104 protein-coding genes and 8 tRNA genes (2 of these 112 only partly in view) are annotated in these 112,526 nt (G+C 61.0%); 67 read left to right on the top strand and 45 right to left on the bottom strand.

Translation table 11 applies throughout. From position 1 onward, the window contains the following. Positions 1-875 carry the 3' portion of a T6SS phospholipase effector Tle1-like catalytic domain-containing protein gene (locus PSCI_RS18835; protein WP_045489985.1) on the top strand. 607 nt of this gene lie to the left of the window's left edge, so the window shows 875 of its 1,482 coding nt (coding positions 608-1,482); its start codon lies beyond the left edge, outside the window; the stop codon is at positions 873-875. A gap of 159 nt (positions 876-1,034) precedes the next feature. Here PSCI_RS18835 and PSCI_RS18840 read toward each other — a convergent pair whose 3' ends face one another. Then, positions 1,035-1,274 carry a DUF2789 domain-containing protein gene (locus tag PSCI_RS18840; RefSeq protein ID WP_045489988.1) on the bottom strand — a complete coding sequence of 80 codons (240 nt, stop codon included), beginning with the start codon at positions 1,272-1,274 and terminating at the stop codon, positions 1,035-1,037. Positions 1,275-1,577: 303 nt separating this feature from the next. Between PSCI_RS18840 and PSCI_RS18845 the strand changes: the two genes are divergently transcribed. Continuing rightward, on the top strand, positions 1,578-2,045 hold the full coding sequence (locus PSCI_RS18845) for a hypothetical protein (RefSeq protein WP_045489990.1): 468 nt from the start codon (positions 1,578-1,580) through the stop codon (positions 2,043-2,045). Between the two features lie 165 nt (positions 2,046-2,210). Here the strand turns inward: PSCI_RS18845 and PSCI_RS18850 are convergent, their stop codons facing one another. The 9 genes from PSCI_RS18850 to PSCI_RS18890 all read right to left on the bottom strand — a co-directional run bounded on the left by PSCI_RS18850 (position 2,211) and on the right by PSCI_RS18890 (position 11,300). Beyond that, entirely contained in the window at positions 2,211-2,576 is a 366-nt protein-coding gene (locus tag PSCI_RS18850) for a Na+/H+ antiporter subunit G (RefSeq protein WP_045489991.1), read from the bottom strand. Next, complete coding sequence (locus tag PSCI_RS18855; RefSeq protein WP_045489993.1) at positions 2,573-2,851, bottom strand: K+/H+ antiporter subunit F; 279 nt, start codon at positions 2,849-2,851, stop codon at positions 2,573-2,575. The genes PSCI_RS18850 and PSCI_RS18855 overlap by 4 nt, the downstream gene beginning before the upstream one ends. After that, positions 2,848-3,336 (bottom strand): Na+/H+ antiporter subunit E, encoded by a 489-nt coding sequence (locus PSCI_RS18860; protein ID WP_045489995.1) that lies wholly within the window; start codon positions 3,334-3,336, stop codon positions 2,848-2,850. Before PSCI_RS18860 ends, PSCI_RS18855 begins: the two co-directional genes overlap by 4 nt. Beyond that, on the bottom strand, positions 3,333-5,012 hold the full coding sequence (locus PSCI_RS18865; protein ID WP_045489997.1) for a monovalent cation/H+ antiporter subunit D: 1,680 nt from the start codon (positions 5,010-5,012) through the stop codon (positions 3,333-3,335). Before PSCI_RS18865 ends, PSCI_RS18860 begins: the two co-directional genes overlap by 4 nt. Next, on the bottom strand, positions 5,009-5,353 hold the full coding sequence (locus PSCI_RS18870) for a Na+/H+ antiporter subunit C (RefSeq protein ID WP_045489999.1): 345 nt from the start codon (positions 5,351-5,353) through the stop codon (positions 5,009-5,011). Before PSCI_RS18870 ends, PSCI_RS18865 begins: the two co-directional genes overlap by 4 nt. Beyond that, positions 5,353-8,298, bottom strand: a complete 2,946-nt coding sequence (locus PSCI_RS18875) for a monovalent cation/H+ antiporter subunit A (RefSeq protein ID WP_045490000.1) — start codon at positions 8,296-8,298, stop codon at positions 5,353-5,355. Before PSCI_RS18875 ends, PSCI_RS18870 begins: the two co-directional genes overlap by 1 nt. 240 nt (positions 8,299-8,538) lie before the next feature. After that, complete coding sequence (locus tag PSCI_RS28255) at positions 8,539-9,441, bottom strand: hypothetical protein (RefSeq protein WP_144403279.1); 903 nt, start codon at positions 9,439-9,441, stop codon at positions 8,539-8,541. A gap of 91 nt (positions 9,442-9,532) precedes the next feature. Further along, positions 9,533-9,991 (bottom strand): hypothetical protein, encoded by a 459-nt coding sequence (locus tag PSCI_RS29160; protein WP_144403280.1) that lies wholly within the window; start codon positions 9,989-9,991, stop codon positions 9,533-9,535. 391 nt (positions 9,992-10,382) lie between these two features. Continuing rightward, positions 10,383-11,300 (bottom strand): DMT family transporter, encoded by a 918-nt coding sequence (locus PSCI_RS18890; protein WP_045490002.1) that lies wholly within the window; start codon positions 11,298-11,300, stop codon positions 10,383-10,385. Positions 11,301-11,401: 101 nt separating this feature from the next. On the opposite strand from PSCI_RS18890, the gene PSCI_RS18895 reads away from it, so the two are divergent. Then, positions 11,402-11,971, top strand: a complete 570-nt coding sequence (locus PSCI_RS18895) for a helix-turn-helix domain-containing protein (RefSeq protein ID WP_045490003.1) — start codon at positions 11,402-11,404, stop codon at positions 11,969-11,971. A gap of 27 nt (positions 11,972-11,998) precedes the next feature. Next, on the top strand, positions 11,999-13,405 hold the full coding sequence (locus PSCI_RS18900; RefSeq protein ID WP_045490004.1) for an FAD/NAD(P)-binding protein: 1,407 nt from the start codon (positions 11,999-12,001) through the stop codon (positions 13,403-13,405). A 152-nt stretch (positions 13,406-13,557) separates the two neighbouring features. Here the strand turns inward: PSCI_RS18900 and soxR are convergent, their stop codons facing one another. Further along, the gene (gene soxR, locus PSCI_RS18905) at positions 13,558-14,016 is read right to left on the bottom strand and encodes a redox-sensitive transcriptional activator SoxR (RefSeq protein WP_045490005.1); all 459 of its coding nucleotides are present in this window, start codon (positions 14,014-14,016) and stop codon (positions 13,558-13,560) included. 87 nt (positions 14,017-14,103) lie between these two features. Between soxR and PSCI_RS18910 the strand changes: the two genes are divergently transcribed. Beyond that, positions 14,104-14,421 carry an antibiotic biosynthesis monooxygenase gene (locus PSCI_RS18910; RefSeq protein WP_045490006.1) on the top strand — a complete coding sequence of 106 codons (318 nt, stop codon included), beginning with the start codon at positions 14,104-14,106 and terminating at the stop codon, positions 14,419-14,421. A gap of 2 nt (positions 14,422-14,423) precedes the next feature. Here the strand turns inward: PSCI_RS18910 and PSCI_RS18915 are convergent, their stop codons facing one another. Both PSCI_RS18915 and ssuD read right to left on the bottom strand, forming a co-directional pair. Beyond that, positions 14,424-15,515, bottom strand: coding sequence for a sigma-54 interaction domain-containing protein (locus PSCI_RS18915; RefSeq protein ID WP_045490007.1), 1,092 nt, complete (start codon positions 15,513-15,515; stop codon positions 14,424-14,426). A 2-nt stretch (positions 15,516-15,517) separates the two neighbouring features. Then, entirely contained in the window at positions 15,518-16,660 is a 1,143-nt protein-coding gene (gene ssuD / locus PSCI_RS18920; RefSeq protein WP_045490008.1) for an FMNH2-dependent alkanesulfonate monooxygenase, read from the bottom strand. 293 nt (positions 16,661-16,953) lie between these two features. On the opposite strand from ssuD, the gene ku reads away from it, so the two are divergent. The 3 genes from ku to PSCI_RS18935 all read left to right on the top strand — a co-directional run bounded on the left by ku (position 16,954) and on the right by PSCI_RS18935 (position 21,441). Then, a complete protein-coding gene (gene ku, locus PSCI_RS18925; RefSeq protein ID WP_045490009.1) occupies positions 16,954-17,853 on the top strand; it encodes a non-homologous end joining protein Ku in 900 nt (299 codons plus the stop codon). A gap of 19 nt (positions 17,854-17,872) precedes the next feature. Further along, complete coding sequence (gene ligD / locus PSCI_RS18930; protein ID WP_045490010.1) at positions 17,873-20,371, top strand: DNA ligase D; 2,499 nt, start codon at positions 17,873-17,875, stop codon at positions 20,369-20,371. Positions 20,372-20,472: 101 nt separating this feature from the next. Then, positions 20,473-21,441 carry an aldo/keto reductase gene (locus PSCI_RS18935; RefSeq protein ID WP_084710023.1) on the top strand — a complete coding sequence of 323 codons (969 nt, stop codon included), beginning with the start codon at positions 20,473-20,475 and terminating at the stop codon, positions 21,439-21,441. Positions 21,442-21,585: 144 nt separating this feature from the next. On the opposite strand, the gene PSCI_RS18940 is transcribed toward PSCI_RS18935, so the two are convergent. The 3 genes from PSCI_RS18940 to mfd all read right to left on the bottom strand — a co-directional run bounded on the left by PSCI_RS18940 (position 21,586) and on the right by mfd (position 28,371). After that, entirely contained in the window at positions 21,586-24,306 is a 2,721-nt protein-coding gene (locus tag PSCI_RS18940) for a DEAD/DEAH box helicase (protein WP_045490011.1), read from the bottom strand. A 67-nt stretch (positions 24,307-24,373) separates the two neighbouring features. Next, on the bottom strand, positions 24,374-24,910 hold the full coding sequence (locus tag PSCI_RS18945) for a CsiV family protein (RefSeq protein WP_045490012.1): 537 nt from the start codon (positions 24,908-24,910) through the stop codon (positions 24,374-24,376). A gap of 11 nt (positions 24,911-24,921) precedes the next feature. Next, positions 24,922-28,371, bottom strand: coding sequence for a transcription-repair coupling factor (gene mfd, locus PSCI_RS18950; protein ID WP_045490013.1), 3,450 nt, complete (start codon positions 28,369-28,371; stop codon positions 24,922-24,924). Between the two features lie 188 nt (positions 28,372-28,559). On the opposite strand from mfd, the gene PSCI_RS18955 reads away from it, so the two are divergent. After that, entirely contained in the window at positions 28,560-30,023 is a 1,464-nt protein-coding gene (locus PSCI_RS18955) for a glyceraldehyde-3-phosphate dehydrogenase (RefSeq protein ID WP_045490014.1), read from the top strand. A 128-nt stretch (positions 30,024-30,151) separates the two neighbouring features. Here PSCI_RS18955 and PSCI_RS18960 read toward each other — a convergent pair whose 3' ends face one another. Then, on the bottom strand, positions 30,152-31,438 hold the full coding sequence (locus PSCI_RS18960) for an MFS transporter (protein WP_045490015.1): 1,287 nt from the start codon (positions 31,436-31,438) through the stop codon (positions 30,152-30,154). Between the two features lie 360 nt (positions 31,439-31,798). Here PSCI_RS18960 and sthA point away from each other — a divergent pair, with 360 nt between their 5' ends. Then, positions 31,799-33,193, top strand: coding sequence for a Si-specific NAD(P)(+) transhydrogenase (sthA, locus tag PSCI_RS18965; protein ID WP_045490016.1), 1,395 nt, complete (start codon positions 31,799-31,801; stop codon positions 33,191-33,193). 36 nt (positions 33,194-33,229) lie between these two features. Here the strand turns inward: sthA and PSCI_RS18970 are convergent, their stop codons facing one another. Both PSCI_RS18970 and PSCI_RS18975 read right to left on the bottom strand, forming a co-directional pair. Then, on the bottom strand, positions 33,230-33,952 hold the full coding sequence (locus PSCI_RS18970) for a glycerophosphodiester phosphodiesterase (RefSeq protein WP_045490017.1): 723 nt from the start codon (positions 33,950-33,952) through the stop codon (positions 33,230-33,232). 70 nt (positions 33,953-34,022) lie between these two features. After that, positions 34,023-34,601: a PilZ domain-containing protein gene (locus tag PSCI_RS18975; protein ID WP_045490018.1), complete on the bottom strand. Its 579-nt coding sequence runs from the start codon at positions 34,599-34,601 to the stop codon at positions 34,023-34,025. Between the two features lie 101 nt (positions 34,602-34,702). Here PSCI_RS18975 and PSCI_RS18980 point away from each other — a divergent pair, with 101 nt between their 5' ends. The 3 genes from PSCI_RS18980 (at position 34,703) to PSCI_RS18990 (ending at position 38,112) form a co-directional block, all read left to right on the top strand. Next, a complete protein-coding gene (locus tag PSCI_RS18980; protein ID WP_045490019.1) occupies positions 34,703-35,953 on the top strand; it encodes a lipoprotein-releasing ABC transporter permease subunit in 1,251 nt (416 codons plus the stop codon). A gap of 7 nt (positions 35,954-35,960) precedes the next feature. Beyond that, positions 35,961-36,644, top strand: a complete 684-nt coding sequence (lolD, locus tag PSCI_RS18985) for a lipoprotein-releasing ABC transporter ATP-binding protein LolD (RefSeq protein ID WP_173426691.1) — start codon at positions 35,961-35,963, stop codon at positions 36,642-36,644. Between the two features lie 223 nt (positions 36,645-36,867). Continuing rightward, complete coding sequence (locus tag PSCI_RS18990) at positions 36,868-38,112, top strand: lipoprotein-releasing ABC transporter permease subunit (protein WP_045490021.1); 1,245 nt, start codon at positions 36,868-36,870, stop codon at positions 38,110-38,112. Here PSCI_RS18990 and PSCI_RS18995 read toward each other — a convergent pair. After that, positions 38,103-39,446: a heavy metal sensor histidine kinase gene (locus tag PSCI_RS18995; RefSeq protein ID WP_045494582.1), complete on the bottom strand. Its 1,344-nt coding sequence runs from the start codon at positions 39,444-39,446 to the stop codon at positions 38,103-38,105. The genes PSCI_RS18990 and PSCI_RS18995 overlap by 10 nt on opposite strands. Before the next feature lie 5 nt (positions 39,447-39,451). Continuing rightward, complete coding sequence (locus PSCI_RS19000) at positions 39,452-40,126, bottom strand: heavy metal response regulator transcription factor (RefSeq protein ID WP_045490022.1); 675 nt, start codon at positions 40,124-40,126, stop codon at positions 39,452-39,454. A 160-nt stretch (positions 40,127-40,286) separates the two neighbouring features. Between PSCI_RS19000 and queF the strand changes: the two genes are divergently transcribed. Then, positions 40,287-41,117: an NADPH-dependent 7-cyano-7-deazaguanine reductase QueF gene (gene queF / locus PSCI_RS19005; protein WP_045490023.1), complete on the top strand. Its 831-nt coding sequence runs from the start codon at positions 40,287-40,289 to the stop codon at positions 41,115-41,117. A gap of 53 nt (positions 41,118-41,170) precedes the next feature. Here the strand turns inward: queF and PSCI_RS19010 are convergent, their stop codons facing one another. Next, the gene (locus PSCI_RS19010) at positions 41,171-41,440 is read right to left on the bottom strand and encodes a DUF4404 family protein (protein ID WP_045490025.1); all 270 of its coding nucleotides are present in this window, start codon (positions 41,438-41,440) and stop codon (positions 41,171-41,173) included. Positions 41,441-41,549: 109 nt separating this feature from the next. Then, positions 41,550-42,173 carry a phosphatase gene (locus tag PSCI_RS19015; protein ID WP_045490027.1) on the bottom strand — a complete coding sequence of 208 codons (624 nt, stop codon included), beginning with the start codon at positions 42,171-42,173 and terminating at the stop codon, positions 41,550-41,552. A gap of 184 nt (positions 42,174-42,357) precedes the next feature. Here PSCI_RS19015 and PSCI_RS19020 point away from each other — a divergent pair, with 184 nt between their 5' ends. Beyond that, on the top strand, positions 42,358-43,059 hold the full coding sequence (locus PSCI_RS19020; RefSeq protein ID WP_045490029.1) for an MlaA family lipoprotein: 702 nt from the start codon (positions 42,358-42,360) through the stop codon (positions 43,057-43,059). 20 nt (positions 43,060-43,079) lie between these two features. Here the strand turns inward: PSCI_RS19020 and PSCI_RS19025 are convergent, their stop codons facing one another. Next, complete coding sequence (locus PSCI_RS19025) at positions 43,080-43,559, bottom strand: GNAT family N-acetyltransferase (protein WP_045490031.1); 480 nt, start codon at positions 43,557-43,559, stop codon at positions 43,080-43,082. Between the two features lie 89 nt (positions 43,560-43,648). On the opposite strand from PSCI_RS19025, the gene PSCI_RS19030 reads away from it, so the two are divergent. Continuing rightward, positions 43,649-44,578: a LysR family transcriptional regulator gene (locus tag PSCI_RS19030; RefSeq protein WP_045490033.1), complete on the top strand. Its 930-nt coding sequence runs from the start codon at positions 43,649-43,651 to the stop codon at positions 44,576-44,578. A gap of 8 nt (positions 44,579-44,586) precedes the next feature. Here PSCI_RS19030 and PSCI_RS19035 read toward each other — a convergent pair whose 3' ends face one another. Then, the gene (locus PSCI_RS19035) at positions 44,587-44,886 is read right to left on the bottom strand and encodes a PilZ domain-containing protein (protein ID WP_045490035.1); all 300 of its coding nucleotides are present in this window, start codon (positions 44,884-44,886) and stop codon (positions 44,587-44,589) included. Positions 44,887-45,137: 251 nt separating this feature from the next. On the opposite strand from PSCI_RS19035, the gene rssB reads away from it, so the two are divergent. Together rssB and rssC are read left to right on the top strand one after the other, a co-directional pair. Beyond that, the gene (gene rssB, locus PSCI_RS19040; protein ID WP_045490037.1) at positions 45,138-46,319 is read left to right on the top strand and encodes a two-component system response regulator RssB; all 1,182 of its coding nucleotides are present in this window, start codon (positions 45,138-45,140) and stop codon (positions 46,317-46,319) included. Further along, complete coding sequence (gene rssC, locus PSCI_RS19045) at positions 46,319-46,804, top strand: anti-sigma factor antagonist RssC (RefSeq protein WP_045490038.1); 486 nt, start codon at positions 46,319-46,321, stop codon at positions 46,802-46,804. Before rssB ends, rssC begins: the two co-directional genes overlap by 1 nt. Before the next feature lie 70 nt (positions 46,805-46,874). Here the strand turns inward: rssC and tal are convergent, their stop codons facing one another. Together tal and PSCI_RS29545 are read right to left on the bottom strand one after the other, a co-directional pair. Then, positions 46,875-47,801 (bottom strand): transaldolase, encoded by a 927-nt coding sequence (gene tal / locus PSCI_RS19050; protein ID WP_045490040.1) that lies wholly within the window; start codon positions 47,799-47,801, stop codon positions 46,875-46,877. Positions 47,802-48,064: 263 nt separating this feature from the next. After that, a complete protein-coding gene (locus PSCI_RS29545; protein WP_173426692.1) occupies positions 48,065-48,238 on the bottom strand; it encodes a hypothetical protein in 174 nt (57 codons plus the stop codon). Between the two features lie 255 nt (positions 48,239-48,493). On the opposite strand from PSCI_RS29545, the gene PSCI_RS19055 reads away from it, so the two are divergent. From PSCI_RS19055 to PSCI_RS19080, 6 genes are all read left to right on the top strand, one after another. After that, a complete protein-coding gene (locus PSCI_RS19055) occupies positions 48,494-49,084 on the top strand; it encodes a hypothetical protein (RefSeq protein ID WP_045490042.1) in 591 nt (196 codons plus the stop codon). Positions 49,085-49,256: 172 nt separating this feature from the next. Further along, the gene (locus PSCI_RS19060) at positions 49,257-49,583 is read left to right on the top strand and encodes a hypothetical protein (RefSeq protein ID WP_045490044.1); all 327 of its coding nucleotides are present in this window, start codon (positions 49,257-49,259) and stop codon (positions 49,581-49,583) included. A gap of 223 nt (positions 49,584-49,806) precedes the next feature. After that, a complete protein-coding gene (locus PSCI_RS19065; protein ID WP_045490046.1) occupies positions 49,807-50,163 on the top strand; it encodes a phage tail tube protein in 357 nt (118 codons plus the stop codon). A gap of 82 nt (positions 50,164-50,245) precedes the next feature. Then, positions 50,246-50,800 carry a LysE family translocator gene (locus PSCI_RS19070; protein ID WP_045494585.1) on the top strand — a complete coding sequence of 185 codons (555 nt, stop codon included), beginning with the start codon at positions 50,246-50,248 and terminating at the stop codon, positions 50,798-50,800. A 120-nt stretch (positions 50,801-50,920) separates the two neighbouring features. Further along, positions 50,921-51,931, top strand: a complete 1,011-nt coding sequence (dusA, locus tag PSCI_RS19075; protein ID WP_045494588.1) for a tRNA dihydrouridine(20/20a) synthase DusA — start codon at positions 50,921-50,923, stop codon at positions 51,929-51,931. Positions 51,932-52,200: 269 nt separating this feature from the next. After that, positions 52,201-52,632 carry a universal stress protein gene (locus PSCI_RS19080; protein ID WP_045490048.1) on the top strand — a complete coding sequence of 144 codons (432 nt, stop codon included), beginning with the start codon at positions 52,201-52,203 and terminating at the stop codon, positions 52,630-52,632. A 9-nt stretch (positions 52,633-52,641) separates the two neighbouring features. On the opposite strand, the gene PSCI_RS19085 is transcribed toward PSCI_RS19080, so the two are convergent. From PSCI_RS19085 to PSCI_RS19100, 4 genes are read right to left on the bottom strand one after another with little or no spacing between them, the layout of a single operon-like run. After that, on the bottom strand, positions 52,642-53,106 hold the full coding sequence (locus tag PSCI_RS19085) for a response regulator (protein ID WP_045490050.1): 465 nt from the start codon (positions 53,104-53,106) through the stop codon (positions 52,642-52,644). Beyond that, complete coding sequence (locus tag PSCI_RS19090; RefSeq protein WP_045490052.1) at positions 53,103-55,451, bottom strand: ATP-binding protein; 2,349 nt, start codon at positions 55,449-55,451, stop codon at positions 53,103-53,105. Before PSCI_RS19090 ends, PSCI_RS19085 begins: the two co-directional genes overlap by 4 nt. Further along, positions 55,442-56,101, bottom strand: a complete 660-nt coding sequence (locus tag PSCI_RS19095; protein WP_045490053.1) for a response regulator — start codon at positions 56,099-56,101, stop codon at positions 55,442-55,444. The genes PSCI_RS19090 and PSCI_RS19095 overlap by 10 nt, the downstream gene beginning before the upstream one ends. After that, on the bottom strand, positions 56,098-57,276 hold the full coding sequence (locus PSCI_RS19100) for a sensor histidine kinase (protein ID WP_045490054.1): 1,179 nt from the start codon (positions 57,274-57,276) through the stop codon (positions 56,098-56,100). The genes PSCI_RS19095 and PSCI_RS19100 overlap by 4 nt, the downstream gene beginning before the upstream one ends. Positions 57,277-57,448: 172 nt before the next feature. Between PSCI_RS19100 and PSCI_RS19105 the strand changes: the two genes are divergently transcribed. Beyond that, positions 57,449-57,973: an SgcJ/EcaC family oxidoreductase gene (locus PSCI_RS19105; protein ID WP_045490055.1), complete on the top strand. Its 525-nt coding sequence runs from the start codon at positions 57,449-57,451 to the stop codon at positions 57,971-57,973. A gap of 59 nt (positions 57,974-58,032) precedes the next feature. Here PSCI_RS19105 and PSCI_RS19110 read toward each other — a convergent pair whose 3' ends face one another. From PSCI_RS19110 to PSCI_RS19150, 9 genes are all read right to left on the bottom strand, one after another. Further along, positions 58,033-58,980 (bottom strand): metal ABC transporter solute-binding protein, Zn/Mn family, encoded by a 948-nt coding sequence (locus PSCI_RS19110; protein ID WP_045494591.1) that lies wholly within the window; start codon positions 58,978-58,980, stop codon positions 58,033-58,035. A gap of 5 nt (positions 58,981-58,985) precedes the next feature. Then, positions 58,986-59,885, bottom strand: coding sequence for a metal ABC transporter permease (locus PSCI_RS19115; RefSeq protein ID WP_045490056.1), 900 nt, complete (start codon positions 59,883-59,885; stop codon positions 58,986-58,988). Beyond that, positions 59,885-60,637: a metal ABC transporter ATP-binding protein gene (locus tag PSCI_RS19120; protein WP_045490058.1), complete on the bottom strand. Its 753-nt coding sequence runs from the start codon at positions 60,635-60,637 to the stop codon at positions 59,885-59,887. Before PSCI_RS19120 ends, PSCI_RS19115 begins: the two co-directional genes overlap by 1 nt. Next, positions 60,634-61,563 (bottom strand): metal ABC transporter substrate-binding protein, encoded by a 930-nt coding sequence (locus PSCI_RS19125; protein ID WP_045490060.1) that lies wholly within the window; start codon positions 61,561-61,563, stop codon positions 60,634-60,636. The genes PSCI_RS19120 and PSCI_RS19125 overlap by 4 nt, the downstream gene beginning before the upstream one ends. A 35-nt stretch (positions 61,564-61,598) precedes the next feature. Beyond that, a complete protein-coding gene (locus PSCI_RS19130) occupies positions 61,599-62,183 on the bottom strand; it encodes a DUF6162 family protein (RefSeq protein WP_045490062.1) in 585 nt (194 codons plus the stop codon). Then, complete coding sequence (locus tag PSCI_RS19135; RefSeq protein ID WP_045490065.1) at positions 62,180-62,509, bottom strand: hypothetical protein; 330 nt, start codon at positions 62,507-62,509, stop codon at positions 62,180-62,182. The genes PSCI_RS19130 and PSCI_RS19135 overlap by 4 nt, the downstream gene beginning before the upstream one ends. Further along, a complete protein-coding gene (locus PSCI_RS19140; RefSeq protein WP_045490066.1) occupies positions 62,506-63,051 on the bottom strand; it encodes a hypothetical protein in 546 nt (181 codons plus the stop codon). Before PSCI_RS19140 ends, PSCI_RS19135 begins: the two co-directional genes overlap by 4 nt. Then, entirely contained in the window at positions 63,048-64,259 is a 1,212-nt protein-coding gene (locus PSCI_RS19145; protein ID WP_045490068.1) for a PepSY-associated TM helix domain-containing protein, read from the bottom strand. The genes PSCI_RS19140 and PSCI_RS19145 overlap by 4 nt, the downstream gene beginning before the upstream one ends. Before the next feature lie 251 nt (positions 64,260-64,510). Further along, positions 64,511-65,707: an amino acid aminotransferase gene (locus PSCI_RS19150; RefSeq protein WP_045490070.1), complete on the bottom strand. Its 1,197-nt coding sequence runs from the start codon at positions 65,705-65,707 to the stop codon at positions 64,511-64,513. 296 nt (positions 65,708-66,003) lie between these two features. Between PSCI_RS19150 and uvrB the strand changes: the two genes are divergently transcribed. From uvrB to PSCI_RS19210, 12 genes are all read left to right on the top strand, one after another. Continuing rightward, complete coding sequence (uvrB, locus tag PSCI_RS19155) at positions 66,004-68,019, top strand: excinuclease ABC subunit UvrB (protein ID WP_045490072.1); 2,016 nt, start codon at positions 66,004-66,006, stop codon at positions 68,017-68,019. Positions 68,020-68,163: 144 nt separating this feature from the next. After that, a complete protein-coding gene (gene gltX, locus PSCI_RS19160; protein ID WP_045490074.1) occupies positions 68,164-69,645 on the top strand; it encodes a glutamate--tRNA ligase in 1,482 nt (493 codons plus the stop codon). A gap of 185 nt (positions 69,646-69,830) precedes the next feature. After that, positions 69,831-69,906, top strand: a tRNA-Ala gene (locus PSCI_RS19165). Positions 69,907-69,974: 68 nt separating this feature from the next. Next, positions 69,975-70,050, top strand: a tRNA-Glu gene (locus PSCI_RS19170). Positions 70,051-70,100: 50 nt separating this feature from the next. Beyond that, a tRNA-Ala gene (locus PSCI_RS19175) sits at positions 70,101-70,176 on the top strand. A 43-nt stretch (positions 70,177-70,219) separates the two neighbouring features. Then, positions 70,220-70,295 (top strand) — tRNA-Glu (locus PSCI_RS19180). Positions 70,296-70,359: 64 nt separating this feature from the next. Further along, a tRNA-Ala gene (locus PSCI_RS19185) sits at positions 70,360-70,435 on the top strand. A 43-nt stretch (positions 70,436-70,478) separates the two neighbouring features. After that, positions 70,479-70,554: transfer RNA gene (locus PSCI_RS19190), tRNA-Glu, on the top strand. A gap of 64 nt (positions 70,555-70,618) precedes the next feature. Further along, a tRNA-Ala gene (locus tag PSCI_RS19195) sits at positions 70,619-70,694 on the top strand. Positions 70,695-70,739: 45 nt separating this feature from the next. Then, positions 70,740-70,815 (top strand) — tRNA-Glu (locus PSCI_RS19200). Between the two features lie 153 nt (positions 70,816-70,968). Continuing rightward, positions 70,969-71,430: an acyl-CoA thioesterase gene (locus tag PSCI_RS19205; protein WP_045490077.1), complete on the top strand. Its 462-nt coding sequence runs from the start codon at positions 70,969-70,971 to the stop codon at positions 71,428-71,430. Between the two features lie 28 nt (positions 71,431-71,458). Beyond that, a complete protein-coding gene (locus tag PSCI_RS19210) occupies positions 71,459-72,412 on the top strand; it encodes a tRNA dihydrouridine synthase (protein WP_045490080.1) in 954 nt (317 codons plus the stop codon). 12 nt (positions 72,413-72,424) lie between these two features. Here the strand turns inward: PSCI_RS19210 and PSCI_RS19215 are convergent, their stop codons facing one another. Then, complete coding sequence (locus tag PSCI_RS19215) at positions 72,425-74,602, bottom strand: putative bifunctional diguanylate cyclase/phosphodiesterase (RefSeq protein WP_045490082.1); 2,178 nt, start codon at positions 74,600-74,602, stop codon at positions 72,425-72,427. Positions 74,603-74,662: 60 nt separating this feature from the next. After that, the gene (locus PSCI_RS19220) at positions 74,663-75,541 is read right to left on the bottom strand and encodes a LysR family transcriptional regulator (protein WP_045490084.1); all 879 of its coding nucleotides are present in this window, start codon (positions 75,539-75,541) and stop codon (positions 74,663-74,665) included. A 191-nt stretch (positions 75,542-75,732) separates the two neighbouring features. On the opposite strand from PSCI_RS19220, the gene leuC reads away from it, so the two are divergent. From leuC to PSCI_RS19275, 10 genes are all read left to right on the top strand, one after another. Next, the gene (leuC, locus tag PSCI_RS19225) at positions 75,733-77,157 is read left to right on the top strand and encodes a 3-isopropylmalate dehydratase large subunit (RefSeq protein WP_045490086.1); all 1,425 of its coding nucleotides are present in this window, start codon (positions 75,733-75,735) and stop codon (positions 77,155-77,157) included. 10 nt (positions 77,158-77,167) lie between these two features. Next, complete coding sequence (gene leuD / locus PSCI_RS19230; RefSeq protein WP_045490090.1) at positions 77,168-77,809, top strand: 3-isopropylmalate dehydratase small subunit; 642 nt, start codon at positions 77,168-77,170, stop codon at positions 77,807-77,809. 138 nt (positions 77,810-77,947) lie between these two features. Then, entirely contained in the window at positions 77,948-78,712 is a 765-nt protein-coding gene (locus PSCI_RS19235; protein WP_045490092.1) for a class I SAM-dependent methyltransferase, read from the top strand. A 63-nt stretch (positions 78,713-78,775) separates the two neighbouring features. Next, the gene (gene leuB, locus PSCI_RS19240; protein WP_045490094.1) at positions 78,776-79,858 is read left to right on the top strand and encodes a 3-isopropylmalate dehydrogenase; all 1,083 of its coding nucleotides are present in this window, start codon (positions 78,776-78,778) and stop codon (positions 79,856-79,858) included. A gap of 66 nt (positions 79,859-79,924) precedes the next feature. Further along, positions 79,925-81,037 (top strand): aspartate-semialdehyde dehydrogenase, encoded by a 1,113-nt coding sequence (gene asd / locus PSCI_RS19245; protein WP_045490095.1) that lies wholly within the window; start codon positions 79,925-79,927, stop codon positions 81,035-81,037. Between the two features lie 559 nt (positions 81,038-81,596). After that, positions 81,597-82,592, top strand: a complete 996-nt coding sequence (locus tag PSCI_RS19255; protein WP_045490100.1) for a 2-dehydro-3-deoxygalactonokinase — start codon at positions 81,597-81,599, stop codon at positions 82,590-82,592. Position 82,593: 1 nt separating this feature from the next. Next, positions 82,594-83,220: a 2-dehydro-3-deoxy-6-phosphogalactonate aldolase gene (locus tag PSCI_RS19260; RefSeq protein WP_045490102.1), complete on the top strand. Its 627-nt coding sequence runs from the start codon at positions 82,594-82,596 to the stop codon at positions 83,218-83,220. Between the two features lie 53 nt (positions 83,221-83,273). Further along, complete coding sequence (gene dgoD, locus PSCI_RS19265) at positions 83,274-84,422, top strand: galactonate dehydratase (RefSeq protein WP_045490104.1); 1,149 nt, start codon at positions 83,274-83,276, stop codon at positions 84,420-84,422. A gap of 57 nt (positions 84,423-84,479) precedes the next feature. Continuing rightward, positions 84,480-85,790 (top strand): MFS transporter, encoded by a 1,311-nt coding sequence (locus PSCI_RS19270; protein WP_045490107.1) that lies wholly within the window; start codon positions 84,480-84,482, stop codon positions 85,788-85,790. 81 nt (positions 85,791-85,871) lie between these two features. After that, positions 85,872-86,660 carry an IclR family transcriptional regulator gene (locus PSCI_RS19275; protein WP_045494592.1) on the top strand — a complete coding sequence of 263 codons (789 nt, stop codon included), beginning with the start codon at positions 85,872-85,874 and terminating at the stop codon, positions 86,658-86,660. Here PSCI_RS19275 and PSCI_RS19280 read toward each other — a convergent pair whose 3' ends face one another. Then, complete coding sequence (locus tag PSCI_RS19280) at positions 86,661-87,713, bottom strand: NAD(P)-dependent alcohol dehydrogenase (protein ID WP_045490108.1); 1,053 nt, start codon at positions 87,711-87,713, stop codon at positions 86,661-86,663. Between the two features lie 170 nt (positions 87,714-87,883). Here PSCI_RS19280 and PSCI_RS19285 point away from each other — a divergent pair, with 170 nt between their 5' ends. After that, positions 87,884-88,774 carry an AraC family transcriptional regulator gene (locus PSCI_RS19285; RefSeq protein WP_045490110.1) on the top strand — a complete coding sequence of 297 codons (891 nt, stop codon included), beginning with the start codon at positions 87,884-87,886 and terminating at the stop codon, positions 88,772-88,774. Between the two features lie 62 nt (positions 88,775-88,836). On the opposite strand, the gene PSCI_RS19290 is transcribed toward PSCI_RS19285, so the two are convergent. Next, positions 88,837-90,492, bottom strand: coding sequence for an electron transfer flavoprotein-ubiquinone oxidoreductase (locus tag PSCI_RS19290; protein WP_045490113.1), 1,656 nt, complete (start codon positions 90,490-90,492; stop codon positions 88,837-88,839). Positions 90,493-90,974: 482 nt separating this feature from the next. On the opposite strand from PSCI_RS19290, the gene PSCI_RS19295 reads away from it, so the two are divergent. The 9 genes from PSCI_RS19295 (at position 90,975) to PSCI_RS19330 (ending at position 98,186) form a co-directional block, all read left to right on the top strand. Then, positions 90,975-91,724, top strand: a complete 750-nt coding sequence (locus PSCI_RS19295; protein ID WP_045490115.1) for an electron transfer flavoprotein subunit beta/FixA family protein — start codon at positions 90,975-90,977, stop codon at positions 91,722-91,724. Beyond that, positions 91,725-92,654, top strand: a complete 930-nt coding sequence (locus PSCI_RS19300; RefSeq protein WP_045490117.1) for an electron transfer flavoprotein subunit alpha/FixB family protein — start codon at positions 91,725-91,727, stop codon at positions 92,652-92,654. Positions 92,655-92,738: 84 nt separating this feature from the next. Next, a complete protein-coding gene (locus PSCI_RS19305; RefSeq protein ID WP_045490119.1) occupies positions 92,739-93,557 on the top strand; it encodes a transporter substrate-binding domain-containing protein in 819 nt (272 codons plus the stop codon). Between the two features lie 10 nt (positions 93,558-93,567). Next, positions 93,568-93,924, top strand: a complete 357-nt coding sequence (locus tag PSCI_RS19310) for a DUF4398 domain-containing protein (RefSeq protein ID WP_144403282.1) — start codon at positions 93,568-93,570, stop codon at positions 93,922-93,924. Continuing rightward, positions 93,921-94,724 (top strand): OmpA family protein, encoded by an 804-nt coding sequence (locus PSCI_RS19315; protein ID WP_045490121.1) that lies wholly within the window; start codon positions 93,921-93,923, stop codon positions 94,722-94,724. The genes PSCI_RS19310 and PSCI_RS19315 overlap by 4 nt, the downstream gene beginning before the upstream one ends. Positions 94,725-94,932: 208 nt before the next feature. Beyond that, a complete protein-coding gene (locus tag PSCI_RS19320) occupies positions 94,933-96,375 on the top strand; it encodes an aminotransferase-like domain-containing protein (RefSeq protein WP_045490124.1) in 1,443 nt (480 codons plus the stop codon). A gap of 102 nt (positions 96,376-96,477) precedes the next feature. Further along, complete coding sequence (locus PSCI_RS19325) at positions 96,478-97,182, top strand: hypothetical protein (RefSeq protein WP_045490127.1); 705 nt, start codon at positions 96,478-96,480, stop codon at positions 97,180-97,182. Positions 97,183-97,276: 94 nt separating this feature from the next. Then, on the top strand, positions 97,277-97,534 hold the full coding sequence (locus PSCI_RS28720) for a YkgJ family cysteine cluster protein (protein ID WP_084710027.1): 258 nt from the start codon (positions 97,277-97,279) through the stop codon (positions 97,532-97,534). Positions 97,535-97,577: 43 nt separating this feature from the next. Beyond that, positions 97,578-98,186 (top strand): START domain-containing protein, encoded by a 609-nt coding sequence (locus PSCI_RS19330; protein WP_045490130.1) that lies wholly within the window; start codon positions 97,578-97,580, stop codon positions 98,184-98,186. Between the two features lie 59 nt (positions 98,187-98,245). On the opposite strand, the gene gltA is transcribed toward PSCI_RS19330, so the two are convergent. Further along, complete coding sequence (gene gltA, locus PSCI_RS19335; protein WP_045490133.1) at positions 98,246-99,535, bottom strand: citrate synthase; 1,290 nt, start codon at positions 99,533-99,535, stop codon at positions 98,246-98,248. A gap of 364 nt (positions 99,536-99,899) precedes the next feature. Between gltA and sdhC the strand changes: the two genes are divergently transcribed. From sdhC to brnQ, 10 genes are all read left to right on the top strand, one after another. Then, positions 99,900-100,274 (top strand): succinate dehydrogenase, cytochrome b556 subunit, encoded by a 375-nt coding sequence (gene sdhC / locus PSCI_RS19340; protein ID WP_045490135.1) that lies wholly within the window; start codon positions 99,900-99,902, stop codon positions 100,272-100,274. Then, positions 100,268-100,636 (top strand): succinate dehydrogenase, hydrophobic membrane anchor protein, encoded by a 369-nt coding sequence (sdhD, locus tag PSCI_RS19345; RefSeq protein ID WP_045490137.1) that lies wholly within the window; start codon positions 100,268-100,270, stop codon positions 100,634-100,636. The genes sdhC and sdhD overlap by 7 nt, the downstream gene beginning before the upstream one ends. A 3-nt stretch (positions 100,637-100,639) precedes the next feature. Next, positions 100,640-102,412 carry a succinate dehydrogenase flavoprotein subunit gene (sdhA, locus tag PSCI_RS19350; protein ID WP_045490139.1) on the top strand — a complete coding sequence of 591 codons (1,773 nt, stop codon included), beginning with the start codon at positions 100,640-100,642 and terminating at the stop codon, positions 102,410-102,412. An 11-nt stretch (positions 102,413-102,423) separates the two neighbouring features. Further along, positions 102,424-103,128 carry a succinate dehydrogenase iron-sulfur subunit gene (locus tag PSCI_RS19355; protein ID WP_045490142.1) on the top strand — a complete coding sequence of 235 codons (705 nt, stop codon included), beginning with the start codon at positions 102,424-102,426 and terminating at the stop codon, positions 103,126-103,128. A gap of 254 nt (positions 103,129-103,382) precedes the next feature. Beyond that, positions 103,383-106,214, top strand: coding sequence for a 2-oxoglutarate dehydrogenase E1 component (locus tag PSCI_RS19360; protein WP_045490144.1), 2,832 nt, complete (start codon positions 103,383-103,385; stop codon positions 106,212-106,214). A 41-nt stretch (positions 106,215-106,255) separates the two neighbouring features. Then, on the top strand, positions 106,256-107,497 hold the full coding sequence (gene odhB / locus PSCI_RS19365) for a 2-oxoglutarate dehydrogenase complex dihydrolipoyllysine-residue succinyltransferase (protein ID WP_045490147.1): 1,242 nt from the start codon (positions 106,256-106,258) through the stop codon (positions 107,495-107,497). Positions 107,498-107,668: 171 nt separating this feature from the next. After that, entirely contained in the window at positions 107,669-109,105 is a 1,437-nt protein-coding gene (lpdA, locus tag PSCI_RS19370) for a dihydrolipoyl dehydrogenase (RefSeq protein ID WP_045490149.1), read from the top strand. A gap of 196 nt (positions 109,106-109,301) precedes the next feature. Further along, a complete protein-coding gene (gene sucC, locus PSCI_RS19375; RefSeq protein WP_045490151.1) occupies positions 109,302-110,468 on the top strand; it encodes an ADP-forming succinate--CoA ligase subunit beta in 1,167 nt (388 codons plus the stop codon). Continuing rightward, positions 110,468-111,352 (top strand): succinate--CoA ligase subunit alpha, encoded by an 885-nt coding sequence (gene sucD, locus PSCI_RS19380; RefSeq protein WP_045490153.1) that lies wholly within the window; start codon positions 110,468-110,470, stop codon positions 111,350-111,352. Before sucC ends, sucD begins: the two co-directional genes overlap by 1 nt. A gap of 608 nt (positions 111,353-111,960) precedes the next feature. Further along, a protein-coding gene (brnQ, locus tag PSCI_RS19385; RefSeq protein WP_045490155.1) for a branched-chain amino acid transport system II carrier protein crosses the window boundary here: on the top strand, positions 111,961-112,526 show its 5' portion. 748 nt of this gene lie beyond the right edge of the window; the window shows 566 of its 1,314 coding nt (coding positions 1-566); it begins with the start codon at positions 111,961-111,963; its stop codon lies off the right edge, out of view.

Consider the following 112,526-nt stretch of genomic DNA (forward strand, 5'->3'; position numbering starts at 1 on the left):
GCCCGACTTTCGGCTGGCAGCAAGGCAGTGTGCGGATCATGCTGGTCGGCCTGTTCGACACTGTTGCGGCAGTAGGCGGCTGGCGAGACCTGGGCAATGTGCGCGACTCTGATAACCGTCGGGTCAATCTGTATCTGCCACCTGGCTGCGCCAGGCAGGTGCTGCATCTGGTGGCACGGGACGAGTGGCGGCGCAATTTCGCCCTCAACAGTATTGCGCCGGGCTGGGAGCGGGAGATTGTGCTGCCGGGGGCGCATTCGGACATTGGCGGTGGCTACCATCAGTTGACCTACGAAGAGGTCCTGATGAGCCGCCCGCACACCAGTGTGGTTGGCCGGGATGTCCGTGATGAGGACAGCCCGGCCTGGCGAGAGGCTGAGGCAGACTTGCAGGCCATGGATGCCGCGTATTGGGTTGACCCTGCTGATCCACACGCCTGCCTGCAGGTGCAAAGCTCAACGGTGGCCAGTGCCAGGCATGCCGCAGGTTCCGGGGGCCGCCTGGTGATGGCCACCGTCTGTATGCGGCGGCAGGTCTGCGGGCATCTTTCGCGCATTCATTTGCGCATCATGCACACGCTGGCCTGTGATGAGGGGGTGCCCTTTGAAGCCATTGGTGATAGCCCTGACCTGGCGTTACCGCAGGCGCTCGAAGATATCTGCAGGCGCCTGATCGGTCAGGCGCGGGGCGATACCGTCGGGCTGACGCCAGAGCAGCAACAACTGCTGCGCTGGCGCTATATCCACCACTCTGCCCACTGGGAGCCGCTCATCGGGACGCTGGGCGGACTGGGCGATGCATTGTTCGTGCATGCACCCCAGCCTGGGGGGCGTAAAATTCACCCTAATGTCGCCCCGTCCGATTATCCGTATTAAAGCCAATGCCGTTCACTTAGGTGCCTTATGCCCCGGTGGGAGCCAGCTTGCTGGCGAAGACGGCAGCACATTCGCAGCAGAGGCTATGATTTGACTGGCCTCTTCGCGACCAAGGTCGCTCCCACAAAGGCAAGCATTGCGCTTGGCATCGGCGCTTTGTCAAACCGGCGGCAGATGCAAGCGCTCATTGAGTTCATCGACCACCAGAGCCCAGTCGTCATCGCTGCGCAGCTTTTCTTTGAGCAACTGGGCCTGGGCCGGGGTCCAGAACTCGGCATCGATCAGTTTGATCCCGTCGGGCAGCGAGTGATTCGCGATGAAGGCTTCAATGCTCGCCTCGTCGCTCTCAAGGCCCAGTTGGGCGAACAGGTCGGGCAGGCTAGGGTTTGGCAGTTCCATGGTCTCTCCTGAGCGTAATGTGAGCAGTTGTTGAGTATCCGATTGTCCTTGGGCAGGGGAGTTCGATCAAAAATGGCAGATAGGGCAACAATGAGCAGGAACTGTATACACACTCTGGATGCCATAGTTGTGCGCAGGCGGTAGAATCGCCGCCTGCCTGCCTGCGTCGTCAACTGCAGCGCACCAGCAGGTGCCCATCAGGAGTTTCAGCCGCCAGACGGCCACATAGGAGTGATAACAATCGGTTGACTGCCCTGGCATTGTCAGAGCAGTTCATTTTTCAGTTCGTTGGGGGTTTGTACTTTGGCTGTAAGTAACCTGGATACGCACGCCTTGTTCGTGCTTGGTGATCTTCGTGCAAAGTTGGTAAAGCAGTTTCAATCGCGCTTCGTCTATGTCGCCGAGCAATCGCCTGATGGCGTCTACATGGCTGAGATCGATACCGAAAGTGCGCTGGTGGTTGATGACAAGCCTCGGCTTGAGCTCAAGGTAGGCGACCACTTCCGTGCCGCCGTGTTGCCCAGCCGCGAAGGCGGCAAACTCGAGCTGCGCTTTCGCGATATCAAAATGACAATCTATGGGCTGGGGGAGTACGCGTTCGTCGACACGCCTGCCGGCCACGGCATTGTTTTCAAGGAAGGCCATGGTGTCATGCTGGTCTTCGCCGCTACCGAACAACTGCAGACCGGCCTGACCCAGACCCTCAAAGCCGCCATCGCCAAAGCCGCCAAATGGCGCAAAGGCGAACTGACCTTTCGTGCCAGCGAATAACTGACCGCTGCAAATTTGAGATTCTGCTTTCGCTTTTTGCGTTTCGTGCCGAGCAAGCGCCGCTGTGCCAAAACGGCATATCGGCGCGTACCGGTGATGCAGCGAGGATCAGCGCGTTGCGCTGAGGGCGGGTCAGACTTTTGATATGCGCGGCTGAAGCCGCGCCTACGCCTGCTTGCTGTCCGGTCGGTCACCACTGACCTCCGGCGGTACGTCCTCACCCGCCATCCGCTTGCGAAACAGGCTGGTTCGTGCCAGTAGCAAGGTCGTCACCGGCACGGTAATGGCCAGCAGAATCGGAATCAGCCAGGCGTGCAGCACCGGCCCAGATTTGAGCGCCGAGAAATACACAATCGACGCCAGCGCCACACACCATGCACCGATTGTCGACGCCAGTGCGGTGGGGTGCATGCGCTGGAAGAAATCCTGCAAGCGCACCAGGCCGATGGCACCGGTCAGGGTGAACAGGCTGCTGGTCAGCAACAACAGGGCGGTAAGCACCTCGACCCAGAAGGGAACATCGTAGGTCATTCGATCACCTCACCACGCAACAGGAACTTCGCCAGGGCGAAGGAGCCGACAAAGCCAAACAGCGCAATCAGCAGCGCGGCCTCGAAATAAGTGTCGCTGGCATAACGGATACCCAGCACCAGCATCATCAGCATGCCGATGATGTACAGATAATCCAGCGCCAGCACCCGATCCTGCGCCGACGGTCCGGTGAACAGACGCCACAGCGTCAGCACCATGGCCAGGGCAAATATCGACAGGCTGATCAGAATCGTCACACTGAGCAAGGCACTCATTGGAAAATCTCCATCAGGGGGCGCTCATAGTGGCTTTTGAAATGCTCGATAAACTGCGCCTCATCCTCCAGATCGAACACGTGCATCAGCAAAATGCTGCGGTCCAGCGCCAGTTCCGACCAGACCGTGCCGGGTACCACGGTGCAGACCATGGCCAGCGCCGCCAGGCCGTGGGCGTCATGCAGTTCCAGCGGCACCTTGACGAAGGCCGAGCGCGGCGGCCGACGTTTGAGGGCCCATACCGAACGCGCCACTTGCAGGTTCGATATCACCACATCCACCCCCACCCGCAGGATGAAACGCAGGATGGTGCCGGGCTTGCGAATCCGCGCCGGCATTGGTCGCAGCGAGGCAAACATCAGCGGGGCCAGAAATGCCAGGATGGCGCCGAGCAGGATGTGCCCGGCACTGAGCGAGAGGTTCAGCAACAGCCACAGCGCCCATAGCGCCAGCGACAGGAACGGGGCAGGGAAGAAGTGCTTCATGGCTGCACCTGCGAAGTCTGAAGGGTTGGCCCCGGCACCGGGCGGGTCGCCATGACCGACTGGATGTACTGCTGCGGATCATGCAGGGTCGCTGCGGTGTCCTGGGTGTACTGCAACAGCGGTTCGGCCCGGAAGGTCAGGGTGATGCACAGGCCCAGCAACACCACAATCGGCAGGTACTCACTGTGGCGCAGCAACGGCGGGACGGTTTCAGTCGGCGTCCAGAAGCGTTGCACGCCCAGGCGGACGAACGACATCAGCGCTGCCAGGCCTGAGAAAATCAACAGCGCAATTAACAGCCAGGCCTCAAGTGACACGGGTTGATCCTTGGCGACATCCAGGCCGGACGGGTTGAGCAGGGCGCTGAGCAGGGTCAGCTTGCCGATAAAGCCCGACAGCGGCGGCATACCGATGACCAGCAGCGCGCAGGCCACGAAGCACAGGCCCAGAAATGCCATGGTCATCGGGATCACCTGACCGACCACGATATTTTCCTCTTCATCGAGGTTGACGCCGCGGGGTGGGTGCAGGGACTCAAGATTGTGTGGCAACTGGTCGGCGTCCTCGTCCTCGCCGTACTGGTTGGCCGAGCGTGAACGCTCGATCAGTTCGCCGAGCAGGAACAGTGCGCTGAGTGCCAGCGTCGAGCTGACCAGATAGAACAGCGCGCCGGCGGTCAGGCTCGGTTGGGCGAAACCGATCGCCGCCAGCAGGATGCCGGCCGAGACCAGGATGCTCAGGCTGGCCATACGCTCCAGACGCTGGGCTGCAATCACCGCAATGGCTGCCGTGGCAATGGTCGCCATGCCGCCGAAAATCAGCCATTCACCGCCGAAGAACGCTGACTCGCCAGCATGGCTGGAGAACAGCAGGGTCCACAGCCGCAGCAAGGTGTAGATCCCGACCTTGGTCATGATCGCGAACATTGCCGCCACCGGCGCACTGGCGGCCGAGTAGGCCGGCACCAGCCAGAAGTTCAGCGGCCACATGCCGGCCTTGGCCAGAAATGCCGTGGCCAGGATCGCCGCACCGGCGTGCAGCAGGCCGCGGTCGGCCTCAGGCACCTGCGGGATCTTGACCGCAAGGTCGGCCATGTTCAGCGTGCCGGTCACGCCGTAGATCAAGGCTGCGCCAATCAGGAACAGCGACGAAGCCAGCAGGTTGATGGCGATGTAATGCAGGCCCGCCGATACCCGCGCACGCCCCGAGCCGTGCAGCATCAGGCCGTAGGAGGCGGCGAGCAGCACCTCGAAAAATACGAACAGGTTGAACAGGTCGGCGGTCAGGAATGCACCGTACAAGCCCATCAACTGGATCTGGAACAGCGCATGGAAACTGGTACCGGCCTTGTCCCAGCGCGCCAGGGCAAACAGCAAGGCGCAGACCCCGATGATCCCGGTCAGCACCAGCATCAACGCTGACAGATGATCGACCACCAGCACGATGCCGAACGGCACGTCCCAGTTACCGGGCATGTACACGCCGATCGAGCCCATGCCGCCGCTTTCCTGAACCCACATCAGCAGGCGGATCGAGACGGCCAAGCCGAGCAGGGTCGAGAACAGGTTGATGCGCGCCTTGAGTGGGCGGTGCTTCTCGCCGAGCATCAGCATCAGCCCGGCGGTGAACAGCGGCAGCAGGATCGGGACAATGATCAGTTGGTTGATTGCACTCATGCTTTCGGCTCCCGGCCGTCGACATGGTCAGTGCCGGTCAGGCCACGGGAAGCCAGCAGAACCACCAGAAACAGCGCGGTCATGGCAAAGCTGATCACGATCGCGGTCAGCACCAATGCCTGGGGCAGCGGGTCGGTGTAGTGCAGCAGGTCATGCGGCACACCGTCCTTGATCACCGGCTCTTTGCCGATGAACAGGCTGCCCATACTGAAGATGAACAGGTTCACCCCATACGACAGCAGGCACAGGCCCATGATCACCTGGAAGGTCCGTGGGCGCAGGATCAGCCAGACGCCCGAGGCGGCCAGTACGCCGATGGCAACGGCAATCACTTCTTCCATCACAAGACTCCTTCTGGTGCGTGGACAGGCTGGCCCGGTGGCAGTGCGCCCACCGGCTTGGGCAGCGCGGTCGGGCGATGGCTACGCACCGCCTGGTGACCCAGGGCGGTGAGCATCAGCAGGGTCGAACCGACCACCACCGCATACACGCCGATATCAAAAAACAGCGCACTGGCCACATGCATGTCGCCGAGCACCGGCAAATGCAGATGCGCGGTATGGGTGGTCATAAACGGGTAACCCAGGGCCATGGCGCCCAGGCCGGTGAGCACCGAGCACAGTAGGCCGACGCCAATCCAGCGTTGCGGACGCAGGCTCATGTGCGCCTCGACCCACTGGGTGCCGGCGACCATGTATTGCAGGATGAACGCCACCGACATCACCAGCCCGGCGACGAAGCCGCCACCGGGCTGGTTATGACCGCGCATGAACAGGTACATCGAGACGATGAAGGCAATCGGCAGCAGCAAGCGTACCAGGGCTGCCGGGACCATCATGAAGCCCAGTGCGGTGTCGCTGGCGCTGCGCGGGTTGACCAGGTCGGTGGCCACATCGCGGGCCAGCAGGCGCTGCTGGGCGGGCAGCGGGATGCTTTCTTTGGGCGGGCGGAAGCGCCGCAGCAGGGCAAACACGGTCAGCGCCACCACACCCAGTACCGTAATTTCACCGAAGGTATCGAAGCCGCGGAAGTCCACCAGCATCACGTTGACCACGTTGGTGCCGCCGCCTTCGGGCAGCGCTCTGCTCAGGTAGTAGGACGAAATCATGTTCGGTGTCTGGCGGGTCAGCATCGCGTAAGACAACGCCGCCATGCCGCCACCGACCAGAATCGCCAGGCTCAGGTCGCGCACCCGCCGGGTACGGGCCTTGAGTCGCGAGCTGACCGTGGCCACTTCTTCGCTACGCCGTGGCAGCCAGCGCAGGCCTAGCAGGATCAGCACTGTGGTGACCACTTCGACCACCAGCTGGGTCAGGGCCAGGTCCGGTGCAGAGAACCAGACGAAGGTGATGCAGGTCATCAGGCCGCAGACACTGACCATGATCAATGCCGCCAGGCGGTGATACTTGCCTTGCCAGGCGGCGCCGATGGCGCAGGCAATCGCGATCAGCCAAAGCGTGACGAACACCCCGGAGCCGGAAATCTTCGGCCGGTCGCCCCAGCTCAGACCGCTGTAATACATCGGGATAAAGCCCAGCACCACGGCGGTGAGAACCAGCGCGAACAACTGCGGTTGCAGGCGGCGGGTGGTCAGCCGGCGCTCGACCCGACGCGCCCAGTGCATGGTTGCCACCAGCAGTTTTTCGAACGAGCGCTTGCCGTTGAGCCGGCCGATCAGCGGCGGCCCGCTAAAGCGCTCGTTGCGCAGCGGGTTGCGCAGCAACAAGTACAGCAAAATGCCGCCGCCCATCGCGATCAGGCTCATGATCATCGGCGCATTCCAGCCATGCCAGATGGCCAGGCTGTACTCGGGCAACTCTGCGCCGACCACCGGTTGCGCCGCTGTAGCCAGTATCGGACCCACCGACTGCGCCGGGAAAATACCAACCACCAGACACGCCATCACCAGCAGCTCGACCGGCATGCGCATCCAGCGCGGCGGCTCGTGGGGCGAGAGCGGCAGGTCCTTGGCCATCGGGCCGAAGAACACATCGACGGTAAAGCGCAGTGAGTAGGCGACGCTGAACGCACCGGCAATGGTTGCCACCACCGGCAGGGCGATTTCGACCCACATTGACGAGGTAATGAACACTGTTTCGGCGAAGAACATCTCTTTGGAGATAAAGCCGTTCATCAGCGGCACGCCGGCCATCGCCGCACTGGCGACCATGGCCAGCGTGGCGGTGTACGGGATCATCTTGACCAGCCCCGACAGCCTGCGGATATCCCGCGTGCCGCTCTCGTGGTCGATGATTCCGGCGGCCATGAACAGCGAGGCCTTGAAGGTTGCGTGGTTGAGGATATGAAATACTGCAGCGACGGCCGCCAGCGGGCTGTTCAGGCCCAGCAGCAAGGTAATCAGGCCCAGGTGGCTGATGGTTGAGTAGGCGAGCAGGCCCTTGAGGTCATTCTGGAAAATGGCGGCAAACGCACCCAGCAGCAGGGTGCAGGCGCCCGCGCCGCTGACGATCCAGAACCATTCCTCCGTGCCGGACAATGATGGCCATAGCCGGGCCATCAGGAATACCCCGGCCTTGACCATGGTCGCCGAGTGCAGATAAGCCGAGACCGGGGTCGGCGCGGCCATGGCGTGGGGCAGCCAGAAATGAAACGGGAACTGCGCGCTCTTGCTCAGTGCGCCGATGAGAATCAGCGCCAGCAGTACCGGGTACAGGGCATGGGCACGAATCGCATCACCCGATTCCAGCACCCGCTCAAGATCATAACTGCCGACCACATGACCGAGCACCAGCATCCCTGCCAGCAGCGCCAGGCCGCCGGCGCCGGTGACCAGCAACGCCATGTAAGCGCCGCGCCGCGCATCGTTGCGGTGGTGCCAGTAGCCGATCAGCAGGAACGAGAAGACGCTGGTCAGCTCCCAGAAAAACACGATCTGGATAATGTTGCCGGAGATCACCAGGCCGAGCATCGCGCCCATGAAGGCCAGGAAAAACGCGAAAAAACGCGGCACCGGGTCATCCGGCGACATGTAGTAACGGGCATACAGCGACACCAGCGCGCCGATCCCCAGCACCAGCATGGAGAACAGCCAGGCAAAGCCGTCCATGCGCAGCACGAAGTTAAGGCCCAGGCTGGGCAGCCACAGATACTCCTCGCGGATCACCCCGCCATCGGCAATCTGTGGGTACCACAGCGCGACCTGCAGTGCGCCGCCAATGGCAATCAGGCCGGCCAACAGGGATTCCGCGTTGCGGGCGTTATGCGGCAGCAAAGCTGCCAGACAGCTGCCGATAAAGGGCAGAAGCAGTAGAACTATCAGGGACATAGGCTTCTAATCTGCGGAGAAATATTAAGCATCATACGTGCCAGATCGTTCATCACCAAACGCCGTTGCTCTGAAATTTCCTACAAGAAATGTCTGGAAATCAATGAGCTGTCACTGAAAGGACCAATCGGTCATGTCATGACGGCAGCAGGTGATGGCTGTCAGGTAACAGCTATGACCCTGAGGCCAGAGCCAAGGTGCCAACGACAGGCAGAGTATTTTCCGCAGATTGAGACAGTGTCATGAAGCTTGCGGTTTGACGGGCAGACAAGGGGCGATGGCTTTTTCGAGCGCGATCTTGACGGCCATGGCGTCACCGGGTTGTGTAGCGGTTTTAAACGGCCTGGCAACTTCGGGCAGCGTGGATTCCGGCATCTGACTGTCGCTTGCCATGATCGAAAATAATGTTTGTTGGGGCTGCGCGGTCAGCCAGCGGCGCAACACGTCGTACAGTGAAACGTCATGCCACTGGTCCGGGTTATCGATGATGCTGGTGATCTTTTCCAGCAGGTGCTTCTCATGGTTGTCGGGCATCTGTGCTTGTTCGATGGCTGGTTGGGTGCGGTAGTAGTCCAGCATTTGCCCGTAAATTCTCGTGTCGCCGCGGGTCAGGCTGTACTCCAGCATCGCTTCGGCTACGACCTTATGTTTCCAGACTTGTCTTTGATCGTAAGACTCCGACCAGGCGGCGTTGCGTTCATGAAGGGTAAAGGCACCGCTTTCATCGTAGGTGATGGCCGCAAGCAACTCAGGCGACATGCCCTTGAACGGGTTGTGGCCAAGATTGTTTTTAAAGTCCGTAGCTTTACGCGCCCGTTCCAGAATCTCGGAGTCATCACTATCTGGTCGTTCGTTATCGTGGATAGCGTGAGGGGGGGCGATTCGCACGCTATGGATCTGGGCAAGCGCTTTCTGCGCTACCGCTCGTAATTGATCACGGTTCAGGCTGGCATCGCGTTGATTGGCGCGCTGCAAGGCATCGCTCAACTGGCGGGCCACAGGCGATATCTTGTCTGCACCAGGCTCATCGGATGGAGCCTTCAGGTTCTGGGTCAGGGTTGTGGATACTTGAGCGGGTTTAGGCGTTGGTGTCAGCGCTTTGCAGGCACTGCTCGAGGATGTACAAGTAGTCAAACCAGACATGATTAACTCCCATGATATATGGACATCGCAATCGCGAAGCCTGTTGCATCTACAACCGCTGGCGCGGACTGTAGATGCGTCTATTAATTGTTTATTTCATAGTAAATACGACACTCCATGAATGGTCAGAGAAATTAGTCGAAGTTACCGTGACCGTACAGGTGGCATTGCCGCTACTGATGGCCTTCTTGTCCCACTTTGGGGCAGTGTTCAGCTTGCCGCTGAACAGGCCGCCAGGTGCGATAGTCCTGATATATGAAGTTCTGAATTCGCAGGTTTTATTGCCTATGGTGTAACGCAGCGACGCAGTAGTTACATCGGGAAGGGCTGGATTCGTTACTCTGAATTCATCCGACCCTTTGCCTTTGATCAACAGTTCAGGCGTCGGGCTCGCATGAGCTTGGGTCATGGCGCTTGTAGATTGATAGTACATCTCCTGATCACTGAGGTTTTTTACCGTGATATGTACCGGTGACCCTGCTTGTGTCAGGTGGCTCGCAAGAATACTGCCTGCAGTCAGTGTGATCATAAAAGCGTTTTTAAAAGTCATGATGGAATTACCCTGATTATTAGACTTGTTGTTTCATGGCAAAACAGATTGTGAGAGGTCGTTGTCTCTCGCCTTATCAGTTATGCGTGTCATTGGCCGGGTTTTTCTTAAATATCTAAGTCCCGGGGTTAATGTGCCGCTGGTGCGCGAGGCACAATTTTTAAAGTTGTTATGCAATACGACAAAATATTGCGGAGTGATTTCATCTTGGGGTGGGTTGCGGCGTTTGGCGATCAGACTTTTTTGACACGGCTTGTAGGGCATTTCCGGGATTTTCACTGTCCAAGTAAAAACACCGGTAACCCTTTGTTTCGCCAATGTTTAAGAGGATCAAGCGCGGCGGCCCGTTGCAGGCCGCCGTTGAGAGGTTTGAATCAATCAGCGCAAAACGTCAGTCGGCCTTGGGCAATGCGTCGCCTGCCTGCTCTGCGTCCTCGGCCTTGCGTTTCTTCATTTCGCTGACGATCACCCCGGCGACGATCAGCGCGCCGCCCAGCAACGCCAGGCCTGGCAAGCGTTCGCCGGCAAGGCGGCCGAGGATACCGGCCCAGACCGGTTCGCCGGCATAGATAACGGTGGCGCGGGTGGGCGAAACGCTTTTCTGTGCCCAGTTCATGGCTACCTGGATCACTGCACTCATCATCCCCAGGCCGATGGCGGTGCTCAGCAGCAGCCAGGAAAAGTCTGGAATACGTTCACCGGTCGGCACCACCATTAAAAACGCCAGCAGTGATGCCGTGGCCAGTTGCACGACGGTGACCCGGCGTACATCGACCTGGCCGGCATAGGCGCTGATCATGATGATTTCTGCGGCAATGGCCACGGCGCTGATGATGGTGGCGATTTCACCGGGGCTGAAATTCAGGGCTGCGCCTTGCGGGCCTGACAACAGCATCAACCCGCTAAACGCCAGCATGATGCCCAGGCTCGGCATCAGGCCGGGGCGGCGGCCGAGTACCAGCCATTGCAGTAGCGGCACAAAGGGTACGTACAGCGCGGTAATGAAGGCCGACTGGCTGCTGGGGATGGTCTGTAAACCGACAGTCTGCAAGCCATAACCGAGCATGATCGCAGTGCCGATAAACACCCCGGCGCGCAGTTCCAGCCAGGTCAGGTCGCGCAGCACCTTGAGGCTGAACAGCGCGACCAGCAGCGCTGCTGCCGCAAACCGCAGGCCGACAAAGAACATCGGCCCACTGACGGTCATGGCGTGTTGCACCAGCAGGAACGTGCCGCCCCAGAGCATGGTGATAAAGATCAGGACGGCTTCTGCTTTACTGACTCGGGGCAATCGGTTGGGTAATTTCATTGCGCTACCGCTGTGGAACCTTGCATGGTGAGGGAAGGGCGGCCCACAATGCGCCGCAAGTTGAGCAGTATAATGCGCAAGCGCTTCGAGTGAGCAATATGATGCACAAAGATATTTCCCCGCGTGCCCCGGTGTTGCAGCATGTGGGTCTCAATGTTCGACGACTGCGCAATGCCGCTGGCATCAGCCAGAGCGCATTGGCCGACAAGTCCGGGGTCAGCCGGCGCATGCTGGTGGCCATCGAGGCCGGTGAGAACAATGTCAGCCTGGCGACCCTGGACCGGGTTGCCGAGGCACTGGATGTGGCGTTCAGTGACCTGATCCAGGCACCGGATGTGCACGACCATAGTCGTATCAATGAGCTGGCGTGGGCCGGCACCCAGCCGGGCAGCAAGGCTGTGCTGCTGTCCAAGGCGCTGGCCCGACGTGAGGTGGAGTTGTGGGAGTTCTGTCTGGAGCCAGGCGATCGCTATGATTCCGAGCCTGATCCGGAAGGCTGGAGCGAGCAGGTGTATGTGATCGAAGGCCAACTGAGCCTGCGGCTGGGCAGCCATGAGCAGCCTCGGCAGATCGCGGCCGGTGAGTTCTTCATGTTCCCCAGCAACCAGACCCATTCATTCTGCAACGACGCTACGACACTGCTGCGCTTTGTGCGCAATGTCGTGTTGTAGCCTTGTTTTTTTGCCTGGAGCATCTGAATGAGCCCTGACAGCGTCGATGTGCTGATTATCGGCGGCGGTCTGAGTGGCAGCCTGCTGGCCATGCAGTTGCTGCGCTTGCCGGGCCGGCGACGGATCATGATTATCGAGTCACGCGCCGAACTGGGCCGTGGCGAGGCCTACAGTGCCACCGAGCTGGGGCATACCCTGAACGGCAACGCGGCACGCATGGGCGTCGAACCGGATAACCCGGATGATCTGAGCCAATGGCTGGCCGGGCATCTGGCTGCAGGCGGCTGGCCGCAAGCCCATGCGCAGCAGCTGCCGGTGGCCGAGCTGTTCCCGCCGCGCGGGTTGTTCGGCACTTATGTACAGCAGCGTCTGGAGCAGGCCCGGCGGCTGGGCGCCAGTCATGGTTCGACTGTCGAACACCGACGTGGCGAAGCGGTTGACCTGCAAGCGGCTGAGCAAGGCATGACGCTGACCCTCGACAACACTGACACCGTGCAAGGCCGGGTGGTGGTGTTGGCCACCGGTATGTACGCGGCGGCGCGCACCCCGCAGCATCACAGCGAGGCGCTGGGTGCCGCCGCGCTGGATCCCTGGGGAATCGAGGCCATGCGCGGTCTCGATGCGCAATCGCGGGTGGTGATCGTCGGTTCCGGGCTGACCATGGTCGATGCCCTGGAGTCGTTGCAGCAGGCCGGGCATCGTGGCCCCATTCAGGTGATTTCACGCCACGGATTATGGCCTCATGTGCGTCGCCAGCCGCCGCAATGGCCGGACTTTCTCGCTCACGACCACAGTATCCGCAGTCCCTTGCAGTTGCTGCGCAGCCTGCGTCAGCAGTGCCGCCAGGCGATGGCCGCCGGCATTGACTGGCAGGCCCCGCTGGATACCGTGCGGGCGCATATCGGCCGCCTGTGGAGCCAGGCCAGTGATCGGCAGCGCCGGCAGTTCGTGCGGCATGTGCGGCCCTGGTGGGAGAGCCATCACCACCGCTCGCCGCCGCAGGGAGCTGCGTTGCTGGAGCGGCTGCTGGGCGAAGGGCGTCTGGGCATACTGGCTGCGACCCTGCTGGGTGTCGAGTCACGGCCCGGTGAGCCGTTGCAGGTGCGCATTCGGCGTCGCGGCGCGACACAAGCCGAGTTCATCGGTGCTGATGCCTGGATCAACTCCAGCGGTATTCAATACGATTGGCGTCGGGTCGACCGGCCGTTGCCGCGCCAGTTGCTGGCGCGCGGCCTGGTGCGCCCCGGTCCGCTGGCGCTGGGTATCGACGCGGATCCGGGCGGCGCGGTACGCGGTGCCGACGGGCAACCCTCGGCGTGCCTGTTCGCCATGGGCCCACCGCTGCGCGGATTATGGTGGGAAAGCACTGCAGTGCCGGACGTAGCCAGTCAGGCCAAAGCGTTGGCGGCGCGTCTGGTTGAGGTGTTGGCTTAACGGCTCTGGCAGGCACCGCAGGCCCCTGTAAGAGCGACCTTGGTCGCGAAGACGGCGGTACATTCGCAGCAGATGCGGTGACTTTACCGGCCTGTTCACGAGCGAGCGCGTGCCCACAGGGATCTGCGGCGCCTGGCCGAACAATATTGAACCTATGCCTGGTCCAGCAACTGCGGCCCCGCACCCTGGCTGCCCAGTTCGTCGCCCCAGTTACGCAGTGGGCAGGCCTGCATCGACAGGCAGCCGCAACCGATGCAGCCGGTGAGTTGATCACGCAATTGCGTGAGTCCCCGAATGCGCTCGTCCAGCTCAACGCGCCATTGTTCTGAAAGTTTCTGCCAGTCAGTAGCGGTCGGCGTGCGGCCCTCGGGCAGTGCCTGTAAAGCCGCATGGATACTTGCCAGTGGCAGGCCCAGACGCTGGGCCACCTTGATCAGCGCGACACGGCGCAGCATCTCGCGGGGATAACGGCGCTGGTTACCGGCGTTGCGCTGGCTGCTGATCAGCCCTTTGCTCTCATAAAAGTGCAGCGCCGTGACCGCCACGCCGCTGCGCGCCGCCAGTTGCCCGACACTGAGCTGCTGTTGGGCCGGGGCGGGGGTCTTGTTCATGGGCAAATTCCTGCTTGACCTAAAGTTAACTCAAGGTTTTACCCTGCGCAGCCATTACCCGCAATCATCGCGCTCAGGGAGATGCCTATGCATGGCTACAGTCAACTCGTCGAATTCAGCGTCGAAGCTACTCAGCAATCAGCGCTGGTCACTGCCCTGGCACACGTGGATCAGCAGTACACCAGCAGTTGCCCCGGATTCATGGGGGCGAGTGTGCAGGCCAGCGAAGATGGCAGGCGGGTGCTGCATCAGGTGCTCTGGCAATCACGGCAGGCCTGTGAGGCGGCATTGTCAGCGATCGAATCCAGCGTGTATGACCTCAGCGGCCTGATTCGCCTGCATCGGGTCCGGGCGGCGAGCTTCGGCAGTTATCAGGTGCTTAATCACGTGCCGCCTCGCGTTTGATTTCAGACCGACAGGTTCAATACCCGATCGCCTTGTCGATACTGGCCGACCCGGCGTTTGTTGACGGTCAGTTCGCCCAGGCGAATCAGGTGGCTGCGGGTCACATTGCGGGTCAGGCCCAGCAGATTTGCGGTATGCACCTGGTTTTGATGACAGAAGCGGTAGGCCGCACGCAGCAGGGCATCTTCGACCTTTTCATGCAGCGCGCCGGCCTGATCCTCGAACAGTTTGGCAAAGGCCTGAGCCAGCAACTGCTCGGTCGTCAGATCGTTTGCCGCGCTTGCCGAAGGGTTCGCTGGCGGTGCGGGCTGGCGCTGCGAGAGGTGCAGGTCGTCGGCTTCGAGCAGGCCGTTACGACACACCAGCAGGCTGTGATGAATCACGTTTTCCAGTTCGCGGATATTGCCTGGCCATGGGTGTTGCCTGAGTTTGAGTTCGGCTGCGCGGGCGAGCCGTGCCGGTGCATGACCGAGGCGTCGGCAGTAGCTTTCGATGAAGTGCCGGGCCAGCGGCAAAATGTCCAATGGCCGCTCACGCAAGGGTTTCAGGACCAGGCTCACCACGCTCAACCGATAGAACAGGTCTTCACGAAACTGCCCGGCGCTGATGGCGTGGTCCAGTTGCACATTGGTGGCCGCCAGCACCCGCACGTCGATAGGCTGGCTCTTGCGTGAGCCTAGCCGCACCACTTCGCGCTCTTGCAGGACGCGCAGCAGCTTGACCTGCAGGGCCACTGGCAAGTCGCCGATTTCGTCGAGAAACAAGGTGCCGCCGTTGGCCGCTTCGAACCAGCCGGGTTTGGCCGCGTGGGCGCCGGTGAAGGCGCCTTTTTCGTGGCCGAACAGCTCGGCCTCGACCAAGGACGCGGACAGCGCCCCACAGTTGACCGCTACAAAGGGTCCTGCACTGCGGCTACTGAGGGCGTGGATCTGCCGGGCGACCAGTTCCTTGCCGGTCCCGGTGGCGCCGATGATCAAGACACTGGCGTCACTGGGTGCGACCTGGCGGACATGCCCGAGCAAGGCCTGCGAGGACGGGTCTTCGAACACCAGCGGCGGCGCAGGCAGCGCACGGTCACGCAGCGGCACGGCCATGCTCACTTCGCCTGCTGTGGCGGCAGGTCATTGGCGATCATCTCGCCGAACGGCCCGGTCAAATTGGTCACCCCACGCCCGGCCAGGCTGGCGTAGGGCTCGGGCAGCAGCGGGAACACCAGTTCAGCGAAGCGGTAGGCTTCTTCCAGGTGCGGGTAGCCGGAGAAAATGAAACTGTCGATGCCCAGGTCTGCGTATTCCTTGATCCGTGCTGCCACCTCTTGTGGATTGCCGACCAGTGCGGTGCCGGCGCCGCCGCGCACCAGGCCAACCCCGGCCCACAGGTTCGGGGCGATTTCCAGATTGTCGCGCTGGCCATCGTGCAGCGCCGCCATGCGCCGCTGGCCTTCGGAATCAAAACGCGAGAAGGATTTTTGCGCGGCGGCGATGGTTTCGTCACTGATCGGCTCGATCAGGCTGGCAGCGGCTTGCCAGGCCGCTTCGCTGGTTTCCCGGACAATCACGTGCAAACGAATCCCGAACTTCACGGTACGCCCCTTGCGCGCTGCACGCTCACGCACATCGGCCAGCTTGGCGGCGACCGCAGCGGGGGGTTCACCCCAGGTCAGGTATACGTCGACCTGCTCGGCTGCCAGGTCATGGGCTGCGTCGGAAGAACCACCGAAATACAGCGGCGGGTAGGGCTGTTGCAGCGGTGGATACAGTGCCTTGGCATTTTCCACATGCAGATGTTTGCCCTTGAAGTCCACCGCCTCACCCTGCAACACCCGGCGCCAGATCTGGAGAAATTCGTCGGTGACTTCATAGCGTTCGCTATGGCTCAGATGAATGCCATCGCCGCGGTTCTCGTCCGGGTCGCCACCGGTGACCACATTGATCAGCAGCCGGCCGCCTGACAACCGGTCCAGAGTCGCAGCCATGCGCGCCGAGACCGTCGGCGAGATGATCCCCGGACGAATCGCCACCAGATAACGCAGGCGTTGGGTCAAGGGGGCCAGTGCCGAAGCCACTACCCAGGAGTCTTCGCAAGAACGGCCGGTAGGAATCAGCACCCCGTAGTAGCCCAGATCGTCAGCCGCCTGCGCGACTTGCTTGAGGTAGTTGAGCGTCACCGGGCGCGCGCCTTTGGTGGTGCCCAGATAGTGGCCGTCGCCATGGGTGGGGAGAAACCAGAAAACGTTCATAGCAGTCCTTCAGAGGCTGGGGTCGACCAATGGGTACTGTTGGCTGGCAGACAGTGGGTCAACAGAGCAGGGATCACCCAGTCTTTATACGGATGTATTTTTATTCCTCAAAATATCTTGGAATCATATTTTTATCTCTATATGGAATATATGGCGTTTTGAATGTTTTCTGGCTACTGACTGAACCGGGCACTGTTGCTGGAGCAACAGCCAGTTGGGGCGTTGGTCTCACAGGTGAAACTTTGCTGTTCGCCGGGCAGTCACCTCTGAACCAACGCGTGGGGAACAGGACAATGGCAAGGGCAATCTGGAAGGGCGCGATCAGCTTCGGTCTGGTGCATATCCCGGTGGCACTGGTGTCAGCCACCAGCAGCGAGGGCGTGGATTTCGACTGGCTCGACAAGCGCAGCATGGACCCGGTGGGCTACAAACGGGTCAACAAGGTGACCGGTAAAGAGGTCAGCGCAGAAAACATTGTCAAGGGCGTGGAGTATCAGAAAGACCGCTACGTGGTGCTCAGCGAGGAGGAAATTCGCGCCGCCCATCCCGAGGCGACCCAGACCATCGACATCTTTGGCTTTGTCGACAGCCAGCAGATTCCCTTGCAGCACATTGATACGCCTTATTACCTGGCGCCGGTGCAACGTGGTGAAAAGGTCTACGCCTTGCTGCGTGAGACCCTGCATACCAGCAACAAGGTGGCCTTGGCCAATGTGGTGCTGCACACCCGCGAGCATTTGGCGGCATTGATGCCGTTGGCTTCGGCGCTGGTGCTGGTATTGCTGCGTTGGCCGGAGCAGGTGCGTGATATGGATGAGACGCTGCAACTGAGCGAGGCGGTGACGGACGTCAAACTGAGTAAAGGCGAGCGGGATATGGCGAAAAAGCTGGTCAAGGACATGAGTGTCGACTGGCGGCCCGAGGACTACCGCGACACTTTTCAGGACAAGATCATGGCGTTGGTCAAGACCAAGGCCAAGCGCGGCAAATTGGAAGCCGTGGGTGGGCAAAGCCCGGATCCTGAGCGCAAACAGGCGGACGTGATTGACCTCACCGAGTTGCTGCGCCAGAGCTTGGCCGGCCAGAGCAGCCCGCGCAAGACCAAGGCGTCAGCCAGGACTTCGGCCAAGCCTGCCGCCAAGTCCGGTGAGGCCAAACCGGCAAGCCCTGGCAAACGCCGCCGCGCCGGGTAGTGATTGAAGGAGTCGCCAGATGGTCAGCGAGTACACCCGCAAGCGCCGTTTCGATATCACCCGCGAACCGCCAGAGACCGGCACCCGCAGCAAGCGCAAGGCCGCTGGAGAGGCGCTTAGCTTTGCGATCCAGAAGCACGACGCCAGTCACTTGCACTACGACTTGCGTCTTGAACTGGACGGTACTCTGAAAAGCTGGGCGGTACCCAAAGGCCCGAGCCTGGACCCGGCACACAAGCGCCTGGCAGTGCAGGTCGAAGACCACCCGCTGGCGTACGCCAGCTTTGAAGGGCGTATTCCCGAAGGGCAGTATGGTGCCGGTGAGGTCATTGTCTGGGATCGCGGTATCTGGCAGCCGCACGGTGATCCGCGCAAGGGGTATGAAGCTGGCAAGCTGGAATTCACCCTGATCGGGGAAAAACTCAATGGCGAGTGGGCGTTAGTGCGCACCCGGCTCAAGGGCAGCGGGAATCGCAAGCAATGGCTGCTGATCAAGCGCAGCGACGATGCGGCGCGGCCGGTCGATGAATTTGATATCACCGTCGAGCGCCCCGACAGTGTCTTGAGTGACGCCACCCTCAGCCGAACCCGGCCGGCCAGGCCTGAGCAGCCGAAAAAAAACACAGCCTTTGTACACACGTTGAGCCCGCAACTGGCCACCCTGATCGACCGACCGCCGCCCGGCGACTGGCTGTATGAGATCAAGTACGACGGCTATCGCATCCTGACCTGCATCCACGCCGGTGAAGTGCGCCTGCTGAGTCGTACCGGCAATGACTGGACAGCACGGATGCAAAGGCTTGCCAAGGCGCTGGCCAGGCTGGGGCTTGAAGACAGCTGGCTCGACGGCGAGGTGGTGGTTCTCGATCGTGACGGCTTGCCGGATTTTCAGGCGTTGCAACGGGCATTTGATGAGCACAGCGATGCACAGATCGTTTACTACCTGTTTGATGCGCCCTGGCTCAATGGCGATGACCTGCGCAAGCAGCCGCTGCAAGCGCGGCGTGAGGCTCTGGCCCAAGTGCTTGAAGGTCAGCGCAGCAAATTGATCAGATTCTCCGCAGGCTTTGCCGCCAGTCATCACGACATTGTCGAGAGTGCAAGGGCCATGGGCCTGGAAGGGGTCATTGGCAAACGTGCTGGCAGTCTCTACCAGGGCAAGCGCAGTGCTGACTGGATCAAGCTCAAATGCCGTCTGGCTCAGGAGTTTGTGATCGTCGGCTACACACCGCCCGAGGGTAGCCGTAGTGGTTTCGGCGCGTTGTTGCTGGCGGTCAATGATGCCAGGGCGGCAGGATTGGTGTACGCCGGGCGGGTCGGCAGCGGCTTTGACGGCAAGACGCTGCGCCAGCTCAAGCAACAGCTTGATGCATTGCAGCGTGACAGCTCGCCGTTATGCAAGCCGCTCAGTCGTGAGTTGAGCCGCGATGTGCACTGGGTTGAACCGCAGCTGGTCGCCGAGGTGCAGTTTGCCGAATGGACCCGAGATGCGCTTTTGCGTCAGGCCTCGTTCATCGGCTTGCGTACCGATAAGCCGGCGGCGCAGGTGCTGCGTGAGGTCGCCCGCCGAGCAGCTCTGCCGTTGGTGGATGAGGCGCAGCCGGACTCCTCAGAGCAGGCCACTAAAGCCTGCGTCGCCGGCGTCGCGATCAGTCACCCTGAACGGGTCATTGATCCGCAAAGCGGCGTCAGCAAGGCCGTTCTGGCGCAGTTCTATCTGGCCATTGCCGACCGGCTGCTGGCTGAGCTGAGCAAACGTCCGGTCGCGTTGCTGCGTTGCCCGCAAGGCATCGAGGGCGAGCAATTTTTCCAGAAACATGCCCAGCGCTTGAGCATCCCGAATATCACTCAACTTGACGCGTCTCTGGACCCCGGTCATGCGCCGCTGCTGCAGATCGATAACCGGGCAGCGCTGGCCGGTGTGGTGCAGATGGGGGGAGTCGAGTTGCATACCTGGGGCGCTACCAGTGACCGGATTGAAACTCCGGACCGGCTGATCTTCGATCTCGATCCCGATCCGGCGCTGCCGTGGTGCAGCATGATCGAGGCCACCCAGATGCTCCTGGCGGTGCTCGATGAGCTGGGCCTGCAGGCCTTTCTGAAAACCAGCGGCGGCAAGGGCATGCACCTCATTGTGCCGCTGGCCCGGCACACCGGTTGGGATCAGGTGAAGCGCTTTGGCAAGGCGGTCGCCGAATTCATGAGTCGCCAGTTGCCCGAACGCTTCAGCGCTACGGCCGGCCCACAGAACCGGGTCGGGCGGATCTTTATTGACTATCTGCGCAATACCCGCGGCGGCACTACGGTGTCGGCCTGGTCAGTGCGCGCCCGACCTGGCCTGCCCGTGTCAGTGCCTGTCGGTCGCGATGAACTGGCGACCCTGAGCTCGGCCCGGCAATGGCACGTCGGCAACCTGGCGGAGCACTTGCGCGATCTGGACGAAGATCCATGGGCGGGCTATCACAATCGCCAGCGCATTACTCAGGCGATGTGGCGACAGTTGGGTATTGATGATTGAGCTTACGATTCGCGGTTGCCGCGTGCGGGTCTAGGCTTATGGTTTTGCTTGCCCGGCGCTGAGCGTTCAGCGCGGGTGCGTCACATACAAGGAGAATCCGCATGACGCCATCCTCATGCCTGACCCGTCGCCGTCTGCTGGCGCTGGCCGCTGGCACTGCCGCAGCCCTGAGCCTTGATTCGGCCAGCGGTGCTCAGCAGCCGGTCATGCAGCCTGTCACCGATTTTTCCGCCAAGCTTCCAGGAGACCGCACCATGCAGACTCGTGCAATCCCTTCAAGCAACGAGCCTTTGCCGGTGATCGGCGTGGGTACCTATCGCGGCTTCGACGTCGCCACGTCAAGCCCGGCCTATAAACAATTGCGTAGCGTACTCGATGCGCTGTTCGCCGCCGGTGGCACCGTGATCGACAGCTCGCCCATGTATGGTCGGGCCGAGCAGACCACTGGCGAACTGCTGTCTATCCACGAGCCGCGCTCGCCGGCTTTTCTGGCCACCAAGGTATGGACCCGCGGCCGCAAGGAGGGCATTGCACAGATGGAGGAATCATTGCGTCTGTTGCAGACCGAGCGCATCGACCTGATGCAGATTCACAATCTGGTCGACTGGCAGACCCATTTGCCGGTGCTGCGTGACTGGAAAGCGCAGGGGCGGATTCGCTATGTCGGCATCAGCCACTACACCTCGTCGGCCTACGATCAGGTCGAGGCGGTGCTCAAGACTGAACAGCTGGATTTCCTCCAGATCAACTATGCATTGGATGATCGCGCGGCCGAAGCCCGGCTGTTGCCGCTGTGCCGGGAGCGTGGGGTGGCGGTGATCTGCAACCGGCCGTTTGGCGGTGGCGGGCTGTTGTCGCGGCTCAAGGATAAGCCGCTGCCCGGCTGGGCGGCGCAGGTGGAGGCCAGCAGTTGGGCACAACTGGCGCTCAAGTTCCTGCTCGCCCACCCGGCGGTCACCTGTGTGATCCCCGGCACCGGCAACCCGAAATACATGGCCGATAACGCCGGTGCAGGTTTCGGCCCGACCCTGACCGATGCCCAGCGCCAGCAGTTGATCGCCCTGATCTAAGGGGCCCTGGCGCCAATACTGTTCGGTCAGACCGGTGGGAACAGCCGGCCGGCGTTCAGGTGGCTGTGGTCCGGCATTCCGCCGTCTTCGCTACCAAGGTAGCTCCCACAGAGGTATATAGCGCCTAACCGAACAGTATTGACCCTAGCGGCGGTCCTTCTTCGGCGCTGGCGGCAACGGCGCGAACAGCGCCTTGAGATCGTCATCGCTGAGCTTCCAGTCGCCTTGGGTACGGCCATCGAGAACACCGGCGGCCAGTGCGGATTTATCCTGCTGCAGGCGCTGGATCTTCTCTTCCACCGTACCCCGGGCAATCATCTTGTAGACGAACACCGGCTTGTCCTGACCGATCCGGTAAGCGCGGTCGGTGGCCTGATTTTCCGCCGCCGGGTTCCACCACGGATCGTAATGGATCACGGTGTCGGCAGCCGTGAGGTTAAGGCCCGTGCCGCCGGCCTTGAGGCTGATCAGGAACACCGGATGGCGGCCTTCCTGGAAGTCGCGGATCGGCGTGCGCCGGTCACGGGTCGAGCCGGTCAGCAGCGAATAGGCGATGTTGCGTTGCTCAAGCTCCTGCTCGATCAGTTCGAGCATCGAGGTGAACTGCGAAAACAGCAGGATGCGCCGTCCTTCGGCGAGCAGTTCCTCAAGCATTTCCATCAGCCCGGCAAGTTTGGCCGAGCTGCCGTGGCGCGGGTTGATCGGCATGTTGTTGACCAGCCGCAGGTCGCAACACACCTGGCGCAGCTTGAGCAGCGCTTCAAGGATGACGATCTGGCTGCGCGCCATGCCCTTGCGGTCGATCTCGTCGCGGACTTTCTTGTCCATCGCCAGGCGCACGGTTTCATACACGTCGCGCTGGCCATCGTTGAGTTCGACCCACTGGATGATCTCGGTCTTGGGCGGCAGCTCGGTGGCAACCTGCTCCTTGGTGCGGCGCAGCAGAAACGGTTTGATCCGCGAATTCAGGTGCTTGAGCCGATCAACATTGCCATGCTTTTCGATCGCGGAGCGGTAGTTGCTGTTGAACTCCTTGCTGCTGCCCAGCCAGCCGGGCATCAGGAAGTGAAACAGTGACCAGAGTTCCCCCAGGTGGTTTTCCAGCGGTGTGCCGGACAGGCACAGGCGCTGTCGGGCCTTGAGCTGACCGGCCGCCTGGGCGGCCTTGCTCTTGGGATTCTTGATGTACTGCGCTTCATCGAGAATCAGTACATGCAGGGGCAGTTTTTCCAGATGCTCGACATCGCGGGGCAGCAGCGCGTAGGTGGTCAGGATCAGGTCATAGCGTTGCAGGTCGGCCAGGTCCTGATGGCGCTGGGCACCGTACAGGGCCAGTACCTTCAACTGCGGGGTGAAGTGTGCTGCTTCGTCGAGCCAGTTGCCGATCAGGCTGGTGGGCATCACCGCCAGAGCCGGACGATCAAGACGCCCGGCCTGTTTTTCCAGCAACAAGTGGCTGAGGGTCTGCAGGGTCTTGCCCAGGCCCATGTCATCGGCCAGTACGCCACCGACTTCCAGCTCGCGCAGCGACTGCATCCAGCTCAGGCCCTCAAGCTGATAAGCGCGCAACTGGGCGTTGAGCCCCTCGGGCAGGCTGACGGTCGCATCCTTGATATTGGCCAGGCGTTCAGCGAAATGCCGCAGTCGGTCACCGCCTTCCCAGGACAGCGGCAGCTCGTCGAGTTCGACCAGCCGCGCCGCGTCGGCGGTGTTCAGGCGCAGGCGCGGGTTGTCCGGCTCGCGCCAGTAGAAATCGCCAAGCGTGGCCAGCACCGGTTTGAGCCGGCCAAAGGGCAGGGCAATCTGCACCGGGCTACCACCGCTCTGGGTGAAGTGGTTGAGCTGCACCAGCAATTGTTCTTCATCGCCGCGTTTGGCCACGGCGGCGGGGCTGGTCAGTTCGGGATGGCTGCGCAGCAGGTTGATCAGGATCGGCAGCAGGCTCAGGCGCTCGCCATTGACGATGATGCCCAGTTCCAGGTCGAACCAGTTACGGTCTTGCTGCTCGTCGACCACGGCATACCAGTCATCCACCGGCGTGACATCGAAGCCGAAACCGTCGCGGATGTCGATTTCCCAGCCTTGCTCACGCAGTTTCGGCAGGTCATCGAGCACAAAATGCAGCCAGGCTTTTTCGCCGGGCAGCTCGTACATTTCACCTGCGCTGTCAGGCAGTGCCTTGCTTTGCCGGGTGGCGATCTTGAAGCCCATGTCGCTCAGTTGCTGGCGCAGCTCGCGTTCGCGCTCGCCTTGACGGCGGATGCGCAGGGTTTCGGTCGCGGTGTGTTCGAGGATGTCACTTTTCTGGTTGACAAGATCGCTGCCCAGGCTGCTGGTCAGGATGCTTACATGGGTGGTGCCTATCGCATAGTGCTTGCCGTAGGCAAATGCCAACGCCGCACGGTGATGAGTCTGCCGCTGCATGCGCCCGTTACGCGGTTCGAAGGCGGTGAATTCGAGGCTGGCCAGGGTCAGGCGCGGACGCGGTTGCAGGTCATCGATCAGCCGCTCGGGCAGTTTCGGCTGCGCGAGCGCTGGCGCTGGCATGGCCTGCAGCAGTTCATCGCGGTTGTGCGGGTCTTGCAGGTAATGCAGCGCCGCCACGCAGTGCTTGCAGTCTCTGCGTACCGGGCAGGTGCAGGTGCATACCAGGTAATGCGGGGTCAGCGCCGGGTCCTGAAGCACCAGCGACTGGCTGTAGCGCTCGCCACCGCTGCCACGACAGCGGGTACGCACGACCTGGTCGCTGACCTGCTCAAGGCTGATGCGTTTCTGTCGCGCATAGTCACGACCGCGCTCAAGCGTCTGGGCTTTGAAGAAGTGTGTCCATGGTCTGGCCAGGACTTTTTCAAGAATCGATGACACCGGTGTGTAAGGCCTTGCAGTGGCGATGCTTTGAACAAGCCGGACAGTGTACCCGGCTTTGCGCGGATCAGAGTGGAGAAACCTTGATCAGCAGGGCCAGGCTGCCGTAGTCGAGGAAGGTCAGCTCGCCGTTCTTGATCCGGGCGCTCTGCTTGAGCCGCTCGCTGCCTTGCAAAATACCGTGGCTATCGAGGCGGTTGACCCAGAATTCTGCGTCGTAGTCGGTGAAGCGGCCGATCGCCACGCTCAGCGTGCCTTGCACCGGGAAATGACCGAACTGCTCATCACCCTGGGTCACGGCCACGCGGCTCGGTTGCTCGCCGATCTGTTGCTGCCAGGCGCGGTGCATCAGTACCTGATACTGGCCGCTGGCGGTGAGTTTTTCGGCCAGGCCGTTGAGTGCAGTGGCGCGCTGGTTGCCGGCTTCAATCCGGGGCGCGCCGGCGTCCCAGTGCTCGGGCGCCGGTTGTGGGGTCGCGGCCGGCTCGCCGAGTTGGCGGAACAGGATGGCTTCGACCAGGTATTGATCATTGGCAAAGGCGCTCGGGGACAGCGCAGCCAGTAGCACGGTGGTGAACAGGATCAATGAGCGGTACATGCGCATGAACACATCCTTCAGGCAGATTTCGGGGTCAGGCGCTCCAGCAGCGCCTCAATGGTGTTGAAGCGCTCCTCAGGGCGTTCCATCGGCACCATGAATTTGAACAGCGTGGCGCCTTCGAATTTGTAACGGTTGGGCTGGCCCTGAATCAGCTTGATCAGGGTCAGCGGGTCGACCGGCGTGTTGGCCGCGAACTCGATACGCCCGCCCTGCGGCCCGGCGTCGATCTTGCTGATCCCCAGTTGCTCGGCGACCAGTTTCAGGTGAGTGATGCGCACCAGGCTTTTGGTCGGCTCAGGCAGCAGGCCGAAGCGGTCGATCATTTCGACCTGCAGATCCTTGAGGCCGTCTTCGTCGGTGGCGTTGGCGATGCGCTTGTAGAGGATCAGCCGTGCATGCACGTCGGGCAGGTAGTCCTCGGGAATCAGTGCCGGTACGCGCAGGTTGATTTCCGGGCCGCCGCCCAGCGGCTGGTCGAGGTTGGGCTGTTCGCCTTTGCGAATGGCCTTGACCGCACGTTCGAGCATTTCCATGTACAGAGTGAAGCCCACCGCCTGGATCTGGCCGCTCTGGCCGTCGCCAAGCAGTTCACCGGCGCCGCGAATTTCCAGGTCGTTGGTGGCCAGCACGAAACCGGCGCCCAGGTCCTGGGTATTGGCGATTGCTTCCAGACGCTTTTCGGCATCCGGGGTGACCTGCTTGCGCGGCGGGGTCAGCAGGTAGGCATAGGCCTGGTGGTGACTGCGCCCGACCCGGCCGCGCAACTGGTGCAACTGGGCCAGGCCGAACTTGTCGGCACGCTCGATGATGATGGTGTTGGCGCTCGGCACGTCGATGCCGGTCTCGATGATGGTCGAGGCCACCAGCACGTTGAAGCGCTTGTGGTAGAAGTCGCTCATCACCTGTTCGAGTTCACGCTCGCGCATTTGTCCGTGCCCGATGCCGATGCGGGCCTCGGGCACCAGTTCAGCGAGGTCGGAGGCGCATTTCTCGATGGTCTTCACGTCGTTGTGCAGGTAGTACACCTGGCCGCCGCGCAGCAGTTCACGCAGTAGCGCTTCCTTGACCGTGGGCTTGTTCTGCTCCATGACGAAGGTGCGCACCGACAGCCGACGGGCTGGCGGGGTGGCGATGATCGACAGGTCGCGCATGCCTGACACTGCCATGTTCAAGGTGCGCGGGATCGGTGTGGCGGTCAGGGTCAGGATGTCGACTTCACTGCGCAGGTTTTTCAGCTGTTCTTTCTGGCGCACCCCGAAGCGGTGTTCTTCGTCGATGATCACCAGGCCCAGGTTCTTGAACTTCACATCGTCCGAGAGCAGCTTGTGGGTGCCGATGACGATGTCGATCTTGCCTTCGGCCAGATCGGCCACGGCGGCGTTGACTTCCTTGGCCGATTTGAAGCGGCTCATCACCTCGACCTTGACCGGCCAGTCGGCGAAGCGGTCGCGGAAACTGTTGTAGTGCTGCTGGGCGAGCAGGGTGGTGGGCACCAGCACCGCGACCTGGCGGCCGCCATGCACGGCAATGAACGCAGCGCGCATGGCCACTTCGGTCTTGCCAAAGCCCACGTCGCCACACACCAGGCGATCCATGGGTTTGGCGGCGAGCATGTCGGCGCGTACGGCCTCGATGCTCGACTGTTGGTCGGGAGTTTCTTCGAACGGGAACCCGGCGCTGAACGTCGCGTAATCGGCTTTCGGGTCTTCGAAGGCATAACCTTCGCGAGCTGCGCGGCGGGCGTAAATGTCCAGCAGTTCGGCGGCCACGTCGCGGACCTGTTCGGCCGCCTTGCGCTTGGCCTTCTGCCAGACTTCCGAACCCAGCCGGTGCAGCGGTGCCAGTTCGTCATCGCTGCCGGTGTAGCGGGCGATCAGGTGCAGGTTGGCCACCGGCACGTAGAGCTTGGCGTCGTCGGCGTACACCAGGGTCAGGAACTCGGCGACCTGGTTGTCGACCTCAATGGTCGCCAGCCCCTGATAGCGGCCCACCCCGTGGTCGATATGCACCACCGGCGCGCCTTCGCGCAGTTCGGTAAGGTTCTTGATAACCGCATCGTTGCCGTGCTCGGCGCGTTTTTCCCGGCGCCTGCGCTGCATGACCCGCTGACCGAACAGCGGGCTCTCGGCGACCAGCGCCAGGGATGGGTCATCGAGAACCAGGCCTTCATCCAGCGGCGCGATGGTGATTGCCAAACGTTCAGTGCCGGCGACGAAATCCTGCCAGCCCTCGACGGTTTTCGGCCGCAGTTTGAGGCGATCAAGCAGTTCCAGCAGCACCTCGCGGCGGCCGGCCGATTCGGCGGTGAACAGCACGCGGCCGGGGAACTGATCGAGGAAGTTCGACAGCGCCGCCAGTGGCTGACTGGCCTTGGCTTCGATGGCCAGTTCTGGCAAGGGCTGGGCCGGGAAACGTTCGCGACCGGCACCGGCTTCGATGTCCTGCTGGCTGGCGACCACCCGCGGCCAGTTCTTCAGGCGGGCAAAGCAGTCTTCCACCGGCAGGAACAGTTCGGCAGGCGGCAGCAGCGGCCGGTTGGGGTCGATGCGCCGTTCTTCATAACGATTGCGTACGTCGTTCCAGAAGTTCTCGGCCGCCTGCTCGATGCCGGGCAGGGAGAACACCTGGGTGTCCTGCGGCAGGTAATCGAACAGGGTCGAGGTTTCTTCGAAAAACAGCGGAATGTAATACTCGATCCCGGCCGGGGTGATGCCGCTGTTGAGGTCCTGGAAGATCGGGCTGCGGCGAAAGTCGACATCGAAGCGTTCGCGAAAGCGCGCCTTGAAGCGCACCACTTCATCCTTGTGCAGCGGAAATTCCTTGGCCGGCAGCAGGCGCACAGACTCGACCTTGTCGATTGAGCGCTGGGTGTCCGGGTCGAAGGTGCGCAGGGTTTCGATTTCATCGTCGAACAGGTCGATCCGATAAGGCAGTTTGCTGCCCATTGGGAACAGGTCCAGCAGGGCCCCGCGCACGGTGAACTCGCCATGCTCGTAAACCGTGTCGACGTAGCGGTAGCCGCTGGCCTCCAGCCGAGTGCGCATGGCTTCGACGTCAAGCTTCTGGCCGACATCCAGCACCAGGCTGCTGCCCAGCAGGAATCGGGTCGGGGCCAGGCGGTGCAGGGCGGTGGTGATCGGCACCACCAGCACGCCGTGGTCCAGTTCCGGCAGGCGGTACAGGCTGGAGATCCGCTGCGAAATGATGTCCTGATGCGGCGAGAACAGGTCGTAGGGTAGGGTTTCCCAGTCCGGGAAATGCAGCACCGCAAGCTCCGGGGCGAAGAATTTCAGCTCCTGCTCAAGACGCTCGGCACTCTGGCTGTCAGCGGTCAGCAACAGGGTAAAGCGCCGCGCGGCGCTGGCAGCTTCGGCGATGGCCAGGCTTAAGGCGGCACCTTGCAGGTTGCCCCAGTGTTGTTTGCCGGCGGCGGCAGGCAGATGCGGTAGGCGCAGAACAGACACGGACGGTCGGACTCCAGCTGGGCGACAAAGGCGGCGATTGTAACGGGGTGCAGTGGGGCTGTCAGTTTTCCAGCGCTGTCGGCGGGCTTTTAAACATGGAATTTATGTAGTGCCAGAAGATCTGACAACCGCGCATTGCTCATAAACACTGGGGCGGTCATAATGTAGCCCCTTTTTTCAGCCCCTACATGTGGAAGGTTCCCGTGACTCAGAAGCCCGACCAGTGCCTTGGTGAATGGATCGATCGTGAAGCCCTCGCCGAGGCGATGATCCCGCTCCTCGGCCAGCTGTACCGCAATAACAATGTGGTCACTTCGATCTACGGCCGCAGCCTGATCAACCGTTCAGTCATCGCGATTCTCAAGGCTCACCGCTTTGCCCGTCATCGCCAGGCCGATGCGAGCGAGTTGTCCGTACACGAGACTTTCCCCCTGCTCAAGGCCATGAGCGAGCTCAAGCTGGGCGCCGCTTCCGTGGACCTGGGCCGTCTGGCCGTCAAGTTCAAGACCGAAGGCAACGGCCGCAGCGCCGAGGAATTCGTGCGTGCCGAACTGGCCGCCGTGGTGGGTCAGCAAAGTGCTACGCCTGCCAAGGGCAAGGACGTGGTCCTGTACGGTTTCGGCCGCATCGGCCGCCTGCTGGCGCGTATCCTGATCGAAAAAACCGGTGGTGGTCTGGGCCTGCGCCTGCGCGCCATCGTGGTGCGCAAAGGCGCCGAGAACGATCTGGTCAAGCGCGCCAGCCTGCTGCGCCGCGACTCGGTGCATGGTTCGTTCGACGGCACCATCACCATCGATGAAGCCAACAGCACCATCACCGCCAACGGCAACCTGATCCAGGTGATCTACGCCAAGAGCCCGACCGAGGTGGATTACACCCAGTACGGTATCAGCGACGCGCTGCTGGTGGACAACACCGGTGTATGGCGTGACGCCGACGGTCTGGGCCAGCACCTGACCTGCCCGGGTGTTGATCGTGTGGTGCTGACCGCGCCGGGCAAAGGCAAGCTCAAGAACATCGTGCACGGTATCAACCACGGTCAGATCACTGCCGATGACAAGATCATCTCGGCGGCGTCCTGCACCACCAACGCTATCGTGCCGGTGCTCAAGGTGGTCAATGACAAGTACGGCATCGTCAACGGTCACGTTGAAACCGTTCACTCGTACACCAACGACCAGAACCTGATCGACAACTTCCACAAAGGTTCGCGCCGTGGCCGTAGCGCCGCGCTGAACATGGTCATCACCGAGACCGGTGCCGCCACCGCAGCTGCCAAAGCACTGCCGGAACTGGCTGGCAAGCTGACCGGTAACGCGATTCGCGTGCCGACGCCGAACGTCTCGATGGCGATCCTGAACCTGAACCTGGAGAAGGCCACCACTCGCGAAGAGATCAACGAATACCTGCGCGACACCGCGCTGTATTCGGATCTGCACAAGCAGATCGACTACGTCAACTCGCAGGAAGTGGTTTCCACCGACTTCGTCGGCTCGCGTCACGCCGGTGTTGTCGACGCCGAAGCGACCATCGCCAACGACAACCGCGTTGTGCTGTACGTCTGGTACGACAACGAGTTCGGTTACAGCTGCCAGGTGGTGCGCGTGATGGAAGACATGGCCGGGGTCAACCCGCCAGCGTTTCCTGCGTAAACGCAGCTTTAAGTTGTAAGCGGCAAGCTGCAAGTGGGTGTTGTCTGGGCTGACCGGGCATCACCAGAAAAAACGGGTCGAATGTTCGACCCGTTTTTTTTCGTCTGCAGTTTGTGCAGGCGGCGCGCTCAGCTTGCGGCTTGAAGCTTGCCGCTTGTAGCGCTCTTGGCCCGGAACAGCACCAGGGTGGCGATGAGGCCAAGGATCGCCGCGCCGGTCAGCCAGATGCCTGGTGCCGCTTTGTTGCCCAGTTCATGAATCAGCCAGGTGCAGGCTGCCGGGGTGAAGCCTCCGAAGGTGGCGGTGGCCAGGCTATAGGCCAGCGAGAAACCGGTGGTGCGTACATCGGCGGGCATGATCTCGGTCAGCGCCACGACCATCGCGCCGTTGTAACTGCCATACAGGAATGACAGCCACAGCTCGACGGTCAGCAGGTTGGCAAAACTGGGGTGCGCGACCAGCCAGGACAGGGCAGGGTAGGCGGTGAGAATGGCCAGCACGGTGGCGCCGATCAGCAATGGCCGCCGCCCGATGCGGTCGGACAGGCTGCCCATCACCGGCAGCCAGATGAAGTTCGACACGCCGACGCAGACGGTCACCAGCAAGCTTTCCAGGTCGCTCAGGTGCAGTTCGTTCTTGCCGAAGGTCGGGGTGTAGGCGGTGATCAGGTAGAACGATACGGTAGTCATCACCACCAGCGCCATGCCGGCCAATACCAGGCCGAAGTTCTGGCGGATCGAGCGCAGCACTTCACTCAACGTCGGGCGATGCTTGCGCGCTTCGAACTCTGGAGACTCCTCAAGCGAACGACGGATGATAAACAGCGCCGGCACGATCAGGCAGCCGATGAAGAACGGCAGGCGCCAGCCCCAGTCGCCCATCTGCTCAGGGCTCAACCAGTGATTCAGCGCCACACCCAGCAGCCCGGCAAACACCACAGCAGCCTGTTGGCTGGCCGACTGCCAACTGACAAAGAAGCCTTTGCGGCCTGGCGTTGAAATTTCCGCGAGATAAACCGACACGCCGCCCAGCTCAACGCCGGCCGAGAAGCCCTGCAACAAGCGGCCCAGCAGAACGAGCAAGGGCGCGGCCAGGCCGATACTGTTGTAGCCGGGCACGCAGGCGATCAGCAACGTACCCATGGCCATCAGACCCAGAGTAATTAGCAGCCCTTTACGGCGCCCGTGGCGGTCAATGTAAGCGCCCAGAAAAATCGCCCCTAACGGCCGCATCAGAAAGCCGGCGCCGAAGGTGGCCAGCGACAGCATCAGCGAGGCAAATGCGCTGTCGGTAGGGAAAAACGTCTTGGCAATGGCCGTGGCGTAGAAGCCATAGACCATGAAGTCGTACATTTCGAGAAAATTGCCGCTGACAACGCGAAAAATCGCCTTGCCTTTGCTGGTGGTTGTGGTCATGGCTCTGACTCTTCAGGCTGGATATTGAGGTTGTTGGTCAGTCTGCTGGCTGCCGTGGCAGCACTCCGGGTCTGTGCCCGGATGAGGGCTATTTGTAACAGTATGTGTAAAAATGCCCTCAAACAACCTGTCCAGAGCCGTTAGCGAGCTAATGAAAGGCTGGTTCAAGGTTTGTTCAGGTTGGCAGGGGCAGCAGGCAAAAAAGGATTACCCACACGGAAACAATGTATTACCCACGAAAAAGTGGCCTTCGTCACGACCAAGGGGTAATGTTCCCGGCTTGAGCGCAGCACTAGACTGCAACGCGTCATTTAGCCGCAGACGCCAACCCGGCGCGCGGCCTGTTCTATAGGAGTACGCATGGCTGTCTACAACTACGATGTCGTGGTATTGGGGTCCGGTCCCGCCGGCGAAGGCGCAGCAATGAACGCTGCCAAGGCCGGTCGCAAGGTCGCGATGGTCGACAGCCGCCGTCAGGTCGGTGGCAACTGCACCCATCTGGGTACCATCCCTTCCAAGGCACTGCGTCACGCGGTCAAGCAGATCATCCACTTCAACACCAATCCGATGTTTCGCGCCATTGGCGAGCCGCGTTGGTTCTCTTTCCCGGATGTGCTGAAAAGCGCCGAGGTGGTGATCGCCAAGCAAGTGACCTCGCGCACCAGCTACTACGCGCGTAACCGCGTTGACGTGTTCTTCGGCACCGGCAGCTTCTCTGACGAAAACAGCGTCAGCGTGGTCGGCAGCAACGGCGTGGTCGACAAACTGGTCGCCAACCAGATCATCATCGCCACCGGCTCGCGGCCTTATCGCCCGGCTGATATCGATTTCAACCACAAGCGAATTTACGACAGCGACACGATCCTGAGCCTCAGCCATACCCCGCGCAAGCTGATCATTTACGGCGCCGGTGTGATCGGGTGCGAGTACGCCTCGATCTTCAGTGGTCTGGGCGTGCTGGTCGAGCTGGTCGACAACCGCGATCAGTTGCTGAGCTTCCTGGACAAGGAAATCTCCCAGGGCCTGAGTTACCACTTCAGCAACAACAACGTCATGGTTCGTCACAACGAAGAGTACGAGCGCGTTGAAGGCCTGGAGAATGGTGTGGTCCTGCACCTCAAATCCGGCAAGAAGATCAAGGCCGACGCGTTGCTGTGGTGCAACGGACGGACCGGCAACACCGACAAGCTGGGCCTGGAAAACGTCGGCCTGAAAGCCAACGGTCGCGGGCAGATCGAAGTCGATGAAAACTACCGCACCGAGGTCAGCAATATCTATGGCGCCGGTGACGTGATTGGCTGGCCGAGCCTGGCCAGTGCGGCCTATGACCAGGGGCGTTCAGCGGCGGGCAGCCTGGTGGATAACGGCAGTTGGCGCTACGTCAACGACGTGCCTACCGGCATCTACACGATTCCCGAGATCAGTTCGATCGGCAAGACCGAGGCTGAGCTGACCGAAGCCCGGGTGCCGTATGAAGTCGGCAAGGCATTTTTCAAAGGCATGGCCCGTGCGCAGATCTCCGATGAGCGGGTCGGTATGTTGAAGATCCTGTTTCACCGTGAAACCCTTGAGGTGCTGGGCGTGCATTGCTTCGGTGACCAGGCCTCGGAGATCGTTCACATCGGCCAGGCGATCATGAACCAGCCAGGTGAAGCCAATACGCTGAAGTACTTCGTCAATACCACCTTCAACTACCCGACCATGGCCGAAGCCTATCGGGTAGCGGCCTACGACGGTCTCAACCGGCTTTTTTGAGCGGCTCCGGCCGGCGGCCTGAGCCGGCCGGAGAGATCAGCGATTCCCGAGGGTGGCAGTGGCCAAACCGGGAAAGTCTGTGATCAGGCTGTCTACGCCGAAGTCGGCGAGCCGGCGCATCAGCGCCGGTTCGTTGACTGTCCATACCGACACGTGCAACCCCTGGCGCTGAGCCTTGAGCAGGCGTTCCGGGGTGCACAATGTCCAGTTCAGGGCGAGAATCTCACAGCCATAGGCTTGCGCGACCTTCAACGGGTCGAGCCAGGCATATTCGGCTACCAGCCCACGAGAAATGTCCGGCGTCAGTTCCAGTGCTGCGCGCAGCACTTGCCGTGAGCTGGACGTGATGGTCACCTTGTCGAGCAGCCCGTGGCGCTGCACCAGCTCGCGGATGGCCAGTACCGTATTGGCGGCGCGGACCCTTGATGCGCTTTTCACTTCCAGTTGCCAGTGATCGAAATCGCAGTGTTCGAACAGGGTTTCCAGGCGCGGGATCGGACAGGGGCTGACCCAGCCGGGACCGCCGCGACGGGCGTCGTAAGTCACCAGATCGCTGGCCACATGTTCATGAACCTTGCCGCGCCGGTCGGTGGTGCGTTTGAGGGTTGGGTCATGGATGACCATCAGTTCGCCGTCGCGAGACAGGTGCAGGTCCAGTTCGCAACGGCGCACGCCGTGCTTCAGGCACTGCTGGAAACTGGCAAGGGTGTTCTCGGGGGCTTCGCCCTTGGCGCCGCGGTGGCCATAAATTAGCGTCACAAATACTCCGTAGCAGCGGCCGGGCGGCGATCCGCTTCAGCCGCGAATAGACGATTGATGGACCCGATGCTCATGCGTCGGGCGCTGTGTTCTGTTCCCGCGCCTGACGTCGCTGCTGGGCCTGGCGCTGCAGCACGTGACGGGCGAGCAATTGCCGCTGTGCATCGGGCAGGTCGACAAATTCGGTATCAATTTCGAAGGCGTTATCTGCCTTGGGCGCGCAACTCACCACTCGGGCTTCGAGCATCATCCCGGCCGCTTGTGGCATGAGAACCATTTTGATCGAGAGGCGTGAGTCAGGCGTGTAGGCCTGGGCTGAACTGAACTGGATCCCGCCTTCAGACAGCAGTACCGGTTGCGGGGTGCCCAGTTCGCCCAGTGCGGTATTGGCCACGACCTGGCCGAGCAGGTCGATGCGCTTGCTCATGGCTTTGAGGAAACCGTTCAACACCCGGTCGCGGTCATCGAGCTGGCGTAGCAGATGCTGGGACTCGAACTCGCTGACATGCAGCTCGCTGAGCAACTGAAACAGCGCGGTAATGCGCGGCATCGTGCAGCTGGCGGCCTCGTCGAGCGGGTTAATTTCCAGTGCGACGCTGTCTTCGATACGGTAGTATTCGCGGCGTCTTTCTTCATCTAATGTCGACATGGCGAACCCGTGCCTGCGGCTGTGGTCAGAGAGTTTCGAGTGTAAGGCCGCACATGGCAGCCCGCCACACGGATGTCCCATTCCTGCGAACAATTCCTTAAATGTTCAGACCTCTTTTTGCTTTTATCGGCACCCGCTACACCCGTGCCAAGCGACGTAATCATTTTGTTTCCTTTATTTCCCTGACGTCGATCATCGGCCTGGCCCTTGGCGTGGTGGTGATGATTGTCGTGCTGTCGGTCATGAACGGTTTCGATCACGAGATGCGTACCCGCGTGTTGGGCATGGTGCCGCATGCCACGGTCGAAGGTGACGAGCCGATCCGCGACTGGCCGCAGTTGGCCGCCAAAGTCAGCGCCAGCCCGGGCGTGCAGGCGGTGGCGCCGTTTACCCAGATGCAGGGCTTGCTCAGCCACGAAGGCATGGTCCAGAAAGTCCTGCTCAATGGTATTGACCCGAGCCAGGAAGACAAGGTTTCGATCATCAGCCAATTCGTTCGTCAGGGCGCGCTCAGCCAGTTGGCGCCGGGTGAGTTCGGCATCATCATCGGCGACCGCGCCGCGAACAAGCTGGGTGTGAGCCTCGGTGACAAGCTGACCTTTGTCGCGCCCGAAGTGGCAGTGACCCCGGCCGGTCTGTTTCCGCGCATGAAGCGCTTTACCGTGGTTGGTATCTTTCATGTCGGTGCCGGCGAGATCGACGGTTTTCTCGGCCTGACCAATATCGAGGACCTGGGTCGCCTGCGCCGTTGGCAGCCCGATCAGGTGCAGGGCCTGCGCCTGAAGTTCGATGACCTGTTCGAGGCACCGCGTGGCGCCTGGCAGATCGCTCAGGATCTTGGCGGCAGCAAGTATTACTCGCGTGACTGGACCCGCACTCACGGCAACCTGTACCAGGCCATCCGCATGGAGAAATCCATGATTGGCTTGCTGCTGTTGCTGATCGTTGCGGTGGCGGCGTTCAACATCATTTCCACACTGGTGATGGTGGTCAACGACAAGAAGGGTGATATCGCGATCCTGCGTACGCTGGGTTCCACGCCGGGGCAGATCATGGCCATCTTCATGGTCCAGGGCACCGTGATCGGCGTGGTCGGCACCCTGATCGGTGCCGGGGTGGGCATTCTGGCTGCGCTCAATGTCAGTGCTGCGATTGCCGGTCTGGAACGCCTGATCGGCCACAAGTTTCTCAATGCGGATGTCTACTTCATCGACTACCTGCCGTCACAAGTGATGGCTCAGGATGTGCTTCAGGTGTGTGGCGCCGCATTGCTCCTGAGTTTCCTCGCCACCCTGTATCCAGCCTGGCGCGCAGCGCGCACCCAGCCGGCAGAGGCGTTACGTTATGAGTGAGTCGGGCATGTCTGAAAAAGCTGTGTTGAGTTGCCGCAACCTGGGTAAGTCCTACGATGAGGGGCCGGAGTCAGTTGTGGTGTTGTCTGGCCTGCAACTGGAACTGTTTCCCGGCGAACGGGTGGCGATCATCGGCAGTTCGGGTTCCGGCAAGAGTACCTTGCTCAACCTGCTGGGCGGTCTCGATACACCGTCGCAGGGCAGTGTCTGGCTGGCCGGTGAAGAGCTGTCTGCGCTGAACGAGAAAGCGCGTGGCCTGCTGCGCAACCGGGCGCTGGGCTTCGTTTATCAGTTTCACCACCTGCTGCCTGAGTTCACCGCGCTGGAGAACGTCTGCATGCCGTTGCTGATCGGCAAAACGCCGATCCCTGAGGCGCGCGATCGGGCCACCGCGTTGCTCAAGCGGGTCGGCCTGAGCCATCGTCTGGCGCACAAGCCCGCCGAGCTGTCTGGCGGTGAGCGTCAGCGCGTGGCGATTGCCAGGGCACTGGTCAACGAGCCAGGTCTGGTGATGCTCGACGAGCCGACCGGCAACCTCGACCATCACACGGGGCAGGGGATTCAGGACCTGATGCGCGAGCTGAGCACCGCGTCGCGCACCGCGTTTCTGGTGGTGACCCATGACTTGAATCTGGCCAGGCAGATGGACCGTGTCCTGCGCCTGGAAGACGGCCGGCTGGTCGCCGACTGATTCAGCCGGCCCGCTACCTCCTGAGGTGGCGGGTCGATTCTTTGCCTGGCGTGGTGAGTCACAAGTTCGCGTGATAAATGGCGAGTGATTTTTGCAGCCAGGCAAGGCGCCGCGACGAGCCATAGCAGGGCTATGGCGAGGAGTGGCAACGCTGCATGGCAGTGCAAGGCACCGCCAGTATTGTGCAGTTAACTTGTGATTCACCACGCTAGGTGCCCTGCGAATGTTCAGACCCTTATCCATCTTCATCGGCGCGCGCTACACCCGGGCCAAGCGTCGCAAAAGTTTTATCTCGTTCATTTCCATGACCTCGATGATTGGCCTGGCCCTCGGTGTGCTGGCGATGATCGTTGTGTTGTCCGTGATGAACGGCTTTCAGCGGGAAATGAGCTCGCGCATCCTCGGCATGGTGCCGCACGCTTCGATTCTCGGGGTCAAGCCGCTGGACGACTGGCAGCAGGTTGCCGATGCAGCGCTGCGCAATCCTGAGGTGGTGGCGGCTGCGCCGTTGACCGAAATGGAAGGCATGCTGTCGTACCGTGGCGCCATGCAGCCGATTCAGGTCAGCGGCATCGATCCGGCCCGTGAGCATGAAGTCTCGATTGTGACCCGGCACATCACCCGTGGCAGCCTGCAAGACCTCAAACCCGGCGAGTTCGGGGTGGTACTGGGCGAGATCACGGCGCGGCGTTTTCGCTTGAATGTGGGCGATGCGCTGACCTTGATTGTGCCGGAAATCAGCAATGCGCCTGGCGGCATCACGCCGCGTCTGCAGCGTCTGACCGTGGTGGGGCTGTTCAAGGTCGGTGCCGAGCTGGATGGCTCGATGGCGTTGATGAATATTGCCGATGCCGGGCAGATGCAACGCTGGCAGCCTGGTCAGGTGCAGGGGGTGCGTCTGGCGCTCAAGGATCTGTACAAGGCGCCAGAGGTGTCCAGGTCGATTGCCGGCGGGCTCGGCAGTGCCTATCGCGCCGATGACTGGAGCCACACCCAGGGCAGTCTGTTCAGCGCCATGAAGATGGAAAAGACCATGATTGGCCTGCTGCTTCTGATGATCGTTGCGGTGGCGGCGTTCAACATCATTGCCACGCTGATCATGGTGGTCAACGACAAGGGCGCCGATATCGCGATCCTGCGCACCCTGGGTGCGACGCCGCGGCAGATCATGGGGATCTTCATCATTCAGGGCTCCCTGATCGGTGTGGTGGGTACCCTGATCGGCGGCGTGCTGGGGGTGATCGCAGCGCTGAATGTCAGTGCGCTGGTCGGCTGGCTGGAGCGGGTTACCGGCCAGCATGTGTTCAGCGCTGATGTGTATTTCATCAGCAACCTGCCGTCCGAGTTGCAGGCTGCTGACGTGCTGCTGATTTGCAGCGCCGGCTTCATTCTCAGTTTTCTGGCCACCATCTACCCGGCCTGGCGTGCCGCCAAGGTCGAGCCGGCGACTGCCCTGCGCTACGAATAAGCTGGCAGGCGGATCACGAAGCGGGTCAGCCCGCCTTGTGACTGGCACTCGATCGTCCCGCCATGGGCGTGGATGATCGAGCGGCAGATCGCCAATCCCAGCCCTGCATGCTCGTGACGGTCGGCCCGCGAAGTATCGGCGCGATAGAAACGATCAAACAGGCGCGCCACGACGTGGGGCGGGATGTCCGCCCCGGGATTCTCTACGGTCAGCATCGCGCCTGCGGCGCTGTCTTGCAGTATTACGGCAATCTGGCCGCCGCTTGGGGTAAAGCGCAGGGCATTGCTCAGCAAGTTGGACAGCACCCGGCGTAACAGGGCGCGATCACCACGCGACACTGCCTGACCCACGCGGTGCAGCTCGATGCTGGCATCCTCGGCCAGCGGTGCAAGGTACTCCAGCACCGCATCGGCTTCATCTTCCAGGCGCAGTTCATCCTGCGCCGGGGCCAGCAAGCCTTGTTCGGTTTTGGCCAGCAACAGCATGTCATTGACCATCTGCGCCAGGCTTTGCAGCTCTTCCAGATTGCCGAGCAACGTTTCGCGGTAGTGTTCGGGCGTTCGCTGCCGGGTCAGGGTCACCTGGGTCTGGGTCAGCAGGTTGGACAGCGGCGTGCGTAACTCATGGGCAATGTCGGCACTGAACGCCGAGAGTCGCTGAAAGCTGTCTTCCAGGCGGGTGAGCATGGCGTTGAAGGTGCGGGTAAGTTCGGCCAGCTCGGCTGGCATCCGGGCGTCGGGCAGGCGAGTGGTCAACGAGCTGGCCGAGACCCCGGCCGCCACTGCGCTCATGCGCTGCAGCGGCCGCAAACCGCTGCGCGCCGCCCAGGCGCCGAGCAGTGCGGTGGCCAGGGCGCAGAGCCCCACGGTCAGCCAGATCAGGTGCTGCATGCGCTGTAGAAAGTGCTGATGGTGAGTGATGTCCAGCACCAGCGTCAGGCGCGGCGAGCCGGGCTGCGCCGGGTCCAGCGGTGCCGTGAAGACCCGATAGTCGCCCAGAGTCTCGCTCAGGGTATGCAGGCCAGTGCTGGACGGCAGCGAGAGTTGTGAGGGGGTGTTATCGAACCAGATATGACCCTGGGCATCGCTGATGCGCAGCATCAGATCGGCATGGCTGGTCAATTGCGTTTGATGCGTTGCCAGCGCCGCAGGATCCTTTACGTCTTGCAACGCAGCCCGCAGGCTGGCCAGTCGACTGTCGAACAATTGCTGGTCCAGTTCCACGAAGTGACTGGCACTGGTCTGGCTGAACAGCGCCCCGGCAATCAGTGACACCAGCGCTGTGCAGCCCGCGAACAGCAGCGCCAGGCGGCTGCGCAACGACAGTCTTGCCAGCCTGCTCACGGCGCCTGCTCCTGCAGTACGTAGCCCATGCCGCGCACGGTGTGGATCAGCTTGTGGTCGAAGTCGTCATCGACCTTCATGCGCAGGCGGCGCACCGCCACTTCGATGACATTGGTGTCGCTGTCGAAGTGCATGTCCCAGACCTGGGCAGCAATCAGCGACTTGGGCAGCACTTCGCCCTGGCGGCGCAACAGCAGTTCCAGCAGGGCGAATTCTTTGGTGGTCAGGTCCAGGCGTTGCCCCTCGCGCTCGACCTTGCGCTGCAACAGGTCCAGACGCAGCTCGCCAAGCTGCAGGCAGGTCTCCTGAGGCGGCGCCCGACGCAGCAAGGTGCGGACCCTGGCGAGCAACTCGGAAAATGCGAACGGCTTGACCAGATAATCATCGGCGCCCAACTCCAGGCCGCGGACCCGATCTTCGATGGCATCGCGGGCCGTGAGAAACAACACCGGGGTCTGTAGCCCGTTGGCGCGCAGTTGCTCAAGAATCTGCCAGCCATCGACGCCGGGTAGCATCACATCGAGAATCAGTAGCGCATGTTCGCCGCTCAGTGCGCGGTGCAGGCCACTGTGGCCGTCATTAGCCAGCTCGCTGTCGAAGCCGGCTTCGTTGAGCCCCTGGCGCAGGGATTGGCCGGTGCGGGCCTGGTCTTCGACGATCAGTAATTTCATCTGCCGATCACTGCTTGCTTAAAACAGGCTTTATACCGTGTCAGGCGGGCCAGCGGTGCAAGCTTACTGTGTTGTAATCCGCCGCATGGCCGCACGGGCTGAACGCTGCCGGCAAAACAGGTAGACTTGCCGGGTTATTTTCCGAGATTCCTATACCGCCATGCATCCTGCCGCCGAACACTCGCCTCTGGGCAAGTCCAGTGAGTACGTCTCTAGCTACACGCCTGAGTTGCTGTTTCCGATTCCGCGCGCCGCGAAATGGGCCGAATTGGGCCTGAGCGCCGAGACACTGCCGTATCAGGGCGTCGATGTGTGGAACTGTTATGAGCTGTCCTGGCTGCTGCCGTCGGGCAAGCCGGTGGTGGCGATTGCCGAGTTCAGCGTGCCGGCCGACTCGCCGAATATTATCGAGTCCAAGTCGTTCAAGCTGTACCTCAACTCCCTGAATCAGACCGTATTCACCAGCCGTGAAGCCTTGCACGAAGTGTTGGTCAGCGACCTGTCGGCAGCGGCCGGCAAACCGGTTGGCGTGCGTATCAGCAGCCTGGACGAGATCACTGCACAGGGTGTGGCGGCCTTGCCTGGCGAGTGCATCGATGAGCTGGATATCGAAGTCAGCAGCTATGATCATCCGCGTCCCGAGTTGTTGCGCTGTGACCCGGCCCAGGTGGTCGAGCATAGCCTTTACAGTCACCTGCTCAAATCCAATTGCCCGGTGACCAGCCAGCCGGACTGGGGCACGGTGGTGGTGGAGTATCGCGGCGCGCAACTGGACCCGGCCAGCCTGCTGGCGTACATCGTCAGCTTCCGCCAGCATTCGGATTTCCATGAGCAGTGCGTCGAGCGCATCTTTCTCGATCTTCAGCGCTTGCTCAAGCCGGAAACACTCACTGTGTATGCGCGTTATGTACGCCGTGGCGGGCTGGACATCAATCCGTACCGCAGCACCCATGCCTTGCCGATCAGCAACGAGCGTCTGGCACGTCAGTGAAATGTTTTGCAATGAAAAAGCCCGTCAAATGACGGGCTTTTTTTTGAAGGGTGTCAGATGCCGATATTGCCCAAGGTCACGACGATATTACGCAGCGTGCCGGCGATACCCGGATGTTCCAGTTCGAAGCGCTCGACCGCCAGGTTGACGCCATCCACCAGGCTGGTGTCTTGCGTGTGAGTGGCGTCTTCCAGTTCGATCTTGCTTTTGATCTGTTGCATCAGTTCATGCAGCTCAACACGCTCGGTTTCCGACAGCGGCGGGTTCTGTTCCAGTTGCTCATGCAGGGCATTGAGTTGTTCTTGCAGTTCGCGGGCGGGCATGGCGTGCTCCTTCTTCGATAAGCCTCACTCATGGACCCTTGGTGCAGGCGAAAGGTCCCTGTTGCCAGTAAGCCTAATCCAGATCGGAGTGCTTTGCCGCTGACCGGCGTCAGGGTTTTTCGCCCTTGCTGCGGCGCAGCACGATATCGGCCAGACACGACTCCAGATCGCCCAAGTGATCGATCACCGAGTGGGCGCCCAGGCTGTACAGGTGCAGCGTGGCCTGGGCACGCTGACGCTCGCGCTGGTCGTGATCCAGTGCCTGCCATTGCTCGGCGCTCAGGCCGCACAGTGAACCGCAGGAGGCCAGGCCGATGGTCCATAGCCCGGCGTTCAGGCCTGATTGCAACAGCTGTGGATTACCGCTGACCAGCACACAGCCGTCGAGCTGGCTGACCTTCAGGGTCATCAGGGCCAGCCAGCAGGCATCCGGCGCCGGCCACTGCACCGGGCTGCGCGGGGTGGCGCAGATCAAGTCGCCCAGCGGGCTTGAAAGGCTCAGGCTCAGCGGGTCGGGCAGATCGTCCAGCCAGGCGCAGGGAATGCCTTGCTGGCGCAGGCTGTGCAAGCTTTCCAGTGCGCCGGGCGTGAGTTGCGCGTGGCTGTCGAGAGCGGCCTCGCTTTGGCTGTCCATTTTGCTGGCAGCTTGCCCGCCAAAATCCACCAGACAGCCACTTAGGCCGAACAGCAGGGCGGAAAAAGCCGGCATGGGCGTGTCGACCGGTGCAAGCATGGCGGGATTCTCCGAAATAGCCTGCACGCTACCGGAGCTCGATGACAGAAATATGAATGCGCGGTGACCGTCAGCGATGCTGGCGCGCGTATGCAAGTCTGCCTGATTGGTCGCGAAGGCTTTATACTGCCTGTCTTTGCCCGCCGCTGTGGCCGGGTCATCACCTCTGACAGGAGTTTGCGTTATGCCCCAATCGCGTAACGGCTTTATCCAGCGACTGGCCCGTCTGTCTCTGTGCGCCGGCGTCGCTATGGTCCCGATGGCTGTCCAGGCCGCCGAGGATGACCCTTGGGAAAGCATCAACCGGCCGATCTTTCGCTTCAACGATCTGGTTGATACCTACACCCTCAAGCCGATCGCTCAGGGCTATCAGTTCATCGCGCCACAGTTCGTGGAAGATGGCGTACACAACTTCTTCAACAACATCGGTGATGTCGGCAACCTGGCCAACAACGTGCTGCAGGCCAAGCCTCACGCTGCCGGGGTCGACACCGCGCGGCTGATCGTCAACACCACGTTCGGCCTGCTGGGTTTCGTCGATGTCGGCACGCGCATGGGCCTGCAACGCAGCGACGAAGATTTCGGCCAGACCCTGGGTTACTGGGGCGTAGGCAGCGGTCCCTACGTTGTACTGCCGCTGTTCGGCCCCAGCACTGTGCGCGATACCTTTGCCAAATACCCGGACAGCTACACCACGCCGTGGCGTTACGTCGATCACGTGCCGACCCGTAATTCGGCATTGGGTGTGAACCTGATCGATACCCGCGCCAGCCTGCTGTCGGCCGAGCGTCTGGTGACCGGCGACAAGTACACCTTTATTCGTAACGCCTACCTGCAAAACCGCGAATTCAAGGTCAAGGACGGTCAGGTCGAAGACGACTTCTGATTCTTGCCGACAATCCGCTGTCAGCTCTCGGCGAAGGTCTTCAGTGCCTCGCCTTCCATTCGGTAGCGCACCCACTCGGTCTGTGGGCGCGCACCGATTGATTCATAAAAGCGAATGGCCGGTTCATTCCAGTCCAGCACGCTCCACTCGAATCTGCCGCACGCTTTGGCACAGGCCTCACGGGCCAGGTGTTTGAGCATCAATTTGCCGGCGCCGGTGCCGCGCTGTTCGGGGCTGATGTAAAGGTCTTCCAGGTACAGGCCATTGCGGCCCTGCCAGGTCGAATAGTTGAAAAAATACACCGCGAACCCGATGGGCTGCTCGTCGCGGCAGCAGATCAGGGCATGGCTGGTGGCCTGTTCGACGAACAGCGTGCGCTCGATGTCAGCAACACTGGCCAGCACCTGGTGACGGGCTTTTTCGTAATCGGCCAGTTCGGTGATGAAGGCCAGGATCTGTGCGGCGTCTTCGCGGCGGGCTGGGCGGATGTTGAGGTTCATGCTGGCGGCTCGGTGGTTGGGATGTACAGCAGCCTAAATCAGTCAGTAAGCTGCATGTAGTGCAATTTATTCAGGGTTGAGTGAGCGCTATGCATTCTGTGTTGAGCCGACTGGATTTGAACCTGCTACGCATCTTCGATGCCCTGTACCGCCACGCCACAGTGGCCGCTGCGGCGCAAGAAGTCTCGCTCAGTGCATCGGCGTTCAGTCACGCTCTGGCGCGGCTGCGCGAGGCGCTGGGCGATGAACTGTTCATTCGTCAGGGTAATCGCATGCGTCCTACGCAGCGGGCTGAGCAGCTTGCCAGCGTCGTTGCGCTGAGCCTGGCCACGTTAAGCGATGAGCTCGAACAGTGGGCGCCGTTCGAGCCGCTGACCAGCGAGCGGGTGTTTACCTTTGCCGCCACCGACTACACCGCCTTGCAACTGTTGCCTGGGTTGCTGGCGCGGCTGCAGCACTGCGCGCCACGCTTGCGGCTCAAGGTTGTGCACGCCGAGCGCAAGATCTGCATCGAAGACCTGGCGTGTGGGCGGATCGATTTCGCCCTTGGTTATGGCGAGGAGCGTGACAGCCTGCCGCCGGGTATCGACTGCGAAGACTGGTCGAGCGGGGAGTACGTGGTGATCGCCCGGCGCGGCCATCCAAGGATCGGTAACAGCCTGGACCTGGCGACGTATCTGGCCGAGCGGCATGTGGTGGTGACACCGTGGGGCGAGAGCTGCGGGGTGGTGGATCTGGTCCTGCAAAGTATGGGCTTGCAGCGCGATGTGGCCTTGCAGATTCCGGCGGTGCTGGTCGGGCCATTCATCATCGGCGGCAGCGATCTGATCATGACCCTGGCCGGGCACGCCGCGCGCCAACTCGCGCCGGCGGCAGATATCGTGCAGTTTGCGCCACCGTTTCCGATCAAACCCTACGTGCTGCGGCTCTACAGCCACCGCAAGTATGCGCGTAGTGACGCCCATGCCTGGATGGCGGGCCAGTTACTCACATTGTTTGCCGGGCTGCCGCCCGCTTGAGCGCGTGTTCAGCTCATGGAAATGATCGACAGCCCGAGCTTCTGACCGCCATCGTCCTGGTCGGCCAGCCAGACCACTTCGGTTTCAGCTTCCAGGCCTTTGAGGGCAGGGTGGTCAGAGTCGATCCGCACTTTCAACCTGTCACCGACCTGGAACGTGCGGGGCGCCTGTACCTGCATGCCACTGCTGGACAGGTCCAGGCATACGGCTGGAATGATCTGCCCGGCATGGATGATGCTGACGTCGGCATCGACGCGCATACGGATGAAATCCCGCTTCTCGGCATATCCCTGATCGATACGGCTCATGGTTTGTCCTAAGTTTTGGTTGCTGAACTAAGCGTTCTTATAACTCCCGGCGATTTGTGATGTAAAGACGTAAATCAAGCGTGGAAGTTCGCTTGAAACGCCCGGCGGATGGGAGTACCGTCTGCGCCTTGAAGGGCACCTCTGAAGCGTCGGCGTATTGTCGTCCAGAGTGGCTAGAAAGCGAATCCAGTAAGCAGCTCCGGCATGTACCGGGCCGCCTACCTCAACCTGATCTGGCGCCGTTTGCCCACATGCCTAAAACCAGTGCAACGCTGCTGATTATCGATGACGACGAGGTCGTGCGTGCGAGTATCGCCGCCTACCTGGAAGACAGTGGTTTCAATGTCCTGCAGGCCATCAATGGCCAGCAGGGTGTCGAGATTTTCGAGCAGGAAAACCCCGACCTGATCATTTGCGATCTGCGCATGCCCCAGATGGGCGGCCTCGAGCTGATCCGCAAGGTCACTGCTAGCTCGCCACAAATGCCGGTGATCGTGGTCTCTGGTGCCGGTGTCATGAGCGACGCCGTCGAGGCTTTGCGCCTGGGCGCTGCCGATTACCTGATCAAACCCCTCGAAGACCTCGCAGTGCTTGAGCACTCGGTGCATCGCGCCCTTGATCGCGCGCGCCTGGAGCAGGAAAACCGGCTCTACCGGGAAAAGCTCGAAACCGCCAATCGCGAGCTTGAAGCGAGCCTGCACCTGCTGCAGGAAGATCAGGATGCCGGTCGGCAAGTGCAGATGAACATGCTGCCAACCAGTCCCTGGTCCACCGAGCAGTTCAGCTTCGCCCACCAGATCATTCCGTCCCTGTATCTGTCGGGTGACTTCGTTGACTATTTTCGGGTCGACGAGCGCCGTGTGGCGTTCTACCTGGCGGACGTCTCGGGTCATGGCGCGTCATCGGCGTTCATTACCGTGCTGCTGAAGTTCATGACCACGCGGTTGCTGTTCGAGTCCAAGCGGGGGGGGACCCTGCCTGAGTTCAAGCCTTCCGATGTGCTGGGGCATATCAATCGCGGGCTGATCAGCTGCAAGCTGGGCAAACACGTAACCATGGTGGGCGGGGTGATTGATGAGCAGGCGGGCACGCTGACCTATTCGGTGGGCGGTCATTTACCGCTGCCGGTATTGTTCAGCGAAGGTCAGGGCCGTTATCTTGAGGGCCGCGGCCTGCCGGTAGGTTTGTTTCAGGAAGCCACCTATCAGGATCACGTCCTGGAGTTACCCGAGGCGTTCAGCCTGACCCTGTTGTCTGATGGCATACTGGATCTGCTGCCCGGTGATACACTCAAGGAGAAAGAAGCTGCCTTGCCAGAGTTGGTCAAGACGGCGGGCGGCAGCCTGGATGGTCTGCGTCAGGTTTTCGAATTGGCTACGCTAGGGGAGATGCCGGATGATATCGCCTTGTTAGTGTTGAGCAGGAATCTTTGATGAGTACCGGTAGAATCCAGTTCGCCGAGCAAGAAGGCACCTTCGTTCTCAAGTTCGTCGGTGAAGTACGTCTGACCTTGTGCTCGGCCTTGGATGCGACGATCGAGCGGATCTTCACCGCGCTGAATTTCTCGGCCATCGTGATCGATCTGACCGAAACGCGCAGCATTGACAGCACCACATTGGGCCTGCTGGCCAAACTCTCGATATTGTCGCGGCAGAAGGTCGGGCTATTGCCAACCCTGGTGACCACCCACGAAGACATCACTCGGCTGCTGCAGTCGATGGGCTTCGATCAGGTGTTCAATATTGTCGATCACCCGGTCCCGTGCCCGGAGTGCCTGACTGACTTGCCCTCCCAGGATCAGGGTGAGGAAGTGGTCAAGGCCAAGGTGCTGGAAGCGCACAAGATTCTGATGGGTCTCAACGAGTCCAATCGTGAAGCGTTTCACGACCTGGTCAATGCCCTGGAGGGGCAGCGCTAGTTTTTGGCGGGCGTTAGCTGACGTCAGCAAAGAAGGGGCGATACCTGCGCAGGTATCGCCCTTTTTTGTATCAGGCCTTTGCCGAAAGCAGGGCTTCGAGCTTTTCCTGATCGCGGGCAAACTGACGAATGCCTTCGGCCAGCTTCTCGGTGGCCATTGCATCCTCGTTGGACAGCCAGCGGAATTGTTTCTCGCTCAGGCTCAGACGCTCTTCACCGGCCTGGCCGGGCGCCAATTGCCGGGTCAGGCTGCCTTGGTCTTCATCCAGCTGTTTGAGCAGATCGGGACTGATGGTCAGGCGATCACAGCCTGCCAGCTGTTCGATCTGACCGATATTGCGAAAGCTCGCACCCATCACCACCGTGTTGTAGCCATTGGCCTTGTAGTAGTTGTAGATGCGCGTCACTGACTGCACGCCAGGGTCTTGGGCGCCGGTGTATTCCTGCCCGGTGGATTTCTTGTACCAGTCGTAGATACGCCCCACGAACGGCGAAATCAGAAATACTCCGGCTTCAGCGCAGGCAACTGCCTGGGCGAAGGAGAACAGCAGGGTCAGGTTGGTCTGGATACCGTCTTTTTCCAGCTTCTCGGCAGCGCGGATGCCTTCCCAGGTCGAAGCCAGTTTGATCAGGATGCGATCACGGCCCACGCCTGCCTCTTCATACAGGCCGATCAGGCGCTGACCGCGCTCGATCATGGCTTGGGTGTCGAATGACAGCCGCGCGTCCACTTCTGTGGACACGCGGCCAGGAACGACGTCAAGGATCTTGCGGCCGATGGCCACGGCAAAGCGGTCGCTGGCCAGGCCAATATCACCCTGACTACCGCTGAAGGCCTCGGCCAGCAGCGCAGCATTGCTCTCGTTAGAGGCCGCCTTGAGCAGCAACGAGGGGTTGGTGGTTGCATCCACTGGCTTGAGACGGGCGATGGCGTCGAAATCGCCGGTATCGGCCACAACAGTGGTGAATGCTTTGAGTTGTTCCAGCTTGGAAGTCATGAGTGTGCTCTGTCCTGTGCGATGCGATGACATTACCCGAGCCTAGTCGACCGCTCAAGACGGCCGGGCTAAAACAGCCCGTGTGGGTTAGCGGTGATTTTTCATGGCCGCAGGGTATGTGAATTAGGGAAGGCTGAATGAGTTGGAGTGTCATTCAGTGAGCTTGTTCCAAATGATCTGCAGGTGGTTGCCGGGCATCAATCAGTGTCAGTGCCATCCACTCACTGTGGCCCGAGGCGCAGGTTGAGCTTTTCAGAGAGCCATCATGAAAATGACGGTGCGGGCTGGTAGCAGCCCGGCTGGTTCGGTGGGCTGGCATCGCACCTGACGGTGTAGCCGTTTTCGCCAATCTCTCGTCCGCCTTCGCCAGTGCCTCGTTCGCTGTACGACGAGCAGCCGGCCAGAAGCACTGTCAGTGCCAGGTATCCTGTTTTCATTGCCAATCCCTTTTAACCGAAACGTCCGGACTTTAGCACGCCTGGCGGCGGCACGTGCTTGTAGCCACTGATGGTCTCGGGTAGTGATCTGCATTTAATAAAATCACATATCGTGATTGATTGAATTCACGAAAGGTGATTAATTGCATGTGGATTTTGCAATTCTGCTGATTGCTCAGCCCCGGTCGAAAAGGGCTTAAGCCAAGGAGCAGCCTTGCATTGCAATCAGATACGACTTTCGATTGGGGACATCACATGAACTACAGCAGCGTATTGAGCGCCGTCATTGCCGCCCTGGCCGCCGAGACCCGGGATAACACCAGCAAGCAGGCGTGGCAAAAACTGTACAACGCCGACGCCACCGGGCAGGCCGATGCCTGCGTGCTGGGCGGTGAGCGCTTTGCCGGTATCGATCCTGCGCAGATAGCGTGCTGGATGCATGCGCGTCTGCGCACACAGTTGGCGCCTTGCCATTGGCGGGTGCTGCAAGCCCGGTATGGCACGCACAAGGCCCGCAAGGTCGAAGCCATCAGCGCATTGATCGCTCAAGTCAACTGCGCAGCGCCACGGCTGTTTGTCTACAAGGCGGTAACAGCCTGGGCGATTCCGCCGCTCAAGGGGCTCAAGGCCGGCTCTCAAGGGGTGCGGCGTTCCACTGACATCATTGTTTTGCCGGACGGGTTCTACGACATCAGCACTTGGGATACCCAAGGTTTGAGCCGCACCACCTACTGGCGTTGGAAAAAATCTGTGGAAGCCACACTGGATCAGTGGGTGGGTGAGGCTCTGGCACAGGCAGAAACTGTTTTATTGCATGAGGGCATTTTATTTTCAAAAACAGCTTGATTTGTTTGCAACAAAGCAATATTGTTTTCTCCATCATGTGATCACTGCGACCGACAACCCGGTTGTGCAAATCACCAGAACCCGGCCATCGAGCCGGGTTTTTTGCGTCTGCAGGTTCGACCGGGCAACCCGTTGCCCATTTCATTGACATATTTGAACTGGAGGTCCGGAGATGGAGTTTCTTCATCGCCTGTTCGACAAGGCCGAATGGGCGTTGGCCGGGCTGATCGGCGCCGTGGTCGCCAGTTGGTGGCACAAGGACGACCTGACCAGCCTGCGCGCCTGGGTCATCTTTCTGGTAACCGGCGTGGCCTGCGCGCTGTATCTCACCGGCATGCTCAGCGACTATCTGGGCGTAACCGAGCCAAACAACGTTGTCGGCGTCGGCTTTTTGCTTGGCAGCTTCGGCGGCGCAGCCATGGCCGCCATCCACCGGGCGATCAAGGCTGCTGACCTGTGGGCACTGATTCGTCAGAAGTTCGGCGGCGGTAACCGCTAAGAGGGTGTTTACAAAATAGGCGAACGAAGGCAAGACAAGGCGAAATCGGGCGAAAAAGCGCAGTGTACATAAGTACATGAGCATTTTTAGGTCGATTTCAACGCCGTATTGCCGAGTGCAGCCATGTTGTAGACACCCTCTAAGTCCAGCCCAACCCTTTCATCTGCAACACCCACCCGTACCCGCCTTCGAGCGGGTTTTTTCGTTATATGGAGAGTGAAACATGAGCAAAATGGCCAACGGCTCCGCCATCGAGACCTACTACATCGAAGAAGTGAGCGGCGCGATTGCGGCCAATCCGGCCTGGAAGCCGATCCGCTTCGTCAGCTCCGGGCTGACCCCGAACATCAACCAGATCGACACCGCCGAAATGAACCAGTCCCGCCAGCGTCCGCCCAGCCGTGGCGGTACCTACAGCGTGGCCGGCGATATCGCGGTGGAGCTGTCCTTCGCCAGCTTCGATGACCTGATCCAGTCGTCTGTTATCTGGAGATCAATGAATGTCCCATATTCAACTGAGCAACACCGCACGTGCGCCTCCGCGCATACGTGTGCCCAAAAAAGCATCTGCTGGCTGTAATGGCCAAAGCAATCGATCACGCACCCGACTGGCGCTATAGTGGCACTTCTGACGACCCATCTTCATGTGCAGGACCAGCCCTATCCCCGAACTCGCCAGTCTGTTTGCCTTCGCGCTCATTTGTCTGGTGATGGTGCTGACGCCCGGTCCGAACATGGTCTATATGTTCTGCGCCGCGCTGGGGATCACCGCATTGGTCATGGCGGTGCCTTATGTCTACGACGCTTTGCGTCTGGCGGGAGCCCTGTATCTGTTGTACCTGGCCTGGCAATCGGTCAGGCCAGGCGGCCGGTCGCCGTTTCAGGTCCGTGACCTGCCTAAAGACAGCCCGCGCAAGCTGTTCATGATGGGGTTCATCACCAGCCTGCTCAATCCCAAGATTGCCGTAATGTACTTGTCGTTGTTGCCGCAGTTCATCGCGCCTGAAGGCCATGGCAGTGTGCTGGCGCACTCGTTGATCCTGGGCACTACCCAGATCATAGTCAGCGTCAGCATCAACGCGCTGATCGTGTTTATGGCCGGTGCCATTGCGGTTTTCCTTGGCGAGCGTCCGCTATGGCAGGTGCTGCAACGCTGGCTGATGGGCACGGTTCTGGCCGGCCTGGCTGTGAGGATGCTGGCAGAGGGGCGGCGCTGAGTGGTGGTGAGGTAGAGTCTCATGTGCTCTGCGACTTCCTGTTAAACTATGCACCTTTCGTCAGGTGTCGTTTACGTCGCCTGATCTCGCTTTCTGACGTGCCGAACTGCAACCGTGACTATCCAGCCCGATACCGCCGCTTCTCTCAAACCCACCAAGCCCGACCCCTCCCGCCGCTTCTCGGTGGCGCCGATGATGGATTGGACGGATCGCCATTGCCGGTACTTCCTGCGCCTGCTCTCCAAACACACCTTGCTCTACACCGAAATGGTCACTACCGGTGCGGTGTTGTTCGGTGATCGCGAGCGATTTCTCGGTCATCACGAATCCGAACACCCGTTGGCCCTGCAACTGGGCGGCAGCAATCCGGCGGATCTGGCGGCTTGTGCACGTCTGGCCGAAGCGGCGGGGTATGACGAGGTCAACCTGAACGTCGGTTGCCCCAGCGACCGGGTGCAGAACAACATGATCGGCGCCTGCCTGATGGGCCATCCGGCACTGGTCAGTGATTGCGTGAAGGCCATGCAGGATGCCGTGGCGATTCCGGTTACGGTCAAGCACCGGATTGGTATCAATGGTCGTGACAGTTATGAGCAACTGTGCGATTTCGTCGGCCAGGTGCGTGAGGCGGGGTGCCGCAGTTTTACCGTGCATGCGCGGATTGCGATTCTCGAAGGGCTGTCGCCCAAGGAGAACCGCGAGGTTCCGCCGCTGCGCTACGACGTGGCTGCGCAATTGAAGACTGATTTTCCAGACCTGGAAATCATCCTCAATGGCGGTATCAAGACTCTGGAAGACTGCCATGTGCACTTGCAGACCTTTGACGGCGTGATGCTGGGGCGTGAGGCTTACCATAACCCTTATCTGCTGGCCGAGGTCGATAGCCAGCTGTTTGGTGTGCAGCAGGCGCCCATCAGCCGCGCCGAGGCCATGGCGGCGTTGCGCCCTTATGTGGTCGATTATCTTGGGCGCGGTGGCAACATGCACCATATCACCCGCCACATCCTGGGCCTGGCGGTGGGTTTTCCGGGGGCGCGGCGTTTCCGGCAGATTCTCTCTACCGATATCCAGAAAGCCGAACAGCCACTGGCGCTGTTTGATCAGGCGGCGCAGATTCTGGAAGGGCGTTAACCATGTAAGCCCGGTGTCGTCTTGTTGAGGCGGCACTGGGAAAACCGATTTACGCGCATGTACCAGCCGTTCATTTAATACCACCCCTTAAGCTTGCGCGGCTCAGGATTTCATCCCTGCCTGAGTGCGCCCGGTAATCAAGTGGGGTGGGCCGGTAATCACTATATTTCACCCGCTGTTGTCCTGGATCAAGGCGGCGCCGGAACGCGCTGGCTGCTGGTCGGGCATGGGGCTATGTTCAATACATACCCACTTGCAGGAGAGCAGTCATGCACAAGGTTCTGGTTCCTTTCGATGGTTCGGCTCACGCCCGGCATGCGCTGGACTATGTGATCAATCTGGCAGGCCAGGTCGCCCGGCCGCTGGAAGTCCATGTGCTCAACGTTCAGTCCAGCCCGATGGCTTATGGCGATTATCTGGCGCCGGACATGATCGAAGGTGTGCGGGCCGGTTTGATCAATGAGGCCATGGGCGTGCTGAACAAAGCCAGTGCGCAGCTTGATGCCAGCGGCATCGCCCATGAGGTGCATGTCGATATGGGTAATGTCGCCGAGCAGATTGCCGATGCGGTCAAGAAGCTCGGGTGTGACACTGTGGTGATGGGCACTCGTGGGCTGGGCAGCTTCGGCGGTTTGCTGTTGGGCTCGGTGGCCAACCGGGTGATCCATGATGTCTCGGTCCCGGTGGTACTGATCAAGTAGTCATTGCGCTCACTGCTGCACCGGCGTGCTGCGCGGGTGCAGCAGTTCGATGTTTTCTGCTGGTATCAACTGGCGCAGGGTTTTGTACAGCGCCCGGGTTTCCAGCAGGTTCCAGATCCGCAGCATGGTTTCCAGGGCATCGAGCGGTTTACTGATGAAGTCCCGGGCGCCGAGGGCCAGGGCGCGCAAGCGTGTATCGCGGGTCGCATCGGCGGTCAGGACCAGAATCGGCAGGTAGTGATTGGCCGGAATGCGCCGATTCAGCTGTTCCAGCACCGCGAAGCCGTCGAACTCCGGCATGTGCAGGTCGAGTATCACCAGGTCGGGCTCAAAACTGTTGAACAGGTCCAGGGTGCGAAGCGGTTCGGTGCTGCTCAGCACGTTGCGCAGGCCTTCACGCGCGAGTAACTGTTCCATCAGATCGAGGTTGGGACGTTGATCGTCGATGATCAGAATTCGGAAATCTCCGTTCATGCAGGCTCCGGTAGATACTGGTCCAGGTGATCGAGAAACGCCGGGATGTGCAGCGGCTTGGTGAGAATCGCGCTGGCACCGGCGGCACGCAAGGCGCTTTGGGTCAGGTCGCTGGCATCAGCGGTCATCATCAGCACCGGCACATTGGCCGTGGCCGCCGACTGGCGCAGCCGCTGCAGAACTTCCAGGCCCTGCAGGTCAGGCAGGTTAACGTCCAGCAGGATCAGGTCCGGTGCATGCTGGCGTGCCAGGTCCAAGCCCAACTGGCCGAGCATGCTCGACAGCAACTGGATGCCGGGGCGGCGTTGCAGCAGGGTTTCGATCAACGCCATGCTCGACAGATTGTCTTCAATGCACAGTACCTTGCCGCGCACCGTTACGGCAGTCGGTGTCGGTGCTTCCTGACGCTGGGCGGGTGGCTGTTCGATGGTGCGCTGCGGCGCTACTTGAGCGGCAGGCAGTTGCACAATGAAGCTGCAACCCTGGCCTGGCCGGTTGTTTACCTGCAGATCGCCTTGCATGGCTTGCAGCAGATTGCGGCTCAGCGCCAGGCCCAGACCGGTGCCTTCTACATTAGGGTCGTTACTCAGGCGTTCGAAGGGTTTGAACAGGCGATCCAGCCGCTCGACGGGAATGCCCGTGCCGGTGTCGTGGACGGTTATCGTCATGCAGCCGGGTTGTTGCGCCACCGTGATCCACACCCGACCGGCGCTGCGGTTGTATTTGATGGCATTGGATAACAGGTTGAGCAGCACTTGAATCAGGCGTTGCCGGTCTGCTGTCACACCCCAGTCCCGAGGCAGCGCCGGTGGCTCGCTCAGCTCGATCCCGGCGTCGCTTGCCATGGGCCAGACCAGGCTCAGCGCTTCCTGCAACACCTCGGTCAGGGCAACGGGTTCAGGGTTGAGGGGCAGGCGTCCGGCTTCGATGCGGGCAATGTCGAGAATCTCGTTGATCAGGGTCAGCAGATGCTGGCCGGCACGCAGGATATGCCCGACCTGAGCGCGGTGCGCGGGGCTGGCATCCATGTCCAGCAGCTGCGCGAACCCAAGGATCGAGTTGAGTGGCGTGCGCAGCTCATGGCTCATCCGCGATAAAAACTCGCTTTTGGCCCGGCTGGCACTTTCTGCTTCCTCACGGGCCGTGCGCAGGGCAATTTCAGCGCTGCGCCGGTCGGTGATATCACGGGTTATCTTCGAGAACCCGCGTAGCACACCGCTGCCATCGTATTGGGCGGTGATCACCACGCTGGCCCAGAAACGGCTGCCGTCCTGGCGGCAGCGCCAGCCTTCTTCCATGTAGTGGCCTTGGCGGGTGGCTTCGTTCAAGGCCATGGCCGGGTGATGCGGACGCTCCTCGGGCAGATAGAACAGCGAGAAGTGGCGACCGAGGATCTCCTGCTCGGTGTAGCCCTTGATGCGCTCGGCGCCGGCGTTCCAGCTGGTGACCCGGCCTTTGGTGTCCAGCGCGAAGATTCCGTAGTCCTTGACCCCGTCGATGATCAGGCGCAAGCGTTCTTCGTTGTCACGCAAGGCGCGTTCACGCTCGGCCAGTAACTGCCCGGCTTCCACCAGGCGGCTACCCAACTGGCCAATTTCATCGTTTTCAGGGGGCTGCGGATGCAGCGGTTGGCCGAGCGCCAGGCGCTGGGCATTGCCTTGAACCTGCTGGACCCGGATGACGATACCGCGCGACAGTAACAGCACCGCGACAATCGCGCCGAACAGGCCGCAGCCGGCCGCCAACAAGGTCGACAGCAACAGCCGTTGGCGGGTGGCAGCCGCGTCGGCGGTGCGCTCGTCGAGCAGGGTGTCCTCGCGGGTACGCATCAGGCTGATGCGTTCGCGCAGCTCGTCGAGGATGTGCTTGTTCTCAACCAGAATGGCGGCAACGGCCTGGCCGTCGGCATCGTTGAGAGTGCGCAGCAAGGCCAGGCCCTCAACCTTGGTCTGGATCAGCGGCTCGATGGCTTCAAGGTGGGCGCGGATCTGCGCATCGCGCACGTTCTGATCGAGCCGTTGCAAGGCGGCGTCTATCAGCGCTTCGGCACGCAGGTAAACCGGCAGAAAGTCTTCGCGGCGGGTCAGCAGGTAGCCGCGTACGCTGGCGGCGGCTTCGGCCAGTTGGGTGTGCACGGTCTGGATATCGCCCTGCACCAGCAGCACCCGGCGTACGTCTTCTTCGGCGCGGGCGGTCTGGCGTTCGGTGGTGTAGATCAGCACCAGTGAACAGAGCAGCAGCACCAGCGGCAGGGAAATCGCCACCAGCGCCTTGCCGCGCAAGGGCAGGTCGGCCCAGCGACTGGCCGGGCTCTGTTTGGCCGCAGCAGGCGGTTTTATGTCCATTGGCTGGGCACCAGGCCGAGCGCGACACCGCGCACCGCCGCTTGGGTGCGGTCAGCCGCACCGAGTTTGCCGATCACCCGCTCGACGTGGGCTTTGGCCGTGCCGGTGGTGATGCCCAGGCGTTCGCCGATTTCCCGGTTGCTGCAGCCGCCGGCCACCAGTTCAAGCACCTGACGCTCACGGGCGGTGAGGGTTTCGAGCGTCGGAGCGGCCTGTGCGCCGCGCTCGGCCATGCGCCGCAACAAGCGGGCGCTGACCGCCCCATTGAGGGCTTCTTCACCACGGGCGACCCGCTGCAGGCTGGCAATCACCTCATCACGGCTGGCGTCCTTGAGCAGATACCCCACTGCGCCGGCAGTAATCGCCGCTTCAAGATGATCAATGCTGTCGTCCATGGTGAAAATCACCACCTTCAGCGCAGGCATGCGTTGTTGCAGCAGGCGCGCTGCCCCCAATCCATTGAGCACCGGCATGCGAATGTCGAGGATGGCAATGTCTGGTTGCAAGGCTTCGCACAGGGCTACGGCCTGCTGGCCATCACTGGCCTGGCCCACCACATCAAACTCCGGGTGCCCGGCCAGCAGCGCGACGAAACCGGTGCGGGTGACTTCGTGGTCGTCGGCCAGGACCAGGCGCAGGGGTGCAGTCATGAGTTTGCCTTGTTGTGATGGGTTAACGGAACAATGGCGCGTAATCGGGTGCCGCCCGCCGGGCGACTGATACAGCTGAAGCGCCCGCCCAGCAGGCCGGCGCGCTCCTGCATTGCCACCAGGCCCAGCGACTGACCGCTCGCTGGCAGGTTGCTGTCGAAGCCACGACCGTCGTCTTCAAGCAGCAGTGCGACATGGCTCTGGTGCAGCTCCAGCTCCAGTTTGACGTTGGCGGCCCCGGCGTGCTTGAGGATATTGTTGATGCCTTCCTGGGCAATCCGAAACAGCGCGATCTCTACATGGCTGGGCAGGCGCGAAAGTGAGCGGGAAAACCAGTGCACGGTGATGCCGGCCTCGCGCAGCCGGTCGACTTCCTTGTCCACCGCCTGGAACAGGCCGAAGTCGTCCAGCACGCTGGGGCGCAGGCCGCCAATCAGGCGCCGGCCTTCGCCCACGCAATGCTGGGCCAGATCGAGAATGGCCTGCAGATCGTCGTCCAGCGGCGCGTTCAGCGGTGGGCAGCGCCCGGCAAAACCTTGCAGACGCTGATGCAGGCCGGCCAGGGTCTGGGCCAGGCCGTCGTGCAGGTCATAGGCGACCCGCTTGCGCTCATCCTCCTGGGCACTGAACAGCCGATTAACCAGCTCGGACATGCTGCGTTCGCGCACGATCAGCGTCTGCAGCAGGCGGCTGTTCTCCAGATGCGCAGCCAGCAAGGTAGCCAGCAGATGCAGCGATTCGATGTCTTCGCTGTCGGGGGCACCAATCGGTACGCTGTTGGCCAGCAACAGCATGCCGAACGGGCGGTCATCGGCGCCGCGCAACGGCAGGCACAGGACGTTGGGCAGGGCACTGTCGAGTCGCTCCAGCCAGCGCGGTTCCTTGGCTGAAGTATCGGCCTGGCCGGCCAGCTCGCTCAGCTGTTCCTGATTGCCCACGCTGGCAGTGGGTTGCACGGCCTCTTCAACATCCCATTCCAGCAACAGGCCGTGATCCATGGCGACAAACGCACAGGCGCGCTGGACCACTTGCTGGCGCATGGCCTGCGGAGCCAGCCGGGTCAGCTCCCTGCCGGTGTCGACCAGCAGGCGCAGTCGTGCGGCGCGGCTTTGTGACTGGCGATACTGGGTACGGATTGCCAGGGCGCTGGCGGGGTCATGGGCTGAACTGTGCATGCAGAAGGCTCCGGAGGGGCGCCCGCCCGGGCGCCAGAGTGCTATTAGAACCCGGCTGGCAGGGTATTGCCCATCTGCCGAATGGCATAGGCAAATAACCCCGGTTGGCCGATGGCTGGCTCAGCGCGGCGCGGCAAAGTACAGCCCATACCAACCCGCAGGAATCACCGCGATGAAACTGAAAACTACTGTCCTGGCTCTGACCCTCGCCCTTGGCGCACCCTGGGTGTCTGCCGCTGACCCGATTGCTCCTTATGTGTACCGTACGGTGGCCGAGTTGCCGAGCAATGCCAAAGAGCGTGAGATCGCCAGCCTGTTCGATCAGTGGAACGCGGCCTTGAAGACCGGCAGCGCCCAGCAGGTGGTCAGCCTGTATGCCCCGGATGCGGTGTTGCAGCCGACCGTGTCCAACCAGGTGCGCAATACCCCGGCATTGATCACTGACTACTTCGAGCACTTCCTGGCGCTCAAGCCGGTTGGCCGTATCAACTATCGGGAAGTGCGCCAACTGGGCAATGATGCGGCGATGGACAGCGGGGTCTACACCTTCACCCTGACCGACGCCAACGGCAAGACCCGTGACGTGCAGGCCCGCTACACCTTCCTGTACGAAAAAGTCGGCGGCCAGTGGAAGATCCTCAACCACCACTCATCGGCCATGCCGGAGCCGCAGCCAGTGATGCACGCCAGCAAGTAAGGCAAAAAAAACGGGCGGCTCGCACAGCGAACCGCCCGTTGGCTTTTCAGTGCAGCGGTTCAGCCTTTGGTCAGCGCCTTGATGAGCTGTTCTACATCGCTCTGCAGCCCGGTCAGTGGATCTTCGGCTTCATTACCGAGCACCAGCAATTGACTGCCGGCGGCACTGATCGCCGCCTTGACGGCCTCTGGTGGCTCACGATGGTCAAGCACCACCGCCACCTCATTGTCCTTGAGTGTTGTGCTCAGGGTGTTCAGGGCCGCAGGCGTCCATTGGTCGTCAGCCAGCACCTGGCGGCCGACCTGCTCAAGGTTCAGGCCGCTGATCAGGTAGCCCAGCCGTTCGGAAAGGCTGACCACCGCCACACTGTCGGCCTGGGCCAGGCGTTTTTCGCTGTCGGCACTGAGTTTCAGTAGCTGCTGCTTGAGGCCTGCCAGATTGCTGTCGATCTTCGCCTTTGCCTCGGGTGCCAGGCGCACCAGGTCGGCGGCCAGTACGTCGGCCATGCGCCCGAGGTTGTGGCTGGCCAGCCACGGCTGGCTGTTCAGGCCATCGGTGCTGTCGCCGGGTTGCAGGGCCACGCCGGGCAGGGCGCCGTCCACCGGGCGCGCCGCATCGATCTCGACGATGCGGATATTGCTGCGTCGGGCGTGGGTGTACAGCGGGTCTTCAGTCCAGATCGAGCGCAGGCCGATCACTGCATCGGCCTGGTTGGCCAGCTTATGTAGAGCCTCGGCGCCGCGACCGCTGAAGTAGGCGCTTTGCCGCGAGCCGGGCAGGTTGGCGGCGGCGGCGCGCTCCAGCACCACGCCGCTGTCTTTGAGCAGCAACTGACCGAGGCCGTAGGTGATGGGCAGGCTCGCCAGCACCCGCACCGGCTTGGCGGCCTGCTGCTGGGCCGGTGGCGGCGTAGCGGCCAGCAGGTGAGGGCTGAACAGACCGCCAAGCGGCAGTGCCAGGCTGATTGCGAGGCTGATTGCGGGGCTAAGGGTACGCAGGTTGGGCAGGTGCATTATCCGATGTTCCCTTTCAGGCTGGGGAGGGTGCCACGGGCGATGGCGGCCAGGGCGAAGGCCGCCCCGCAGACCAGAATGATGGCAGCGCCGGAAGGCACCGGCAGGTCGAAGACGATGGGCAGCAGGATCCCGCACAGGGTGCTGAACGTGGCGATCAACACCGAAATCCAGAAAAAGCCCTTGAGCGACTGGCTCAGCAGGCGGGCCGCCGCTGCCGGAATGACCAGCAGGGCGCCGACCAGAATCGCGCCGATGACTTTTACTGCCGCCACGGTGATCAGGGTTACCAGCACCACAAACAGATAGTCCAGCAGCTTGACCGCCACGCCGCGCACCGCAGCCAGTTGCGGGTTGAAGCTGGCCAGCATGATGCGGTTGTAGAGCGGCAGGCTCAATCCCATGACCAGCGCGCCGACCACGGTCAGCACCAACAGGTCGTTGCCATTGACGGTCAGCACCGAGCCGAACAGTACGTTTTCGAGGATATGCACGTTGATCTTGCCGGCCAGTACCAGCAGCAGGCTGGCGCCCATTGCCAAGGATACCGACAGAAATACGCCGATCAGCGTGTCTGGCGTCAAGCCGGTACGGTTGCGTAAATAGTTGAGCACGATGCCGAACAGCAGGCAGTAGGCGAACAGGCTGCCGTACGGGCCGGTATAGGGCTCGCCGAGCAGGATGCCGATGGCCACGCCGGTCAGGGCGGCGTGGCCGACTGCTTCGGAAAAGAACGCGAAGCGCTTGACCACCACCAGGGTGCCCAAACCGCCCAGCACCGGACCGATCAGCAGGCCGGCCAGCAGGGCGTTGACCACAAAACCATAGGCCAGTGCTTCAGGCAGATAGCCGGAACTGGCGAGGTCCTGAACGAACAGGCGAAAGTTCTCGTAAGACATCACGCGTCACCCCCGCTGCTGCGTGGCTGGGCAGAAAACAGCGTGAGCAGCCGCTCCGGGGTCAGTGCAGTCTGCGCCGATTCATCGAACAGCACCCGGCGATTCAGCCCGGTGACCCGATCAGCCAGGCGCTTTACCGCGGCCAGATCGTGCTCGATCCACAGCACTGTGATGCCGCTGCGTCGCCAGTCGGCAAGCAGCCGTTCGAAGACCTGGATGCCCGGTTCGTCGAGGGCTGACATGGGTTCGTCGAGCACCAGCAGTTGCGGGCTGGGAATCAGCCCCTGGGCCAGCAGCACGCGCTGGCGCTCACCACCGGACAGCGCGCCCATGCGTCGCTTGCGTTTGTCGTGCATCCCGACTCGCTCCAGCGCCTCGCCGATGGCGGCGGCGTAATGCCTGGACAGGCCGAGAAAGGCCGGGCGGCGTTGGCACATGGCGGCCATGAAGTCTTCGACGGTCATCGGCAGGCCACGGTCGAACTCCAGCGCTTGGGGCACATAGCCGATCACGCCTTGCGCGGCGGGCCATTGCAGGCTGAGTTGACCCTGGTGCGGCATCTGGCCGAGCAGGGTTTTGATCAGCGAGCTCTTGCCGCCGCCGTTGGGGCCGACCAGTGCGTGGATATTGCCGGGTTCCACCGCGAAGCTGATACGGTCAAGAATCACCGTGCGGCCCAGGGTCAGGCTGACCTGGTCGAATTCGATGGCCGGGCCGTTGCGGGTCCGCTGGATCTGTTCGGCTGCGGTCATGCGCCACTCTCCTGAATGGCCCGGACCACGGTGTCGAGGTTGCCGGTCATGTCCTTTTCATACTTGTCGGCGGTGTACTCGCCGTAGGAAATGTGCGACAGCGGGTAGAGTTTCACACCGGACTCGCGCTGGATGGTATCGACATAGCTGGAAGGGAAATCCATTTCGGAAAAGATCACCTTCACGTCCAGCTCGCGCAGTTGGTCGATGGTTTTTTTCAGCTGGCTGGGGCTGGGTTCGATGCCGTGGGCCGGCTCGACCACTGCGGTGACCTCCAGACCAAATTCGCGCAGCAGGTAGTCGTAGGCGGCGTGCACCGTCGCCACGCGCAACTCGGCATTGGGTGCCTGGGTCAGCTTGGCCAGGGCGTCGGCACGCATCTGCCGCAGCCGCTTGGCGTAGGCCCGGGCGTTGGCGGTGTAGGTCTTGGCGTTGTCCGGGTCGAGCTTGCCCAGTTCACGGGCAATGTTATTGACCTGGGCGATCGAGGCGCTGATCGACAGGAAGGTGTGCGGGTTGACCACCTTGCCGGCGCCGCGGGCGGCAATACCGGTGGCGGCCAGTAGCGGTACGTCGGCGTTCGCTTCGATCACCGGGACCTTGGGATTTTCGCTGGCCTCGATCATGCGGTCAGCGAAATCGTCGTGGCCCACGCCGTTGAGCACGATCACGTCCAGCGAGCCGATCCGTTTGATATCTTCGGCGCGAGGTTCGTAGGCGTGCGGGTTGAAACCGGCCGGGATCAGCGGCACCACCTCGGCCTTGTCGCCGACGATGTTGCTGACATAGCTGTAGTACGGGTGCAGGGTGATGCCGATGCGCAGGCGTTTGGCAGCCTCGGCGCTGGCTAGTGATGGCAACGTGATGGCGAACAGGCCGGCCAGCAGGACGCCCAGCAGAGGGCGACGGGGGAGCGAAATAGGCATGGTCAGGCGATCTTCTGTGCGATGAGTGCGTGGGTTCAGTGCCGATGCTGACGGGTGACACCCGCATCGAACTGGCTAACGACCTGCTTCCAGCCAGCGGCGATCAGGCTCGCGTCGCTCAGGTCGGAGGGGGCGCTGAGGCGCGCGTTACGGTTGATCCAGATGTCCGCCGGGGCGTCGGCAGTTTGCTCGGCGTGGCGCTGGTTGCGCAGCAGAAACGAGCCGGCCACCTCGCTGGCCTGGCTCAGGCCCAGCCAGGCGTCACCGGCCATCTGCCATTGATGCGCACCACGGGTGGTGGCGCTGACATCCTGCACGAACGGCGGCAGGCCTTCTTCAGCCAATTGCTCAACGCTCACCGGGGTTTGTTGCTCCTGGGCCAACAGACGGGCCTCATCGAGGCTTACCCGCAGGTCGGCATAGATGCCTTGCTCGGCGGCATTCAGGTCACGGCGGGCATCCAGTTGATGGCTGGCCACGGCCTCGGGCTCATGGCTTTCACCGCGCAGGCCGATCACCGCGCTGGCCACCGCGAGAATCAGCAGGCAGGTCAGCAGCACGTAGAGGGTTTCATGCCCGGCGCCGGCCGGGCGGACAATCTGGCGCGTCTGGGTACTCATCGGGAGGCGATATCCGCCTGGTCGATTTCCACCACGTGGCCGGGACCTGCGTCAAACAGCACGTAGAACTCGGCTGCCGGCTTTTTGAAGGTCAGGGTCGAATCGTTGCCCAGTTTGCCGGGCAGCAGGATGGTCTCGTCATAGCCGATCACATCCAGGGTCACGCCAGCGGCTGCGCTGCCGTCGGAGAAACCGCCGGTGCAGCGGATGTTCTCGCTGTCGATCTGCTCGCATTCACAGATCGGGTTATGCGCCAGGGCCGTACCGCTGACGCCCAGAATCAGCAGGGCACTTGCCGCGACGCGGCGCAGGGAAAATAAACTCATTTTTTGGCTCCTTGGGTTTTCAGCCAGGCCACGGTTGCCGGAGAGGCTTGTGCAAGGGGGATGGAGGCTTGATGGACGGCACCGTCCCAGCCTTCCATGGTGATCCACAGCTCGGCATCAAGCGGGCTGTTCTCGGGAATCTGCATAAAGGCACCCATGCGATAAGCCGGGCCGAAGAAAATCGCGCCGGCAGTACGCAGGCTGCGCGGCTTGCCGATGCGCAGGTAGGTGGCTTTGACCTGCTCGGCGCATTCAGTGCACAGCGCGGCATTGAAGCTCTTCATGTAGCCGACCGGCGCATCCAGGCGCGGCGCTTCATCGCGCAGTTCGGCCAGGCGCAGACTCCAGGGACCGACCTGGACCTGACCGATATCGCGCTGGCCAAGGCCGGCGTCGCCGCGAAACAGTGCCGCATCGGCAAAATACTTGGGCATGAACCCCAGCGGAATCAGGATCAGCAAAACATTGATGTGGAAGCGCCACTTATGCCAAAGACGGCTCAAGGGCGAGCGTTGCTGTTGCACGGTTGCAGCCTTGCTCACAGGGAAGTCTCCGCAGGTACGTGGGGCACGGCAGGCTCGGGCCTGGCCTTGGCCTGGTTGGCGGTCTTGGCCTCACGCTTGAGGGCGTTGAGGGTTGCCAGCGCGGTGCGCTTGCTCCAGATCAACAGGCCGCTGAGCACCATCATGCTCAGCACCAGGCCGAAAAACGCCCAGATCAGCTTGATCCAGATACCGCCGAAGTCGCCGGTGTGCAGCGGGCGCATCGACTCTGTGACGAACTCGATCTTGTTACGGTCCGACAGCAGATGGGTCGACGCCACTTCACCGGTGTAGGGGTTGATCTCTGCGGTCTGGAACATCAATGGGTACCAGCTGCGACCGGCGATGCTCATGTTGCTGTAGGCGTTGAGTGGCGGGCTGATGAAGCTGGCTTCAAGACCCGGAATATGCTGTTGGGCGATTTCCATCGCCTTGTCCAGGGAGATCATCGGGACTGGCTTGCCATCGGCGGTCAATGGCACCGACGCGTGTGGCAGGATCGAGGCTGCCGGTGCGCGGCTGGACAGGCTGATATTGTTATCGCCCAGAATGGCCTGGATCAGGAACCAGATACCGGTCACCGAAATGACCAGGATGAACCAGATCGACCAGATGCCGCTCAGGCGGTGGAAGTCGCCCCAGAAGATCCGTGCGCCGTGGTTGAAACGCAAGGTCGGCTTGAAAAAGCCTTTCCAGAATTTTTTGTAGACTACCAGGCCGGTGATCAGCGACACCAGCATCGGAATGCCCAGCAGCGATACCAGATACCAGCCCCAGGAGTAACCATTGGTGAACGGCACCAGCCACCAGCCATGCAGGGCGCGGGTGAATTGGCGGAAGTCGAACGACGCGGCAAAGCCCTGGATGGCCCCGGTGTAGGGGTTGACGTAGGCATTGGTGGTGCGACCCTCAGGAAAGGTAACCCGCACATTGAGGGCGAAGTAGTCCCCGTCGGGCTGCGAAATGAAGCCTACATTCAGGTTGGGTTCGTTCTGTTTGATGGTGTTGCGGATCTGTTCGAAACTCAGCCGCTGTGCGTCGTCCGAAGGTGCCGTGGCGCGAACCTCAGGGTAGGCCAGCCACACGATCTCCTTGCTGACCACGGCCAGGGTGCCGGTCACGCACACGATCAGGACAAAAAACCAGATAGGCAACGCCACCCAGCTGTGCACCAGGAACCAGATTTTTGAGCGGGATTTCTTGGACATTGGAAGCAGGTCTCGATTCACGGGTCGGAGCCTTCTGAAGCGAGACTCCGGTAGACGCCATTTGGCCGCAACGATAGCAAACGCAGCCGGTGTATCTAGATAAAGACGAATGAGAACGAAATACCCGCATCCAACATTGGCTGAAATATGTAAAAAAATATTTCAAGAAGGGTGGGGTAGCCGCTAAATGGGCTGGCAAGGTGCCGCAGGCATCAATGGATGCCTGCGGGGAGGGAGGTCAACGGCAGTGCTTAAAGCACCTGGATAATCGCCTCGCACACCTGATCGATGTTCTTCTGGTTCAGCGCAGCGACGCAGATACGTCCGGTGTCCAGTGCATAGATACCGAACTCGTTGCGCAGACGCTGGGCCTGGGCGGCGGTCAGCCCCGAATAGGAGAACATGCCCTGCTGGCGAGCGACGAAACTGAAGTCCTGGCCGACCGGGTTGTTGGCCAGGCGCTCGACCAGCGCTTTGCGCATGTCTTTGATGCGTACACGCATTTCAGCCAGTTCTTCTTCCCACATCGCCCGCAGTGCCGGGTCGTTGAGAACGGCGGCAGAGATGATTGCGCCGTGGGTCGGCGGGTTGGAATAGTTGGTGCGGATCACACGCTTGACCTGCGATAGCACCCGGCCGGTTTCTTCTTTGGAGGCGGTGATGATCGACAGCGCGCCGACCCGCTCGCCATACAACGACAGGGACTTGGAGAACGAGCTGGAAGCGAAGAAGGTCAGGCCTGAATCGGCGAACAGGCGCACGGCAGCGGCGTCTTCGTCGATGCCCTGGCCGAAGCCTTGATAGGCCATGTCGAGGAATGGCACGTGGTTTTTCGCCTTGACCACTTCCAGGACCTTTTTCCAGTCGTCCAGGCTCAGGTCGACGCCAGTCGGGTTATGGCAGCAGGCGTGCAGGACGATGATCGAGCGCTCTGGCAGGTTCTGCAGGTCTTCGAGCATGCCGACGCGGTTCACGTCGTGGTTGGCGGCGTCGTAGTAGCGGTAGTTCTGCACCGGGAAGCCGGCGGTTTCGAACAGCGCGCGGTGGTTTTCCCAGCTTGGGTCGCTGATGGCGACGGTTGCGCCCGGCAGCAGTTGCTTGAGGAAGTCTGCGCCGATTTTCAGCGCGCCGGTACCGCCGACCGACTGGGTGGTCAGTACGCGGCCGGAGGCGATCAGCGGCGAGTCGGCGCCCAGCAGCAATTTTTGCACCGCCTGGTCGTACGCGGCGATGCCGTCGATTGGCAGGTAGCCGCGTGGCGCATGCTGGGCGACGCGGATCTCTTCGGCCTTGGCCACCGCGCGCAGCAGCGGGATGCGCCCGTCTTCGTCACAGTAGACACCCACGCCCAGGTTGATCTTGTTGGTACGGGTGTCAGCGTTGAATGCTTCGTTGAGGCCCAGGATAGGATCGCGTGGTGCCATTTCGACAGCGGAGAACAGGCTCATTGTTTGCGGCGGCTCTGAGTAGGAAGAAGAAAGGACGCACGCTCCGGTCCGAATGCCCCAGAGCAGTGCACAAACGGGGAATGAGTATAGTGAGCAACGCCGGATACGGCGACGGCATCCGGTGGGTTTTTTCCAAATATTTCGCTTTTTTGACCGTTACTTTTGTTGAACCACCGACAGCCACCGGCCTCAATCCTTTATCAGGGGTGCAAACGCTATCAAAGGGTGTATATCCTTACAGGTGCGGTCGAGCAGGCCGTGATATTTTTCGCAAGCGATCACCCAAGAGGCCGGTCATGTCTGAGTTCCAGCTCGTTACCCGTTTTCAACCTGCCGGCGACCAGCCTGAAGCCATCCGCCTGATGGTCGAGGGCATTGAGGCCGGGCTGGCGCACCAGACCCTGCTCGGGGTAACCGGCTCCGGCAAGACCTTCAGTATTGCCAACGTGATTGCCCAGGTGCAGCGCCCGACCCTGGTGCTGGCGCCGAACAAGACTCTGGCAGCGCAGTTGTACGGGGAATTCAAGGCGTTCTTCCCCAACAACGCAGTGGAATACTTCGTTTCTTACTACGACTACTACCAGCCTGAAGCCTATGTGCCGTCGTCGGATACCTTCATCGAGAAGGACGCCTCGATCAACGACCATATCGAGCAGATGCGGTTGTCGGCGACCAAGGCATTGCTGGAGCGCAAGGATGCGATCATCGTCACCACGGTGTCGTGCATTTACGGTCTGGGCAGCCCGGAAACCTATCTGCGGATGGTCTTGCACATCGACCGGGGCGACCGGCTTGACCAGCGCGAGCTGCTGCGCCGCCTGGCTGACCTGCAGTACACCCGTAACGACATGGACTTTGCCCGCGCCACCTTCCGGGTGCGCGGTGATGTGATCGACGTCTACCCGGCAGAATCCGATCTGGAAGCGATCCGCATCGAGTTGTTCGACGACGAGGTCGAAAGCCTCTCGGCATTTGATCCGCTGACCGGTGAGGTCATCAGCAAGTTGCCGCGCTTCACGTTCTACCCCAAAAGCCACTACGTCACGCCGCGCGAGACCCTGCTCGAAGCGGTCGAGGGCATCAAGGTCGAACTTCAGGAACGACTCGAGTACCTGCGTGGTGCCAATAAGTTGCTGGAAGCCCAGCGCCTTGAACAACGCACCCGTTTCGATCTGGAAATGATGCTGGAGCTGGGCTACTGCAACGGTATCGAAAACTACTCGCGCTACTTGTCCGGCCGTCCGGCCGGTGCGCCGCCGCCGACCCTCTATGACTACCTGCCGGCCGATGCCCTGCTGGTGATCGATGAGTCTCATGTCAGCGTTCCGCAGGTCGGTGCCATGTACAAAGGCGACCGCTCGCGCAAAGAAACCTTGGTGGAATACGGCTTCCGTCTGCCATCGGCGCTGGATAACCGGCCGATGCGCTTCGATGAGTGGGAGGCGATTAGCCCGCAGACCATCTTCGTTTCTGCAACGCCGGGGCCTTATGAAGAAGAGCATGCCGGGCGGGTGGTCGAGCAGGTGGTGCGACCGACCGGCCTGGTCGACCCAGGGGTGGAGATTCGTCCGGCGCTGACCCAGGTCGATGATCTGCTCTCGGAAATCCACAAATGCGTGGCCGTCGAGGAGCGCGTGCTGGTGACCACCCTGACCAAGCGCATGGCCGAAGACCTGACCGATTACCTGGGCGATCACGGGGTCAAGGTGCGCTACCTGCACTCGGACATCGACACCGTCGAGCGGGTCGAGATTATCCGTGACCTGCGGCTGGGCACCTTCGATGTGCTGGTGGGCATCAACCTGCTGCGCGAAGGTCTGGACATGCCCGAAGTGTCGCTGGTGGCCATTCTTGATGCTGACAAGGAAGGCTTTTTGCGCTCTGAACGCTCACTGATCCAGACCATCGGTCGGGCTGCGCGCAACCTCAATGGCCGGGCGATTCTGTATGCCGACCGGATGACCGGGTCGATGGAGCGGGCGATCAACGAGACTGAACGCCGCCGCGAAAAGCAGGTGGCGTTCAACGAGGCCCACGGCATTGTGCCCAAAGGTGTGTCGCGGGAAGTTGCGGACATTCTCGAAGGCGCGGTGGTGCCCGGTGCACGCAGCAAGAAACGCAAGGGCGCCGCCAAGGCGGCCGAAGAGCAGGCGCGGGCCGATGGGCAATTGCGCTCGCCAAGCGAAATCACCAAGCGCATCCGCCAACTGGAAGAGAAGATGTACCAGTTGGCCCGCGACCTGGAATTTGAAGCGGCGGCGCAACTGCGCGACGAAATCACCAAACTGCGCGAGCGGCTGTTGACCGTGTGACATTCCCTGTCATGCATCGGTAGGAGCGAGCTCGCTCGCGAAGCTTTTTTTCGCGGCTAAAGCCGCTCCTACGGTGTGCGCTGGAGCCACGAGGCTCCGGCCTGCTAATATCCCCGGTTTGATCGACCTGAACCGGAACTATCCATGACCACTGTCCGTACCCGTATCGCGCCGTCGCCTACTGGCGACCCTCACGTCGGCACTGCCTATATCGCGCTGTTCAACTACTGCTTTGCCAAACAGCACGGCGGCGAGTTCATCCTGCGCATCGAAGACACCGACCAGTTGCGCTCGACCCGTGAGTCCGAACAGCAAATCTTCGACGCCCTGCGCTGGCTCGGTATCGAGTGGAATGAGGGGCCTGACGTGGGTGGTCCGCATGGTCCGTACCGGCAGAGCGAGCGCGGCGATATCTACCGCCAGTACGCTCAGGAACTGGTCGACAAAGGGTACGCCTTCCCGTGCTTCTGCACTGCTGAAGAACTGGACCAGATGCGCGCCGAGCAACAAGCCCGTGGCGAGACACCGCGCTATGACGGTCGCGCCCTGCTGTTGTCGCCTGAAGAGGTCCAGCGCCGCCTGGCTGCTGGCGAGCCGCACGTGATCCGCATGAAGGTGCCGAGCGAAGGCGTGTGCGTGGTGCCGGACCTGCTGCGTGGCGACGTCGAGATCCCGTGGGACCGCATGGACATGCAGGTGCTGATGAAGGCCGACGGCCTGCCGACCTACTTCCTGGCCAACGTGGTCGACGACCATCTGATGGGCATCACCCACGTGCTGCGTGGCGAAGAATGGCTGCCATCGGCACCCAAACTGATTCTGCTTTACGAGTACTTTGGCTGGGAACAGCCGCAGCTGTGCTACATGCCGCTGCTGCGTAACCCGGACAAGAGCAAGTTGTCCAAGCGCAAGAACCCGACCTCCGTGACCTTCTACGAGCGCATGGGTTTTATGCCCGAAGCCATGCTCAACTACCTGGGGCGGATGGGCTGGTCGATGCCGGATGAGCGCGAGAAGTTCACCCTGCAAGAAATGGTCGACAACTTCGACCTGTCGCGTATCTCGCTGGGCGGGCCGATCTTCGATATCGAAAAACTGTCGTGGCTCAATGGCCAGTGGTTGCGTGAACTGCCGGTCGAGCAGTTCGCGGCGCGGGTCCAGCAGTGGGCGCTCAACCCTGAATACATGATGAAGATCGCCCCGCATGTGCAGGGCCGGGTAGAGACCTTCAGCCAGATTGCACCGCTGGCCGGGTTCTTCTTTGCCGGTGGCGTGACACCGGATACAGCGCTGTTCGAAAGCAAAAAACTGTCGCCTGAGCAGGTTCGGCAACTGATGCAGTTGATCCTCTGGAAGCTTGAGTCGCTGCGCCAATGGGAAAAAGACGCCATCACCGCCTGCATCCAGGCAGTGGTTGAGCATCTGCAACTCAAGTTGCGTGATGCCATGCCATTGATGTTCGCCGCCATTACCGGCCAGGCAAGCTCGGTATCGGTGCTCGATGCCATGGAGATTCTCGGCCCGGACCTGACGCGCTTCCGTCTGCGTCAGGCGCTGGACCTCCTTGGCGGTGTATCGAAGAAAGAAAACAAAGAGTGGGAAAAACTGCTGGGCGCCATTGGCTGAGCGGGTTTGGCAATACCTGAACACGGCTGCCAGAGTTGTTTCTGGTGGCCTTGCGGTAAGCTGGTTTGTGGGGCGGGGCAGGGCAGGTAAGTGATTGTTCTGTCGAAAAAAGTTTTTGATTTTTCGCGAAAATAAATTTGACAGAACATTTAATCGCTCTTAATATGCGCCCCGTCCACTGATGTGGGGCTATAGCTCAGCTGGGAGAGCGCTTGCATGGCATGCAAGAGGTCAACGGTTCGATCCCGTTTAGCTCCACCAAATTAAAGGTTCAGAGTCATCCAGCAATGACTTTGAATCGATCGGCGCAAGCCGGTCATGAAGGTTTTGTCCCCTTCGTCTAGTGGCCTAGGACACCGCCCTTTCACGGCGGTAACAGGGGTTCGAGTCCCCTAGGGGACGCCATTTTCATTGGGTCAGGCGCAAGTCGGGCTCCGCCGCAGGGCGTAAAATTCGGGGCTATAGCTCAGCTGGGAGAGCGCTTGCATGGCATGCAAGAGGTCAACGGTTCGATCCCGTTTAGCTCCACCAATTTGCCGGGTTCGCTCAATTGCGAATCTGACTGAAGGTTTGCGTCCCCTTCGTCTAGTGGCCTAGGACACCGCCCTTTCACGGCGGTAACAGGGGTTCGAGTCCCCTAGGGGACGCCAGATTTATAGATGAAGAGTTAATGAGTGAGGCGCAGGCCGAACTCCGCCGCAGGGCGTAAAATTCGGGGCTATAGCTCAGCTGGGAGAGCGCTTGCATGGCATGCAAGAGGTCAACGGTTCGATCCCGTTTAGCTCCACCAATTTGCCGGGTTCGCTCAATTGCGAATCTGACTGAAGGTTTGCGTCCCCTTCGTCTAGTGGCCTAGGACACCGCCCTTTCACGGCGGTAACAGGGGTTCGAGTCCCCTAGGGGACGCCAGGTTTAGAGATGAAGAGTTATTGGGTAAGGCGCAAGCCAAGCTCCGCCGCAGGGCGTAAAATTCGGGGCTATAGCTCAGCTGGGAGAGCGCTTGCATGGCATGCAAGAGGTCAACGGTTCGATCCCGTTTAGCTCCACCAATTTGCCAGGGTTCGCTGAACTGCGAATCTGACTGAAGGTTTTGCGTCCCCTTCGTCTAGTGGCCTAGGACACCGCCCTTTCACGGCGGTAACAGGGGTTCGAGTCCCCTAGGGGACGCCACAATTTTCCGCTTATGCGGGCCCAAGGGTCATTCGAATGTTGAATGGCCCTTTTGTTTTTCTGGCGTCCCGATTTTCCTCCCGACGCCGTCTGCGGCTCTGGGCCGCGCTTGCTACACTGCCTGCGATCAACGCCATTACCGCAGGAGCACGCATGGTCTGGGACCAGTCAACGCCCTTCATCATCGATCTTAACGTCGCCGCAGAAGATATCGACGGTCTGGGTCATGCCAATAACGCTGTGTACGTCACCTGGCTGGAGCGCTGCGCCTGGCGGCACTCTCAGTATTTGGGCCTGGATTTGACCGAATACCGTCGGCTCGATCGTGCCATGGCGGTGGTCCGCCATGAAATCGACTACCTGGCCAGTGCCTACGAGCATGACCAGTTGCAATTGGCGACCTGGATCGTGGATTGGGACAAACGGCTGAAAATGACCCGGCGCTTTCAGCTGCGTCGCCCGGTCGATGGCGTGACCTTGCTGCGGGCGCAAACCACCTTTGTCTGTATCGAGTTGTCCAGCGGGCGGCCCAAACGCATGCCGCAGAGTTTCATTGATGGTTACGGCGCAGCGATCCGCCAGGACGGCATTTCCAATCCCGGCGTTGACCAGTAAACTGCCGGACTTTTTTCGAGTGTGACCCATGCAAATTGCCCTGGCGCCCATGGAAGGGCTGGTCGACGACATCCTGCGCCATGTGCTGACCCAAATGGGTGGCATCGACTGGTGCGTGACCGAATTCATCCGGGTCACCGAACGGCTGATGCCCGCCGCCTACTTTCACAAGCTTGCCCCTGAACTGCACAACGGTGCCCGTACTGCATCCGGGGTGCCGATGCATGTGCAACTGCTGGGTTCTGACCCGGTGTGCCTGGCGGAAAACGCCGCGTTTGCCTGCGAGTTGGGCGCGCCAGTACTCGACTTGAACTTCGGCTGCCCGGCCAAGACCGTCAATCGTTCGCGGGGCGGTGCCATTTTGTTGCGTGAGCCTGAGCTACTGCACAGCATTGTCAGCCATGTGCGCCGTGCGGTGCCTGCCGATATCCCGGTCACCGCCAAGATGCGGCTGGGCTATGCCGACACCGATCAGGCTCTGGATTGCGCCAGAGCGCTGGTTGACGGCGGTGCGGCGCGCATTGTGGTGCATGCCAGAACCAAGGTCGATGGCTATAAGCCGCCGGCGCACTGGGAATGGATCGCCCGCATTCAGGAGGTGGTCAAGGTGCCGGTGGTGGCCAACGGCGAAATCTGGACCGTCGAGGATTGGCAACGCTGCCGTGAAGTCTGCGGTGCACAGGACTTCATGCTCGGTCGCGGTCTGGTGGCGCGACCGGATCTGGCGCAGCAGATCGTCGCGGCGGCCGCCGGTCAGCCCGTGCAGCCGATGAGCTGGGACGCGCTACAGCCCATGCTGCGCGAGTTCTGGGCGGCGTGTCTGGTCAAGCTGACACCCTTGCAGGCCCCTGGCCGTCTCAAGCAGTGGCTGGTGCTGTTGACCAAGAGCTACCCTGAAGCCACTGCGATGTTCGGTCTGCTGCGCCGCGAAACCGATTGTGCGCGTATCAGTGATCTGCTCGGTTATCAGCCTCAGTCCTGAGCGCTGTCAGGGTCAGCCCTCGGTGAGCGGCTGCAAATGGCCCTGCAGGCGTAGCAGGGCCTCGAAGGCCGGGTCTTCAAGCGGCTCGCTGAACAGGTAACCCTGATACACGTGGCAGCCGGCCTCTTGCAGAAAGCTCAGTTGGTCAGGGTGCTCCACGCCTTCGGCGATGACGTGCAGGGCCAGGCTTTGGGCCATGGCGATGATTGCGCGGACTATTTCGGCGTCATTGGGGTCGGTGGTGGCGTCGCGGACAAATGACTGGTCGATCTTCAGTGTGTCGATCGGCAGGCGCTTGAGATAGGTCAGCGATGAATAGCCGGTGCCGAAGTCGTCCATGGCAAAACTGATGCCCAGTTTTTTCAGGCGCTGCATTTTGTCAATCGTGTCGTCGATGTTCTGGATCACCATGCCTTCGGTGATTTCCAGCTTGAGCATGCTGCCGGTCAGTTGCCAGGTCAGCAGGTGGTGTTCGATACGCTCGACGAAGTCGCTCTGGTGAAACTGTCTTGGGCTGATATTAACGCCCATTTTGAAGCCATGGCGGTCGATCAGGCCGCGCCGCAACAACTGCGAGCAGGCTTTGCAGGCCTGTTCCAGCACCCGCCCGCCGACTTCCAGAATCATCCCGGTTTCTTCCAGCACCGGCACAAATTGCGCAGGGTTGAGCAGGCCGCGCTCAGGATGCTGCCAGCGCACCAGTGCCTCGGCGCCGATGATGCGCTGGCTGCGGGCATCGACCTGGGCCTGATAGCACAGGTAGAACTCGTTGCGCACCAGCGCCAGACGCAAATCATTTTCCAGTTGCAGGCGTTCTACCGCCGCTTGCTGCATGCGCGGGTGGAACAGCTGCGAGGTGTTGCGGCCCGAATCCTTGGCGCGATACAGGGCAATGTCGGCGCGCTTGAACAGGTCGGCTGAATGGGTGCCATGATCGGGAATCAGCGCAATCCCGATGCTGGGGGTGACTTGCAGGCGATGGCCATCGAGAAACATCGGTTCGGCGAGCAACTGGCGCAGCGCATCGGCCTGTTCGCGGATTTGCCGCGTCACCTGTTCACGGCTGCCTGCCAGGCCGCTGATCAATACCACAAACTCATCGCCGCCCAGCCGCGCGACCGTGTCTTCCTGGCGCACGCTGGCTTCCAGGCGCGCCGTGATGATTTTCAGCACGCTGTCGCCGACCGGGTGGCCTAGCGAGTCATTGATGTGCTTGAAGTGGTCCAGATCAAGAAACATCAATGCGCCGCGCAACTGGTGATGGCGCAACAGCGAAACCTGCTGGTTGAGGCGGTCGGTGAGCAGTGCGCGGTTGGGCAGGTTGGTCAGCGGATCGTGGTAGGCCAGGTGCTGAATCTGCGCCTGGGCATTCTTGAGCTGGGCGATGTCCCGGGCGGTAACCAGCAGGCAATCGACCCCGTCGAGGATCATCGGCTCGACACACATGTCGAGGATCAGTTGTTCACCCAGTTTGTTGCGCCAGAGCATTTCCCGATGATGGATACGACCATGCTCCTCCAGGTAGACGATCATCTGTTGACGCTGCTCGGCGCTGCCCCAGACGTTGACTTGCGCGGCCGTACGTCCCAGCACTTCGTCGGGGCGATAGCCGGTCAACTGGCAGAAGCCCTCGTTGACCTCCAGATAGCGGCCGCTCTGACGTTCAGTGATGGTGATCGAGTCGGGGCTGGAGTAGAACGCCCTGGCAAAGGTATCCCGGGTGTTCTGCAAATCGCTTGCCGGGGCCAGCTCGCTGATATCGCGCAAAATGCCCAGCAGCCGCAGCGGGTTGCCCTCGCTATCGCGGTGCAGGCGCACCCGCGTTTCCAGCCGGCGCGGGCTGCCGCTGGCCGATTCGACACTGTAGGTGCTGAGCAACTGCGGGGTCTGAGCTTCGATCAGCGTGCGGCAATCGTGCAGCAGGCGTTGCCGCTCGGCTTCTGGCAGTGGCGCAAAAAACGTTTCGCAGGGCTGTGATCGCGTTTCGGCCGACCCGCCATGCAGTTGTGCGGCGCGTTGGTCGGCTTGCAGCTGGCCGCTGGGGATATGCCATTCCCATAGCCCAAGCTGCGCCGCCTCAAGGGCCAGTTGCAGTTGTTCGCGGGTCTGCCTGAGCGTCTCTTGCAGGGCTTCCCGGCTTGGGGGCTGCTCGGACAACTGCAACGCCATACTGTCCATTGGGTCGGGCATGAGATCACGAGCCTGTATGAATAAAGCTGGTAATTCGATCGTTCAGCGTCCGGTAGCCCTTCAATGAGGGCTGGCTTGTGCATCGAGCAGGGCCATGAACGCTCTGGCGGCATTGGATAGCGTGCGCTCGGTGTGCAGGATGTAGCCTAGCTGGCGATTGAGCTGTATGCCCGGCAACGGGATGCGCGCCACTTGTTCGTCGAGCATGGTGCGCGGCAATACACTCCAGGCCAGGCCAATGGAGACCATCATCTTGATGGTTTCCAGATAATTGGTGCTCATGGCGATGTCCGGCTTCAGGCCACGGGCCTCGCACAGGCCGCTGACAATATGGTGGGTAAAGGTGTTGCCGCCGGGAAACACCGCCGGATAGCGCACAATGTCTTCCAGGCTTACCGGCCCGCTGTTGGCCAGCGGATGTTCCGGGGCGGCGACGAAGTCCAGCGGGTCTTCCCAGACCGCGACCGCCCGCACCAGGGTATGGGGCGTGGGCGCCAGGGTGATCACCGCCAGTTCCGCGCGGCCATGGAGGATTTCTTCGTAGGCGATTTCCGAGTCGAGAAACTGGATGTCCAGCGCCACCTGCGGATACAGCCGGGTAAAAGTGCGCAATACCGGTGGCAGACGGTGCAGGCCGATATGGTGGCTGGTCGCCAGGGTCAGCCGGCCGCTGATCTCGCCGGTCAGGTTGGTCAGTGCCCGCCGGGTATCGTCCAGCACGTTGAGAATCTGATAGGCGCGGGGCAGCAAGGCGCGGCCGGCCTCGGTCAGGCTGACTTCCCGGCCGAGGCGGTCAAACAGACGCACGTCGAGTTGCTGTTCCAGTCCTGCGATGCGTTTGCTGATGGCCGGCTGGGTCAGGTGCAGGCGTTCACCGGCACCGGAAAAGCTGCTGGTTTCGGCCACAGCAATAAAAGCGTTGAGATTGGCGAGATCCATGACGACGGATTCCAGTTGGTTATCCAAAGCATAAAAATTATGAATTGGAGTTATTTAAGCACATTCCATAGCATTGTCCGCACAAGCCAAGGGGTCATCGAGCACGATCACCCGAGGGTGCCTCTAAAAACGCCGGTAGTTTTCAGAGGTGCCCTTAAGGCATAGAAAGACGTTGATGAGGATACCGTCCGATGGCTGGCAAAACGCTTTACGACAAGTTGTGGGATTCCCATGTGGTCAAAGAACGCGACGACGGCTCGTCGCTGATCTATATCGACCGCCATATCATCCATGAAGTGACCTCGCCGCAGGCGTTCGAAGGTCTGCGCCTGGCTGGCCGCAAGCCATGGCGGGTAGACTCGATCGTCGCCACCCCGGACCACAACGTACCGACCACCGCCGAGCGCAAGGGCGGTATCGAGGCGATTGCCGACCAGGTCTCGCGTCTGCAGGTCCAGACTCTGGACGATAACTGTGACGAATACGGCATCACCGAATTCAAGATGAACGACCTGCGCCAAGGCATCGTCCATGTGGTCGGCCCGGAGCAGGGTGCCACCCTGCCTGGCATGAGCGTGGTCTGCGGCGACTCGCATACCTCGACCCACGGCGCTTTCGGTGCGCTGGCCCACGGTATCGGCACCTCGGAAGTCGAGCACGTGATGGCCACCCAGTGCCTGGTCGCCAAGAAAATGAAAAACATGCTGGTGCGGGTCGAAGGCACACTGCCATTTGGCGTGACCGCCAAGGACATCGTCCTGGCCGTGATCGGCAAGATCGGTACCGCTGGCGGTAACGGCCATGCCATGGAGTTCGCCGGTAGCGCGATCCGTGACCTGTCGATCGAAGGCCGCATGACCATCTGCAACATGTCCATCGAAGCCGGTGCCCGTGTCGGCATGGTTGCCACCGACGAGAAAACCCTGGCGTACGTCAAGGGTCGTCCATTCTCGCCCAAGGGCCAGGACTGGGACCGTGCGGTTGAAGTATGGAAAGACCTGGTGTCTGACGCCGATGCCGTGTTCGACACCGTGGTCGAGCTGGACGCAGCGCAGATCAAGCCGCAAGTCAGCTGGGGCACTTCTCCGGAGATGGTCCTGGCCGTTGATGACAATGTGCCGGACCCGGCCCAGGAGCCGGATCTGGTCAAGCGTGGCTCTATCGAGCGGGCGCTGAAATACATGGGCTTGAAAGCCAACCAGCCGATTACCGATATCAAGCTCGACCGTGTGTTTATCGGCTCGTGCACCAACTCGCGGATCGAAGACCTGCGCGCTGCCGCAGAAATTGCCAAGGGCCGCAAGGTTGCCGCCACGGTCAAGCAGGCCATGGTGGTGCCAGGTTCCGGCCTGATCAAAGAGCAGGCCGAGAAAGAAGGCCTGGACAAGATCTTCATCGAAGCCGGTTTTGAATGGCGTGAGCCAGGCTGCTCGATGTGCCTGGCCATGAACCCTGACCGCCTGGGCTCTGGCGAGCACTGTGCGTCGACCTCCAACCGCAACTTCGAAGGTCGCCAGGGCGCCGGTGGGCGTACCCACCTGGTCAGCCCGGCGATGGCCGCGGCGGCGGCGGTGACCGGTCGTTTCATTGATGTTCGCGAATTGATCCAGCACTAAGGAGCCCAGCATGAAAGCCTTTACCCAGCTCAACGGCCTTGTGGCGCCTCTGGATCGTGCCAACGTCGACACCGACCAGATCATCCCCAAGCAATTTCTCAAGTCGATCAAGCGCACCGGCTTTGGTCCGAACCTGTTCGACGAATGGCGCTACCTGGACGTGGGCCAGCCTTACCAGGACAACTCCAAGCGTCCGGTCAACCCGGAGTTCGTGCTCAACCACGCGCGCTATCAGGGCGCCAGCGTGCTGCTGGCCCGGGAAAACTTCGGCTGCGGTTCCAGCCGTGAGCATGCGCCGTGGGCGCTGGAAGAGTATGGTTTCCGCGCCATCATCGCGCCGAGCTACGCCGACATCTTCTTCAATAACAGCTTCAAGAACGGCATGCTGCCGATCATCCTGACCGAGCAGGAAGTCGACGAGCTGTTCAAGCAGGTTGAGGCCGAGCCAGGTTATCAGTTGAGTATCGATCTGCAGACCCAGACCGTGACTCGTCCTGATGGCAAGACCTACAGCTTTGAAGTCGATGCGTTTCGCAAGCATTGCCTGCTCAACGGCCTGGACGACATCGGCCTGACCCTGGTCGACGCCGATGCCATCCATGCGTTTGAAGCCAGGCATCGTGCCAGCCAGCCGTGGTTGTTCCGCGACTGACAAAACCTGCAACTAATGTTCTGCCCCGTGGTAGGAGCGGCTTTAGCCGCGAAGAGCCATTCGCGGCTAAATCTATTCGCGGCTAAAGCGGATCGCCGCCCGGCCGCTCCTACCGCATTTCACCCAAGGATCCAGGCCATGACCCAATCCGTGCATACCCAGGTTGTCCAGCGTCAATTCGGCGAGCAGGCGTCTGCCTATCTGAGCAGTGCCGTACATGCCCAGGGCAGCGAGTTTGCGCTACTGCAGGCCGAGGTGGCCGGGCGCAGTGACGCGCGGTTGCTGGATCTGGGTTGCGGTGCGGGCCACGTTAGCTTTAATGTCGCCGCCTCGGTGGGGGAAGTCGTGGCCTATGACCTCTCCCGGCAAATGCTGGATGTGGTCGCGGCGACCGCGCAGGATCGCGGTTTTAGCAATATCCGCACGCAACAAGGCGCCGCCGAGCAGTTGCCATTCGCCGATGGCGAGTTTGATTTTGTGTTCAGCCGTTACTCGGCGCATCACTGGAGCGACCTGGGCCTGGCCCTGCGTGAAGTGCGGCGGGTGCTCAAGCCGGGCGGGGTGGCGGCGTTTGTCGATGTGATGTCGCCGGGCAGCCCGTTACTGGACACCTATTTGCAGAGCGTCGAAGTGCTGCGTGACACCAGCCACGTGCGTGATTATGCGGCGGCCGAGTGGCTGCGTCAGGTCAGCGAGGCGGGGTTGTTCACCCGCAGTCACAGCCGCCAGCGGCTGCGCCTGGAGTTCACTTCCTGGGTTGAGCGCATGCGCACCCCGCAGGCCATGCGGGTAGCCATCCGCGAGCTGCAACAGGCGATGGGCGCCGAGGTTCGCGAGTATTTCGAGATTGAGCAAGATGGCTCGTTCAGCACCGATGTTCTGGTGCTGTGGGCCGAGCGATAAGTTTTTGCCCGCCCGCAGCGTTTACTTAAAGCGCGTTGCGCGGCGCACACTACCGAGGATGTTATGAGCAAGCAGATTCTGATTCTCCCAGGCGACGGTATCGGTCCGGAAATCATGGCCGAAGCGGTCAAGGTGCTGGAGCTGGCCAACGAAAAATACAGCCTGGGCTTTGAGCTGAACTTCGACGTGATCGGTGGCGCAGCCATCGACAAGCACGGCGTGCCGCTGGCTGACGAAACCCTGGAGCGCGCCCGTGCGGCCGACGCGGTGTTGCTGGGTGCGGTGGGCGGTCCGAAGTGGGACACCATTGAGCGCGACATTCGTCCTGAGCGCGGCCTGCTGAAAATCCGTTCGCAACTGGGCCTGTTCGGCAACCTGCGTCCGGCCATCCTGTATCCGCAACTGGCCGAAGCGTCCAGCCTCAAGCCTGAAATCGTGGCCGGCCTGGACATTCTGATCGTCCGTGAGCTGACCGGCGGCATCTACTTCGGCGCACCACGCGGCACCCGCGAGCTGGAAAACGGCGAGCGCCAGTCCTACGACACCCTGCCATACAGCGAAAGCGAAATCCGTCGTATCGCCAAGGTCGGCTTCGACATGGCCCGTGTGCGTGGCAAGAAGCTGTGCTCGGTCGACAAGGCCAACGTTCTGGCGTCCAGCCAGCTGTGGCGTGAAGTGGTCGAGCAGGTTGCCAAGGACTACCCGGACGTCGAGCTGAGCCACATGTACGTCGACAACGCCGCCATGCAACTGGTGCGTGCGCCCAAGCAGTTCGACGTGATCGTCACTGACAACATGTTCGGCGACATCCTGTCCGACGAAGCCTCGATGCTTACCGGCTCGATCGGCATGCTGCCATCGGCGTCGCTGGATTCGAACAACAAGGGCATGTACGAGCCTTGCCACGGTTCGGCTCCGGACATCGCCGGTCAAGGCATTGCCAACCCGCTGGCAACCATCCTTTCGGTATCGATGATGCTGCGCTACAGCTTCAATCTGACCGATGCCGCCGATGCCATCGAGAAGGCCGTCAGCGTAGTCCTGGATCAGGACCTGCGCACCGGTGATATCTGGTCGCAAGGCAAGCAGAAGGTCGGCACTCGTGAAATGGGTGATGCGGTAGTCGCGGCGCTGCGAAATCTGTAATCTCTCTGGCCCGCCGTTGTTTGCCTGGGGTAACGCGGCGGTCCCACTTTTAGTTAAGGTGTTGCGATGAAACGTGTAGGTCTGATCGGTTGGCGTGGCATGGTCGGTTCCGTGCTCATGCAGCGGATGCGTGAAGAACAGGACTTCGACCTCATTGAACCGGTGTTCTTCACCACCTCCAATGTGGGTGGCGAGGCCCCGTCGGTAGGCAAGGACGTGGCTCCTCTGAAAGATGCGTACAGCATCGAAGAGCTGAAAACCCTCGACGTCATCCTGACCTGCCAGGGCGGCGACTACACCAACGAGGTGTTCCCCAAGCTGCGTGAAGCCGGCTGGCAAGGCTACTGGATCGACGCGGCGTCGAGCCTGCGCATGCAGGACGACTCGGTGATCGTGCTCGACCCGGTCAACCGCAAGGTCATTGACCAGCAGCTCGATGCCGGTACCAAGAACTACATCGGCGGCAACTGCACCGTCAGCCTGATGCTGATGGGCCTGGGCGGCCTGTTCGAAGCCGGTCTGGTCGACTGGATGACGGCCATGACTTACCAGGCGGCTTCCGGTGCCGGCGCGCAGAACATGCGCGAGCTGATTCGTCAGATGGGCGGCATCAATGCGGCGGTCGCCGATGACCTGGCCAACCCGGCCAGCGCGATCCTCGACATCGACCGCAAAGTGGCCGAGGCCATGCGCAGCGATGCGTTCCCGACCGAAAACTTCGGCGCACCGCTGGCCGGCAGCCTGATCCCGTGGATCGACAAAGAGCTGCCAAACGGCCAGAGCCGCGAAGAGTGGAAGGCTCAGGCCGAGACCAACAAAATTCTGGGTCGCTTCAAGAACCCGATCCCGGTCGACGGTATCTGCGTGCGCATCGGCGCCATGCGCTGCCACAGCCAGGCGCTGACCATCAAGCTGAACAAGGACGTGCCGATCGCCGACATCGAAGCCTTGATCAGCCAGCACAACCCTTGGGTCAAGCTGGTGCCGAACCACCGCGAAGCCAGCATCAAGGAACTGAGCCCGACTGCCGTGACCGGCACTATGAGCGTACCGGTTGGCCGGTTGCGCAAACTGAACATGGGTTCGCAATACCTGGGCGCTTTCACCGTAGGCGACCAACTGCTGTGGGGTGCGGCCGAACCGCTGCGTCGCATGCTGCGCATCCTGCTGGAGCGTTGATACCCGGCTACGGCCCCGTATCAGCCAAACCCGCGCCCTGAGAAGGCCGCGGGTTTTTTTATGGGCGCAGATTCTCGCCGCTGTCGCTGCCGCTGCTTGGGCTTTTGCTCTTCGAGCCGAGATGGCACAAACGACGCGAATCGCGACTTGGGCGCTGGCCGAGGATAGGCGTCGATTCGGGGGAGAAACCGACATGGATGTCGCTGCTCTTGATATCAGGAGCAGGTGCGCTGGGCAGGGATGCCCATCGCGCCGGCCCCCGAATCGATGCCGGACGGAGGGAAGTTCGCCCGCAGGGCGGACCCAAGCCAGGAGCAAGCGGTTTTCCCCTATTTTGCAAAGCACAAAATAGGGTCGCCCGTCGGGGCGAAACCCGCAGTCCAGACAACCGCGGCAATGATCCTTGCACAAAACGAAAGACCAATTCGCGACCATTTCAAATCATTGCGGCGCATCATTAAATCCCTATATATGGGATGTAAATTTATATATTGAGAATTTATCCGCTCCGGGTTTATAGTCCGCCTCGCAGTCACTTAGAAAAACAACAGGTGAAGCGATGCAGGCGCAACTCATAGCGCTCGACTGGGGAACCACTTCCCTTCGGGCCTACCGACTCGGCCACCAAGGCCAGGTCCTCGAACACCGCTCTCTGAGCGCGGGCATCATGCAACTGCCCAGCACGCCCCGGCAGATCGCCGGGCAACCATGCAGCAACGGATTCGAACTGGCCTTCGATCAGGCCTGCGGTGACTGGCTGGATGCCGAGCCGCGCCTGCCGGTGATTGCCTGCGGCATGGTCGGCAGCGCCCAGGGCTGGCGCGAAGCCGCCTATCAGCCAACCCCGGCCAGCCTCGATGCACTGAGCGCCACACTCACCACGGTGCGCAGCGTGCGGGGTGTCGACATCCACATCATTGCCGGCGTCATCCAGCGCTCGGCTCTGCCTAACGTCATGCGCGGTGAAGAAACCCAGGTGCTGGGCATCCTCGCCGGGCAGGGCAATGCCCAGCCACTGCTGATCGGCCTGCCCGGCAGCCACAGCAAATGGGTCCGGGTCAGCGAAGGGCGAATTGTCCATTTCGATACGTTCATGACCGGCGAGGTCTACGCCGCGCTGTGTGCCCACACCTTGCTGGGTCGCACCATGCAGCCGGGCGGCGAGTTCGACCTGCAGGCCTTCGAGCAAGGCGTTGCGGTGGCGTTGTCCAGTGCGGGGCAGGCGGGTCTGCTGTCGACCATCTTTAGCAGCCGCACCCTTGGCCTGACCGGGCAACTGACGGCCAGCGCCCAGCCTGACTACCTGTCCGGGCTGCTGATCGGCCACGAACTGGCGGGGCTTTGCGCCTCGTTGCGCCAGCAGCAGGCGCCGTTACCGGCCGTGGTGCTGGTGGGCAGCGACAGCCTGTGCCAGCGCTACCGGCAGGCTCTGGTGCTGGCCGGTTTTTCCTCCGTGACGCTGGCCGAGCAGGCCACCGAGTGCGGTCTCTGGCAGGTGGCGCGGCAGGCAGGCCTGTTGAGCGGCGCCGATTCTGTTTTGCTCAAGGAGCTCTGACATGTTTTTGCAAGCACTCAACAGTAACGGGTTGGTCGCGATCCTGCGCGGCCTGCGTCCCCAGGAAGCGCCAGCCATCGGTGAAGTTCTGTACGAGGCGGGCTTTCGGGTCATCGAGGTACCGCTCAATTCGCCATCGCCGTTCGACAGCATCAGCCTGCTGCGGCGCAGCCTGCCCGCCGACTCCCTGGTCGGTGCCGGCACAGTGTTGCAGCCCGCGCAGGTGCAGCAGGTCAAGGACGCCGGAGGCCAGTTGATCGTCATGCCGCACAGCGATGCCGCCGTGCTGCGGACCGCCAAAGCGGCCGGGCTGTTCCTGTCGCCCGGTGTCGCCACGCCGACCGAAGCATTCGCCGCGTTGGCCGAAGGCGCTGACGTTCTGAAGCTGTTCCCTGCCGAGCAAATGGCGCCGGCGGTGGTCAAGGCCTGGCTGGCGGTGCTGCCGGCGGGCACCGTGTTGCTGCCGGTGGGCGGCATCACGGCGGACAACATGCAGCCCTGGCTGGACGCCGGTGCGCGGGGCTTCGGGCTGGGCTCCGGGCTGTTCAAGCCAGGCATGAGCGCCGCTGAGGTCGCCAGCCGCGCCCAGGCGTATGTCGCGGCCTGGACACGCAGCAGCGCCGCTTAATTTTCTGGCGGGCGCGGTAGGCGCCCGCATCGATAACAAGAGAGATCACAACGATGAAAATCACCAAACTGACCACCTTTATCGTTCCGCCACGCTGGTGCTTCCTCAAGGTCGAAACCGACCAGGGTGTGACCGGCTGGGGCGAGCCGGTGGTCGAAGGCCGCGCCCATACCGTTGCTGCGGCAGTGGACGAGCTGTCCGATTACCTGATTGGTAAAGACCCGCGCAATATCGAAGACATCTGGACCGTGCTCTACCGTGGCGGCTTCTATCGCGGCGGTTCGATTCACATGAGTGCGCTGGCCGGTATCGACCAGGCGCTGTGGGATATCAAAGGCAAGGCGCTGGGCGTCTCGGTCAGCGACCTGCTCGGTGGTCAGGTGCGTGACAAGATCCGGGTCTACTCGTGGATCGGCGGTGATCGCCCGGCCGACACCGCTCGGGCAGCCAAGGAGGCGGTGGAACGCGGTTTTACTGCAGTGAAGATGAACGGCACCGAAGAGCTGCAGTTTCTCGACACGTTCGACAAGGTCGACCGCGCGCTGGCCAGCGTGGCCGCGGTGCGCGACGCGGTGGGGCCGAACGTCGGTATCGGCGTGGATTTCCATGGCCGGGTGCACAAGCCCATGGCCAAGGTACTGATGAAGGAGCTGGACCCGTTCAAGCTGATGTTCATCGAAGAGCCGGTGCTCAGCGAGCACTATGAGGCGCTCAAGGAACTGGCGCCGCTGACCAGTACACCGATCGCGCTGGGCGAGCGGCTGTTCTCGCGCTGGGACTTCAAGCGGGTGCTCAGCGAAGGTTACGTCGACATCATCCAGCCCGACGCCTCGCATGCCGGCGGCATCACCGAAACCCGCAAGATCGCCAATATGGCCGAAGCCTACGACGTGGCGCTGGCCCTGCATTGCCCGTTGGGGCCGATTGCCCTGGCCGCGTGCCTGCAGCTGGATGCGGCTTGCTACAACGCCTTCATCCAGGAGCAGAGCCTGGGCATCCATTACAACGAAAGCAACGACCTGCTCGACTACGTCAAACACCCGGAAGTCTTCGACTACGAAGCCGGCATGGTGAAAATCCCCAACGGTCCGGGCCTGGGCATCGAGATCAACGAAGCTTACGTGCGCGAGCGCGCAGCCGTCGGCCATCGCTGGCGCAACCCGATCTGGCGGCATGCTGATGGCAGTTTTGCCGAGTGGTAAGAGGCGACCTGTGCGGTACTACACAAACTCATACAACTCCAATAAGAGGCAAACCTCATGAGTTCCCGGGCATTCGAATCGGCGGCGTCGCTGGCCACGCCGACCCGCAAACGCTATTTCATCATGGTGCTGTTGTTCATCACCGTGGTCATCAACTACCTGGACCGCAGCAACCTGTCGATTGCCGCGCCGGCGCTGACCAGCGAGCTGGGTTTGACGCCGGTCGAGGTCGGCCTGATCTTTTCGGCGTTCGGCTGGACCTACGCGGCCATGCAATTGCCCGGCGGCTGGCTGGTCGACCGTGTACCGCCACGGATTCTCTATACCGTGGCGTTGATCTCCTGGTCGGTGGCGACGGTGATGCTGGGTTTTGCGGCCAGCTTCATCGCCTTGTTCGTGCTGCGTATGGCGGTGGGGGCGCTGGAGGCCCCGGCCTATCCGATCAATAGCCGGGTGGTGACCTCGTGGTTCCCTGAGCGCGAGCGGGCCACCGCCATCGGCTTCTACACCTCCGGGCAGTTTGTCGGCCTGGCATTTCTGACCCCGATACTGGCCTGGCTACAGGCGCATTACGGCTGGCACATGGTATTTGTGGCCACCGGTGCAGTAGGTATCCTCTGGGGCGTGATCTGGTATCTGGTGTATCGCGAACCGCGCGACTTCAAGGGGGCCAATAACGCCGAGATTGAGCTGATTCGCGAGGGCGGCGGGCTGGTGGATATCCAGGCTGATACCGCCAGGCAAAAAGCCGGGTTCAAGTGGGCCGATCTCGGCATCGTGCTCAGTCAGCGCAAGCTGTGGGGGCTCTATCTGGGGCAGTTCTGCCTGAACTCGACCCTGTGGTTCTTCCTGACCTGGTTCCCTACCTATCTGGTCAAGTACCGGGGCATGGACTTCATCAAGTCCGGGTTGCTGGCTTCGTTGCCGTTCCTGGCAGCGTTCGTCGGCGTGCTGTGTTCGGGGTTCTTCTCCGACTGGCTGATCCGCCGCGGCCACAGCGTGGGGCTGGCGCGCAAGCTGCCGATCATCACTGGCCTGCTGATCTCCACGACCATCATTGGTGCCAACTACGTGGACTCGACCGGGCTGATCATCGCCTGTATGGCGGTAGCCTTCTTCGGCAATGGCCTGGCGTCGATCACCTGGTCGCTGGTATCGACCGTTGCGCCGGCGCGGCTGCTGGGCCTGACGGGGGGCACCTTTAACTTCATCGGCAACCTGGCGGCCATTGCCACGCCGATCATGATCGGTTTTCTGGCCACCGGTGATTCGTTTGCGCCGGCCATTACCTACATCGCCTGCCTGGCGTTGTTGGGAGCGCTGTCGTACATCCTGCTGGTGGGCAAGGTCGAGCGGATCGAGCTTTAGCGGCTGGTTCTGAGGCGGCTAGATGCCCATAATGCTGCCAGCTTTTTTGACGGAACCAGACCTGATATGGACAAGGCTTCAATGGCAGACGCCGATAAAGAACCGGCGCTGGCGGGAACGCAAACTCTGGTACGTGGCCTGGCCGTGGTTCAGGCAGTCGCGGCAGGTGCCCGGGACCTCAAAGACATCGCCAAGGCAATGGGTACCACCCGCAGCACCACCCACCGGTTGGCCAGTTGTCTGGTGCTGGAGCGCTATCTGCGGGTGGTGCCACAGGTCGGCTATCTGCTGGGGCCCAAGTTGATCGAGCTGGGCTTCCAGGCTCGGGAAGAATTGCCATTGGCGATGCTGGCCAGGCCCTATCTGGACCGGCTTTCGGAACTGACCGGCGATACCGTGCATCTGGCCGTGCGCGACGGCGATGAGGTGCTGTACCTGCACAAGAATCCAGGTCGCAACGGCCCGGAGATGCGCTCGCGGGTCGGGCACCGCATGCCATTGGTACGCACCGGGATCGGCAAGGCGTTGTTGCTCGACAGCGCCGAGCAGGAATGGCAGCGGCTGTTCGATATCAGCCAGCCGGTCGCTGGCCGTGCCTCGACATTGCCGGCCCATGAGCCGCAGACCTGGGAGCAGTTGCGCCAGCGCCGCGAGGAGTATGTGCAGGGCGGCTATGCCTTCGACCTGGAAGACAACGAGCCGTCGATCCGCTGCGTTGCGGCGCCGGTGCGTGACGCCAGCCGACAGATCGTGGCTGGCATCAGCATCGCCAGCACTGTGCCGTATATGCCGCTGGAGAAAATGGCCGAACTGGTGCCGCTGATCAAAGACCTGGCGGCGCAGCTGTCGGCCGAACTGGGCGCGGTGTGATCAGGCCTTGAGCGTCGCCATATCGATGACGAAGCGGTACTTCACGTCACCGGCCAGCATGCGTTCGTAGGCCTGATTGATGTTGCGGATGTCGAGCATTTCGATATCGCAACGGATGTCGTGTTCAGCGCAGAAATCCAGCACTTCCTGGGTTTCGGCGATGCCGCCGATCAGTGAGCCGGCCAGTACCCGGCGTTTCATGACCAGGTTGGCGGCATGTACCGGTGGGTCGATCGGTTCGATCAGGCCGACCAGAATGTGCACGCCGCCGAAGGTCAGGGTGTCCAGGTAGGGATTGAGGTCGTGCTGCACCGGAATGGTGTCGAGCAGGAAATCAAAGCGGCCGGCGGCGGCTTTCATCTGCTCGGCATCGGTGGATACGATCACATGGTCGGCACCCTGACGGCGTGCCTCGGCCGCTTTGCTGGCAGAGCGGGTGAACAGAGTGACCTCTGCGCCCATCGCCTTGGCGAACTTGATCCCCATGTGGCCCAGGCCGCCCATGCCCAGTACGCCGACCTTGTGCCCGGCGCGCACGCCATGGAGCTTGAGCGGCGAGTAGGTGGTAATGCCGGCGCACAGGATCGGCGCCGCGGCTGCCGCATCGAGTTGTTCCGGGATGCGTACGACGAAGTGTTCGCTGACCACGATGCTGCTGGAGTAGCCGCCCATGGTGTTGCTGCCATCGACCCTGTCCGGGGTGGCGTAGGTCATGGTCGGGCCTTCCAGGCAGTATTGCTCAAGGTCTGCCTGGCAGGCGCTGCAGGTGCGGCACGAGTCGACCATGCAACCGACACCGACCAGATCACCGGTCTTGTAGCGGGTGGCCTGCGGACCGGTGGCAGTGACCCGGCCGACGATTTCATGGCCGGGCATCAGCGGGTAGACGGCAATCCCCCATTCATTGCGGGCCTGGTGAATATCTGAGTGGCAGACGCCGCAGTAGAGGATTTCGATGGCCACGTCGTCAGCGCGCAAGGCGCGACGTTCGAAGGTCATCGGCGCCAGCGGCGCGGTAGGGGATTGAGCAGCGTAACCGATAGCGGTGTACATCAGAGGGGCCTCGCAAATGACAAGCTGTTGAGGCGGTGCATTGTCGTGCGCTACGCCGCGCCCGGCGATGGCGAATTCTCCGTGATTCTTGCCTGATTCTCCGGCGTATGCTGTATCGCTGCTCAGATCTGCGATGATAGGCGTGTCTGTTTCTCTGTCAGTACTGTTTGATGCAATTGACTCGATACCTTGAAGCCAATACGACGCTTGTGGACCTGATTCGCTCTCTGGCGCCGCAGCCGGGTTGGGCGTATACCCGTTTGCCGGACGTAAAGCTGATCAGCGCGTTCAGCCATATGGGCAGCAGCCCGCAGATCTACGAGCCGAGCCTGATGATCGTCGCCCAGGGCAGCAAGGTGGCGTTTCTGGGGTCGCGGACCTTCGAGTACGGCGCCGGGCATTACCTGATCCAGGCCTTGTCGGTGCCGTTCAAGTGCGAAACCTTCGCTGCGCCGGACATGCCGCTTTACGGTGTGTCAGTGGCGATTGATCGTACCGTGCTGGCCGAACTGGTGCAGGCCATGGGCCCGACGGCTGCAGGCGAAAGCCGGATGCAGACCCCGGAGTCGATGAGTTCGGTGCAGTTCGATGTGGGCATGCGCGAGAGTGTCGAGCGGTTGTTGCGTTGCCTGCACGATCCGCTGGAGTGTCAGGTGATGGGCCAGGCGCGAGTGCGCGATGTGCTGTACAGCGCGCTGCGCGGTCCGCAGGCGGGTGTGCTGCGGGCACTGGTCGAGCAACAGGGGCAGTTCGCCCGGGTGGCCGCGGCGGTCAATTACCTGCACGATCATTTCGCCGAGCCGCTGAATGTCGAGACCCTGGCGCGTTGCGCCAATATGAGCGTGTCGACCTTCCATGAACACTTCAAACGCAGCACCTTGCTCAGCCCGGTGCAATATCTCAAACGCCTGCGTCTGCTGCGTGCCCAGCAGATGCTGGTCAGCGACGCAATGGGTGTGGCTCAGGTGGCATTGCAGGTGGGCTATCAGAGTGCCTCGCAGTTCAGTCGCGAGTACAAGCGCTACTTCGAGCGCAGCCCGGGGCAGGAGAGAGGGGTTTAGCGTCACGGTAGGAGCAGCTTTAGCTGAGAAGCTTTCGCGGCTGAAGCCGCTCCTACGGTGCATTACATGTTGGGGTAGTTGGGCCCGCCTGCGCCTTCAGGCGCCACCCAGGTGATGTTCTGCGCCGGATCCTTGATGTCGCAGGTCTTGCAGTGCACGCAGTTCTGGGCGTTGATCTGAAAGCGTTTCTCGCCGTCTTCCTGGGTCACCACTTCGTACACGCCGGCCGGGCAGTAGCGCTGTGCAGGCTCGTCGTAGAGTGGCAGGTTCTGGCTGATCGGGATGCTCGGGTCTTTGAGCTTCAGGTGGCAGGGCTGTTCCTCTTCATGGTTGGTGCTGGAGAGAAATACCGAGCTGAGCTTGTCGAAGCTGAGCTTGCCGTCCGGTTTCGGGTAGTCGATCTTTTTGGAATCGGCAGCGAGCTTCAGGCAGGCATGGTCCGGCTTGGTGTCGTGCAGGGTAAAGGGCAGCTTGTTGGCGAAGATATTCTGCTCAAGGAAGGCAAAGCCGGCGCCGAGAATCGGGCCGAACTTGTGCATCGCCGGGCCGAAGTTGCGTGAGGCGAACAGTTCGTCGTGCAGCCAGCTGGCCTTGAAACCCTCGACATAGCCGGTCAGTTCGTCGCCGCCTTGGTTGCCCGCCAGCAGTTGCTCGGCCACCGCGTCGGCGGCCAGCATGCCGGACTTCATGGCCGTGTGGCTGCCTTTGATTTTCGAGAAGTTCAGGGTGCCCAGGTCGCAGCCGATCAGCGCGCCGCCGGGGAACACCATCTTCGGCAGCGAGTTGTAGCCGCCTTTGACGATGGCGCGGGCGCCGTAGCTGATGCGCTTGCCGCCTTCGAGGTACTGGCTGGCGACCGGATGGTGCTTGTAGCGCTGGAATTCGTCGAATGGCGACAGGTACGGGTTGCTGTACGACAGGTCGATGATCAGACCGACCACCACTTGGTTGTTCTCCAGGTGATAAAGGAACGAGCCGCCCATGTTGGCGTTGTCCAGCGGCCAGCCGGCGGTGTGCACCACCAGGCCCGGTACGTGTTTGGCCGGGTCGATTTCCCACAGTTCCTTGATACCGATGCCGTAATGCTGCACGTCGGCTTCGCTGTCGAGCTCGAAGCGCTTGATCAGTTGCTTGCCCAGATGGCCGCGGCAACCTTCCGCGAACAGCGTGTATTTGCCACGCAGTTCCATGCCGGGGGTGTACAGGCCGTCCTTGGGCTGGCCTTCGCGGTCCACGCCCAGGTCGCCGGTGATGATGCCGCGCACGATGCCGGCCTCGTCGAACAATACTTCCTGGGCAGTAAAGCCTGGGTAGATCTCGACGCCCAGGTTCTCGGCCTGCTGGGCCAGCCAGCGGCACAGGTTACCCAGAGAGATAATGTAGTTGCCTTCGTTGTGCATGGCTTTGGGCACAAAGAAATCAGGCACCTTGATCGAGCTCTGCTCGCTGCGCAGCACATAGATGTCATCGCGCACCACGGGCGTATTGAGCGGGGCACCCAGTGCTTTCCAGTCGGGGAACAGCTCTTCCAGGGCGCGCGGTTCGAATACCGCGCCGGAGAGGATGTGGGCGCCAACTTCGGAGCCTTTTTCTACCACGCAGACGCTGATTTCCTGGCCGGTTTGAGCGGCCTTCTGTTTCAGGCGGCAAGCGGCGGAAAGCCCGGAGGGCCCGGCTCCGACGATGACCACGTCGAATTCCATGTATTCGCGTTCCACAGGCTATCTCCTACAAATGGCTCACGGTGTCTTTATAAGCTCTGGCGATAAACGACAGCGGCAACAGTCGATTTCGCGGCTTCTTTCTAAGTTCAGGCAGTATATCTACACCATCGGGCAGGTCCAATACAAACGTTTGTTTGAATCGGTTGAAACCCTTATAAATCCTAGCGGCGGGACTCATGACTGGCCGATATGTCGTATTGACCGTCCGGGAGGTTGCGGTCAAGATACGGGCGGTTTGGTACTGGCTGCGGGTCGATAAAACTCGACCAGACCTGTAAAGGCGTGCGGCCGTGAAGTGTGGTTAAACACTTCGTGCCTGTTTGTGCGGCGCATTCTACACGGCCTTGCGGCCATTGGCCGGCTTTAATCGGCCTTGTAGTGCGTGTGCACGCCCCAGGATTGCTTGTTGAGGACGCATTCCAATCGCCTGGCCGTGTCCAGGCGGCTTCTATTCATCGGAGAGTAACGAGGAATCCATGAAGGTTCTTGTAGCTGTCAAAAGAGTGGTCGACTACAACGTCAAGGTTCGCGTCAAGGCGGACAACTCCGGCGTCGACCTGGCCAACGTCAAGATGTCCATGAACCCCTTCTGCGAAATTGCCGTCGAAGAGGCCGTGCGTCTGAAAGAGAAGGGCGTTGCCAGCGAAATCGTCGTGGTCAGCGTGGGTCCGTCCACCGCTCAGGAACAACTGCGCACCGCGCTGGCGCTGGGCGCCGACCGTGCCGTACTGGTTGAGTCCGCTGAAGAACTGACCTCGCTGGCGATTGCCAAGTTGCTCAAGGCCGTGGTCGACAAGGAACAGCCGCAACTGGTGATCCTCGGTAAACAGGCGATCGACAGCGATAACAACCAGACCGGCCAGATGCTCGCCGCGCTGAGCGGTTACGCCCAGGGCACCTTTGCCTCCAAGGTCGAAGTCAATGGCGACAAGGTTGCCGTGACCCGTGAGATCGACGGCGGTCTGCAGACGGTTGCGCTGAACCTGCCTGCCATCATCACCACCGACTTGCGACTGAACGAGCCGCGCTACGCATCCTTGCCCAACATCATGAAGGCCAAGAAGAAGCCACTGGAAACCCTGACCCCTGAAGCGTTGGGTGTTTCCACAGCCTCGACCAACAAGACCATCAAGGTCGAGGCGCCAGCAGTGCGCAGCGCCGGCATCAAGGTCAAGTCGGTGGCTGAACTGGTCGAAAAATTGAAGAACGAAGCGAAGGTAATCTAAATGACTATTTTGGTTATCGCTGAACACGACAAGGGTGCGCTGGTTCCGGCGACCCTCAATGCTGTAGCGGCCGCCCAGAAAATCGGCGGCGACATTCACGTGCTGGTCGCAGGTGCCGGCGTATCGGCGGTTGCCGAAGCGGCCGCGAAGATCGCCGGTGTGGCCAAGGTGCTGGCTGCCGACAACGCAGCCTACGCTCACCAGTTGCCGGAAAACGTCGCGCCACTGATCGTCGAGCTGGCCAAGGGTTACAGCCACGTGCTGGCCGCAGCCACCTCCAACGGCAAGAACATCCTGCCGCGTGTTGCTGCGCAACTGGATGTTGACCAGATTTCCGAAATCGTCTCGGTCGAGTCGGCAGACACCTTCAAGCGTCCGATCTACGCCGGTAACGCCATTGCCACCGTGCAATCGAGTGCAGCGGTCAAGGTCATTACCGTGCGTACTACCGGTTTCGACCCGGTTGCTGCCGAAGGTGGCTCTGCTGCTGTCGAAGCCGTGGCTGCCGCGCACAACGCCGGTACCTCGAGCTTCGTCAGCGAAGAGCTGGCGACCTCTGACCGTCCAGAGCTGACTGAGGCGCGGGTGGTGGTGTCCGGCGGTCGCGGCATGGGCAACGGTGACAACTTCAAGCACCTGTACAGCCTGGCCGACAAGCTCGGTGCTGCGGTCGGTGCTTCGCGTGCGGCCGTTGACGCAGGCTTTGTGCCGAACGACATGCAGGTCGGTCAGACCGGCAAGATCGTCGCGCCGCAACTGTACGTCGCTGTCGGTATCTCCGGTGCGATCCAGCATCTGGCTGGCATGAAAGACTCCAAGGTGATCGTCGCGATCAACAAGGATGAAGAGGCGCCAATCTTCCAGGTGGCTGACTACGGTCTGGTAGCCGACCTGTTCGAAGCCGTACCGGAGCTGGAAAAGCTGGTCTGATCCGGCATCCTGCCCTATAAAAGAACCCGCCCGGTTTGCTGACGAACCGGCGGGTTTTTTGTTTTCTGATAGCAAGGATTTTGCATGGGCGCCTTTCGAGTTCTCTGGCCGTGCGTGCTGGCGGGCTGGCTGATGTCGCCCGCTATGGCCGCAGCGGCAGCCAAGTGCGAGCGGCTGATCGCCAGTGGCAGTCCGGATGCGCCACCGTACCTGTGGCGCGATCCGCAGGACCCCAGGCAACTGATGGGTGCCAATGCCGACCTGCTCCGGCAGGCTGCCCAGGAGTTGGGCATCACCGTAGAGGTGCTCTACGCCGGCAAACGCAGCCAGGCACAAGAGGAGGTGCGCAGCGGGCGGATGGATCTGCTGGTCGATGCCAGTCTGAATTCGGCGCAACTGGAGGCTTTCGATTACCTTCAGCCGGCCATCAGCCATAACGAAATCGTGCTCTGGACGCGCGCCGATTCCGGCCTGGCTGCGCAGAGTCTTGCTGATTTGCAGGGGCACTCCGGGGTGCGCTCTCAAAGAACCCGGCTGACGCCGGAGTTCGAGGCGCTTGCCAGTGCGCAGCTACAGTTGCAAACCGTGGGCGGCCTGACTGCGGCGCTGCAAAAGCTGGCGCTGGGTGAGGTCGACTACGCTCTGGCAGGGCGCTACGCAGGCCGAGTGCTGGTCGAGTCGCTAGGCCTGGCGGCTGACTTGCAGGCGCTGGCGCTGGTGGTGGATCGGCCGGGGTTTCATCTGGCGTTATCGTCCAATTCAGCCTGCAACGACCCCTGGTTGCGCGGACAACTGACGAAAAAGATGACAGAATCGGCAGCTTCGGGCCTTGCCGATGAGGCCATAAAACGCAATCTGGATCTGTGGAAACGCCAGTTGCAGCAGCCCGTCTCCAAACAGTAGGAATGGTTTAGTGAGTACTCGCTTTTTGGTCGCCGGCATGGCGGCTGTCATTGTGGCCGGGTGTGCGAACGATCCGGCGCCCACCGAACAAATGAAACTGACCGAGCAAGCCATTGCCCAGGCCAAGGCAGTAGGGGCCGAAGGTGAAGAGCTGCCGCAGATGCAGCAGGCCGAAGAGCGCTATGCCGCCGCGCGTGCCGAGCTGCTCAAACAGTCCTACAAGAATGCGCGCATGCAGGCCGAGCGGGCTGAGCTGGATGCCCGGCTGGCCGAGGCGCAAACCCTGACCCTCAAGAGTGAAGAGCAGCGTGCGCAACTCGAAGCTCGCCTTGAACGTCTGCGCAAGCAGTTGAAGGAGGCGCAATGAATCGTCTGCCGCATATTCTGAGTGTCTGTGCAGTGCTGGGGTTGGCCGGCTGTGCCGGCCAGTACTCGGGCGATCATGCTTTACAGAAAGCCAGTGCCGACTTTCAGCGGGTCAAGGAAGATCCTGATGTGCTGCGCAGTGCGCCCAAGGATGTGATTCGCGCCGGAGAATCGCTGGGGCGTGCCGAGCGGCTGTCGAGCTATCTGGGCAGTGGCGCGGATGTTGCGCATTACGCTTACCTGAGCAGTCGCTACAGTGAAATTGCCCGTGAGCACACTAATCTGGCGCTGTCGCAAGAGCGTATGGCCAGGATGGAGCTTGAGCGTCAGCGGCTGCAACTGGGGTTGCGTGAAGCCAGGCTGGCCGGTGCCCGGCAGCAGGGCAAGTGGGTCGAAGAGCAGATCATGCTGGCCACTACCCAGAGCGATCGCGGTCTGGTCATGACCTTGGGCGATGTGTTGTTCGATCAGGGCGATGCGCAGTTGAAGAACTCCGCCAATCGTACCCTGCTCAAGATCGTCCAGTTCCTGCAACTGCACCCGCGACGTGTGGTACGCATTGAGGGTTACACCGACAACACCGGCGAGCGTCAGGACAATCTCAAGTTGTCCCGGGATCGTGCCCAGGCCGTTGCGGATGTGCTGATCGACCTGGGAGTGGAAGAAAAGCGTGTTGAAGTCATTGGCTACGGCGCGCAGTTTCCTGTTGATGTGAATGCGACAGAGCGGGGCAGGGCGCAGAATCGTCGGGTTGAAATCGTCTTTTCCGACGATAAAGGACGGCTCGGCATTGCCCGATAAACACAGGGTCCAAAAAAAGCCCGAGCCCGGTAGGGTGCTCGGGCTTTTTTTGGCCTTAAGACCGCTGCTTTTGGCATTTATGCCATCCAAATATTTCTGTCAGGGTGCACAATACGGCTTCTGTGCCAGAACTGTCCCAGTACAATTGCAAACTGTTACGGTTGTTTATCCTACAAGAACAAAATGCCGGTCGCTGTGAGGCCGCTTCATGACCAATCTTCTGTTGTATCAACGTATCGCCCAGCAGCTTGCCGAAGATATTCGCCGCGGCGTTTATCAGCCGGGTGAGCGTGTTCCGTCGGTGCGCAAGATGAGCCTGCAGCTCAATGTCAGCCATGCCACGGTGCTGCAGGCCTACGCCAATCTTGAGGATCAGGGGCTGATTCGCGCCCGGCCACAGTCAGGTTATTACGTCCACCAGACTCCGGCGCTGACCGCATCGACGCCTGATATCGCCCGGGTCGAGCGGCCCAGCCTGGTGACTCGTAGCACCATTATCCAGCAGGTTTTGGTTGAATCACGACGTGAAGGGGTATTTGCCCTGGGTGCGGCTGTGCCTCATGTCGATTATCTGCCGGTCCGTGCACTGCATCAGCAACTGGCCAAAGTGACCCGTTTTCAAAGCCCGCGAGCCTTCAGCTACATGTTCAGCCCAGGCTATGAGCCGCTGCGGCGCCAAGTGGCGATCCGCATGCGTGATGCCGGGGTGGTGGTCGATCCTTCTGAGGTGGTGATCAGCCACGGTTGTGTCGATGCGCTGCAGATGGCTTTACGAGTGGTGACACGGCCGGGTGATTTGATTGCTGCCGAGTCGCCGGCTTATTACGGTCTGCTGCAACTGGCGGATTTGCTGGGGCTGAAGGTCATCGAGATTCCCAGTGATCCGGTCACCGGTATCAGTCTGGAAGCCTTGCAGCTGGCGGCCAATCAGTGGTCGATCAAGGCCTTGGTACTGACTGCCAGGGTAAGCAACCCGCTGGGGGCGACCATGCCCGAGGAGCGGCAGAAGAGTCTGCTGCGGCTGGTTGGCGATTTTGATATCCAGGTCATCGAAGATGATATCTATGGCGAGCTGATGTTCGAAATCGGTCGCACCCGTGCGCTCAAAGCCTTTGATCGGCATGACCGGGTCATCTACTGCTCAAGCTTCTCCAAAACCCTGTCGCCGGGAGTGCGCATTGGCTGGATGATTCCAGGCAGCAAGTACCTGGCCGAAATCCAGCGATTGCAGACCTTCAGTACCCATTCGGCGTGCAGCGTGACCCAGATGGGAGTGGCGGCCTACCTAGAGAATGGTGGCTATGATCGCCATCTGCGGCATATCCGGATTGAGTACCGCAAGAACCTGAGCGCCTATCAATTGGCCGTGCAGCAGCATTTTCCCGAGGGCACCCAGATGAGCCGGCCATTGGGCGGTTTCATTCTATGGGTCAGTTTGCCCGGCAGGGTCAATACTCAGGAGCTGCATATTCGTGCGCTGGAGCAGGGCATCAGCATCGCCCCAGGGCTGATTTTCAGCAATACAGAGCAGTTCAATCATTGCATTCGTCTGAACTGTGGGATGCCGTGGAATCGCGAAGCGGAGCGCTCTCTGATGACGCTGGGAATGTTGGCGCGGCAGTTGTGTCATGAGGCGGCCGCAGGATTTTGACCTATAGGCATGCGCTCTTTTCGTCCGATATTGGTCTGCTGACTTGTCAATCGGGTTGTAAAGGGCCAGCATGTTTATTTCTGCCCAAATCATTGTTCGCTTATGACTGTCTTTCGCCTTGCTGGATTGTTAGTCGTCGTGTTGTTGTGCGGTTGCGATGCTCGGGAGCCGTCTGCGCCCAGACCCAAAACAGAGGCTGCCTCGGCGGCTGTTGCGGTGCCTGAAGCGCCTGCGCGGCCGGTTGCGCCATCGACTGCCGAGAAGCCCGTTGCGCAGGTGGTAAGCGGCGCTGTGGCGGACAAGCATGAGCCTGCGCCGGTGCACAGCCTGGCGCCCAGCGTGCCGGTCAAGCCTGTGGTGCTCGACAAGAATGATTTTGGTGTGGCCAGCAAGCCTGTCGCCGCGCATGCGCAGCCTGAAAAGGCGGCGAAGGCGGTTGCCGGTGCCGAGCCTGGCAAGCCAGGTGTCAGCAAGTCTTCGACCAAGACGGTTGCCAAGGCCGATCGCAAGGAGTTGAAGGCCAAGGGTGACAAGGTGCCGGCCAAGAATGTGCGCATTGGCAATGCCAAGCTGGATCTGAGCCTGCCGCAGGAGTTGGTGCGCGAGCTGGAGCCGCCAGCCAATGTTATCAGTGGTCGGCGCAAGCCACTGCTGCCGCCGATGTTTGGTGATAAGGCGAATTCTGCCGAGTCAGGCTCGTTCGAGCTGGGCGGTCGGATTATCAGCAACGAAATGCAGCTGCAGATGCGCAACGACAACCGCCGGGATGTCGACGGCGCGGCGCTGGACTTCAAATTCAGGCAGTAACGCCCTGTCTGCCCTGTGCTATGGCAGTTACAAGCCTTTGTGGCTGCCGCTAATATCGCTACTCTTTTTTCGTATTCCCAAGGTGTATCGCTTCATGGACTGTCGTTCAGGTTGTGGTGCGTGCTGCATCGCGCCGTCTATTACTTCGCCCATCCCCGGCATGCCTGATGGCAAGCCCGCCGGTGTGCGCTGCCTGCATCTTTCTGTGGAGATGCTCTGTGGATTGTTTGGTCGTCCCGAGCGGCCTGACGTGTGTGGGGGCTTTGCGGCGGATGAGGAGGTCTGTGGTGTTGACCAGGCTGATGCGATTCGTCTGATTGGCTGGTGGGAAAGAGCTACCGCTACCACCTGAGTCCGGGTGCTGGCGGTTCTATCGTAAGCAGAGGAGTGGAACGATGAAATCGCTGTACCGCCTGGCTGTTACGTGTGGTGTAACTGTACTGTTCACGGGCGTTGCACACGCCGAAGACTGGCAGTTGGCCAAGGATGAACAGGGTATCAAGGTGTGGCTCAGTGAGGTGCCGGGTTCGAAGTACAAGGCCTATCGTGGCGTAACCGTGATTGATGCCAGCTTCCAGCGACTGCGTGCCTTGCAGGAAGATGTGGCGGGCGCCTGCGCCTGGATTCATGAGTGTGAATCGCAGAAGCTGCTCAAACACGAAGGTGACAAGGCCTGGACCTACACCCGCTTCAAGACGCCCTGGCCGGTCACCCCGCGTGACTCTGTGTTGCAGGTCAGTACCGTTCAGCAAACCGATGGCAGCCTGAGGCGCAACCTGCTGGCACAGCCGCGCTACATTCCTGAAGAAAAAGGCTACGTGCGGGTGGCGAGTGTCGACGGGTACTGGCAATTGACGCCGAAGGGGCCTGATCGTACCGAGGTGACTTACCAGGTGCACACCGATCCTGGTGGCAGTGTGCCGTCGTGGTTGAGCAACAAGTTCGTGGTCGATGCGCCGTTCAACACCCTCAAGGCATTGCGGGAGAGGGCGCTAAAGCCTTGAGGGCTGGCTGCAAAAACAAAGGGCTGCCCTTGGGCAGCCCTTGTTCGTTGCGCTGAAGCTTACTTGCGATCCGGCAGCGAAGTGATATCGCGTTGCTGCTCGCCGGTGTACAGCTGGCGTGGACGGCCAATCTTGTATGGGCTGGAGAGCATTTCTTTCCAGTGCGAGATCCAGCCGACGGTACGGGCCAGGGCAAAGATCACGGTGAACATGCTGGTCGGAATGCCGATCGCCTTGAGGATGATCCCCGAGTAGAAGTCGACGTTCGGGTACAGCGAGCGCTCGATGAAGTAAGGATCGGTCAGGGCGATCTCTTCCAGGCGCATGGCCAGTTCCAGCTGTGGATCGTTGTGGATGCCCAGCTCGCTGAGGACTTCGTCGCAGCTCTGCTTCATCACGGTGGCGCGTGGGTCGCGGTTCTTGTAAACGCGGTGGCCGAAGCCCATCAGCTTGAACGGATCGTTCTTGTCCTTGGCCTTGGCGATGTACTTGTCGATATTCGACACGTCGCCAATTTCGTCGAGCATGGTCAGGACCGCTTCGTTGGCGCCGCCGTGGGCAGGGCCCCAGAGTGCAGCGATACCGGCAGCGATACAGGCGAACGGGTTGGCGCCCGAAGAGCCGGCCATGCGTACGGTTGAAGTGGATGCGTTCTGCTCATGGTCGGCGTGGAGGATGAAGATCCGGTCCATTGCCTTGGCCAGTACCGGGCTGATCGGTTTGATCTCGCACGGGGTGTTGAACATCATGTGCAGGAAGTTTTCTGCGTAGCTCAGGTCGTTGCGCGGGTACATCATGGGCTGGCCCATGGAGTACTTGTAGACCATGGCGGCAAGGGTCGGCATCTTCGCAACCAGGCGAATGGCCGAGATTTCCCGGTGCTGCGGATTATTGATGTCCAGCGAGTCGTGGTAGAACGCCGACAGGGCGCCCACTACGCCGCACATGACCGCCATCGGGTGGGCGTCACGGCGGAAACCGTTGAAGAAGGTCTTGAGCTGTTCGTGGACCATCGTGTGGTTTTTGACCACGGCAACGAACTGGGCCTTCTGTTCTGCGGTTGGCAGTTCGCCGTTGAGCAGCAGGTAGCAGGTCTCCAGGTAGTCGGACTGGCTGGCCAGTTGCTCGATCGGGTAGCCGCGGTGCAGCAGGATTCCCTTGTCACCATCGATATAGGTGATTTTCGACTCGCAAGAGGCGGTCGACATGAAGCCTGGGTCGAATGTGAAGCGGCCGGTGGCGGTCAGGCCGCGTACGTCGATCACGTCAGGACCAACAGTGCCGGTCAGAATTGGCAGCTCGACGGGGGCGGTGCCCTCGATGATCAACTGCGCTTTTTTGTCAGCCATATGGCCTCCTGTTTATGCTTCGAATCATCAGACAGGCCCCCCACGCAGGGCCCGCATCACTATAGTGAGATAAATTCTAAAGTCAATTTGCCTAAAGTCGTGTTCCAAAGCGGCTTTGGCTATCCATATTTTCGTATTATTCCGACTCCTTTACCCCTTTTGCGCAAGCTGTGCAATCCGCCGTTGGCGGGTGGTCTGCGCGTTGTCATTAGTGGCCTAACTGTCTATACTCGGCGTCCGAGCGCCATGGGCTTTGCAGCCAGTTTCAGGCGCTCGTCACTTCGTGGGTAGTGGGTACCTGACCAGTGCACTTCCCAACAACTTGCCCTGTTGTTCAAAGGGCTCTTCAGTGTGAAAAAAAGCCGTGAAAAGCCAACGACCTGTAAATCTAGACCTAAGGACAATCAAGCTCCCAGTCACTGCTTACACGTCCATTCTTCACCGTGTTTCCGGTGTCATTCTCTTCGTCGGTGTTGTCATCATGCTTTATGCATTGGACAAATCCCTGGCGTCCGAGGAAGGCTTCGGTGAAGTCAAGGCGTGTCTGACCAGCCCGCTGGCGAAGTTTGTCATCTGGGGCTTGCTGTCTGCCCTTCTGTATCACCTGGTGGCCGGCGTGCGTCACCTGATCATGGATGCTGGTGTAGGCGAGACGCTGGAAGGCGGCAAGCTGGGCTCCAAAATCGTAATCGTTGTTTCTGTGGTGCTGATCGTGCTGGCGGGAGTCTGGATATGGTAACCAACGTCACTAACCTTTCCCGCTCCGGCCTGTATGACTGGATGGCACAACGTGTGTCGGCAGTTGTGCTCGCGGCTTATTTCATCTTCCTGATCGGCTACCTGGTGGCCCACCCAGGTATCAGCTACGCCCAATGGCACGAGCTGTTCTCCGCCACCTGGATGCGTATTTTCAGTCTGCTGGCCCTCGTTGCCCTTGGCGCTCACGCCTGGGTCGGCATGTGGACCATCACCACCGACTATCTGACGCCGATGGCGCTGGGCAAGTCGGCGACTGCGGTACGTTTCCTGGCCCAGGCAGTATGCGGCATTGCGATGTTCGCCTACTTCGTCTGGGGCGTGCAGATTCTTTGGGGTATCTGATTAATGGCTAGCACAAAAACTCTTTCTTTCGACGCCATCATTGTTGGTGGTGGCGGTGCCGGTATGCGTGCTGCGCTGCAACTGGCCCAGGGTGGTCACAAGACTGCTGTGGTCACCAAGGTGTTCCCGACCCGTTCGCACACCGTTTCGGCCCAGGGTGGCATCACCTGCGCGATCGCTTCGGCGGACCCGAACGATGACTGGCGCTGGCACATGTACGACACCGTCAAGGGGTCGGACTACATTGGTGACCAGGACGCAATCGAATATATGTGCCAGGAAGGTCCTGCTGCCGTATTCGAGCTCGACCACATGGGTCTGCCGTTCTCGCGTACCGAAACCGGTCGTATCTACCAGCGCCCGTTCGGTGGTCAGTCCAAGGACTTCGGCAAGGGTGGTCAGGCTGCCCGTACCTGCGCAGCTTCCGACCGTACCGGTCACGCGCTGCTGCACACGCTTTATCAGGGCAACCTGAAAGCCGGCACCGTGTTTCTCAACGAGTACTACGCCGTTGACCTGGTAAAGAATGGCAATGGCGATTTCGTTGGCATCATCGCCATCTGCATTGAAACCGGCGAAACCATGTACATCCGCTCCAAGGCGACCGTACTGGCGACCGGCGGTGCAGGCCGTATCTATTCGTCCACCACCAACGCCCTGATCAACACCGGTGACGGTGTCGGCATGGCGCTGCGCGCCGGTGTACCGGTGCAGGACATCGAGATGTGGCAGTTCCACCCGACCGGCATTGCTGGCGCAGGTGTACTGGTTACCGAAGGCTGCCGTGGTGAAGGTGGATACCTCATCAACAAGCACGGCGAGCGTTTCATGGAGCGTTACGCGCCCAACGCCAAGGACCTTGCCGGTCGTGACGTCGTGGCCCGTTCCATGGTCAAGGAAATCATCGCCGGTAACGGTTGTGGTCCTAATGGCGACCACGTGATGCTCAAGCTCGACCACCTGGGCGAAGAAGTACTGCACAGCCGTCTGCCAGGTATCTGTGAGCTGTCCAAGACGTTCGCTCACGTCGACCCGGTTCTGGCGCCTGTTCCAGTGGTTCCGACCTGTCACTACATGATGGGCGGCGTTGCCACCAACATCCATGGTCAGGCCATGACCCAGGATGCTGAAGGTAACGATGTGATCCTGCCGGGCCTGTTCGCTGTGGGCGAAGTGGCGTGCGTATCGGTTCACGGTGCCAACCGTCTGGGTGGCAACTCGCTGCTCGACCTGGTGGTATTCGGCCGCGCTGCCGGCCTGCACCTGGAGAAGGCTCTGGCTGACGGCGTTCAGTATGACGAAGCCACCGAAGCCGACATCAACAGGGCGCTGAGCCGTCTGGACGCGCTCAACGGCCGTACCGAAGGCGAAGACGTCGCGACCCTGCGCCGCGAGCTGCAAAGCTGCATGCAGAACTACTTCGGTGTGTTCCGTACCGGCGAGTACATGCTCAAGGGTATCGAGCAACTGGCCGAGCTGCGCCAGCGCATTGCCAACGTCAAGATCAACGACAAGTCCCAGGCCTTCAACACCGCGCGTATCGAAGCGCTGGAGCTGCAGAACCTGCTGGAAGTTGCTGAGGCCACGGCCATCGCAGCAGAAGCCCGTAAAGAGTCGCGCGGAGCTCACGCCCGTGAAGACTACGAAGATCGTGACGACGAAAACTGGCTGTGCCACACCCTGTACTACCCGGGTGTCAAAAAGGTCACCAAGCGCGCCGTCAACTTCGCGCCGAAGACCGTGCCAGCGTTTGAACCAAAAGTCCGGACTTACTAAGGGTGGCCGCTATGTTGAAAGTCGAAGTTTATCGTTACAACCCCGACACCGACTCGGCGCCCAAGACTCAGGTGTTCGACGTCGATACCGGTGGCAAGGATTTGATGGTGCTTGATGTATTGGCGCTGATCAAAGAGCAGGACGAAGGTTTCTCGTATCGTCGCTCGTGCCGTGAAGGTGTTTGCGGCTCCGATGGCATGAACATCAACGGCAAGAATGGCCTGGCATGCATCACGCCGCTGTCTGCCGTGGTCAAGGGCAACAAGCTGGTGCTGCGTCCGCTGCCTGGTTTGCCTGTCATACGTGACCTGGTCGTCGATATGAGCATCTTCTACAAGCAGTACGAGAAGGTGAAGCCATTCCTGCAGAACGACACGCCGGCTCCGGCCATCGAGCGTCTGCAGTCGCCTGAAGAGCGTGAAAAGCTCGATGGTCTGTACGAGTGCATCCTGTGCGCTTGCTGCTCGACCTCGTGCCCGTCCTTCTGGTGGAACCCTGACAAGTTCCTGGGCCCTGCGGCACTGCTGCAAGCCTATCGTTTCCTGGCTGACAGCCGTGACACTCGCACTGCCGAGCGTCTGGCGTCGCTGGACGACCCGTTCAGTGTGTTCCGCTGCCGCGGCATCATGAACTGCGTCAACGTTTGTCCGAAGGGCCTTAACCCTACCAAGGCTATCGGTCACGTGCGCAACATGCTGTTGGGTAGTGGCGTCTGATTTACTGCTGTAACCCGCTACATCGTTGCAACCGCTGCGGCGCAGACACACAGTCCGCGCTGCAGTTTTAACCAGGGCAGGGCTCGCAAGGCCAGTGCTCTAACTTTGAAGAAATGAGACCAGCAGGGGCATTCGGGCTGGTGCCCGGACTATCTGCGTGATCCTTAGTGGCTTGTTACGGTCGCTGCACACGACCGTCTCAGACTCGCTCTGTGTCTTCGCCGGTGGTGTCCCCTTACCGAGGGTGACCAAGCATGCAAGAAAGCGTGATGCAGCGCATGTGGAACAGCGCCCACCTTTCCGGTGGTAACGCTGCCTATGTGGAAGAGCTCTACGAGCTCTACCTGCACGACCCTAACGCTGTGCCAGATGAATGGCGCACCTACTTCCAGACGTTGCCGATTGAAGGTAGCGCTGTCACCGATGTATCGCATTCGACAATTCGCGATCATTTCGTGTTGCTGGCCAAAAACCAGCGCCGCGCACAACCGGTATCCGCCGGCAGCGTGAGCAGCGAACACGAGAAGAAGCAGGTTGAAGTGTTGCGGCTTATCCAGGCTTACCGTGTACGTGGCCATCAAGCGGCCCAGCTCGACCCGCTGGGGTTGTGGCAACGTCCCGTGCCGGCTGATCTGTCGATCACCCATTACGGCCTGACCAATGCGGACCTGGATACCGTGTTCCGTGCCGGCGACCTGTTCATCGGCAAAGAGGAAGCGAGCCTACGCGAAATCCTTGAGTCGTTGCAGCAGACATATTGTCGCACCATCGGCGCCGAGTTCGCCCACATCGTGGATTCCGAACAGCGCAACTGGTTCATGCAGCGCCTGGAAAGCGTCCGTGGCCGTCCGGCGTTTTCTGCCGAGAACCAGGGTCACCTGCTCGAGCGCGTCACTGCGGCCGAAGGCCTGGAAAAGTATCTGGGCACCAAATACCCGGGCACCAAGCGTTTCGGTCTGGAAGGCGGCGAAAGCCTGATTCCGATGCTCGACGAGCTGATCCAGCGCTCCGGCTCCTACGGCGTCAAGGAAGTCGTGATCGGCATGGCCCACCGGGGTCGCTTGAACGTGCTGGTCAACACCTTCGGCAAGAACCCGCGCGAGCTGTTCGACGAGTTCGAAGGCAAGAAGATGGCCGAGCTGGGCTCCGGTGACGTCAAGTACCACCAGGGCTTCTCTTCCAACGTCATGACAGCAGGTGGCGAAGTTCACCTGGCCATGGCGTTCAACCCGTCGCACCTTGAGATCGTTTCTCCGGTGGTCGAGGGTTCCGTGCGTGCCCGTCAGGATCGTCGCAACGATTCGACTGGCGAGAAGGTCCTGCCAATCTCCCTGCACGGCGACGCCGCCTTTGCCGGCCAGGGTGTGGTGCTGGAAACCTTCCAGATGTCGCAAACCCGCGGTTTCAAGACCGGCGGTACTGTGCACATCGTCATCAACAACCAGGTTGGCTTCACCATCAGCAACCCGCTGGACGCGCGTTCCACCGAGTACGCCACCGACGTTGCCAAGATGATTCAGGCGCCGATCCTGCACGTCAATGGCGACGATCCTGAAGCTGTGGTGTTCGTCACCCAGCTGGCGATCGACTACCGCATGCAGTTCAAGCGCGACATCGTCATCGACCTGGTCTGCTACCGTCGTCGCGGCCACAACGAGGCCGACGAGCCAAGCGGCACCCAGCCGCTGATGTACCAGCAGATCAACAAGCAGCGCACCACCCGTGAGCTGTATGCCGAGCAGTTGATCAAAGCCGGTGTGTTCGACGAAGCGGCTGTACAGGCCAAGATCGACGACTACCGTACTGCTCTGGACAACGGTCAGCACGTGGTCAAGAGCCTGGTCAAGGAGCCTAACCGCGATCTGTTCGTCGACTGGCGTCCCTACCTGGGCCATGCCTGGACTGCGCGTCATGACACCCGTTTTGACCTCAAGACCCTGCAGGAGCTGTCTGCTCGCCTGCTGGATCTGCCAGAGGGTCTGGTGGTTCAGCGTCAGGTCCAGAAAATCTACGAAGACCGCCAGAAGATGCAGGCCGGTGGCTTGCCGATCAACTGGGGCTACGCCGAGACCATGGCCTACGCCACGCTGCTGCATGAAGGCCATCCGGTGCGTATCACCGGTCAGGACGTCGGCCGCGGTACGTTCTCGCACCGTCATGCCGTGCTGCACAACCAGAAGGACGCCAGCGCCTATGTGCCGCTGAAGAACCTGTCTGCCGAGCAGCCACGTTTCGAAATGTACGACTCCTTCCTGTCCGAAGAAGCCGTACTGGCCTTCGAATACGGTTATTCGACCACCCAGCCTAACGCGCTGGTGATCTGGGAAGCCCAGTTCGGCGACTTCGCCAACGGTGCCCAGGTGGTGATCGACCAGTTCATCACCAGTGGCGAGCACAAGTGGGGTCGTCTGTGCGGCCTGACCATGCTGCTGCCGCACGGTTATGAAGGGCAGGGGCCGGAGCACTCCTCGGCACGTCTGGAGCGCTACCTGCAATTGTGCGCCGAGCACAACATCCAGGTTTGCGTACCGACCACACCGGCCCAGATCTACCATCTGCTGCGCCGTCAGGTGATCCGTCCGCTGCGCAAGCCGCTGGTGGTTCTGACGCCGAAGTCGCTGCTGCGCCACAAGCTGGCCATCTCGACCCTGGAAGATCTGGCCGAAGGCTCGTTCCAGACCGTGATCCCGGAAATCGACAGCCTCGATCCGGCCAAGGTCGAACGCCTGGTACTGTGCAGCGGCAAGGTCTACTACGACCTGCTGGAGAAGCGCCGTGCCGAAGGTCGTGAAGACATCGCCATCGTGCGTATCGAACAGCTGTATCCGTTCCCGGAAGATGACCTCATGGAGGCCATTTCGACCTACACCAACCTCAAGCATGTGGTCTGGTGTCAGGAAGAGCCGATGAACCAGGGCGCCTGGTACAGCAGTCAGCACCATCTGCGTCGCAGCATCAGCAACCACAACCGTAGCCTCGTTCTCGAGTACGCCGGTCGTGATGCTTCTGCCGCGCCAGCATGCGGTTACGCTTCGAAGCACGCCGAGCAGCAGGAAAAACTCCTGCAAGATGCCTTCACTGTTTAACGCCTTCGCGCATTAGAAACCGAATTAAGGAATTACAGATAATGGCTATCGAGATCAAAGCCCCCTCTTTCCCGGAGTCCGTTGCCGACGGCACCATCTCCAAGTGGCACAAACAACCGGGCGAGGCGGTAAAGCGCGACGAACTGCTGGTCGACATCGAGACTGACAAGGTGGTCCTGGAAGTCCTGGCCGAAGCGGACGGCGTGCTGGCATCGATCGTTAAAGGCGAGGGCGACATCGTCCTGTCCAACGAAGTGATCGCGACCCTGGACGCGGGTGCTACCGCATCGGCTGCTCCGGCTGCCGCTGCCGCTGCCGCTGCTGCTCCTGCCGCTGCACCAGCAGCTGCTGCTGCCCCGGCTGCCGCTGCTGACGAAGACGCCATCGCTGCCCCGGCAGCGCGCAAGCTGGCTGAAGAAAACGGCATCAACCTGGCCAGCGTCAAAGGCACCGGTAAAGACGGCCGGATCACCAAGGAAGACGTGGTCGCTGCTGTTGAAGCGAAGAAATCCGCGCCGGCCGCTGCGCCTGCTGCCCAGCCGGCCGCTGCCGCTGCTGCTCCTGTGTTCGCTGCCGGCGACCGCACCGAGAAGCGCGTGCCGATGACCCGCGTGCGTGCCACCGTTGCCCGTCGTCTGGTCGAAGCCCAGTCGAACATGGCGATGCTGACCACCTTCAACGAAGTCGACATGACCGAAGTCATGGCACTGCGTTCGAAGTACAAGGATCTGTTCGAGAAGTCCCACAATGGCGTGCGCCTGGGCTTCATGTCGTTCTTCGTCAAGGCTGCTACCGAAGCACTGAAGCGCTTCCCGGCCGTCAACGCCTCGATCGACGGCAACGACATCGTCTACCACGGCTACGCGGACATCGGCGTTGCCGTTTCCAGCGACCGTGGTCTGGTGGTTCCGGTACTGCGTAACGCCGAGCACATGAGCCTGGCTGAAATCGAAGGCGGTATCGCCACCTTCGGCAAGAAAGCCCGCGACGGCAAACTGTCGATCGACGAAATGACCGGCGGCACCTTCACCATCACCAACGGCGGTACTTTCGGTTCGATGATGTCGACCCCGATCGTCAACCCGCCGCAGGCCGCCATTCTGGGCATGCACAACATTCTGCAGCGTCCAATGGCCGTCAACGGTCAGGTTGTCATCCGTCCGATGATGTACCTGGCGCTGTCGTACGACCACCGCCTGATCGATGGTAAAGAAGCTGTAACGTTCCTCGTTACCATCAAGAACCTGCTGGAAGATCCGTCTCGCCTGCTGCTGGACATCTGATCAGGGCAGCCCCGGGCGCCAGGCTTCAAGCTGCCATCATCAGCAGCGGGGAGCGGTGCTTGAGGCTGTAACCTTATCTGATTATCGTGTTGTAATGCCGGGCTGCGTCTACCGCAGCTCAGCTTGCAGCTTGCAGCTGATAGCTCGAAGCTAAAAAAGGAATCTTTTTATATGTCTCAGAAATTCGACGTAGTAGTGATCGGCGCGGGCCCTGGCGGCTACGTAGCGGCCATCAAGGCTGCCCAGCTTGGCTTGAAAACCGCCTGCATCGAGAAGTACCAGGACAAGGACGGCAAGCTGGCGCTGGGCGGTACTTGCCTGAACGTCGGTTGCATTCCTTCCAAGGCTCTGCTGGACAGCTCCTGGAAGTACTACGAAGCGAAGAAGAGCTTCAACGTTCATGGTATCAGCACCGGTGAAGTCGCCATTGACGTGCCGACCATGGTTGGCCGCAAGGCGACCATCGTCAAGGGTCTGACCGGCGGCGTTGCCAGCCTGTTCAAGGCCAACGGCGTCACTTCCCTGCAAGGCCACGGCAAACTGCTGGCCGGCAAGAAAGTCGAACTGACCAAGGTTGACGGCACCGTTGAAGTGATCGAAGCCGAGCACGTGATCCTGGCTTCCGGCTCGCGTCCGATCGACATTCCACCGGCCCCGGTCGACCAGAATGTCATCGTCGACTCCACCGGCGCCCTGGAATTCCAGCAGGTTCCCAAACGTCTGGGCGTGATCGGCGCTGGCGTGATCGGTCTGGAGCTGGGTTCGGTCTGGGCCCGTCTGGGTGCTCAGGTTACCGTTCTGGAAGCACTGGACAAGTTCCTGCCAGCCGCTGACGACGCTGTTGCCAAAGACGCGCTGAAGACCTTCACCAACCAGGGTCTGGACGTCAAGCTGGGCGCCCGTGTGACCGGCTCGCAGGTCAACGGCAACGAAGTCGAAGTCACTTACACCGACGCCAACGGCGAGCAGAAGATCACCTTCGATCGCCTGATCGTGGCCGTGGGCCGTCGCCCGGTGACCACCGACCTGCTGGCCGCCGACAGTGGCGTGACCCTGGACGAGCGTGGCTACATCTACGTTGACGACTACTGCGCGACCAGCGTACCGGGCGTTTACGCCATTGGCGACGTGGTGCGTGGCCTGATGCTGGCGCACAAGGCCTCGGAAGAGGGCATCATGGTGGTTGAGCGCATCAAGGGTCACAAGGCCCAGATGAACTACAACCTGATTCCATCGGTTATCTACACCCACCCGGAAATCGCATGGGTTGGTAAAACCGAGCAGACCCTCAAGGCTGAAGGCGTTGAAGTCAACGTCGGCACCTTCCCGTTCGCTGCCAGTGGCCGTGCCCTGGCTGCCAACGACACCGGCGGTTTCGTCAAGATCATCGCCGACGCCAAGACCGATCGCGTTCTGGGCGTTCACGTGATCGGCCCAAGCGCTGCTGAACTGGTTCAACAGGGTGCGATTGCCATGGAATTCGGCTCCAGCGCCGAAGACCTGGGCATGATGGTCTTCTCTCACCCGACACTGTCCGAAGCGCTGCACGAAGCGGCACTGGCTGTGAATGGCGGCGCCATCCACATCCAGAACCGCAAGAAGCGCTAAGGCACAAGAAACCTCGGCGCGCTGCCCGTCGTAAGACCTGTTCGCAGGTCGCACCGCGGAAAGCGCGTCGGACTCGACCTCTCAGGCGGCAGTGGGATTTCCCGCAGTCCACCCGGAGTAGCGGTCACAGGTGGTGCGGCACACATGCGGTGTGCAGCATCGAATGCGTAATGTCTAAACACAGACGGTAATAAGCATGAATCTTCACGAGTATCAGGGTAAGCAGCTGTTCGCTGAATACGGCCTGCCAGTATCCAAAGGCTTCGCAGTAGACACCCCGGAAGCAGCCGCAGAAGCTTGCGACAAGATCGGCGGCACAGAGTGGGTCGTCAAGGCTCAGGTTCACGCTGGTGGCCGTGGTAAAGCGGGCGGCGTAAAGCTGGTTCGCAGCAAGGAAGACGCAGCAGCTTTCGCTCAGCAGTGGCTGGGCAAGCGCCTGGTGACTTACCAGACTGACGCCAATGGTCAGCCAGTGACCAAGATCCTGGTCGAATCCTGCACTGACATCGCCAAAGAGCTGTACCTGGGCGCTGTAGTCGATCGTTCCAGCCGTCGTATCGTGTTCATGGCCTCCACCGAAGGTGGCGTGGACATCGAGAAGATCGCTCACGACACTCCTGAAAAGATTCTCAAGGCCACCATCGATCCACTGGTTGGCGCTCAGCCATTCCAGGGTCGCGAGCTGGCTTTCCAGCTGGGTCTGGAAGGCAAGCAGGTTGCTCAGTTCGCCAAGATCTTCACTGGTCTGGCCAAACTGTTCCAGGACCACGATCTGGCCCTGCTGGAAGTCAACCCGCTGGTGATCAAGGCTGACGGCGACCTGCACTGCCTGGACGCTAAGATCAATATCGACGCCAACGCCATGTACCGTCAGCCCAAGCTGAAGGAATTCCACGATCCTTCGCAGGACGATCCTCGCGAAGCTCACGCTGCCAAGTTCGAACTGAACTACGTAGCGCTGGAAGGCAACATTGGCTGCATGGTTAACGGTGCGGGCCTGGCCATGGGTACCATGGACATCGTCAACCTGCACGGCGGCAAGCCAGCCAACTTCCTCGACGTAGGTGGTGGTGCAACCAAAGAGCGCGTAACCGAAGCGTTCAAGATCATCCTGTCCGACACCAACGTGGCGGCAGTACTGGTCAACATCTTCGGCGGTATCGTTCGTTGCGACATGATTGCCGAAGGCATCATCGGTGCAGTGAAAGAAGTCGGCGTGAAAATCCCGGTCGTTGTTCGCCTTGAAGGTAACAACGCTGAACTGGGCGCTAAAGTACTGGCAGAAAGCGGCTTGAACATCATCGCAGCTACCAGCCTGACCGATGCTGCTCAACAAGTTGTCAAAGCTGCGGAGGGCAAGTAATGAGCGTTCTGATCAATAAAGACACCAAAGTCATCTGCCAGGGCTTCACCGGCTCGCAGGGTACTTTCCACTCCGAACAAGCCATCGCCTACGGCACCAAGATGGTTGGCGGCGTGACTCCAGGCAAAGGCGGTACCACCCACCTGAACCTGCCAGTGTTCAACACTGTGAAAGAAGCTGTAGCGGCCACCGGCGCTGACGCCTCGGTTATCTACGTACCGGCTCCTTTCTGCAAGGACTCGATCCTGGAAGCTGCTTTCGGCGGCATCAAGCTGATCGTGTGCATCACCGAAGGCATTCCGACCATCGACATGCTGGAAGCCAAGGTCAAGTGCGACGAACTGGGTGTTACCCTGATCGGCCCTAACTGCCCAGGCGTTATCACTCCGGGCGAGTGCAAGATCGGCATCATGCCAGGTCACATCCACTTGCCAGGCAAGGTCGGTATCGTTTCGCGCTCCGGCACCCTGACTTACGAAGCCGTCAAGCAGACCACTGACGCCGGTTTCGGTCAGTCGACTTGCGTCGGTATCGGTGGTGACCCGATCCCAGGCTCGAACTTCATCGACATCCTGAAGCTGTTCCAGGAAGACCCGAAGACCGAAGCGATCGTCATGATCGGTGAGATCGGCGGTTCCGCTGAAGAAGAAGCTGCTGCGTTCATCAAAGCCAACGTGACCAAGCCGGTCGTGTCCTACATCGCTGGTGTGACTGCCCCTCCAGGCAAGCGCATGGGCCACGCAGGCGCAATCATCTCCGGCGGTAAAGGCACTGCAGACGAGAAATTCGCTGCCCTGCAAGACGCTGGCGTGAAGACTGTTCGCTCCCTGGCTGACATCGGCAAGGCCCTGGCCGAGCTGACCGGTTGGGAAGTCAAGAAGTAAGCATCGCTTGCCTTGACTGAACACAACAAAGGCCACCTTCGGGTGGCCTTTGTCGTTACAGGAGTTTGGGTGGATGCGGGGTGTGGGCAGCAGATCACCCGCCGTCTCGGCGTCGCGCTGTCGCGCAGCAAACAGGGAACCTCATAGGAGCAGCTTTAGCTGCGAAAGCTTCTTAGCTAAAGCCAAAACTGGTCAGTTAGACCTGTGGTAGCCAGCTTGCTGGCGAAGGCGGCGGCACATTCGCAGCAGATGTAGTGTTTTTACTGGCCTCTTCGCGACCAAGGTCGCTCCCATAGAGATTTGTGATGACTAAATGATCAGTACTGCAGCTAAAGCTGCTTCTACAGGCGGATCGCCGCCCGGCCGCTCATACAGAATTGTGCGTAATAATCGGGATACCTGCTCAAACCAAGTACAGAATCGCGACAAAGCAGTGCAAATCATCGGCTGGACGCCCTTTGCTAGTGCGTTTTGTGCGCAATTTGTTTAGCCTTGCTGCCTTCGCGGTGCAGCCCGGCTCCCACAAGGAACCCCAGCCCTGCGCCCCTGCTTCACAAGAGCGGCAGATCATCCTTTTCGTTCCTGATTCGGCAGTGTGGTTTTCTTAGATGAAAGTTTTGAAAGGCCAGGACATCCTGGCATTGGGCTTCATGACGTTCGCGCTGTTCGTCGGTGCCGGTAACATCATTTTCCCGCCTATCGTCGGCCTGCAGGCCGGCCCCCACGTATGGATCGCTGCATTGGGCTTTCTGGTCACCGCCGTGGGCCTGCCAGTGCTCACCGTGGTCGCCCTGGCCCGGGTGGGTGGCGCCATGGACAGCTTGAGCAGTCCCATCGGCAGAGTCGCCGGGGTTGTCCTGGCCACCGTCTGCTACCTGGCCGTAGGCCCATTCTTCGCCACGCCACGCACGGCAACGGTGTCTTTCGAAGTCGGTGTCGCACCGCTGACCGGCAACAGCCCGACCGCGTTGTTTATCTACAGCCTGGTGTATTTTCTGCTGGTGCTGATGGTCTCGCTCTATCCGGGCCGCCTGCTCGACACCGTCGGCCGGGTCTTGGGGCCGTTGAAGATCGTCGCCCTTGGCGCATTGGGCATCGCGGCCTTCATGTTGCCGGCCGGTGACATCGGCTCGGCCCAGCCTGCTTATGCCGCTGGTGCGTTCTCCAAGGGCTT

The organism is Pseudomonas sp. StFLB209 (assembly GCF_000829415.1).
In the GTDB taxonomy this organism is placed as follows: Bacteria; Pseudomonadota; Gammaproteobacteria; order Pseudomonadales; family Pseudomonadaceae; genus Aquipseudomonas.

Bases quoted from the DNA above. Each gene is read 5' to 3' on its own strand.
- PSCI_RS18915 (WP_045490007.1), bottom strand. From the start codon at position 15,515: ATGGCCGTGCCGCTGCGTGACCGTGCGCTGCCTGCGCCGCCGCTGGTG.
- PSCI_RS28255 (WP_144403279.1), bottom strand. From the start codon at position 9,441: ATGTCTGGTTTGACTACTTGTACATCCTCGAGCAGTGCCTGCAAAGCG.
- PSCI_RS19000 (WP_045490022.1), bottom strand. From the start codon at position 40,126: ATGAAATTACTGATCGTCGAAGACCAGGCCCGCACCGGCCAATCCCTG.
- leuB (WP_045490094.1), top strand. From the start codon at position 78,776: ATGAGCAAGCAGATTCTGATTCTCCCAGGCGACGGTATCGGTCCGGAA.
- soxR (WP_045490005.1), bottom strand. From the start codon at position 14,016: ATGAACAAGACCCCCGCCCCGGCCCAACAGCAGCTCAGTGTCGGGCAA.
- PSCI_RS19150 (WP_045490070.1), bottom strand. From the start codon at position 65,707: ATGAGCCTGTTCTCCGCTGTCGAAATGGCACCACGCGATCCTATCCTG.
- PSCI_RS19320 (WP_045490124.1), top strand. From the start codon at position 94,933: ATGACCAATCTTCTGTTGTATCAACGTATCGCCCAGCAGCTTGCCGAA.
- PSCI_RS29545 (WP_173426692.1), bottom strand. From the start codon at position 48,238: ATGAAAACAGGATACCTGGCACTGACAGTGCTTCTGGCCGGCTGCTCG.
- PSCI_RS19065 (WP_045490046.1), top strand. From the start codon at position 49,807: ATGAGCAAAATGGCCAACGGCTCCGCCATCGAGACCTACTACATCGAA.
- PSCI_RS19260 (WP_045490102.1), top strand. From the start codon at position 82,594: ATGTTTTTGCAAGCACTCAACAGTAACGGGTTGGTCGCGATCCTGCGC.
- lolD (WP_173426691.1), top strand. From the start codon at position 35,961: ATGTCTGAAAAAGCTGTGTTGAGTTGCCGCAACCTGGGTAAGTCCTAC.
- PSCI_RS19215 (WP_045490082.1), bottom strand. From the start codon at position 74,602: ATGCCCGACCCAATGGACAGTATGGCGTTGCAGTTGTCCGAGCAGCCC.
- PSCI_RS18910 (WP_045490006.1), top strand. From the start codon at position 14,104: ATGCATGGCTACAGTCAACTCGTCGAATTCAGCGTCGAAGCTACTCAG.
- PSCI_RS18860 (WP_045489995.1), bottom strand. From the start codon at position 3,336: ATGAAGCACTTCTTCCCTGCCCCGTTCCTGTCGCTGGCGCTATGGGCG.
- ligD (WP_045490010.1), top strand. From the start codon at position 17,873: ATGGTCAGCGAGTACACCCGCAAGCGCCGTTTCGATATCACCCGCGAA.
- PSCI_RS18895 (WP_045490003.1), top strand. From the start codon at position 11,402: ATGCACAAAGATATTTCCCCGCGTGCCCCGGTGTTGCAGCATGTGGGT.
- tal (WP_045490040.1), bottom strand. From the start codon at position 47,801: ATGACTTCCAAGCTGGAACAACTCAAAGCATTCACCACTGTTGTGGCC.
- PSCI_RS19355 (WP_045490142.1), top strand. From the start codon at position 102,424: ATGTTGAAAGTCGAAGTTTATCGTTACAACCCCGACACCGACTCGGCG.
- leuD (WP_045490090.1), top strand. From the start codon at position 77,168: ATGAAAGCCTTTACCCAGCTCAACGGCCTTGTGGCGCCTCTGGATCGT.
- PSCI_RS18990 (WP_045490021.1), top strand. From the start codon at position 36,868: ATGTTCAGACCCTTATCCATCTTCATCGGCGCGCGCTACACCCGGGCC.
- PSCI_RS19360 (WP_045490144.1), top strand. From the start codon at position 103,383: ATGCAAGAAAGCGTGATGCAGCGCATGTGGAACAGCGCCCACCTTTCC.
- PSCI_RS19085 (WP_045490050.1), bottom strand. From the start codon at position 53,106: ATGAACGGAGATTTCCGAATTCTGATCATCGACGATCAACGTCCCAAC.
- PSCI_RS19220 (WP_045490084.1), bottom strand. From the start codon at position 75,541: ATGGATCTCGCCAATCTCAACGCTTTTATTGCTGTGGCCGAAACCAGC.
- PSCI_RS19055 (WP_045490042.1), top strand. From the start codon at position 48,494: ATGAACTACAGCAGCGTATTGAGCGCCGTCATTGCCGCCCTGGCCGCC.
- PSCI_RS19025 (WP_045490031.1), bottom strand. From the start codon at position 43,559: ATGAACCTCAACATCCGCCCAGCCCGCCGCGAAGACGCCGCACAGATC.
- PSCI_RS18875 (WP_045490000.1), bottom strand. From the start codon at position 8,298: ATGTCCCTGATAGTTCTACTGCTTCTGCCCTTTATCGGCAGCTGTCTG.
- PSCI_RS19010 (WP_045490025.1), bottom strand. From the start codon at position 41,440: ATGCCCGCCCGCGAACTGCAAGAACAACTCAATGCCCTGCATGAGCAA.
- PSCI_RS18960 (WP_045490015.1), bottom strand. From the start codon at position 31,438: ATGACCACAACCACCAGCAAAGGCAAGGCGATTTTTCGCGTTGTCAGC.
- sdhA (WP_045490139.1), top strand. From the start codon at position 100,640: ATGGCTAGCACAAAAACTCTTTCTTTCGACGCCATCATTGTTGGTGGT.
- gltA (WP_045490133.1), bottom strand. From the start codon at position 99,535: ATGGCTGACAAAAAAGCGCAGTTGATCATCGAGGGCACCGCCCCCGTC.
- PSCI_RS18850 (WP_045489991.1), bottom strand. From the start codon at position 2,576: ATGACCTACGATGTTCCCTTCTGGGTCGAGGTGCTTACCGCCCTGTTG.
- queF (WP_045490023.1), top strand. From the start codon at position 40,287: ATGCATCCTGCCGCCGAACACTCGCCTCTGGGCAAGTCCAGTGAGTAC.
- PSCI_RS19115 (WP_045490056.1), bottom strand. From the start codon at position 59,885: ATGTCTTACGAGAACTTTCGCCTGTTCGTTCAGGACCTCGCCAGTTCC.
- PSCI_RS19205 (WP_045490077.1), top strand. From the start codon at position 70,969: ATGGTCTGGGACCAGTCAACGCCCTTCATCATCGATCTTAACGTCGCC.
- odhB (WP_045490147.1), top strand. From the start codon at position 106,256: ATGGCTATCGAGATCAAAGCCCCCTCTTTCCCGGAGTCCGTTGCCGAC.
- PSCI_RS19300 (WP_045490117.1), top strand. From the start codon at position 91,725: ATGACTATTTTGGTTATCGCTGAACACGACAAGGGTGCGCTGGTTCCG.
- PSCI_RS19270 (WP_045490107.1), top strand. From the start codon at position 84,480: ATGAGTTCCCGGGCATTCGAATCGGCGGCGTCGCTGGCCACGCCGACC.
- asd (WP_045490095.1), top strand. From the start codon at position 79,925: ATGAAACGTGTAGGTCTGATCGGTTGGCGTGGCATGGTCGGTTCCGTG.
- ku (WP_045490009.1), top strand. From the start codon at position 16,954: ATGGCAAGGGCAATCTGGAAGGGCGCGATCAGCTTCGGTCTGGTGCAT.
- PSCI_RS19235 (WP_045490092.1), top strand. From the start codon at position 77,948: ATGACCCAATCCGTGCATACCCAGGTTGTCCAGCGTCAATTCGGCGAG.
- PSCI_RS29160 (WP_144403280.1), bottom strand. From the start codon at position 9,991: ATGACTTTTAAAAACGCTTTTATGATCACACTGACTGCAGGCAGTATT.
- PSCI_RS19285 (WP_045490110.1), top strand. From the start codon at position 87,884: ATGCAATTGACTCGATACCTTGAAGCCAATACGACGCTTGTGGACCTG.
- PSCI_RS19295 (WP_045490115.1), top strand. From the start codon at position 90,975: ATGAAGGTTCTTGTAGCTGTCAAAAGAGTGGTCGACTACAACGTCAAG.
- PSCI_RS19100 (WP_045490054.1), bottom strand. From the start codon at position 57,276: ATGCACAGTTCAGCCCATGACCCCGCCAGCGCCCTGGCAATCCGTACC.
- PSCI_RS19035 (WP_045490035.1), bottom strand. From the start codon at position 44,886: ATGAGCCGTATCGATCAGGGATATGCCGAGAAGCGGGATTTCATCCGT.
- PSCI_RS19210 (WP_045490080.1), top strand. From the start codon at position 71,459: ATGCAAATTGCCCTGGCGCCCATGGAAGGGCTGGTCGACGACATCCTG.
- gltX (WP_045490074.1), top strand. From the start codon at position 68,164: ATGACCACTGTCCGTACCCGTATCGCGCCGTCGCCTACTGGCGACCCT.
- rssC (WP_045490038.1), top strand. From the start codon at position 46,319: ATGAGTACCGGTAGAATCCAGTTCGCCGAGCAAGAAGGCACCTTCGTT.
- PSCI_RS19255 (WP_045490100.1), top strand. From the start codon at position 81,597: ATGCAGGCGCAACTCATAGCGCTCGACTGGGGAACCACTTCCCTTCGG.
- PSCI_RS19080 (WP_045490048.1), top strand. From the start codon at position 52,201: ATGCACAAGGTTCTGGTTCCTTTCGATGGTTCGGCTCACGCCCGGCAT.
- PSCI_RS18890 (WP_045490002.1), bottom strand. From the start codon at position 11,300: ATGAAATTACCCAACCGATTGCCCCGAGTCAGTAAAGCAGAAGCCGTC.
- PSCI_RS18840 (WP_045489988.1), bottom strand. From the start codon at position 1,274: ATGGAACTGCCAAACCCTAGCCTGCCCGACCTGTTCGCCCAACTGGGC.
- PSCI_RS19315 (WP_045490121.1), top strand. From the start codon at position 93,921: ATGAATCGTCTGCCGCATATTCTGAGTGTCTGTGCAGTGCTGGGGTTG.
- PSCI_RS18935 (WP_084710023.1), top strand. From the start codon at position 20,473: ATGACGCCATCCTCATGCCTGACCCGTCGCCGTCTGCTGGCGCTGGCC.
- PSCI_RS19060 (WP_045490044.1), top strand. From the start codon at position 49,257: ATGGAGTTTCTTCATCGCCTGTTCGACAAGGCCGAATGGGCGTTGGCC.
- ssuD (WP_045490008.1), bottom strand. From the start codon at position 16,660: ATGAACGTTTTCTGGTTTCTCCCCACCCATGGCGACGGCCACTATCTG.
- PSCI_RS18975 (WP_045490018.1), bottom strand. From the start codon at position 34,601: ATGTCGACATTAGATGAAGAAAGACGCCGCGAATACTACCGTATCGAA.
- PSCI_RS19135 (WP_045490065.1), bottom strand. From the start codon at position 62,509: ATGAGTTTATTTTCCCTGCGCCGCGTCGCGGCAAGTGCCCTGCTGATT.
- PSCI_RS18980 (WP_045490019.1), top strand. From the start codon at position 34,703: ATGTTCAGACCTCTTTTTGCTTTTATCGGCACCCGCTACACCCGTGCC.
- sthA (WP_045490016.1), top strand. From the start codon at position 31,799: ATGGCTGTCTACAACTACGATGTCGTGGTATTGGGGTCCGGTCCCGCC.
- PSCI_RS18855 (WP_045489993.1), bottom strand. From the start codon at position 2,851: ATGAGTGCCTTGCTCAGTGTGACGATTCTGATCAGCCTGTCGATATTT.
- PSCI_RS19020 (WP_045490029.1), top strand. From the start codon at position 42,358: ATGCCCCAATCGCGTAACGGCTTTATCCAGCGACTGGCCCGTCTGTCT.
- sucD (WP_045490153.1), top strand. From the start codon at position 110,468: ATGAGCGTTCTGATCAATAAAGACACCAAAGTCATCTGCCAGGGCTTC.
- PSCI_RS19330 (WP_045490130.1), top strand. From the start codon at position 97,578: ATGAAATCGCTGTACCGCCTGGCTGTTACGTGTGGTGTAACTGTACTG.
- PSCI_RS19130 (WP_045490062.1), bottom strand. From the start codon at position 62,183: ATGAGTACCCAGACGCGCCAGATTGTCCGCCCGGCCGGCGCCGGGCAT.
- PSCI_RS19275 (WP_045494592.1), top strand. From the start codon at position 85,872: ATGGCAGACGCCGATAAAGAACCGGCGCTGGCGGGAACGCAAACTCTG.
- PSCI_RS19090 (WP_045490052.1), bottom strand. From the start codon at position 55,451: ATGGACATAAAACCGCCTGCTGCGGCCAAACAGAGCCCGGCCAGTCGC.
- PSCI_RS18945 (WP_045490012.1), bottom strand. From the start codon at position 24,910: ATGCGCATGTACCGCTCATTGATCCTGTTCACCACCGTGCTACTGGCT.
- PSCI_RS28720 (WP_084710027.1), top strand. From the start codon at position 97,277: ATGGACTGTCGTTCAGGTTGTGGTGCGTGCTGCATCGCGCCGTCTATT.
- PSCI_RS19280 (WP_045490108.1), bottom strand. From the start codon at position 87,713: ATGTACACCGCTATCGGTTACGCTGCTCAATCCCCTACCGCGCCGCTG.
- PSCI_RS19305 (WP_045490119.1), top strand. From the start codon at position 92,739: ATGGGCGCCTTTCGAGTTCTCTGGCCGTGCGTGCTGGCGGGCTGGCTG.
- PSCI_RS19030 (WP_045490033.1), top strand. From the start codon at position 43,649: ATGCATTCTGTGTTGAGCCGACTGGATTTGAACCTGCTACGCATCTTC.
- PSCI_RS19120 (WP_045490058.1), bottom strand. From the start codon at position 60,637: ATGACCGCAGCCGAACAGATCCAGCGGACCCGCAACGGCCCGGCCATC.
- leuC (WP_045490086.1), top strand. From the start codon at position 75,733: ATGGCTGGCAAAACGCTTTACGACAAGTTGTGGGATTCCCATGTGGTC.
- PSCI_RS19325 (WP_045490127.1), top strand. From the start codon at position 96,478: ATGACTGTCTTTCGCCTTGCTGGATTGTTAGTCGTCGTGTTGTTGTGC.
- PSCI_RS19015 (WP_045490027.1), bottom strand. From the start codon at position 42,173: ATGCTTGCACCGGTCGACACGCCCATGCCGGCTTTTTCCGCCCTGCTG.
- PSCI_RS18900 (WP_045490004.1), top strand. From the start codon at position 11,999: ATGAGCCCTGACAGCGTCGATGTGCTGATTATCGGCGGCGGTCTGAGT.
- PSCI_RS18870 (WP_045489999.1), bottom strand. From the start codon at position 5,353: ATGGAAGAAGTGATTGCCGTTGCCATCGGCGTACTGGCCGCCTCGGGC.
- PSCI_RS19095 (WP_045490053.1), bottom strand. From the start codon at position 56,101: ATGACTGCACCCCTGCGCCTGGTCCTGGCCGACGACCACGAAGTCACC.
- uvrB (WP_045490072.1), top strand. From the start codon at position 66,004: ATGTCTGAGTTCCAGCTCGTTACCCGTTTTCAACCTGCCGGCGACCAG.
- rssB (WP_045490037.1), top strand. From the start codon at position 45,138: ATGCCTAAAACCAGTGCAACGCTGCTGATTATCGATGACGACGAGGTC.
- PSCI_RS18955 (WP_045490014.1), top strand. From the start codon at position 28,560: ATGTGGAAGGTTCCCGTGACTCAGAAGCCCGACCAGTGCCTTGGTGAA.
- sdhD (WP_045490137.1), top strand. From the start codon at position 100,268: ATGGTAACCAACGTCACTAACCTTTCCCGCTCCGGCCTGTATGACTGG.
- sucC (WP_045490151.1), top strand. From the start codon at position 109,302: ATGAATCTTCACGAGTATCAGGGTAAGCAGCTGTTCGCTGAATACGGC.
- PSCI_RS18865 (WP_045489997.1), bottom strand. From the start codon at position 5,012: ATGAGTGCAATCAACCAACTGATCATTGTCCCGATCCTGCTGCCGCTG.
- PSCI_RS19125 (WP_045490060.1), bottom strand. From the start codon at position 61,563: ATGCCTATTTCGCTCCCCCGTCGCCCTCTGCTGGGCGTCCTGCTGGCC.
- dgoD (WP_045490104.1), top strand. From the start codon at position 83,274: ATGAAAATCACCAAACTGACCACCTTTATCGTTCCGCCACGCTGGTGC.
- PSCI_RS19145 (WP_045490068.1), bottom strand. From the start codon at position 64,259: ATGTCCAAGAAATCCCGCTCAAAAATCTGGTTCCTGGTGCACAGCTGG.
- PSCI_RS19105 (WP_045490055.1), top strand. From the start codon at position 57,449: ATGAAACTGAAAACTACTGTCCTGGCTCTGACCCTCGCCCTTGGCGCA.
- lpdA (WP_045490149.1), top strand. From the start codon at position 107,669: ATGTCTCAGAAATTCGACGTAGTAGTGATCGGCGCGGGCCCTGGCGGC.